This is a genomic window from Amycolatopsis sp. NPDC043889, from assembly GCF_056435645.1.
Genome location: NZ_JBWKEC010000034.1, coordinates 1 through 96,705, shown reverse-complemented (window position 1 = coordinate 96,705; position 96,705 = coordinate 1). Strand labels below are relative to the sequence as shown.

95 protein-coding genes, 1 tRNA gene and 2 pseudogenes are annotated in these 96,705 nt (G+C 66.1%); 33 read left to right on the top strand and 65 right to left on the bottom strand.

Annotated features, from left to right (window positions below; translation table 11 throughout):
* Positions 1 to 423: 423 nt before the first annotated feature.
* Complete coding sequence (gene pstS / locus AC0685_RS37365; protein WP_478229794.1) at positions 424 to 1,533, bottom strand: phosphate ABC transporter substrate-binding protein PstS; 1,110 nt, start codon at positions 1,531 to 1,533, stop codon at positions 424 to 426.
* Positions 1,534 to 1,988: 455 nt separating this feature from the next.
* Between pstS and AC0685_RS37360 the strand changes: the two genes are divergently transcribed.
* On the top strand, positions 1,989 to 2,501 hold the full coding sequence (locus tag AC0685_RS37360; RefSeq protein ID WP_478229793.1) for a hypothetical protein: 513 nt from the start codon (positions 1,989 to 1,991) through the stop codon (positions 2,499 to 2,501).
* 61 nt (positions 2,502 to 2,562) lie between these two features.
* On the opposite strand, the gene AC0685_RS37355 is transcribed toward AC0685_RS37360, so the two are convergent.
* The 3 genes from AC0685_RS37355 to AC0685_RS37345 all read right to left on the bottom strand — a co-directional run bounded on the left by AC0685_RS37355 (position 2,563) and on the right by AC0685_RS37345 (position 5,948).
* Positions 2,563 to 3,912, bottom strand: a complete 1,350-nt coding sequence (locus AC0685_RS37355; protein WP_478229792.1) for a serine hydrolase domain-containing protein — start codon at positions 3,910 to 3,912, stop codon at positions 2,563 to 2,565.
* A gap of 127 nt (positions 3,913 to 4,039) precedes the next feature.
* Positions 4,040 to 5,677 (bottom strand): alpha/beta hydrolase, encoded by a 1,638-nt coding sequence (locus AC0685_RS37350; RefSeq protein WP_478229791.1) that lies wholly within the window; start codon positions 5,675 to 5,677, stop codon positions 4,040 to 4,042.
* A gap of 55 nt (positions 5,678 to 5,732) precedes the next feature.
* The gene (locus tag AC0685_RS37345) at positions 5,733 to 5,948 is read right to left on the bottom strand and encodes a hypothetical protein (RefSeq protein WP_478229790.1); all 216 of its coding nucleotides are present in this window, start codon (positions 5,946 to 5,948) and stop codon (positions 5,733 to 5,735) included.
* Positions 5,949 to 6,146: 198 nt separating this feature from the next.
* Between AC0685_RS37345 and cuyB the strand changes: the two genes are divergently transcribed.
* Positions 6,147 to 6,968, top strand: a complete 822-nt coding sequence (gene cuyB, locus AC0685_RS37340) for a cysteate racemase (RefSeq protein ID WP_478229789.1) — start codon at positions 6,147 to 6,149, stop codon at positions 6,966 to 6,968.
* Complete coding sequence (locus tag AC0685_RS37335) at positions 6,926 to 7,627, top strand: GntR family transcriptional regulator (RefSeq protein ID WP_478229788.1); 702 nt, start codon at positions 6,926 to 6,928, stop codon at positions 7,625 to 7,627. Before cuyB ends, AC0685_RS37335 begins: the two co-directional genes overlap by 43 nt.
* Before the next feature lie 44 nt (positions 7,628 to 7,671).
* Here AC0685_RS37335 and AC0685_RS37330 read toward each other — a convergent pair whose 3' ends face one another.
* The gene (locus tag AC0685_RS37330; protein WP_478229787.1) at positions 7,672 to 9,252 is read right to left on the bottom strand and encodes an amidase; all 1,581 of its coding nucleotides are present in this window, start codon (positions 9,250 to 9,252) and stop codon (positions 7,672 to 7,674) included.
* 628 nt (positions 9,253 to 9,880) lie between these two features.
* Between AC0685_RS37330 and AC0685_RS37325 the strand changes: the two are divergent.
* Positions 9,881 to 11,254, top strand: a pseudogene (locus AC0685_RS37325) (serine hydrolase domain-containing protein); the annotation flags it as partial.
* 500 nt (positions 11,255 to 11,754) lie between these two features.
* Here the strand turns inward: AC0685_RS37325 and AC0685_RS37320 are convergent.
* Complete coding sequence (locus AC0685_RS37320; protein WP_478229786.1) at positions 11,755 to 12,297, bottom strand: GNAT family N-acetyltransferase; 543 nt, start codon at positions 12,295 to 12,297, stop codon at positions 11,755 to 11,757.
* A gap of 162 nt (positions 12,298 to 12,459) precedes the next feature.
* On the opposite strand from AC0685_RS37320, the gene AC0685_RS37315 reads away from it, so the two are divergent.
* Positions 12,460 to 13,221 (top strand): transposase family protein, encoded by a 762-nt coding sequence (locus tag AC0685_RS37315; RefSeq protein ID WP_478229785.1) that lies wholly within the window; start codon positions 12,460 to 12,462, stop codon positions 13,219 to 13,221.
* Positions 13,222 to 13,460: 239 nt separating this feature from the next.
* Here AC0685_RS37315 and AC0685_RS37310 read toward each other — a convergent pair whose 3' ends face one another.
* The 6 genes from AC0685_RS37310 to AC0685_RS37285 form a co-directional block, all read right to left on the bottom strand.
* A complete protein-coding gene (locus AC0685_RS37310) occupies positions 13,461 to 14,069 on the bottom strand; it encodes a hypothetical protein (protein ID WP_478229784.1) in 609 nt (202 codons plus the stop codon).
* Positions 14,070 to 14,708: 639 nt separating this feature from the next.
* Complete coding sequence (locus AC0685_RS37305; RefSeq protein ID WP_478229783.1) at positions 14,709 to 15,335, bottom strand: hypothetical protein; 627 nt, start codon at positions 15,333 to 15,335, stop codon at positions 14,709 to 14,711.
* Positions 15,335 to 15,556, bottom strand: coding sequence for a hypothetical protein (locus tag AC0685_RS37300; RefSeq protein WP_478229782.1), 222 nt, complete (start codon positions 15,554 to 15,556; stop codon positions 15,335 to 15,337). Before AC0685_RS37300 ends, AC0685_RS37305 begins: the two co-directional genes overlap by 1 nt.
* A 164-nt stretch (positions 15,557 to 15,720) precedes the next feature.
* A complete protein-coding gene (locus tag AC0685_RS37295; protein WP_478229781.1) occupies positions 15,721 to 16,587 on the bottom strand; it encodes a hypothetical protein in 867 nt (288 codons plus the stop codon).
* Between the two features lie 378 nt (positions 16,588 to 16,965).
* Positions 16,966 to 17,244: a hypothetical protein gene (locus AC0685_RS37290; protein WP_478229780.1), complete on the bottom strand. Its 279-nt coding sequence runs from the start codon at positions 17,242 to 17,244 to the stop codon at positions 16,966 to 16,968.
* 47 nt (positions 17,245 to 17,291) lie between these two features.
* Positions 17,292 to 18,668: an AfsR/SARP family transcriptional regulator gene (locus AC0685_RS37285; protein ID WP_478229779.1), complete on the bottom strand. Its 1,377-nt coding sequence runs from the start codon at positions 18,666 to 18,668 to the stop codon at positions 17,292 to 17,294.
* An 18-nt stretch (positions 18,669 to 18,686) separates the two neighbouring features.
* Here AC0685_RS37285 and AC0685_RS37280 point away from each other — a divergent pair, with 18 nt between their 5' ends.
* Together AC0685_RS37280 and AC0685_RS37275 are read left to right on the top strand one after the other, a co-directional pair.
* Entirely contained in the window at positions 18,687 to 18,977 is a 291-nt protein-coding gene (locus tag AC0685_RS37280) for a hypothetical protein (protein ID WP_478229778.1), read from the top strand.
* A 240-nt stretch (positions 18,978 to 19,217) separates the two neighbouring features.
* Positions 19,218 to 19,928, top strand: a complete 711-nt coding sequence (locus tag AC0685_RS37275; protein WP_478229777.1) for a hypothetical protein — start codon at positions 19,218 to 19,220, stop codon at positions 19,926 to 19,928.
* Positions 19,929 to 20,010: 82 nt separating this feature from the next.
* On the opposite strand, the gene AC0685_RS37270 is transcribed toward AC0685_RS37275, so the two are convergent.
* The 13 genes from AC0685_RS37270 to AC0685_RS37210 form a co-directional block, all read right to left on the bottom strand.
* The gene (locus AC0685_RS37270) at positions 20,011 to 20,415 is read right to left on the bottom strand and encodes a pilus assembly protein TadG-related protein (RefSeq protein ID WP_478229776.1); all 405 of its coding nucleotides are present in this window, start codon (positions 20,413 to 20,415) and stop codon (positions 20,011 to 20,013) included.
* Complete coding sequence (locus tag AC0685_RS37265) at positions 20,412 to 20,825, bottom strand: hypothetical protein (RefSeq protein WP_478229775.1); 414 nt, start codon at positions 20,823 to 20,825, stop codon at positions 20,412 to 20,414. The genes AC0685_RS37270 and AC0685_RS37265 overlap by 4 nt, the downstream gene beginning before the upstream one ends.
* On the bottom strand, positions 20,822 to 21,217 hold the full coding sequence (locus AC0685_RS37260) for a hypothetical protein (RefSeq protein WP_478229774.1): 396 nt from the start codon (positions 21,215 to 21,217) through the stop codon (positions 20,822 to 20,824). The genes AC0685_RS37265 and AC0685_RS37260 overlap by 4 nt, the downstream gene beginning before the upstream one ends.
* Positions 21,214 to 21,432: a hypothetical protein gene (locus AC0685_RS37255; RefSeq protein WP_478229773.1), complete on the bottom strand. Its 219-nt coding sequence runs from the start codon at positions 21,430 to 21,432 to the stop codon at positions 21,214 to 21,216. The genes AC0685_RS37260 and AC0685_RS37255 overlap by 4 nt, the downstream gene beginning before the upstream one ends.
* 16 nt (positions 21,433 to 21,448) lie before the next feature.
* Positions 21,449 to 22,315 carry a type II secretion system protein gene (locus AC0685_RS37250; RefSeq protein ID WP_478229772.1) on the bottom strand — a complete coding sequence of 289 codons (867 nt, stop codon included), beginning with the start codon at positions 22,313 to 22,315 and terminating at the stop codon, positions 21,449 to 21,451.
* Positions 22,312 to 23,178 carry a type II secretion system F family protein gene (locus tag AC0685_RS37245; protein WP_478229771.1) on the bottom strand — a complete coding sequence of 289 codons (867 nt, stop codon included), beginning with the start codon at positions 23,176 to 23,178 and terminating at the stop codon, positions 22,312 to 22,314. The genes AC0685_RS37250 and AC0685_RS37245 overlap by 4 nt, the downstream gene beginning before the upstream one ends.
* Positions 23,171 to 24,511 (bottom strand): CpaF family protein, encoded by a 1,341-nt coding sequence (locus AC0685_RS37240; RefSeq protein ID WP_478229770.1) that lies wholly within the window; start codon positions 24,509 to 24,511, stop codon positions 23,171 to 23,173. The genes AC0685_RS37245 and AC0685_RS37240 overlap by 8 nt, the downstream gene beginning before the upstream one ends.
* On the bottom strand, positions 24,501 to 25,397 hold the full coding sequence (locus tag AC0685_RS37235) for a CpaE/TadZ family protein (protein ID WP_478229769.1): 897 nt from the start codon (positions 25,395 to 25,397) through the stop codon (positions 24,501 to 24,503). The genes AC0685_RS37240 and AC0685_RS37235 overlap by 11 nt, the downstream gene beginning before the upstream one ends.
* Before the next feature lie 7 nt (positions 25,398 to 25,404).
* Positions 25,405 to 26,046, bottom strand: coding sequence for an SAF domain-containing protein (locus AC0685_RS37230; RefSeq protein WP_478229768.1), 642 nt, complete (start codon positions 26,044 to 26,046; stop codon positions 25,405 to 25,407).
* Complete coding sequence (locus AC0685_RS37225) at positions 26,039 to 26,704, bottom strand: hypothetical protein (RefSeq protein WP_478229767.1); 666 nt, start codon at positions 26,702 to 26,704, stop codon at positions 26,039 to 26,041. The genes AC0685_RS37230 and AC0685_RS37225 overlap by 8 nt, the downstream gene beginning before the upstream one ends.
* 224 nt (positions 26,705 to 26,928) lie before the next feature.
* On the bottom strand, positions 26,929 to 27,501 hold the full coding sequence (locus AC0685_RS37220) for a hypothetical protein (protein WP_478229766.1): 573 nt from the start codon (positions 27,499 to 27,501) through the stop codon (positions 26,929 to 26,931).
* A 1-nt stretch (position 27,502) separates the two neighbouring features.
* Positions 27,503 to 28,162 (bottom strand): hypothetical protein, encoded by a 660-nt coding sequence (locus tag AC0685_RS37215; protein WP_478229765.1) that lies wholly within the window; start codon positions 28,160 to 28,162, stop codon positions 27,503 to 27,505.
* The gene (locus AC0685_RS37210; protein ID WP_478229764.1) at positions 28,159 to 28,326 is read right to left on the bottom strand and encodes a hypothetical protein; all 168 of its coding nucleotides are present in this window, start codon (positions 28,324 to 28,326) and stop codon (positions 28,159 to 28,161) included. Before AC0685_RS37210 ends, AC0685_RS37215 begins: the two co-directional genes overlap by 4 nt.
* Before the next feature lie 290 nt (positions 28,327 to 28,616).
* Between AC0685_RS37210 and AC0685_RS37205 the strand changes: the two genes are divergently transcribed.
* Positions 28,617 to 29,000, top strand: coding sequence for a winged helix-turn-helix transcriptional regulator (locus AC0685_RS37205; RefSeq protein WP_478229763.1), 384 nt, complete (start codon positions 28,617 to 28,619; stop codon positions 28,998 to 29,000).
* Here AC0685_RS37205 and AC0685_RS37200 read toward each other — a convergent pair.
* The 3 genes from AC0685_RS37200 to AC0685_RS37190 all read right to left on the bottom strand — a co-directional run bounded on the left by AC0685_RS37200 (position 28,997) and on the right by AC0685_RS37190 (position 34,042).
* On the bottom strand, positions 28,997 to 31,669 hold the full coding sequence (locus AC0685_RS37200) for an MFS transporter (RefSeq protein ID WP_478229762.1): 2,673 nt from the start codon (positions 31,667 to 31,669) through the stop codon (positions 28,997 to 28,999). The two genes, AC0685_RS37205 and AC0685_RS37200, sit on opposite strands and share 4 nt — an antisense overlap.
* Before the next feature lie 208 nt (positions 31,670 to 31,877).
* Positions 31,878 to 32,696, bottom strand: coding sequence for a class I SAM-dependent methyltransferase (locus AC0685_RS37195; RefSeq protein ID WP_478229761.1), 819 nt, complete (start codon positions 32,694 to 32,696; stop codon positions 31,878 to 31,880).
* Positions 32,693 to 34,042 carry a helix-turn-helix domain-containing protein gene (locus AC0685_RS37190; protein WP_478229760.1) on the bottom strand — a complete coding sequence of 450 codons (1,350 nt, stop codon included), beginning with the start codon at positions 34,040 to 34,042 and terminating at the stop codon, positions 32,693 to 32,695. The genes AC0685_RS37195 and AC0685_RS37190 overlap by 4 nt, the downstream gene beginning before the upstream one ends.
* 412 nt (positions 34,043 to 34,454) lie before the next feature.
* Between AC0685_RS37190 and AC0685_RS37185 the strand changes: the two genes are divergently transcribed.
* Together AC0685_RS37185 and AC0685_RS37180 are read left to right on the top strand one after the other, a co-directional pair.
* Positions 34,455 to 34,751 carry a hypothetical protein gene (locus AC0685_RS37185; protein ID WP_478229759.1) on the top strand — a complete coding sequence of 99 codons (297 nt, stop codon included), beginning with the start codon at positions 34,455 to 34,457 and terminating at the stop codon, positions 34,749 to 34,751.
* A gap of 375 nt (positions 34,752 to 35,126) precedes the next feature.
* Positions 35,127 to 35,999: a helix-turn-helix domain-containing protein gene (locus tag AC0685_RS37180; RefSeq protein WP_478229758.1), complete on the top strand. Its 873-nt coding sequence runs from the start codon at positions 35,127 to 35,129 to the stop codon at positions 35,997 to 35,999.
* Between the two features lie 231 nt (positions 36,000 to 36,230).
* On the opposite strand, the gene AC0685_RS37175 is transcribed toward AC0685_RS37180, so the two are convergent.
* Positions 36,231 to 37,742 (bottom strand): toll/interleukin-1 receptor domain-containing protein, encoded by a 1,512-nt coding sequence (locus AC0685_RS37175; protein WP_478229757.1) that lies wholly within the window; start codon positions 37,740 to 37,742, stop codon positions 36,231 to 36,233.
* Between the two features lie 584 nt (positions 37,743 to 38,326).
* Here AC0685_RS37175 and AC0685_RS37170 point away from each other — a divergent pair.
* From AC0685_RS37170 to AC0685_RS37135, 8 genes are all read left to right on the top strand, one after another.
* Positions 38,327 to 38,707, top strand: coding sequence for a TIR domain-containing protein (locus tag AC0685_RS37170; protein ID WP_478229756.1), 381 nt, complete (start codon positions 38,327 to 38,329; stop codon positions 38,705 to 38,707).
* Positions 38,708 to 38,711: 4 nt separating this feature from the next.
* A complete protein-coding gene (locus AC0685_RS37165; RefSeq protein ID WP_478229755.1) occupies positions 38,712 to 39,662 on the top strand; it encodes a caspase family protein in 951 nt (316 codons plus the stop codon).
* The gene (locus AC0685_RS37160) at positions 39,662 to 40,135 is read left to right on the top strand and encodes a hypothetical protein (RefSeq protein WP_478229754.1); all 474 of its coding nucleotides are present in this window, start codon (positions 39,662 to 39,664) and stop codon (positions 40,133 to 40,135) included. Before AC0685_RS37165 ends, AC0685_RS37160 begins: the two co-directional genes overlap by 1 nt.
* Positions 40,132 to 40,782 (top strand): DUF6338 family protein, encoded by a 651-nt coding sequence (locus AC0685_RS37155; RefSeq protein WP_478229753.1) that lies wholly within the window; start codon positions 40,132 to 40,134, stop codon positions 40,780 to 40,782. The genes AC0685_RS37160 and AC0685_RS37155 overlap by 4 nt, the downstream gene beginning before the upstream one ends.
* A gap of 1 nt (position 40,783) precedes the next feature.
* Positions 40,784 to 40,978 (top strand): hypothetical protein, encoded by a 195-nt coding sequence (locus AC0685_RS37150; protein WP_478229752.1) that lies wholly within the window; start codon positions 40,784 to 40,786, stop codon positions 40,976 to 40,978.
* Positions 40,979 to 42,000: 1,022 nt separating this feature from the next.
* Complete coding sequence (locus tag AC0685_RS37145; protein WP_478229751.1) at positions 42,001 to 43,974, top strand: ankyrin repeat domain-containing protein; 1,974 nt, start codon at positions 42,001 to 42,003, stop codon at positions 43,972 to 43,974.
* 749 nt (positions 43,975 to 44,723) lie between these two features.
* Positions 44,724 to 45,587 carry a hypothetical protein gene (locus tag AC0685_RS37140; protein ID WP_478229750.1) on the top strand — a complete coding sequence of 288 codons (864 nt, stop codon included), beginning with the start codon at positions 44,724 to 44,726 and terminating at the stop codon, positions 45,585 to 45,587.
* Between the two features lie 16 nt (positions 45,588 to 45,603).
* Entirely contained in the window at positions 45,604 to 46,011 is a 408-nt protein-coding gene (locus AC0685_RS37135) for a hypothetical protein (protein WP_478229749.1), read from the top strand.
* A gap of 10 nt (positions 46,012 to 46,021) precedes the next feature.
* Here the strand turns inward: AC0685_RS37135 and AC0685_RS37130 are convergent, their stop codons facing one another.
* The 25 genes from AC0685_RS37130 to AC0685_RS37010 form a co-directional block, all read right to left on the bottom strand.
* A complete protein-coding gene (locus tag AC0685_RS37130) occupies positions 46,022 to 46,264 on the bottom strand; it encodes a hypothetical protein (protein ID WP_400563116.1) in 243 nt (80 codons plus the stop codon).
* Between the two features lie 63 nt (positions 46,265 to 46,327).
* Positions 46,328 to 46,954, bottom strand: a complete 627-nt coding sequence (locus AC0685_RS37125; protein WP_478229748.1) for a prepilin peptidase — start codon at positions 46,952 to 46,954, stop codon at positions 46,328 to 46,330.
* A gap of 457 nt (positions 46,955 to 47,411) precedes the next feature.
* Positions 47,412 to 47,855, bottom strand: coding sequence for a hypothetical protein (locus tag AC0685_RS37120; protein ID WP_478229747.1), 444 nt, complete (start codon positions 47,853 to 47,855; stop codon positions 47,412 to 47,414).
* Between the two features lie 14 nt (positions 47,856 to 47,869).
* Entirely contained in the window at positions 47,870 to 49,822 is a 1,953-nt protein-coding gene (locus AC0685_RS37115) for a hypothetical protein (protein WP_478229746.1), read from the bottom strand.
* Positions 49,822 to 52,239, bottom strand: coding sequence for a hypothetical protein (locus AC0685_RS37110; protein WP_478229745.1), 2,418 nt, complete (start codon positions 52,237 to 52,239; stop codon positions 49,822 to 49,824). Before AC0685_RS37110 ends, AC0685_RS37115 begins: the two co-directional genes overlap by 1 nt.
* 10 nt (positions 52,240 to 52,249) lie before the next feature.
* Positions 52,250 to 52,573: a hypothetical protein gene (locus AC0685_RS37105; protein ID WP_478229744.1), complete on the bottom strand. Its 324-nt coding sequence runs from the start codon at positions 52,571 to 52,573 to the stop codon at positions 52,250 to 52,252.
* Positions 52,573 to 53,439 carry a DUF4417 domain-containing protein gene (locus AC0685_RS37100; RefSeq protein ID WP_478229743.1) on the bottom strand — a complete coding sequence of 289 codons (867 nt, stop codon included), beginning with the start codon at positions 53,437 to 53,439 and terminating at the stop codon, positions 52,573 to 52,575. The genes AC0685_RS37105 and AC0685_RS37100 overlap by 1 nt, the downstream gene beginning before the upstream one ends.
* Positions 53,440 to 53,684: 245 nt before the next feature.
* The gene (locus AC0685_RS37095; protein ID WP_478229742.1) at positions 53,685 to 54,788 is read right to left on the bottom strand and encodes a ParB/RepB/Spo0J family partition protein; all 1,104 of its coding nucleotides are present in this window, start codon (positions 54,786 to 54,788) and stop codon (positions 53,685 to 53,687) included.
* Positions 54,788 to 55,672, bottom strand: a complete 885-nt coding sequence (locus AC0685_RS37090; protein ID WP_478229741.1) for a replication-relaxation family protein — start codon at positions 55,670 to 55,672, stop codon at positions 54,788 to 54,790. Before AC0685_RS37090 ends, AC0685_RS37095 begins: the two co-directional genes overlap by 1 nt.
* A gap of 3 nt (positions 55,673 to 55,675) precedes the next feature.
* Positions 55,676 to 57,802 carry a type IV secretory system conjugative DNA transfer family protein gene (locus AC0685_RS37085; protein ID WP_478229740.1) on the bottom strand — a complete coding sequence of 709 codons (2,127 nt, stop codon included), beginning with the start codon at positions 57,800 to 57,802 and terminating at the stop codon, positions 55,676 to 55,678.
* 71 nt (positions 57,803 to 57,873) lie between these two features.
* Positions 57,874 to 58,371, bottom strand: coding sequence for a hypothetical protein (locus AC0685_RS37080; protein ID WP_478229739.1), 498 nt, complete (start codon positions 58,369 to 58,371; stop codon positions 57,874 to 57,876).
* A 702-nt stretch (positions 58,372 to 59,073) separates the two neighbouring features.
* On the bottom strand, positions 59,074 to 59,922 hold the full coding sequence (locus AC0685_RS37075) for an oxidoreductase (RefSeq protein ID WP_478229738.1): 849 nt from the start codon (positions 59,920 to 59,922) through the stop codon (positions 59,074 to 59,076).
* Between the two features lie 2 nt (positions 59,923 to 59,924).
* The gene (locus tag AC0685_RS37070; RefSeq protein ID WP_478229737.1) at positions 59,925 to 60,518 is read right to left on the bottom strand and encodes a TetR/AcrR family transcriptional regulator; all 594 of its coding nucleotides are present in this window, start codon (positions 60,516 to 60,518) and stop codon (positions 59,925 to 59,927) included.
* 438 nt (positions 60,519 to 60,956) lie between these two features.
* Positions 60,957 to 62,114 (bottom strand): pentapeptide repeat-containing protein, encoded by a 1,158-nt coding sequence (locus AC0685_RS37065; protein ID WP_478229736.1) that lies wholly within the window; start codon positions 62,112 to 62,114, stop codon positions 60,957 to 60,959.
* A gap of 460 nt (positions 62,115 to 62,574) precedes the next feature.
* Positions 62,575 to 63,726 carry a hypothetical protein gene (locus tag AC0685_RS37060; protein WP_478229735.1) on the bottom strand — a complete coding sequence of 384 codons (1,152 nt, stop codon included), beginning with the start codon at positions 63,724 to 63,726 and terminating at the stop codon, positions 62,575 to 62,577.
* Complete coding sequence (locus AC0685_RS37055) at positions 63,719 to 64,261, bottom strand: DUF4365 domain-containing protein (RefSeq protein WP_478229734.1); 543 nt, start codon at positions 64,259 to 64,261, stop codon at positions 63,719 to 63,721. Before AC0685_RS37055 ends, AC0685_RS37060 begins: the two co-directional genes overlap by 8 nt.
* Positions 64,262 to 64,365: 104 nt before the next feature.
* A complete protein-coding gene (locus AC0685_RS37050; RefSeq protein WP_478229733.1) occupies positions 64,366 to 65,514 on the bottom strand; it encodes a C40 family peptidase in 1,149 nt (382 codons plus the stop codon).
* Complete coding sequence (locus AC0685_RS37045; RefSeq protein WP_478229732.1) at positions 65,511 to 67,535, bottom strand: hypothetical protein; 2,025 nt, start codon at positions 67,533 to 67,535, stop codon at positions 65,511 to 65,513. The genes AC0685_RS37050 and AC0685_RS37045 overlap by 4 nt, the downstream gene beginning before the upstream one ends.
* 61 nt (positions 67,536 to 67,596) lie before the next feature.
* Complete coding sequence (locus tag AC0685_RS37040) at positions 67,597 to 70,161, bottom strand: ATP-binding protein (protein WP_478229731.1); 2,565 nt, start codon at positions 70,159 to 70,161, stop codon at positions 67,597 to 67,599.
* Positions 70,161 to 70,550 carry a hypothetical protein gene (locus tag AC0685_RS37035; protein ID WP_478229730.1) on the bottom strand — a complete coding sequence of 130 codons (390 nt, stop codon included), beginning with the start codon at positions 70,548 to 70,550 and terminating at the stop codon, positions 70,161 to 70,163. Before AC0685_RS37035 ends, AC0685_RS37040 begins: the two co-directional genes overlap by 1 nt.
* 80 nt (positions 70,551 to 70,630) lie before the next feature.
* Entirely contained in the window at positions 70,631 to 70,876 is a 246-nt protein-coding gene (locus tag AC0685_RS37030) for a hypothetical protein (RefSeq protein WP_478229729.1), read from the bottom strand.
* Between the two features lie 8 nt (positions 70,877 to 70,884).
* Positions 70,885 to 71,799 (bottom strand): conjugal transfer protein, encoded by a 915-nt coding sequence (locus AC0685_RS37025; RefSeq protein WP_478229728.1) that lies wholly within the window; start codon positions 71,797 to 71,799, stop codon positions 70,885 to 70,887.
* Positions 71,800 to 71,825: 26 nt separating this feature from the next.
* The gene (locus AC0685_RS37020; RefSeq protein ID WP_478229727.1) at positions 71,826 to 72,074 is read right to left on the bottom strand and encodes a hypothetical protein; all 249 of its coding nucleotides are present in this window, start codon (positions 72,072 to 72,074) and stop codon (positions 71,826 to 71,828) included.
* 83 nt (positions 72,075 to 72,157) lie between these two features.
* Complete coding sequence (locus AC0685_RS37015) at positions 72,158 to 73,015, bottom strand: sigma-70 RNA polymerase sigma factor region 4 domain-containing protein (RefSeq protein ID WP_478229726.1); 858 nt, start codon at positions 73,013 to 73,015, stop codon at positions 72,158 to 72,160.
* Between the two features lie 1,558 nt (positions 73,016 to 74,573).
* Positions 74,574 to 75,053, bottom strand: a complete 480-nt coding sequence (locus AC0685_RS37010) for a hypothetical protein (protein WP_478229725.1) — start codon at positions 75,051 to 75,053, stop codon at positions 74,574 to 74,576.
* Between the two features lie 168 nt (positions 75,054 to 75,221).
* Between AC0685_RS37010 and AC0685_RS37005 the strand changes: the two are divergent.
* Positions 75,222 to 75,770, top strand: a pseudogene (locus tag AC0685_RS37005) (recombinase family protein); the annotation flags it as partial.
* A 629-nt stretch (positions 75,771 to 76,399) separates the two neighbouring features.
* Here the strand turns inward: AC0685_RS37005 and AC0685_RS37000 are convergent.
* Positions 76,400 to 76,473, bottom strand: a tRNA-Leu gene (locus tag AC0685_RS37000).
* Between the two features lie 172 nt (positions 76,474 to 76,645).
* Between AC0685_RS37000 and AC0685_RS36995 the strand changes: the two genes are divergently transcribed.
* Positions 76,646 to 77,257 carry an ANTAR domain-containing response regulator gene (locus tag AC0685_RS36995; RefSeq protein ID WP_005157321.1) on the top strand — a complete coding sequence of 204 codons (612 nt, stop codon included), beginning with the start codon at positions 76,646 to 76,648 and terminating at the stop codon, positions 77,255 to 77,257.
* 50 nt (positions 77,258 to 77,307) lie between these two features.
* Here the strand turns inward: AC0685_RS36995 and AC0685_RS36990 are convergent, their stop codons facing one another.
* Positions 77,308 to 78,525: an alkaline phosphatase gene (locus tag AC0685_RS36990; protein ID WP_478229724.1), complete on the bottom strand. Its 1,218-nt coding sequence runs from the start codon at positions 78,523 to 78,525 to the stop codon at positions 77,308 to 77,310.
* Positions 78,526 to 79,328: 803 nt separating this feature from the next.
* Between AC0685_RS36990 and AC0685_RS36985 the strand changes: the two genes are divergently transcribed.
* The 7 genes from AC0685_RS36985 to AC0685_RS36955 all read left to right on the top strand — a co-directional run bounded on the left by AC0685_RS36985 (position 79,329) and on the right by AC0685_RS36955 (position 82,868).
* On the top strand, positions 79,329 to 79,793 hold the full coding sequence (locus AC0685_RS36985) for an Asp23/Gls24 family envelope stress response protein (protein WP_478229723.1): 465 nt from the start codon (positions 79,329 to 79,331) through the stop codon (positions 79,791 to 79,793).
* Between the two features lie 41 nt (positions 79,794 to 79,834).
* On the top strand, positions 79,835 to 80,011 hold the full coding sequence (locus AC0685_RS36980; RefSeq protein WP_185927356.1) for a hypothetical protein: 177 nt from the start codon (positions 79,835 to 79,837) through the stop codon (positions 80,009 to 80,011).
* 5 nt (positions 80,012 to 80,016) lie between these two features.
* The gene (locus AC0685_RS36975) at positions 80,017 to 80,400 is read left to right on the top strand and encodes an Asp23/Gls24 family envelope stress response protein (RefSeq protein WP_478229722.1); all 384 of its coding nucleotides are present in this window, start codon (positions 80,017 to 80,019) and stop codon (positions 80,398 to 80,400) included.
* On the top strand, positions 80,397 to 80,924 hold the full coding sequence (locus tag AC0685_RS36970) for a DUF6286 domain-containing protein (RefSeq protein WP_478229721.1): 528 nt from the start codon (positions 80,397 to 80,399) through the stop codon (positions 80,922 to 80,924). Before AC0685_RS36975 ends, AC0685_RS36970 begins: the two co-directional genes overlap by 4 nt.
* Entirely contained in the window at positions 80,921 to 81,487 is a 567-nt protein-coding gene (locus tag AC0685_RS36965; RefSeq protein WP_478229720.1) for an Asp23/Gls24 family envelope stress response protein, read from the top strand. Before AC0685_RS36970 ends, AC0685_RS36965 begins: the two co-directional genes overlap by 4 nt.
* Before the next feature lie 68 nt (positions 81,488 to 81,555).
* Entirely contained in the window at positions 81,556 to 81,921 is a 366-nt protein-coding gene (locus AC0685_RS36960) for an ATP-binding protein (RefSeq protein ID WP_478229719.1), read from the top strand.
* An 11-nt stretch (positions 81,922 to 81,932) separates the two neighbouring features.
* Positions 81,933 to 82,868: an SDR family NAD(P)-dependent oxidoreductase gene (locus tag AC0685_RS36955; protein WP_340687776.1), complete on the top strand. Its 936-nt coding sequence runs from the start codon at positions 81,933 to 81,935 to the stop codon at positions 82,866 to 82,868.
* Here AC0685_RS36955 and AC0685_RS36950 read toward each other — a convergent pair.
* From AC0685_RS36950 to AC0685_RS36940, 3 genes are all read right to left on the bottom strand, one after another.
* Positions 82,865 to 83,581, bottom strand: a complete 717-nt coding sequence (locus AC0685_RS36950) for an anti-sigma factor (protein ID WP_478229718.1) — start codon at positions 83,579 to 83,581, stop codon at positions 82,865 to 82,867. The two genes, AC0685_RS36955 and AC0685_RS36950, sit on opposite strands and share 4 nt — an antisense overlap.
* The gene (sigK, locus tag AC0685_RS36945; RefSeq protein ID WP_340687774.1) at positions 83,578 to 84,174 is read right to left on the bottom strand and encodes an ECF RNA polymerase sigma factor SigK; all 597 of its coding nucleotides are present in this window, start codon (positions 84,172 to 84,174) and stop codon (positions 83,578 to 83,580) included. Before sigK ends, AC0685_RS36950 begins: the two co-directional genes overlap by 4 nt.
* Before the next feature lie 92 nt (positions 84,175 to 84,266).
* Entirely contained in the window at positions 84,267 to 84,734 is a 468-nt protein-coding gene (locus AC0685_RS36940) for a MarR family winged helix-turn-helix transcriptional regulator (protein ID WP_478229717.1), read from the bottom strand.
* A gap of 88 nt (positions 84,735 to 84,822) precedes the next feature.
* Here AC0685_RS36940 and AC0685_RS36935 point away from each other — a divergent pair, with 88 nt between their 5' ends.
* Positions 84,823 to 85,929, top strand: a complete 1,107-nt coding sequence (locus tag AC0685_RS36935) for a cytochrome P450 (protein ID WP_478229716.1) — start codon at positions 84,823 to 84,825, stop codon at positions 85,927 to 85,929.
* Between the two features lie 48 nt (positions 85,930 to 85,977).
* Here AC0685_RS36935 and AC0685_RS36930 read toward each other — a convergent pair whose 3' ends face one another.
* The 3 genes from AC0685_RS36930 to AC0685_RS36920 form a co-directional block, all read right to left on the bottom strand.
* The gene (locus AC0685_RS36930) at positions 85,978 to 86,184 is read right to left on the bottom strand and encodes a CsbD family protein (protein ID WP_478229715.1); all 207 of its coding nucleotides are present in this window, start codon (positions 86,182 to 86,184) and stop codon (positions 85,978 to 85,980) included.
* 98 nt (positions 86,185 to 86,282) lie between these two features.
* The gene (locus tag AC0685_RS36925) at positions 86,283 to 87,167 is read right to left on the bottom strand and encodes an alpha/beta fold hydrolase (RefSeq protein ID WP_478229714.1); all 885 of its coding nucleotides are present in this window, start codon (positions 87,165 to 87,167) and stop codon (positions 86,283 to 86,285) included.
* Positions 87,167 to 87,667: an ATP-binding protein gene (locus tag AC0685_RS36920; protein ID WP_478229713.1), complete on the bottom strand. Its 501-nt coding sequence runs from the start codon at positions 87,665 to 87,667 to the stop codon at positions 87,167 to 87,169. The genes AC0685_RS36925 and AC0685_RS36920 overlap by 1 nt, the downstream gene beginning before the upstream one ends.
* Positions 87,668 to 87,814: 147 nt before the next feature.
* Between AC0685_RS36920 and AC0685_RS36915 the strand changes: the two genes are divergently transcribed.
* Positions 87,815 to 88,426: a LysE family translocator gene (locus AC0685_RS36915; RefSeq protein WP_478229712.1), complete on the top strand. Its 612-nt coding sequence runs from the start codon at positions 87,815 to 87,817 to the stop codon at positions 88,424 to 88,426.
* A gap of 11 nt (positions 88,427 to 88,437) precedes the next feature.
* Positions 88,438 to 89,085: a B3/B4 domain-containing protein gene (locus AC0685_RS36910; RefSeq protein ID WP_478229711.1), complete on the top strand. Its 648-nt coding sequence runs from the start codon at positions 88,438 to 88,440 to the stop codon at positions 89,083 to 89,085.
* On the opposite strand, the gene ku is transcribed toward AC0685_RS36910, so the two are convergent.
* Positions 89,072 to 90,001 (bottom strand): non-homologous end joining protein Ku, encoded by a 930-nt coding sequence (ku, locus tag AC0685_RS36905; protein WP_478229710.1) that lies wholly within the window; start codon positions 89,999 to 90,001, stop codon positions 89,072 to 89,074. The genes AC0685_RS36910 and ku overlap by 14 nt on opposite strands.
* Positions 90,002 to 90,059: 58 nt before the next feature.
* On the bottom strand, positions 90,060 to 90,338 hold the full coding sequence (locus AC0685_RS36900; protein WP_340687766.1) for a YggT family protein: 279 nt from the start codon (positions 90,336 to 90,338) through the stop codon (positions 90,060 to 90,062).
* 432 nt (positions 90,339 to 90,770) lie between these two features.
* On the opposite strand from AC0685_RS36900, the gene AC0685_RS36895 reads away from it, so the two are divergent.
* The 3 genes from AC0685_RS36895 to AC0685_RS36885 all read left to right on the top strand — a co-directional run bounded on the left by AC0685_RS36895 (position 90,771) and on the right by AC0685_RS36885 (position 95,008).
* Entirely contained in the window at positions 90,771 to 93,677 is a 2,907-nt protein-coding gene (locus tag AC0685_RS36895) for an AfsR/SARP family transcriptional regulator (protein ID WP_478229709.1), read from the top strand.
* A gap of 81 nt (positions 93,678 to 93,758) precedes the next feature.
* Positions 93,759 to 93,881, top strand: a complete 123-nt coding sequence (locus tag AC0685_RS36890) for a hypothetical protein (protein WP_340687764.1) — start codon at positions 93,759 to 93,761, stop codon at positions 93,879 to 93,881.
* 53 nt (positions 93,882 to 93,934) lie between these two features.
* Entirely contained in the window at positions 93,935 to 95,008 is a 1,074-nt protein-coding gene (locus AC0685_RS36885; protein WP_478229708.1) for a SagB/ThcOx family dehydrogenase, read from the top strand.
* A gap of 291 nt (positions 95,009 to 95,299) precedes the next feature.
* Here the strand turns inward: AC0685_RS36885 and AC0685_RS36880 are convergent, their stop codons facing one another.
* Positions 95,300 to 96,526, bottom strand: a complete 1,227-nt coding sequence (locus AC0685_RS36880) for an HNH endonuclease signature motif containing protein (protein WP_478229795.1) — start codon at positions 96,524 to 96,526, stop codon at positions 95,300 to 95,302.
* Positions 96,527 to 96,705: the final 179 nt, after the last annotated feature.

The following is a 96,705-nucleotide window of genomic DNA, read 5'->3' as shown; positions in this document are numbered from 1 at the left end:
GGACTGATATCCCCGATCGACTACGAAAACACCGCCACCAACCCCGAACAGCAAGCAGCATAGTGGAGTCCTCCACGCTACGGGGGGAAGCTCACCCGCTACGACAAACTCGCCGTCCGCTACGAAGCCACCGTCCACATCGCCGCGATCAACGAATGGCTCTGACCAACTTCGATACACGCCCTAGGCGGCAGCACTGTTGCCCCAGCCACCTACCGGCAGAATTACGTTCGTAGCCCGACACACGCGAGAATTGTCGCTGATCAACACATATCGGGGCGCGGCGAAGGCTCTCCCTGCCTCTGAATACGTGGCCCGAGGCCGCTAGGTGGAGTTCACCCGGGTCCAACAAGACGACCGCTGAACACCGGGCGAAGACGTCCCGCTCCCCACCTTGGCCGACCGGGGTGGTTGGCAACAGGGTCAGGCGATGGCCTTGACGGCGGTCAGGACCTTGTCCTGCAGGCTCTGCGGGATCGGCACGTAGCCCTTGTCCGAAAGCGGCTTCTGGCCGTCGGTGGCGGCGACGGTCAGGAACGCCTTGACGGCCTTGGCGACCTCGGCGTCCGCGTACTTCGAGCAGACGATCTCGTAGGTGGCGAGGATGACCGGGTAGGCACCCGCGACATTGCTGCCGTAGATCGCGTCGAGGTCCAGCGCGAGGTCGTTGGTGCCCTCCTTCTTGAACTTCGCCGCGTCGAGGGACTTGGCGACATTCTCCGCGGACAGCTCGACACCACCGGAGCCGCTGTCGATCAGGGCAGCGTTCAGGCCGTCCTTGGCAAACGCGGACTCGACGTAGGTGATGGCACCGTCCGTGGACTTCACCGCGTTGGCGACACCGTTGGACTTCTCCGCGCCGTTACCGACGCCACCGTTGAACTTCTTGCCGTCGCCCTGGGTCCAGGCGCCCTTCGACGCGACCTTCAGGTACTTCTGGAAGTTCTCCGTGGTGCCCGACTCCTCAGGGCGGGAGATGACCTGGATAGGCTTGTCCGGCAGGTTGACGCTCTCGTTGCCCTTGACCGCCTTGATGGCCGCGTCGTTCCACTTGGTGATGCCGCCGTTGAAAATCCTCGCGACCACCTCGGGGGTCAGGGTCAGCTTGTCCACCCCGGAAAGCTTGTACGCGACGGCGACCGGGCCGACGACCAGCGGCAGGTTCCACGCGTCGGCGGCGCAGCGGGCCTTGGCCTTCTCGGCCTCCTCGCCGTCCTTGAGGGGCGAGTCCGAACCGGCGAAGTCGACCTGGTTCGCGTTGAACTGCTTGATACCGGTCCCCGAACCAGAGGGACTGTAATTCACCTTCTGCCCCGTGCACTTGGCGGCGTAAGCCCGCACGAAGACGTCGATCGCGGGCTTCTGCGCGGACGACCCTTCGGCCGACAACGGGCTCTTCCCACCACACTCGGCGCCGGACGCCGCAGCCGTGCCCTCGGTCTTCTTCGCCGCCGGGTCGGATCCACAAGCGCCGAGCATGAGACTGACGCTGACCACGATGCCTACCAAGCTTACGGACCGCACAATTTTCATCGCATTTCCTCCACTGGGAAAGTTTCACCGAATCGGCGAAACAAGAATGTTTCAGCCGGACCCGAAGTCTATGCACCCACAGTGGACAGACGACTGTCGCAAACTGAACAAGAGGTGAACAAGGTGACATTACGACCATGGCACACTACCGCACCGCCGAATTGCGGGCACGGCGACCGATGACACGGATCCGGTTTCATTCCTGCTCGATAGCCGACCGGAACCAATCGCGTCACACCGATATGAACCACTGGGCCAGCAGCCCTATTCCTGTTACACCACAAGGGTTTCTCCAACTTCCGACAACTCCGACCCCCCGCCGTCCACATCCAGCACACTGCGCGGAAAGTTGCAATGGTCAGAAAAACTTGGAGGAAAACCCCACTGCGACCAGTCTCCGGACACGTCATCTTTGACGTGAGGATCACACGAAAGAGCGGAAGGAGCGCGGTTCGGTGTTCGGATTGCCGAGCAACAGCCAACGCAAGGTCACCCGATATTTGCGAGAGCTGGAAATCTTCGCCGATCGATACCGGAAAGCGGAGGCCGCGGGGTCGGCGGAAGAGGTGACACACGCCGGTTGGCGCGCCGGTGCACGGCTCTGGGCAGGTTCACCCGCTGGACGGCTGCTCGCCTTCAACGACGAGGGCGCCGAGGCGGTGTGCAGGTTCCGACCGGGCGACCGCGCACTCTTCGGCATCAAGACCCGTGGACACCAGATGGATACCGCGGAACGAGGTTTCGCCATCTGGGGGTATCGGCCGGGCGTGTTCGGAGCGGTCGACGCCGGTGTGACCCGACTTGAGATCACCGACGTGAACGGCATCGTTTACCCAGCTGGCATCGTCGCCCACACCTTCGTCGTGGACGTCGACCTCGGGCAATGGGAGCCACCGGAACTAACGGTCCGGGTATACGACAAGGACCGCATGCCGCGCTACGAGGGACCGCTGCTGACGGGCGGGTAGGCCTGCTGCCGTCGGGGGCGGTCGCCGTTGCCCGCACCCGACGCGCCTTCCCTGACTGCGATCACGCGACCGGCCGGATATCGCGCACCGCGGTGCGTCCGCCGATCTCCACGAGCGTGACCTGACCGTGCTCGTTCCGGAGGAACCGTCCGCTGCGGTGGCGGGTGTCCGCCGCCCGGGCGAAGACGTCGTCGTCGACGAACGCGATCTCGAAGGGCGTGGGTGCGGCCACTCCCGCGTCCTCGGGGAGCACCATCTGCGCTTGCAGCACGTCACCGGACAGGGTGACGTCGATGGCGAGATCGCCGGTTTCGAACCGCCCGGTGTAGTCGGCCAGGCGACTCACCGGAACAGCGATGGCTTGCCGCGGCGCAGGAGGAGCCAAGTTCGCGATGTGCTCGGTCGCCCAGTGCAGGACCGCGGTGCCCAAGGCCCCGCCGCCTCCGCTGTTCGTCAGTACCGTGACGGCGAATTCCCGTTCCGGGATCATCACGAATTCCGACACCTGCAGGAAGCTGACGTTGCCGCCGTGGCGGACCAGGTCGGTGTCGCCGTGCCGGGTGCGCAGCCACGACAGCCCGACTTCTTCGAACCCCAGGGCGGCCGGTCGCTGTGGCTGGATCAGCGCGGTCCGTCCCGCGTCGCTGACGGGCCGCGATCCACTCGTGTCACCCGAGAGGAAGAACCGCGCCCAGCGGAGCTGATCGCGGGCCGAAGACCACAGTCCACCCGCCGGGTTCCCGGCCCGGCTGATACCCAGCGACCGGGACACCTCGGGACTCCCGTCCGTGACCGCGTGCCCGACAGCGTGCGGGCGGACGAGCACCTCCCACGGAAGGAAGAACGACTCGGTCATGTCGAGCGGCTCGAGGATCCGTGTTCGCACCAGGTCCTCGTAGGGGGTTCGCGTGAGGACCTCGGCAAGGTGCCCCGCGAGCAGGAATCCGGTGTTGCTGTAAGAGAACGTGCTCCCGGGCCGGAAGGTCTGCGGGAGCTCGCCGAACTGCCGGACCGCGGTGACGAGGGCGTCGTCTCCCCAGCCGGTCTCGATGTCCCGGTCGCCGAGGAATCCACCGGTGTGGGTCAGCAGGTGACGGGCGGTGATCAGCTCCCGCGCGGCCGGGTCGGCGAATTCGAGCTCGGGCAGGTAGGCCACGACCGGCGTGTCCAGGTCCAGCGTTCCCTCCTCCACCAACGTCATCAGCAGAGCGGCGGTGAAGGTCTTCGTCGTCGACCCGATCATGAAGAGGGTGTTCTCGTCGACCGCTTGCCCGCCCTCCACCGAGGTCGACCCCGTGGTCAGGACGGTGTCCTGGCCGCTGTGATGGATGCCGACCGCGGCGCCGGGCACGCCGGCTTTGCCCACCGTCTCGTCGAGCAGGGCCTGCAGTTCGGGGAACGAGTCCGCCATCGGTCGCCTTCCTGTGGTGGGTGGTGAGATCGACGGTATGCGGCCGATGTCAGTGCTTGTCCGTTGTGGACGACCAAAAAAGCCGGCCGGTTTCGTGTCTCCGGACAGTGGCCGGACCCCCGTGGCGTCAGCGCATGACGCGGTCAAGGCCCGGTGCGTCGTCGCCCGTCCGAATCGCGCCAGATGCGTCAACCGGTTCGGTGGGGTCCGGGAGCGGCGTTCCGGCGCAGGCGACGTCCCGTGGAGGGACTTTCCCGTCGAGCAGGAAGTTCTCGACCGTGTCGTTGACGCAGCTGTTGTCGCGCCCGTACACGGTGTGGTCGCCGTCGCCGTAGACGGTGATCATCCGCGAGTGGGCGAAGGTCCGGTGCGCGTGCTGTGCGCCTTCGAGTGGGGTGGCCGGGTCGTGTTCGGACTGGACCATCAGTACCGGCGGTACACCGTGCCCGGTGGGGGTCTTGAGCCGTATGGCCGGGCGGTTCCAGAAGGTGCAGGGCGCGCCGAGTTGGTAGTGGCCTGCGAAGGGATAGGCCCTGCCGAGACGTTCGCCCTCTCTGGCCAGCCGAGCGCGGCTGCGGTTCCAGGGAGTGTCGTTGCACAGGATGGCGAACTGGGTACCGGCGACCGCGTCGTCGGTGGCGAGTCCCGCTTTGCCCGGTGCGAGAGTCCGGGACTGCTCCTCGGTGGCGCGACGGCCGGGTGTGTCCACCACCGCGCGCAGGGTCGCGATGTCCGCCGCGGCCGACGGGAACGCGGTCTTGAGGTACATGCCGTTGATCAAGCGCAGGTCGAACTGAGTGGCGGTGTACGTGGTGCCGTCCGCCAGGCGAGCCGGGTGTGCGGCCAGCTCCGCGCGGGTGCGCTCGTAGTTCCGCCGGACCTGCTCGCCGGTCGATCCGAGGTGGTAGAGCTTGTCGTACTTGGCCACCCAGGGCAGGAAGTCGGCGCTGAAGCGCCGCTCCATCGCAGCGGCGATACCTGTGATCGAGGTCTGCCAGCCGGCAGTGAAGTCGGCGTTGGAGTCGAGGACGAAACGGTCGACCCGGTGGGGAAAGTAGGTCGCGTAGTGCGCGCCCAGCCAGGTGCCGCCGGAGTACCCGATCCAGCTGATCTTCTCGCGGCCGAGAAGATGGCGCAGCAGATCCAGGTCTTTGACCGTCTGCTCGGTGGTGATGTACCGGCCGAGTTCTCCCGAGTGCCGCCGGCAGAGTTCGGCTTGGTGGGCCGCGGTGTCGTAGAGCCGGGTCACGTTGTCCCGGCGCCGGTCTTTCGGATCCACCTGGCCGAGCCAGTCGTAGCCGCCACAGGAGACGCGGGTGCTGTCGCCCGTCCCCCGCACGTCGATACCGACGACTTCGAGGTTGTCCACGACCTTCGTGCGTCCCAAGCGCAGGAAGGACAACGACATCATGCGCCCGGCCACTCCCGGGCCACCCGGGTTGGTCAACACGGTGCCCTTGGGGGTGCCGTGTGCCGGACGCAGCCTGCTGACCGCGACGGTGATGCTGTTGCCGTCGCCGGGATGGTTCCAGTCTCGCGGCGCGGCATAGGTTCCGCATTCCGCTCGTTCGGCACCTGCGGGCACGCCGGGCGGCAGTGCACCCGGAAAGCACGGCTTCCAGTCGATGCGCTGGTTCGCGAAGTGATCAGGTGTCCGGGGCGCCAGCCCGGTGGCCCCGGCCGATTCGGCCTGGGCATTGACGGTGCCCGCGAGCAACGTCCCGAGCACGGTGGCTACGGCCACGGCGGTTTGCACTGTTCGCATGTTCCCTCATCGTTCGGTGGTCACGATCCGGCGGCACGCCGGATCGCAGAGACGCTCAACCCGCCCTTCGGCGGCGGATGTGATAGACGGCCAGCAGCACTACGCACGCGACGGCGACGCCGCCCACGGCCATCCGCTGGCCGAAGGTCAACCCGACGAACTCTCCGAGAGCGTTCACCACGGCGCTACAGGTCAACGCCACCCACAGCAGCACGCCCACTCCAGCGCTCGTCCCCGGGCGCGCCTTCCCGCGATCTTTCTCATTGCTCACGGGATCGAACCTAAAAGGCGACCTCCACGCGCGTAATCCCGTTCTCTGCCCGAACCGGGGTATAGCCAGCGCTACCTCCGTCCCTCGGGCGCCCATGGCTGTGATGCCTCTTTCGAGCGGAAACGACGACGTCTGGCTCCGTCATGCAACATGCAATATATTGCAACTGTCAATCACGAGCGGAGGTGATCCCGCAAGATGCCGGGCGACGATCCGGGGCGGCCCGAGGACGATCCCGATCACCCGAGGTCCGCTGGCCCCCTCGTAGGTGTGCTCGGCGGCATGGGCCCGGCGGCCACGGCCGACTTCTACGCAAGGCTGGTCCGGAGTACTCCAGCGACGACGGATCAAGACCATCTGCGCGTGATGCTGTGGTGCGATCCCACGGTGCCCGACCGCAGCCAGGCCTTGCTCGAAGGTGGCACCGATCCGACGCCGTGGTTGCTCCGCGGCGCCCGCGTGCTCGCCGCGGCCGGGTCGGACGTCATCGCCGTGCCCTGCAACACCGCGCACGCCTTCCTGCCCGCCGTGGCCGAGGAGGCGGGTGTTCCGCTCGTGCACATGATCGAGCACACCGGCCGATACCTCGGGCAACGCTATCCGTCGGTGCGGCGGGTCGGCCTCCTGGCCACGACGGGCACGCTTCACACGAAGCTCTACGACGGCTGGCTGGCCGGCGCCGGGATCTCGGTGCTGGAACCGGACCCGGTATCGCAAGCCGATGAGGTGATGGCCGCGATCCGGTCGATCAAAGCCGGCGAGACCAGCTCGCGGCTGCTGCGCACGGCGGCGCGACGCCTCGTCGGTCGCGGCGCGCAGGCGGTCATCGCAGGCTGCAGCGAAGTGCCGCTCGGCCTGGACGCGCGGGACCTTCTGGTTCCGTTGATCGACCCGGTCCAGGTTCTCGTGCGAACGCTCGTCGCCTTGCACCTGTCAGCGAGGGCGAGTGAGCCGGGGCGCGATATACTGGACGCAGAATGTCACGATGGGATGAAGTACCGCTGGAGCGACAGCGGCTGAGCGACGCGGCCTACGACCGTCTCAAGGACGCGATCATCAGCGGTGAGCTCGCGCCCGGCGAGCGGATCAAGGACGGCGACCTCGCCCAGCGCCTTGGGCTCAGCCGCACGCCGGTCCGCGAAGCCTTGACCCGACTGGCAGACACCGGCCTCGTCGAGGCCAAACCCGGTGTCTACACCCGGATCACCACACTGGATCGCCAGGATGTCGCGGCTACCCTGGCCGTGCTCCGTTCCCTGGACGAACTCGCTGTCCGGACCGGGGTCCCGCGCTTGGCCGCGAACGACATCGGACGCATGCGGCGAGCCAACGACCGGTTCGCCCGCGCTGTCGGCCGGCAGGACGTCGCCTCCGCTTTCACGGCGGACGACGCCTTCCACGGTGTGCTGGTCGACGCGGCCGGAAACGCCGTCCTGCGCCGGGTCATCGATCAGCTGCACCCACAGATCCACCGAATCCTCCACCGGAAGTTCTCCACGCTGCTCGGCGGTCACGACACCCTCACCCACCACGAGGAGCTGCTTCGCCTGTGCGCCGCCGGAGACGCCGACGGCGCCGCGGCCCTCTCCAGTGAGCATTGGAGGCACCTGGGTGGGCTCATCGACCAGCTCTTCGATACCGACGACCTCGCCGTGCCGGAGTCCCGCGCGAAGGCCTGACCGCGTCCGGCACCGCCGTGCCGGACGCGGTCAGGCCTGTGAGGTCAGCGTGCGGTGGGCAGGTAGTGCGGTGCCTTCCGGGCGTGGGTGGCCTGTTCGTAGGCGTAGGCGTACCCGAGCAGGGACGCGTCGGTCGCGCGGGTGCCGAGGAACGAGATGCCGATCGGCAGCCCCGTCCGGGCGAAGCCTCCCGGAACGGTGATGTGGGGGTACCCGGCTGCCGAGGTGCTGCGAGTGCTGCTGACGAAGGGGCTACCGCCGCCGCTGAAGATCGGCCCAGCGGGCAGGTCGGTGGCCGTCACGATCGCGTCGAGGCGGTACTTCTTCACCACGGCGTCGATGGAGTCGCGGGCCTGTCCTGTCGCCGCGGCCCGGTGGGCGCGGTACGCCGGGTCGTTCAGATTTCCGTCGGTCTTGTCGGCCATCTCGAGCATGTCCTGCTCGAAGCCCGGCAATTCGATCGCGGCGTGCTTCTTGTTGTAGGCGATGAGATCGGTCAGGTTCTTGGGGTGCCCGCCCGGGGTCGTCGCGAGATAGCCGTTGAGGTCGTGCTTGAACTCGGTCAGCACGGCGGGCAGCAAGTGCGGCTGGACCATTCCGACGACGTCGGGGACATCCGCTCCTTCGACGACTGTCGCTCCCAAGGCGCGGAGCCGCTGAACAGTGGACTCGAAGACCCGGTCGACGTCAGCGTCGATGCCTTCGTGTCCCTTGCGCCACACACCGATCCGTTTACCGCGTAACGAATCGCGGTCGAGCATGGTGCGGTAATCGGCCGGCAGGGCGCCCGCGACCGGTGCCGTGGCGGGATCCGCCGCATCGGCTCCCGCCATCACCGCGAGGGTCAGCGCAGCGTCGGTCACCGTGCGGGCGATGGGGCCGGGGGTGTCGTGCTGGTTCGTGATCGGAACGACACCACCGCGGCTGACCACCCCCAGCGTGGTCTTCACACCGACCGTCGACGTCGCGGCGGACGGGCACACGATCGACGAGTCGGTCTCCGTACCGATCGTCACGGTCGCCAGCCCTGCCGCCGCCGCGACCGCGGAGCCGCTGGACGAACCGCACGGGGTCCGGTCGAGGACGTAGGGGTTGCGAGTCTGCCCGCCGACCGCGCTCCAGCCCGGGATCTGCCTGGAGCCGTAGAAGTTGGCCCACTCGGACATGTTCGCCTTGCCGAGGATCACCGCGCCCGCCTCACGAAGACGCGTGACCAGGAACGCGTCCTTGGCGGGCTTCGCCGTAAGCAGCGCCGTCGAACCCGCGGTGGTGGTCTGCCTGTCCGCGGTGTCGACGTTCTCCTTCAGCAGAATCGGGATACCTTCCAGCGGCCCCCGCGCCTGGTGCGCTCGGCGACGGCTGTCGCTCTCGCGTGCGAGAGCGAGCGCGTCCGGGTTCGTCTGCACCACCGCGTTCAACCGCGGGTTCAAGGCCTGGATGCGATCGAGGTAGCCACGGGTGAGCCGCTCGGAACTCACCAACCTCCCGTCCATGGCCCGCTGGAGATCCGGGATGGTCAGCCGGTCCAGCACGGTGCTCATCTCCGAGGCCTGGAGCGAGGTCGCGCGGTCGTCGGCGTGTGCCGCCGCGGGCAGCAGCAGACAGGCGCCTGTCAATGCGGCCACGATCCCACGCCGTCGTGTTCGAGCTGACGAACGCATTGTTTCCTCCTTGTTCGAGCACCGTTCACGGCGCCCCGAAATGGTGAACTTTCTGACGCGGGGATCGATTTCCTGCCGCGTGTACCGGCTCCAGGTCCGGATAGCTGAACTTTAAGTCACCCATCGACGTGAGGCGATGGCACCTGCTGCCCACTCGGGGTGGGGTTAACCCCACCCTGTCCACAATGGAACCCGTTGACCAGGCGCCACGCGCGCCGGGTCATCCGGCCGGGTGATCACACCCTCGTGGAACAGGAACCACTGCTCTTCGGCTTCACAGAGGGAGTCTTGCTTCCTGCTGCCTCGACGATCCCCAGCTCGCAACCGCAAGCAGAAGCAGTACGTAGCGCGAACATGTCGGAGTCGTGACGGCGCCAGTATCGACCATCGCTCGCATGGGAGCGATGTTTCGTATCCGGACACAAGATCAACCGATCCACTTCGTCGAATTCGACGAACCGAGCACGATGCCTCGACGACTAATCTGCGAGTGAAAACCGGCCAACCCATCCTCGCTGGAACGGTCAGCACCCCGAATACACGATTCCATCACCCGGGTACGGAAACGGAGTTCGCCACCTTGAATACCGTCATCGACAAGTCGCACTGGCAGCGACGGCTCACCGACCTGGCCATCCGGCATCGGGTGCCGGGTGCCACGCTGGGCATCCTGCGGCTGAGCGAAGGCGCCGACGAAGTCGTGCTGGCCCGGCACGGGGTGCTCAATTCCGCCACGGGGGTCGAGGTCACCGACGACTCGGTCTTCCAGATCGGGTCGATCACCAAGGTCTGGACCGCGACCGTGGTGATGCGGCTGGTCGACGAAGGCCTGCTGGACTTGGACTCCCCTGTCGCCGAGGTGCTGCCGGAACTGAAGCTGACCGACCCCGTCGTCACCAAAAAGGTGACGACGCGGCACCTTCTCACCCACACCAGTGGCATCGACGGCGATATCTTCACCGATACCGGCCGGGGCGACGACTGCCTGGAACGCTACGTTGCCGGCCTCGCCACCGCCGCCCAGAATCACCCCCTCGGCGCGACGTTCTCCTACTGCAACTCAGGATTCGGACTGGCCGGCCGGGTGATCGAGAAGGTGACCGGCACGACCTGGGACACCGCCCTGCGCGACAAGCTCTTCACCCCGCTCGGACTCACCCACACCGGAACCCTTCCAGAGGAAGCCGTGCGATTCCGTGCCGCTATGGGGCACCTGCCCGACGAGACAGGAAGCCCGCGGCCCGCACCGGTCTGGGGGCCACCCCGCTCGGCTGGACCTGCCGGACTGATCAACTCGACCGCCGCGGACGTGCTGGCCTTCGCCCGGCTTCACCTCACCGGCGGCCTCGCCGCCGACGGCACCCGGCTCCTGTCCGAGGGAGCGACAGCCGAGATGGCCCGCGAACAAACCACCCTCCCCGACGTCCACGTACTCGGTGATTCCTGGGGACTGGGCTGGATCCGGTTCGCCTGGGACGGGCAACGGCTACTCGGGCACGACGGCGGCACCATCGGACAGAACTCCTACCTCCGCATCCTGCCCGACCAAGGCCTCGCGGTCGTATTGCTCACCAACGGCGGCAACGTGGGCGACCTCTACGCGGACCTCTACCAGGAAATCTTCGCTGAACTCGCCAATGTCGCCCTTCCCTCGCCGCTGGCACCCGCCGACGTCCCACCGAACGTCGATACCCGGCATCACCTCGGAACCTACGAACGCTCCGCCACGCGGATCGAGATCTTCGAAGACGCCGAGAACCTGCGCATGCGTCACATCATCACCGGACCGATGGCGGACCTGACACCACAACCGGTTCACGAATACGCCCTGGTCCCCATCACCGACTCACTCTTCGTGTACCGAGCATCCCCAGCCCACCGATGGACACCCATCACGTTCTACGCACTTCCCAGCGGAGAGCGATACGTGCACCACGGAGCACGCGCGACACCGAAAACCTCCTGACACCAAGGTTTAGCGGACGGAAGCCGATCCCGCCTCAGCCTAGGTCGAAATGGAGCAGCCCGCGCTCACGGTCAACGCCGAGGCCCCGCCGGGCGAATCTCGGCAACTACGAAAGTCGTAATGAAGACGGTCGCGTGATCGCAGGCAGGCTCGACCTGTGAGCACAAGCCATGATTCTCGCGCGTAGCGGGTCCATCAGCAGACGCTAGTGCCGGATCAAGCAACGAAGAAAGGCTGCTACGCCACCAACCGGCTCCGCAGACCACTTCTCCTAGTGTCGGCACACCGGAGCAAACGGAGACGAAACGGAGCCCAATCGCGATTAACGCCGAGGCGAAATTGCCGCCGAAGGACCAACATCCCTGCAGGTCGGCAACGATGTTGACGTGGTGGGCCGGGTCGGGCTCGAACCGACGGCCAAGGGATTATGAGTCCGCAGCTCTGGCATGCCAGCCAATGAGCCTTTTCCAACCTCACTCTGAACAGGTTGGGAGGAGTGCTCATGGCGTTCCGGGACAATGCTCTGAGCGGAGCAGACCGTAGACGAGCACATCGACATACTCGCCGTGTTGGAAGGACCTGCCGTGCATGACCCCTTCCCGGCGGAACCCCAGGCGTTCGAGGGCTTTCTGCTCGCCGAGGTTACCGCCATTGGTGAGGGCTTCGATTCTGTTCGCGGTCGTGCGGCCGAACAGGTAGTCCACGAGCAGCCTCTGTGCCACCGTGCCCACCCCCTGTCCACGATGCTCGGGTAGCACCCCCACGCCGATCTCGTAGGTGACACCCGAAGGGAAGCCGCGGGGCTTCCAGGTGGCGATGCCGATAACCGTGTCGTCGGCCCGCGCGATCGCAACCGCCGCGGACTCGGCGGAGATATACCCGTCGATCTCCCATCGCTTGCGGCGTGCCCTCGGATCACCGAATCCGGGCCACTCGAACTCGCCGAGCGCATCGGGATCCGTGCAGAGGCGGTCGAGAAAGGCGAGGTCGGCCTCGGTGAACGCCCTCAAGTGGACTGTGTCTGGGCGGTTCGCTGGAGTCATGAAGGCCAGTATCGCGCCCGGAACATCATCCGTCAGGCAGTGAGCACTTCCCAACCTTGTTGCGACAGGCTGGAGTTTGTCGGTCCCCAGGTGCTGAATGTGGCGAAGCTCCTGATAGAGGAGTTCACGACCAAGATCACTCGCTCGACCAGGAGCTTCGCCATGCTTGGCTACCCATCCGCGATCGACCTGTCCAGTTCGCACCTGCGGTTCCTCGCCGGGCACCTGCAACGGCGTCGCCGCGAACGAGGCACTCGGTGGCGCAGGCTACCGGTGCACCGCCAGGCACTGCTCGTGCTCGCGCACCTGCGCTGCGGGGATACCTACGCACGCCTCGCCGCCAGTTTCGGGATCGGCGTGGCCACTGCCTACCGCTACATCCGCGAAGCAGCCGACCTGCTTGCCGCGCTCGCGCCCAAGTCGGCCGACGCGATCCGGCGGATCGCCTTTGTGATCCTGGACGGCACGCTCCTGCCGATCGACCGGATCGCCGCCGACCGCCCCTTCTGCTCCGGAAAGCACCGCAAACACGGGATGAACGTGCAGGTCCTGGCCGATCCGCTCGGCCGTCTGTTGTGGGCCTCGCCCGCCCTGCCCGGCGCTGTGCACGACATCAAGGCCGCCCGTGCCCACGGGATAATCGAGGCACTGACCGCCGCCGACATCCGCTGCTGGGCTGACAAGGGCTACCGCGGCGCCGGCGGCACCGTGCGTGTGCCCTACTGGGGGCGGTGGGCGAATCTCTCCGCAGGCCAGCAGGCGGCCAACCGCTCACACACCCGGATCCGGGCCGTAGGGGAGCAGGCCAACGCAGCCCTGAAGGGTTGGCGTCTCCTGCGCAAGCTCCGGTGCAGTACCACCCGGATCACCAGCCTGGTCAAGGCCGTGACGGTCCTTCACAATGTCACCAGGACGGGAAGTTGAAAAGGGCTCAATGTCCTTGGATGCTAGATTCTGCCAGTTTGTGCAGGTCAACGCGAGTTTGCGTGGGAGGCGAGTGCCGCTGTATGTCGGCCTGTATCGGGCTCTACGTCGGCAACGGAGCCCAATCGGAGTCGACGTGTCCGTCCATTCGGCAACACCTTTTGCCGCCAGCAGGACCGCGCTTCCCTCCCGCTCACCAACGCCGGGGCCGGTGACGGGACCGGGAAGACGCGCGGGCGCTACTTGTACAAGGTCTGGACCTTCGTGAAGGTGATGTCGCCTGTGGTGGTGTTGTCAGCGTTGAACCGGAAGACGACGTTGTCCGCGCCCCCAGCGCGCATCGTGAAGACCGACGTCATCGTCACCGATCCGCCCGCCACGAGTTGCTCCGGTAGGTCGGTGGAGCCGCCCTTCTGAATGGCCGAGTTCGTCGCCTTGGCGTGGTTGCGGCCGTACAACAACTCCGTACGGACGTTGCTCTTCGCCGTTGGGAAGACGAACGTCGCGTTGCCGGTATTCGTGATCTCGGTAGCTATTGTCACCAGGACGTTCTCGGTGGGGCCGGAGTCGTAGACGTTCGAATCCGCGGTCTCGGACTTCGCGGAGATGATCCTGACCTTCAAGCCGTTGGACAAGGTGGCGGCTTCGGCTGCCGGGGTCTCTGACACGGAGGCGTTGTCGACGCAAAAATCCGTATGAGCACTGGCGAAATTCGGGTCAGCGCACTTCGCGGGGTCGAGGCCGGCAGCGTCCTGTCGGGCGCCCGGCGCGGCAGAGCCGTCGCACGCGGCCAGCACGAGGGCGCCGGCCACTACGAAGAGGCCGACCGAGAGTCTTTTGTTGGGCACAGCGGCCCACTGTACGTCACATGGGACGCTTCGAGAATCGTGCCCGATCCAGGAGGAATGCAAGGAATGGCGCCGGGTTGGTCAACCGTCGCCTCTACTGTTGACGACGGCCGGCTCCTCCTCGGAGTCAGATTCCACAGACAGGTGCGATGGTCCCTGCCATTCCGAGCGGACCGCACGTGTCAGGGTCCGTGAGCGCTCAGCACCAATGCCCAAGGCTTTGCGAAGTCCTTCGGCCGAGATCGGCCGCTGGTGCCGCTCCCGATGACGAGCATCCACCTGCTTCGCACGCTCAGCTAAGCCACCGTCAAGCCCCGTTCGACGGTGCATGCGCAGTAGGGTTCTGCCCAACCGCTCGAAGATCCGCGAGTGCCTGCAGCAAGCCGGCCCTACCTCGGACCAGCCGATCAGCAACAACGGTCCCACCGCGTCGAACAGGCCTTGCCGAGCTCTGAACCTCAGGAGCCGCTCCATGCGCCGACAGGTGACGGATGGCCACGAGCAGTGCAACTCGGGTGCTCGCGTCGGCATGGCTGGCCCAGAAGCCCCGGAACACCGACGTTGGTGTTCCGGGCAGTCTCACGTGCGCTCTGGAGCAAGTGCCGCTGCCGACGGGTTTGCTGACGGGGCGCAGGGACGTCAGCAGCCGCCGACGGTGCCATAGTTCCGGGTCAGGGCCGCGGCGTACTCGTCCGGGACAGTCCGATGGGCGAACGTCGGCGGAAGATACGACTGCAAGGCTCCCGAGACTTCCAAGAAAGGCCCGAACCGATCGAGCCATTCATTCCGCGTGGCATCGTCAGGAAACCCCCAGAAGACTGCTATTTCAGGATCTCTTTCACCCCAACATCCCCACTTTCCAGAACCTCCGGTCACCGCAATGACATTCGCGGAAATCGCGATCGAACCCAAGATGTCGCCGTCGGGCTCGTAACCGACGGTGGCCCAGTAGTCATCCTCGCTCGCCTCGACCGGCAACGATATCGCCGGGTACCTCCCGTACTCCGCCACGTAGAACTCGTCACAATCCGGCTGAAGCACCAGAAGGTCGACCAGTTCGTCACCGTGCCACCGGGCCATGGTACTGAGCGCCGGCCAGAAATCCGGCGCCAGAACTGCATCGAATTCACAGAAGAGCGCCTTGTCGGCACCATCCCTGAAAACTTGCCCGGGCAATCTGGCATCAAGATCGAAAAGCGCCGAGCTGCGTTTTCTGATGTCTATGTATTCTTTTTGTTCGAACACTGCCTCGTTCATCTCCACCATCAGTCTTCGCCCAGCCTGATCTTGATGTCGGCCTTCTTGGATCCGGACTGATAATAGTCGGCCGTCCACCCTTCGTGGCTGTTGGCCTTCCCGCGAAGGAAGTACCGCGCCCCGTCCTTCTCGTACATGACGTTCGGGCCCTTCGCGGTACAAGTGAACCCGTTGGCCTCAAGGTTCTTTCCGAACTCCACTGGCCCGACGTCTGTCGCCTTGTTCAACATGCGGGCTCCGGGCTTGGCGACGTCCGCGTATTTCGATGAACAACTGGCTACCTAGTCCTCGTCATCGTCCTCGCTTGTGTCCGGGCCTTCCAGCTCAAGAGCCTCGGCCGCCGGGCGGGCCATCGGATGGGCGCAGCGTCACTGATCAGATCGGCAGGCGCGCGTCAGTTCCTCGACCGGTATTTGCGAAGCTTGGTGATGGTTACGTCAAGCGAACCAGCAAGGGCAGTCAGACGACCGTACTTCTCTATGTACCTCTCGACGGTATCCCTGTCAGAGTGCACGATTGCGGCCTGAACAGTCCCGGTGTCTCCACCGACCACACCTACTGAGACTCTCCGCTCGCCGAAGATAAGGTAGTCAAACTCCTCTCGAAGCTTTGCCTCCGAATGTAAGACGATCTTGATGTGCAGTTTTTTGGCCAGGTCCTTCAAATGTGCGAGCATCACGTCGTCGCCAAATGCATCAATATCCCTGAAGAGGTAGATGCGGGTCACATCAACCCCTCGCTGTGTCGCGTCGATATGCGCCTGCACGGATGCCAGATAACGCAGATCGGCAATCTGGGCATGAGCCTTCTCTGCTGAGACCGTCGAGATCGGGCATGTGGACCTGAGCACTTCACCCTTGCGAAGCTCATCGATGGATCTAATATCATCCTCGAAGACATCGTTGATTGACTTGAGATAGTAGGTGCCAGCCGCAAGCTCATCAAGTTCTTTTCGCAACTCGGCGTTCCGATTGAGAACTGCACTATCTTTCCTACCCCACTGCTGGATCCGCGTTAACCTCTGTGCGTCTTGTTCGATATTAGCCATACTTTGCGATATCTCGCTCAGCTTCAGCCTGACGCTCAGAACGACGGAAACGGAGATTCCGATTAGTGAAACCACGAGTGCGTCTTTCACGGCAGCGGACTGTGGCCAGAAGTAGCTGACCATGGCAATCGCCAATGTAATGACGAGCCCAATGATCAGACCGGCAAGCGCCGGCGACTTCGGCGCGGAGTTTTGCCTGCGATGCTTCCTCATCGAGCACGACCTTCCCCTGCGTGCTTGCCGACCACTGCGGCCGGATAGGTGCAAGACAGGTTAGCGCCAGCGTTGCCCAGCCGCGATTCAGGGCCGGGCGTAGCAGAGGCATTCGACGGGAGACCGTGCCGGAACGTCGACGCGATAGCGGGTCGACTCACTTGACGGGCCCTGCCTGCCGAGTGACTCTCGCGAGCACAGCCGAGCGGGGCGCCAAGGAATTCACCTGTCCGCAGTGCACGGAGTGGCGCCGCGGCACCGCGCCATATGGCCGTCCGATCGAAGAGTATGGCCGAACAACCAAGCGAACCCTCGCGGCTTCTCGAAGCTGTAGGGGACTTCCCACCTTGAAAGCCGGAAAGTCCCCTACACAAACCACTAGCACCAGCCGACGTTCCACCGGTCGATCTGGTATGACATGCCGCCGCCCCAGAGCGTTGCCCAGATCTGGAAACCGCCGAAGTCGTGTATGTCGTACAGGCCCTGTCCTTTGTTGGAGTACCGGAGGATTACACCGTGGTACCACAGTGGCGTGTTGTCCTGGGTAATGCACTGGTAGAGCTCCTCGCGGGGGGACGCCGAAGCTTCGACACCACTGAATCCCACGGCGCCCGCGCAGGCGAGGCCGGTGAGAAGAATTCTTGTCGCGATAGACATGGGTTCTCCTAACGGTCTGTTGCCTTCGAATGGAGGCGTGACCATGCCTATCGCGACGTATTCGGGTGAGTGCAAGGTAAATCGCTGGTGAGTCTGCCTTCACCAGGGCCGAGCAGGGCTTGGACGAGCGCGGAGGTTTCCTCGTCGAGGTCGACATCGAGAGCGGCTGCGAGGTCAGTCAGTTTGTCGGCGGTGGCTTTCACCGCGGCGAGGTTTCCAGCCCGGTGTTCTACGCGGAGAAGGTCTCGATGGAGGAGTTCGCTGACGGGTTCGGCGAGGAGACCGCGCAAGATCGCACGGCGTGCCGCTGGCAGATCGCCTGTCTGCTGGCAGGTTTCGGCGAGGGTGTGGGCGACGTCAACAATGGCGTCGATCATTTCTTGCTGGTGCCAAGAGTTCCAAGCGTATCGGCCATGCCCGATGTTGCTGAAGGGCATGCCGGCGACGAGCTCCAGTGCTGCTTCGAGCTGAGCCCGCCGATCGATAGAGTCACGGCTGGCGCCAAGGGCGGCGAGTCGCCGGAATCGATGCCAATCGCTGTTCATCGACTTCGACAGGCGATAGCCGCCTCCGTTGGCTTCAATGTTCGGAAGGTAGAGGTCGCCGTTCTCGTCGTGGCCGAGCCAAGTCCGCAGGCGGGAGATATAGCCTTGCCGGGTCGCCGGAGACCAGGGACGGGTGTCCGTTCCGAGCTGTCGGGAGATTTCGTCGGCGGTCGCGCCGGGATGGAGGAGCAGGAAGGCGGCGAGTTCGGTGAGCCGGTTGATCTTCTTGCCTTCGACCTTCGTCGGGTCGACGTTGTGCAATCCGACCGGTCCGAGAAGTCTCAGCTCGGGTCCCGTTGCCGACGGTGGGTGGGCCGGGACATCCGGGTAGTCGTTTGCGGGCACTTGCTCGGCGTTGGCCTCGGCAGTGAGCGTCGCGACGAGTTCTTCCGCCTGGTCGACGGTCAAGCGCTGGAGCTCGACTTCGATGCCAAGATCGTCAATCAACGTGGACGTCGCAGAAACATCGAGCCTCCAGCCATTCGGGGCCGACTTGCCCGCGGCGACCACGGCGACAAGGTACTCATGCTGCTTCACGTCGAAAGGTTCAGCGGACAGGACGACATCCGTTGGCGTCGTGTCTACCTCGGAGAACTCGTCCACCGAAGTGAAGTGACGAAAGCGACCAGGGTTGTACGCAGCGGTTGAACAACCGAAGCCGACCAACGTCACGGCGAGGGACTCGGACCACGCTGACGTCGCTAGTTCCCAGGCCATGGCCAACAGGACCGGCTCGACTTCTTCCGCGGTCCCGTCGAGTGTGATCGTGCCGATCTCCGCAAGGTTGACCATGACAAGGTCACGGCGAGGGTCGTGGCCGAGTGTGACGAGGGCCGGATAGGGTGCCGTAACTCCGGTCAGCTCATCTGCATCCGGCAAGTCAGCGAGGGATTCGCTGTGTCCCTGGGGATACAGGACCAGGCCGCGCGTGCCTACCACCGCCGACCGGACGGCTGGCAGCGAGGTGCCTTCCGCTCGGACACGACGGGCGAGATTGCGCAGCGAGAGGTCAAGTGCCTCAGCGGTGGCGGGTTCTTCGGCTTTCCTGAGCGCGGTCTCCAGATCCGTGGCCGGTGGACGGCGGATTCGCTGTCTCGCACGACGACGTCGTTGAGCGAGCATCCTGCGCCGCGCGACGGTCGCCAGAATCCCGGCGGCAAGAAGCCCTCCGAGCCCAACAGCGACTAGGGGTACGACATTTTCGTCGCTGCTGGGCGCGACCTCGATGGGCGCCGGAGCAGGGGTTGGTGCTGGTGCTCGCTCCGTCAGAGGCGAATTCGGTTCCGGGGGCAGGGCAACAGGCGGGGCCGGCACTGGTTCGGGTCCACAGCCAGGTGAAGCGGCCTGCGCAGATGCCGAGCTTCCAGATGCTGCTCCTCCACCATGTACAGGCGGGGCCGGTTCAGGAAGTTGAAGGACGTCGCCGGGATGGATCAGATCTGGATCATCCAAGTTTCGACCTCCGGGCAGCGGCCGACCTCGGTTGAGTTCGAAGATCTCGACGTATCGGGAAGCCGAGCCGAGGTGCTTCTGCGCGATTCGGGTCAGCGTGTCACCTACGCCGACGACGACTTCGACGCACTGTGGTTCGGCAGGCAGCGCGAGGCGCCAACCAGGCTTGATCAGGTCGATACTGCGGAGAGCCTCTCCGTCAGCCTGACGACGACCCTGATTCAGATCAAAGATCTCCTGGTAGCGACTCTCGTCCCCGAGCTGTTCGGCCGCGATGCTCATCAACGAGTCACCAGGAACGACTACGTACCCACCTACCACCAGAGGATCAGCCTCATCCGCGGTCTGGTGACTTCTCTGTCCGAAGACCTGCGGGGTAACGATGGAAGCCGGGGCGGCAGACGGCGAGGCCTTCGCAGCCGTCGTGCCGACCAGCAGGCCGAAGAGGACGCCGGCCACGAGTCGTTGAGCCCAGCGGACTCCGGGCAGACGCGGCGCGGCCACTCCACGCGCGAGTGCGACGCATTCGAGCACGACGGCGACGACGAGCTGCAACCAGGCGATCACCCCGGCTACCGCCACCACGAGAAGGAACACCTGACCGGTGTCTCGCTCGGTGATCCAAGCGACGACTTCAGGGAGGGCCGGCATGTGGTCTGGCAGGAACACCGACCTGAACGTCCATAGGAGAAGCGGCGGCCCGACGATGAGCAGAACGAGACCCGAAACACCGAGGAGGATTCGCACGAACCTTCTCATAGCGGCTCTCCTATCCGTGGGAAACCAGATCGGCGATGCCGTGCCCGCGCACGGAGAACTCCGCAACTCCGACGATGCCGAGGAAGATCGTGGTTTTGGTGATCGTGGTGTCGACGACGATCCGGTTGCCCCGCACGGCAACGGTTCCGGCAGTGCCCGTCGCCGCGAGGTAGCGCTCTGCTTCAGCGACGGCTTGCTGCGGGTTGACGTCTGCAACCTGGCCAGCGGCGAGAGCCTGCACGCGGAGCGCCTGCCCGGCCGCGCGCGCGGCCTCTTCGGCGATCGACGTCGCCTCCGAATGGGCTTGGGCTTTGCGACTGCCGTCGACCGCCCACCCGATAGCGATGATCAGGGCAATACTCAACCCGACTAGCCACACGGAGACGGAGCCGCGTTCCCCACGCAAGCGGATCATCGACGGGCTCCATAGCGATCGATCGGTGATCGGAACTCGGAAGCGGTGAGTCGCGTACCCGGGATCATGAGATCGCCGAAGGTGATCTCACAGCTGACGGTGGCGATAACGTAGCCGGTCTCGCCCAGCGGTTTGGCGAAGTCTCGAGCATCGACAGCAATATGGAGGTTGTCGCAGTTCAAGCCCTGCTGAGCGATGACCGCTCGCGCCCGCGCCTCGGCTACCGACGCCGCGGCATGGCCGTCGCGGACGATGGAAGCCGCACGTGCGGCAGAGCGGGCTGCCTCGTCCACCGCGGATTCCGCGGTGATGACCCGCATTCCGACCAGCGCGAGACCGAAAAGGACGATCAACGCCGACACGCCGATCACGACTTCGACGTTCACATCGCCGCGATCCCCGCGCTTCATGGCGTCAGCTGCTCGATCGGCCCGGACGCACGTTGGCTCACCGAGAACCGCGCGAACGGTACGAGTGAGGCGGCCTCGGCGGTGACGACGACCGTGACGTTCCGGCCGTCGCTGGTGGCTTCGGCGTTCACATTGGACAGCCAAGTGCCGGTCACCCGGCTGACGTAGTTTTGTGCGTGCTGCTCAGCGGCTGCCACGTCGACAGGCGGCAGCCGTACGGCGTTGACGCCATCTCGCGCCGCTTCCAAGGCCACATTCCGCCCCAGGAAGAGCACAACGACCTGCAAGACGAACCACGTGACCAGCAGAAGTGCTCCTAGGCCGAGGACCGCTGACACGTTCTCGTCGCCGCGCTCGCCGGTCAGCTGAGTAACGCGGCGCCGGAGGTTCATTGCCCTCCGATCAGCGGCAGCTTGCCGTTCACGAAGGCCGTGACCGCCCCGGCGATCGCGGTTGCCAGCACGAGACCGAGTACGGCGTAGATGGCTTTGGTGATGTTCTCGTCGCCGCGTTCACCCTCGCGCACGAACTGCGCTCCGCGCTTCTGCAAGACGCATCCGATCGCGAGGAAGGCGAACTGCAGGCGGACCACCACTGCTTTGAGCATGGACTTCTCCTCTGTTTCAGGTGCCGAGCATCGTGAAGATGCCGGGGAAGGCGAGAAAGACGATGAACGCCAGGCCCATCACGGCGATCGGCATGTCCATCCGATCTGAACGAATCGACGAGCCGGTCTTCTGATCCGCCAGGCCTTGCTGGGCGATCGATGCCGCTTTCGAGCGCAGGGTGTCGGCGATGCTCGCTCCGCCCTCGCCGGCGCTGGTGATGATGTGGCCGAGATCCCTGAGTTCACGAACGCCCAGCTCATCGGCGAGGCGTTCAAGACCTTCCCACGGCATCCGGCCGCGCAGGGACGCTTCGTTCATCGCTAGCCGGATCCGGTGAAACGCCCAGCAGTCACCTAACGAGGCCGGGTAGCGCATCGCTTCGACCGGGCCGCGGTCGCCGAGACGCCCGAGGGCGACGAGGTGCGCGTAGGCGACCAGGGAACCTCGGAACGCGGCGCGTGCCTTCTGCGCCTTGGCGCGCAGCAGGAGCCGCGGAAGCGCCCAGCCGAATGCTGCCGCGCACAGCGACATCGCTCCCGTCAGGAAGACCGGTGCTCCAGCACCGAGGACGGCAAGTGCGGCGCTCGTCAGCGGAACCACCAGTGCTCCGGCGGACGCACAGGCGATGCGGTTCAGCATGAAGGATTCGCGTGTCTGGCCGACAAGGTCGAGATCTGTGGTCGGCACCCTCGCTCCGCAGCGGTCGGCGAGTCGGATCACCGCTCGCAGGGCCGGTTTCAGCGACGAGGTGTCTGAGACGACAGGTGGACCGTTCAGGACATCGCTGAGACGGAGACGTCCAGGCACGTATGCCGCGACGATCAGTGTCGTACCACCGGCGATCCCTAGCGCCAGCAGGATGAGTTGGCCGAGCGTGCTCATGTCCGCCGCCGAGTCCGTGCCGACAGGAACCGGGCGGCAGGCGGCTCGAGGCCTAACTGCCGTAGCCATACCGCGGAAGCCCCGACCAGACCGAGCACCACAGCCAGGACAACCTGCCCGACCGGTGTGGCATAGGCCGAGGTGTACATCGAGCTACCGAAGAGAGCAATCCCCACGAACATCGCCGCCCAGATGCCGAGCAGGACTCGCGCGGTAGACCTCCTCCGGGCCCGTTCGGACTCCGCGGTCCGACGAGCGACGATGTCCTCGGCAACCTGACGAGCGAGCGCACGCAGCAGACCGGCGACACCTGAGCCTTGGCGGTGTGCGACGCAGAGGCCGGCCACCGCGGCATCCCCGATCTGGTCGTCGATGTCGTCGGCGAACTCGAGCAGAGCTTCCTGCACATCCCACGTCCGCAGGCGGTGCGCCAGCGTGGTCAGCTCGCGGGCGAGGCAAGCAGGCGCTTCGCGGGTCGAACTCTGTACGGCGCTGACGAGCCCCGTGTTGCCCGCCGTCATGACGTCGCTGAGACGTCGCAACCAAGTCTCCAGCGCTTCCAGTCGCTCAATGCGCTGCTTGGCGATCGCTCCCGCCGAGAAAAGCCATGGCAGGAAGACGATGAAGCCCGCGATGGCCACCCCGGCGATCGGCCAGCCGGAGACAAGCCAGACCACAGCACCGGCAGACAACGCGAGCGGTCCTCGCCATCGCAGGCCACGATCGGTACGACGGCGCCAACGCCGCATCGTCGGCTGGAAGGCGACCCTCTGCCGCCGTCCGAAGCCGAACGCTCCGGCGACGACGAGAGCCAGGCCGCCGACGAGACCGACACCGAGCAGAACAAAGACGAGTTCAGGCATGGACCCACTCCCCGTCACTGCCACAGGTCAGCCAGTTCCGGTCGAACCCGGCGCGCTCGTAGTCCTCGATGTCAGTCGGCAGATTCCCACTAGGCACAGAACGACGGCCTGCAACACGTTGGAAGACGTAAGTCCGCGCAGGCCGCCCATACTCACCGGCCTCGATGGAGACGATCTCGGCAACGTAGCGATCGAGACTGCTTCCGTCGGCGACGAGTTCGACGTGCACGATGAGATCGATCGCGTGTGCCACGGTTTCGTGCGCCAGCTCGGGGGTCCACGCCGAGTTCCCCTCAAGACATAGGCGGACCATCCGATTGATGGCGTCCCCCGCGTTGCGGGCGTGCAGTGTGGAGAGCGAGCCCGATCCGCCCGTCGAAAGCGCGTCGAGCATCGGGATGATCTCGCGGCCGCGGACCTCGCCCACGATCGTGCGCGTGGTGTGCATGCGCAGCGACTGCCAGACCAAGTGCGACAGGTCGGCGACGGTGCTGCCGGACCGCTCCGAATTACCGACCCGTTCCTCGAAAGCGACCACGGCAGGAAAGCGATCACGATGCCGATGCAGGCCGAGTTCGAACTCGGTCTCCAGTGTCGCGAACCGTTCGTCCGGAGGGATCTCCCAGCAGAGGGCCCGCAGGAGCGTCGTCTTCCCCGCCCGTTGCCTGCCGCAAACGACGATGTTCTTCTCCGCTCGCACCGCCGCGCGCAGGAGGGCGAGCTGCGCCGTCGAGATCATCCCCCGCTTGCGGAGGTCCGCCAGCCCGGTCTTGGACAGCCGGTGCCGTCGGATAGAGACGTGCGGGCGGTCACTGACTTCGATGGTGGCGGCCAGGCGTTCCCCGCCCGGTAGTTCCATGTTCAGCAGCGGTGACGTGCTGTTGATGGAGCGCTCGGTCCGGCCGTGGCGGGCGGCCAGGCGCTGCAGCCAGCGGAGCAAGGCTTCATCGGTCGGTGCGATCCGGGGTGCGCGCATGACCGTGCCGTCCGCGTAGGACAGCCAGACGGGCTCATTGCCGATGATGTCGATGTTCTCGACGCCGTCGTCCGCCAGCAACGGTTCCAGCCGTCCCAGGCCGAACATCTCCGCCATCACGGCCTGCTTGACGAACCACTCCTTGCCGGGATCAAGGAACGGCCTGCCTCGACCGGCCCACTCCTTGATCGCAGCCGAGAGGACTTCGTCGATCAGTTTTCCTGCGAGCGCACGCTCGAAACTTCCCGATTCCTGCTCGCTATGGCGCGCCATCTCTTCTTCGACCTGTTTCGCGAGGTCCTGTTGGACACGGTCGACGAGTTCGTCCGCTCCCGCGAAGTCCTGCTCAACCAACATGGCGGTCCCCCTCGCCAGCAGATGCGGCAGGCCGCGGAATGGAGGGCGGTGGCGGCCTCCGCACGAGTTCACGTCGTGGCCTCTCTTGCCTGGCGGGTGCCTGCACAGGGGTCGCCCGCCCTCGAAGCCTTCGCGACCGTGTGAAGGCTCGCTTGCCGATTTCGAACCCGAGCTTCCGGGACGTTTCAAGCAACGACGAGGTCTCGAAGCGTTTGCCTGGCCTGAACGTGTCCGTGAACTGCGTGGCGGAGGACGGATCCCAGGGCATCTCACCGACAACCGGCAGACCGAGTTTCGCGAACTGCCTCTCGATCTCCTTGAGTGGAAACCCAGTGGGAGTAGCCGCAACAACGACCACCAAGCCGTCGTCCGCTGTGCTGAGCAGGCCGATCTCCTCGCGAATCAAGTCCACAGAGGACGACAATGCTCGGAGCGAATGTCGGTCGTTGCGTACGACCAGCACCGTCAGGTCGGCGTTCCCCAGGACGGCATGCGGCATACCGCGAGAACGGAGCCGACCACAGTCCGCTAGGACGTCGACCGACTCCCAGGTCCGGAACGCCAGCGCCAGTCGCTGCCATTGCAGGCTTTCCGCAATCCGAGTCGTTTGCGGCCCAGGAAGGAGAAAGTGTCGTCCGGTGCCGTCCGGCAGCGTGATCGTCTGCTGCCACAACGCCTGCTGCAACGGCATCGTCCGCGCGGCCAGCATCGCCTCGAACATCCCTCGGTGGCCGAGGGAACCGCCCGGGTCGAACACCGCCAGCGCCTGGCCGCCGGACGGATCGCACTCCGCGGCGACAGCGTGCCGCGGCCATGCCCACGTCAAGGCCAGCGTCGCGGCCGACGTTCCCGGACTTCCGCGTAGGGAAGTGAATGTGATCAGCATGGTTCGCTCAACTCCCCGGCAGCAGAACGATCGCGACCGTGCCCACGGATCCCTTGGTCGCGAGCTTCGGGCCCTGGTGCTCGGCCACGACGACGTCGACAACGCGGAGTCCGGTCTGATCTCGCTCCCCCACGCGGATGACCGTCCCTTGCACGGGTTCCCAGGTTTCGGCCGCTGTGCCGCCCTGGCCCGACGGAACGAGGAGAACAGGCTTCAACGGCTCCAGCGGAGTCGCCGGGAGCTGAGCCGGCTTGACGGCGATACCCAGCAGTTGCTCCCCAGGCCTTGGTGGGAGCTCTCCTCTGACCGCCTGCGCGGTCAGCACGCTCCCCGGCCAGAGATTCGTCGTGGCCTTCCGCCCGATGAACTGCGCCCTGTCCTTCCACAGCACGGGTGTGAGGCCAGGATCAGGTCGGACCTGAACCTCGCGCACGGAGCTGTCGAGCACGACCTGCCCAAATCGGACAGGAGCGGCGACACCGACCGCGGCGATCGTCGTGTCGACGTTCCGGTAGATGAACACGGTCCCGGTCGCGCACAGCGCAGCCAGTACGAGACCCACGAGGATCAGCAGCTTCGAGGGGCGCCGCCGAAGTGGCCGGACCTCCGGCGCGAGCGGTGGCTTCTCGAGTTGAGCCGGGTCATTCATGGCCACCCTCCCCAGAGTTCAGCGTGCGGATTTCACGGACGGGCAGTCGAGCATTCGAAGTAAGATCCATCGACTCGGAATCGGACATCCCGCCGCCGGACCAGCTGATCTCCCAGTGGCCCGTCGCAGCGATGGAGAAGGCGCCGGACGGGGCCTTTGTCAGATAGACGTGCCCGCAGTCAGGCGACGCGAGGCCAGCTCTATCTTCGGTGAACGGTGTGCCCGGTCCAGCACAAGCTTTCGTCCCACCGTCGCCCATCGACCAGGAGATGCGAGCGAGCTTGGCAGTAGCCGTCACGCTGACGGTCCCGGCGGTGGCTGTTCGAGTGACCGGGCCGGTGGTGGCCTCACTTCGTACGCTCCACATCCACACCGGAAAGCCGATCGTGGCTCCGTGCGGCGAATCGGCGGGCGGCGCCAGCCTGATGTCGGGCGCGGAGAGTCCCATCTGGTCGATCGCCTGCCGAGCGAGTTCGGCAGGCGACACCTGCGGTACGACGGGGGCCTCGGCCCCGTTGGGCACGTAAGCCACGCGAGCGTCGCCCGGATAGCCACCGCCGGGGCCGCCGACGCCACAGATCATCACGACGAGCCGCCCCTTCGACGCGTCCTTTCCCGCCCACATCGGGTCGCCGCTCGCCGGCTGGGGAATCGCCATCGGAACGCATTGCGGAGCAGGTCCAGCACGCTTTGCCGGGTTTGCTGGTCCTGTCCACGGCTGGCCTCCCTCGCGGCCCGGCCGACCGGGATCGGTCGCACCGACCCAGCAGGTCCCGCGCACCCCTGAGGATTGGCAACCGCCTGGGCCTGGCGCCGGGCCAGCCCACGCCGTCGCTGGGGTGAGCATCGCGGCCACCAGCAGAGCCGAGCCGACCGTCTTCGTCAGCATGGCTTCTCCAAGGCGGCTTCGACGACCTGGACCAGCCACCGGTCGTTCAGGCTGGCGTATCGGACGACCTCGGCACGGAACTCGTACCGCCGCGGCTGGTCCGGGTTGTCGAGAACCCGCCCTTGTTCGCCTGGCTTGTCGCTGACCAGGTGAAGTCCAGTCCTATCCAGGCAGTCGGTGATCTTGATCCTCGGGTCGCGCTCATCGAGCGACACAGCGGTCACCGCAGGGGAACGCCGGTAGTCACCTTCCATATGCGATGGCACGGAGGCCAGGTTTTGGATTTCCGCGAGGTGACGCGTCAGCTCCGGGTCGACGAGGTACTCGCCCAGCGCTGAGCGCCAGTCCTTCGACCGCGGTGCCTTCTCCGCTGCGGTGCTGACGCGCCAGTAGCCTTCGTAGGCCTCGAGCCCTTTCTGCTTCGCCACGTCCTCAGCTGTCTGGGCTTGACTTGACGTCGGGGACACCGGAGGTGCGGCCGGCGCGGCCGAGGGCGTATTTCCGCGCTCGCTGCACGCGGCCGTGGTAGCCACGACAAGCAAGACGATCACGAGCTTGGACTTCATTTCATGCTCCCCTGAGACTGATGATCACGGACCCGCTTGCCGCGGCCAGAGCCGGACCGATGTGTTCGGAGTCGACGATCACGTCGACCACGACCGCCCCTTCAGAGTCAGGTGATCCGACCCAGGCGACTCGGGCGGCGAACGCGTTTCCCTCCGACGGGTGGGAGTCACAGGGCAGTGCTTGCGGCAGGGGCGACACACAGACCTGCGCATGCGACCAAAGAGGCTGGCTCGGTCGGTGGCCGGCTTCGACCCGCAGGCCGACTACTTGAAACCCGGCTCCCGGCACGCCCTCCGGTATGAGGCTGTCCGAGGCGAGGAGCGTCCCCTTCTGAAGGCCGACGGCAGGCGCGCGACCGATGACAGCGGCTCGGTCGGCCGCTCGGATGAAGCGCACGTCGTGGTCAGGGACCAGCTCGACAGTGGCCAGATCTGATTCGGTGAACGGCTGAGTCGCGCCGACATACCTGGCGAGCACAAGCGCGGGCACCGCCCTATCCCTGAGGACCGCGACGAGATGGACGATGACCAGAGCGAACACCAGAGCGACAACCACCGTGGCGAGGTTGAGCCAACGCGACGAACTCCTCGACGGCGGCCTCGGATCAGACACGCGTCGTCGAGCTTTCCTCAAGCGCTCGGTGAAATCGGTGACGGTCATCCTCCGACCTCGGCATCCAGATCGGCGGGATCCACCTGCTCGATGACGCGCCGCCAGATCCGGCACTCGTCGCACCAGACGTACCGGCTTAACAGTTCTTCGTCGTCGTCGCCCGCGGGGAGCTTCGCTCGATCACCGCAGTCGAGAACGTATTCGGCTGACATCCGGCCTCCCTCCGTGAACCTGTATGAAGGCGAAGGCCGGCTGGAGCTGCCCGAGGTGCTTGCGAGTTCCTCGAGCTAGGGGAGGGTGTCCAGCCGGCCTTCGTTTCTTTCTCCTGCGTCGCCAGGCAGTCCGTTCCTGGCAAATCAGGAATACCGCTTTCCGTCCCGGTGAGGGCAAGGTCAACACCGGGTGAGCCTTGGCTCATCAGGGCTTTTGTCACTCGTCTGGGTGTAGGAATGAGTAGAATTGCTCGCGCGCAAGCCGTCGCGAATCGTGTTAGCTGGTCGGTATGGAGGGGTGGGAAATTCCGTACCGGCACAGCGTCCAGACCGCATTGGATCTCTTGAGGGGCAGGTGGACCGTCGCCGTATTGGCGGGGCTTGCTCGCGGCGAGACGCCTTTCAAGGAATTGCAGGCCTCGATCAACGACGTCGAGAAGCGCACCGACCGAGACCGCATGCTCTCGAACCGAGTGCTGAGCGACACCCTGCAGCGTGCTCGCGAGGACGGGCTCATCGAGCGGCACGCCGAATCGGGCAATTTCGCGACGGTCTCGTATGTACTCACCCCGACAGGACGCTCGTTGCTCCGCGCCGTCAGGCCGTTGGCCGAGTGGGCTCAGGTTTACCAAGCGGACCGCCAAGCTGACGAGGTCGACCGCCGAGGCGCTTAATACGTCTTGGCGGCGTCCGTCCGGCGAGGGTCCGGAATCACCGAACGAACCCTGTCCCGGCCCGCATCCTTGGCCGCGAACAGGACGTTGTCCGCCGCCACGAGCACATCGTTGAGGGCTTCGCCCGCTTCCGGGTAGGAAGCTACGCCAATTGAGACACTAAGGCGCAAATCTCCCAATTCGTCATCGAACCTCATCTCCCGAACCGCCTCGCAGACACGGTCCGCGATGCCCGCCGAGGCAGCCGTATCAGCGCTCGGCAGCAGAACGACGAACTCTTCTCCTCCGAATCGGGCGGCGATGTCGTAGGACCGAACGTTCCCGACGATCGCCTGCGCGATCTCGCGCAGAACCTTGTCTCCGACGATGTGTCCGTAGGCGTCGTTGACCGACTTGAACTTGTCGACATCGATCATCAGCACGCCGATCGGCGCATGATGACGCCGAGCCTTGGCCACCTCGTTCTCCGCGAGGGTCTTCCAGGTCTCGGCGTTGAGCAGGCCGGTCTTCCTGTCCGTCGTCGCCGCGGCTTCGAGCTGCCGAACGAGAACGCTGCGTGTCAGCACGTACAGCGGCAGCATGACGAAGACCAGCGCGAGCGGATGCCAGACCATCAACAACGTAACCAGGACGCCGACGCACAACGTCGCGAACTCGAGGCTGTTCTCGCTCCAGCTGCCGACCAGTGTCCCGACCGAACGCTTGCCGGGCGACAACGCGATCACCCCGGCGACCAAAGCCGAGTTCACCAGCCAATAGCAGACGACCACCACGGCCAGACCCAGCAGTGCGCCGTCGTCGATACGTTCGACGGCCTGGACGCTGGGAAGCCAGCGGGCCACCGCGATGGCCGAACAGCAGGAGACGACCACCGAGCTCGCACTGAACACCACCCGGTAAAGGCACATGCCGGACACTCGGCGCCAGCTGCGCCACCACATGTGCCCGTAGAGGATGACGGCGGTCGCTGCCGCCAAGGCCGGCGTGACCAGCAAGGCCGCCGCGAGGGTCCATACCGAACTCATGTTGACGTGCGGAGTATCGGAGAACCGGCGCCGCATCTGCTCGACGGCTCGGGTCACTTCCGCCGCGAGGAGACCGAGCACTACGAGGACGCCGAACCGGGAGAGATCGGCTCTGCTCACCAGCGTGAACCCGTCCAGCAGAAGCGTGAGGGCGATCGCGGCGATCTCGACTGCCAGAACGAAGGCGATCACCCGTCCCTGCAGCGACCAGAGCTTCCACCGTGTGACATTCCAAATACGTTCCGTATCGCCTGAGGCCTCACTGGCCACATCGGAGTCTCTGACCTGCATACTTGAGTCGCTTGCGTCCCCAGGCGGTCCTCCGGCGGACGCCGTCGTCGGGGTGTTCTCAGCGGGTGGGCCGTCCAGGCAGTCCGTTCGCTGGGAGGAGGGTTCATCGATGACCAACAAGGACTGGTGATCTCGCGCGTCCTCATTCGCTGAACCACGCTCGCTCCCGGCTCGCCGCCGGGAGCGGGTCAGGACCCACAGCACGCTGATCCCGGCCGCCACTCCGATCGCGACGGCACCCGCCGCGGCAACGGCTCTGAACGGCCCGAATTGCTGGGCGGCCAGCCCGCCGCCCAGGATCGCGATGCCCTGCGAACACTGCAGGCACGTCGACATCCGACCCATCACTCCCCCGCGCCGGGCATCCGGCACCAGGTCGACGACGACGGTCTGCACCTGGATGAGGAAGGCGGTCGAGACGGCGCCGGACGCGGCCCAAAGGACGATCGAAGCGACCACCCCCGGTTCGAAGACGCAGGCGGCGAGAGGCAGGCCGGCCACCACCGCGAAGAGCAGCGCGGTGAGCGGCGTAGCGGGCAAGCGAAACCGCGTCGTGAGCCAGGCGCCGATGGCGCTCCCCAGCGGGTCGGCGGCGAGGAGCAAACCGATGCCGAAGGCGGAGATCCCCAGCGCGTGTCCGTACGGCACCGCCAAGCCCTCGGGTACGACGTAGACGCCCACCAGCAGGACCAGGGCGTAAAGCAGAACCCACGTTCGGGCAGGCGCTTGCGCTGGCTCCTCTTGTTCGGTGTCGGTTCGGCTGACCGACCTCGCCGACACGCCCTTGAGGATGATCACGGCGCTCAGCACGAAGGTGCCCGCGTTCACCAGCATTCCAAGGTGCGGCTCGACCAGCGTCAGCACGAGCCCGCCGGATCCGAAAGCGACCACCTGCGCGACCTGACCGGTGAACTGCCGCAGTGCGAGCCCGGCTGGGAAGTCCTCCCGTCCGAGAACCTGCGGCAGCAACGCGGACTGCGCCGCTTTGAACGGGCACGCCGCCGCGCTGAGCACCGCGACGCACACCCACAGCACAGGCAGCGGAAGCCCCGGCAACGCCATCGCCGCCGCGAGGACCGCGCGAACTACGTCGGTGACGACCAGGATCGCTCGCCGCGGATACCGGTCGGCGAGACCGGACAACAGGAAGCCACCGAGCACAGCTGGAATGAAGGTCAAGGCGTACGTCAACGCGGTCAACGCCGCGGACGAGGTCTCCTTGAACACCAGCAACGACAACGCGACCCGGGCGATCTGGTCGCCGCCGATCGACAGCAGCTCGGCGACCCAAAGCGCCCGGAATTCCGGGTTCCGCAATGGCACGGCAAAGCCGGCACGGCGGCGCTCCGCCATATCCGTTCCCCCTACACGCAACTCCCAGGCGACAACTCAGCATGCGGTCGCGCAGTCACGCTCCCGCCGGACTGACCATGCCGGGTCGTTCGTCCCTCTCCCGAAACTCACGGTATGCCCGGAGTGTCGCCACGCGACCACGATCAGCGACTTTTCGCCCGTTTGTAGTACGCGGCTACCCAAGGTGATCAACTTGTGAGTTGCCTGGTCAGAGGCGCTTTCGCGCGATGATGACGCCGCCGCGGCACGAGATCGTGAACTCGCCGTGCCGGTCGATGTGCCGGACGAGCAGCTCATGTGCACGATCGATCGTCGCGTCGAAGGGAACCCCGCCTTCGTCGGCCCAAGCCCGATACGAACGGAGGTGCGCGAGCACAGGTTCGGGCTCGCGGACGGTGATCACGCCAGGAAGATCGACGGCGGTGACCTGTTCGAAGTACGGCTCGAGGAGGCGCGGAGCGTCTTCGAGCGCGAACCGTTCGCTGAGTGCCACCCGCCTCGGCCCGTTGTCGATGCCGAGGACGTCGCCGGCGGCGGCTGACCAGAGGTCATCCAGCTCGACCTTGTCGCTGCGCGCGTTCGTCGACACGAACACGAGGCCGGCGGGAACGAGCGCACGGCGGATCTCTTCGAGCGCCGCAGGCAGGTCGGCGACGTGGTACAGCATGTGCAGCGCCAGGACGACATCGAACCGTCCTGACGCGAACGGCAGGGCTGACGCGTCCGCCGCCACAGTCGGCGGCGGCAAGGGCGCCAGGATTCCCGGCGAGATGTCAGCTCCGATCACGAGCGTTTGGGACCGCTCGCGGCGGATGCGGTCGAGGAACTTCCCGTTCCCGCAACCCAGGTCGAGCACGCTCGTAGCTGAAGGCGGCAGATGGTCGAGGACGATGCCGGGCAGGTCGTAGCGCGGCTGCTGCCAGCTGTACAGCGACTGCCGGGCGGCCAGGTCGGCCTCGTCCTTGTACGCACTTCCAGCAAGCTTGGCACGGCTCGTCGTGTCCACGCCCTCAGGTCGCGACGTCACTTCGCGACCACCGCCGATCCCGGCGGAAGCGCGGGTGGCGGCGCGCAGAACTCCCGGATCTCGTTGCGCAGCCCCTTGGCGCGGGCCGTTGTCAGGTACTTCGTGGAGCTCAATCGATCCCCGATGTCACGGGCCCTCTTGACGATGCTGGCCGTTCGGCGCACCTGAGGCGCGGCGAGAACGGGAACCAGGTAGGACTGCGTGGCATCCAGATCGCCCAGAACCATATGTGCACCAGCCAAATCGAGGCGGGCAGCGAAGATGTCTCCCGCGGAACGATCGGCGGGGGCCGCCACCTGGTAGGCGTCGAGCGCGAACTGCGACTTTCCGATGGCCTGCTTCGCCAGGGCCGGACTGCTCTTCAAGGTCAGCAGCGTGGTTCCGGCGTACACCGACTGCTTCGCCGCGGGAAAGGTGAAGACGCCGGAGTACTCGTCCATGGTCGCGTCGGCGCGAGCGTTTTCCGCGACATCGAGCGCGGTCAGCGTTCCTTGTTCGTCACCGCGTGCCGCGCAGGCCCGCGCTTCGAGACTCGCCAAGCGAGCTCCAGTCGTTCCACGGGGCCGGAACAAGGCACCCTCCCGTGCCCGTTCGACAGCGTCCTCGAGCCGGTCGTCCCAGTAGGCGATCAGGCTTTGGAGCGCCTTGATCCAGCCGAGCATGTCCTGATGTCCGGCCAGTTTGGCGTACAGCCACGCGGTCTGGGCGTGGATGTCGGCGGCGCGGTAGTCGCCGAGGTCCAGCGACACGTGTGCCTGCAAGCCGCCGAGCCTGCTCGCGTGCAGATAGAGGTCACGAAGTTGGTTCGGGATCCGGTTGCTGTCGAGCAGCCTGAAGACCTCTTGGCGTAGTTCACGAATTTCGCCGAAGACATCGACCAGAGGCCGGGAGATGTAAGCAGCGGCGATCCTGCGAATCTCGGAGTCGAACTGCTCGACAGCCTCGTTCGTCGTTCCCGAAGACGCGATCATGCGCGCTGTCCGCGCGGCATCGCGCGCGTCCTCGGCGACTGCCTGCCGGCTGAGCTCTGCATCTTCAACCCCTTCTGGTGAACTGGTCGGTACCGCAGCTCGCCCCAAGCGGCGACGAACCTGTTGCTCCTCCTTGGCTTCACGCCAAAGCGCGCACAGCCACCCTGCGGCGCCAAGAGCCTGATCGAGTGCCTCGACGAGGTTCTGCGACGGAAGATTCCCACCGGCCCGCTCGGCCATGGAAACGTAGTTCCGGGTGTACCCCACCCGCTCGCCCAAGCCGGACTGACTCAAGTCGGCCGCACCCCGAAGCCGCTTGATTTCTCCAGCGAGACGGGCGTGCGCCGTGTTGGCTGTGACACTCTCGTCGGCCATGTGGTCTCCGGCTCTGCCAGGGGGTAAATGAGGGTAAATACCAAACGTAGCGACGTTACCCCGTTACGTAACTATAGCGGTCGCGCCAAAGTAGTGACAGCCCAGGAAAGCCACTCGCGTCCGGAGGTCAGCAATGACGACAACCGTCTGCAAGAGCTCGAAGCGCCACGACTCGAAACGCCAGATACCGTTCTGGCTGACCAAAACGCGAGCCAACCCATCGCAGGATCCTGAACCCGTCCAGTTGTATAGCTTGCTGACGCTGTATCTCGCCGTGCACGCGCCCTTCCCAGACACCGACCCGCTTCACGGCCGATGCTCGTGCTGCGGACAGTTCTGGCCGTGCGTTTCCGTCCGGTTGGCCTACCGGCTCCGCGAAGGCTTCTGAGCGAATGCCGTCCAGGAGGCCGCCATGTCGATGTTCTGGTCTGTCAGCGCTGCCGCAGTCACCGTCTGCCTGATCTGGCTCATCGTCAGCCAGATCAGAAGGCGCCGCCGAATCCACCTATTCCAAGGGCAGCCGTACTGGGCGGCTTTGGCCATCGTCGCCAGGGTCAGACGGCAGCGAAAGGATGAGGAAATCGAATGGCCTTCGGCCGAGCCTGAGGTGCTGGACGACGAGCCGACCGAAGTCATCGTTCTCCCGCCACAGCCACGGCCGTACCTGGAAGCCCTACTTCCGCTGTCACAGGAAACCAGGAGGCCGTAGGGCGGCTTGCCGAGTAGCCCGAACAAGACTTACCCATTCCCGTGACAAAGCCGAGGCGGGTGACCCGGTCATGGAAGAACCACCATCGATCCGGTCGTGGAACTGTGTGATCGTCGACAGCGACAGCCCGTTGGGCAAGGTCGCCTCCTCGGTATGCGACCTGACCGCACACCTGCCCGATCCTGACGTGACGTTCCTCTGCTCTGTCTGCTTTGGCAAGCAGTGGCCGTGCGAACGGTTTGACGTCGCGGCAAGGGAAGTGCTCGCCGCCCGGCTCTCGCTGGCAGCACTCGTCCCTTCCGAACTCCACCACCGACTCTGGCCACAAAGTCCTCAGTGGCCGGGAGCAAGCCCGACCTGAGAAAGTGATCCATCGTGTTCAAATCGGCACCGAAACCACCGCCACAACCCAGGCGCGTCGAGGAGTCCACAGCCAAGAGCCGAGAGCTCGGCGCCGCGTTGCGGCGCGTGCGAGAAGCTTCCAACCTGGCTCAAGTCGATATCTGTCGCCCACTCGCCTGGGGAGCTCCGAAAGTCTCTCGAATAGAGAGCGGACAACGCGAGGGATCTGTTCTAGAAGTCGTCGCCTACTTGGCGAAAGCCAAGACGGCACCGGCCGAGTTCGATCGCCTGAAGAAGTTGGCCGAGTCACCAGCCACTGGCTACGATCTCCAGCGCCACCCGGAGAACATGCCCGATCTGCTCCCGACCTTCGACTTCCTGCACGCGAGCGCCAAGACCATGACGTTCTATGAACCGTGCCGAATCCCTTCACTGCTACAGACCGAGCAGTACGCGGAAGTGATCCTGCGGCACAACCGGAACCCCAAGGACTTCCTCGTCAAGGAAGCCGTGCATGCACGGCTCTCGCGTCAGGATGTACTCAAAGGCATGAAGCAAGGCTTCGACACCACCTTCTACATCGACGAGTCCGCTCTCTACGATCCGGCCATGCACGACGTCTTGAAGGAACAGCTCCTTCAGTTGATCATCACCTCTAGCGTCCCGCACTGCCACGTGCACATCATTCCGTCCGACAGCTTCGACGAAGATCTTCAAACGGCGTTCGGCTTCTTCGAGGACTACGACGGCAACTCCGTCCTCTCCGTTCACACCGCCACCGCAATGTTGGTACTGGAAGACACCGACGAAATGGCGCCGTATCTGCGAAAAATGAACGAACTCCGTGAAACTGCTCTGAGTCAGCGCGAATCCACTGAGAAGGTTAACTCGGCAGTTCGCCTGTGAGATACAGCATTCGCGTAGCCGTATCGCCGCTCGATCTCACTCTGCCGAGGCACAGTCTCGTTCTAACGGCCAAGGTTGTCCAGACAACTGGTCGGCCCGTCAAGGACGAGCAGGTCCCACTCGGCTCGAGAACGCGGCGACCAACGCCGCGACGACCACGCCCTCCACGAACGCGACCAGCCAAATCGCCACGGAACGATTCGTGGTATCCGTCACGACAGACCTACGATCTTACCAACGAGAACTTGCTATCTCCCGAAAATGCGCAGCGTAGTCGTTCGCTGCAGTCTTAGCTCGCTCGAGATCGCCGCCAAACAGACCGGCCTTTAGTGGCGACCATGATGATCCATCGGACTCGATTTCAGCGGAGACTGCATCGACAAGTCCTGAACCGAACCTTCCACGCCACGTGGAACGCCCGAACCATCGGGATCGCCCAGCCCATGTTCGCTGCAGGTTAGCGGCAGCGCGAACATTATCGATGTCCTGAGAGATGATTCCGAGCATTACTTCGGTCTGGTCGAAGGTTTCGTCGTACGCCGCGTCGTCCGCAAATTGGTCAGCGAAATGAGCGCGAAGAACCGCGTGCAGCCACTCTGCGACAGGCGTGTAGTATGTGCTCTTCTGTTTCTGCGTGAAAACACTGAGAGCCGTTCGCGGATCCTCGCCGACCTGAGCTACCCGAGCAATGACGTTTGGCAGCAAGTGACTGTGATCATCGAAGGGAGTCCAGGGATCCTCCGCGCGAACGAGGGGGTCGCGACCTTCTCCGTATCGCTGCGGCACGGAGACGTCGACAAGCAGTGTCTTCAGGTTGTCCCATCGCCCCTGCCCGATAGCCGCGAGGGCGACAGTGAACGTGGCGATCAGCGCGGGTACGTGCCTTAGATTCAGCAAGGCCGTGAGTCCGCCTTGCGGTTTCGCGGCCTCGCCGGCTACGGCACGCAACCCAGACACCCATGGATTCAAGGTTTCTTCGTCGCCCCAGCGGGCGGCAACCTGGAGCGAGGCGACGAAAGGCTGTGCCAGCTGACAGTACGATGCGGCGATCTCGGCGCATCGCACCAACTTGTCCTCGTTGGTACCGCTCACGAGCTGAGTCGGGAACTGTTCTTCATCCCGCATGGCTGCCAGGAGGCGTCGCGTCTCTTGCGAGATGAGATCGTCCAACTCGATACGTTTCCGTGGATCGGGAATCATTTCCTTGGTCAAGCGGCGCATTGTAGCCGGGCGGTTGGCAGCGTCCGCCTCGGCGAGTGACGCCTGCACCGTCGCCGAGTCTGGACCGGTGGCGCCCATGATCTTGCCGATGGCGCTCGTCAAGGCGATCATGTTGACCAGGTACTGATCGCCGAAGAGATCGATGTAGTTGAGATCCCTCAAAGTACGGTCGGCACCGAGATTCCACTCCGGGATGTCGCCGTCGTCGAAGCGGACCGGGATCAACCACGTCGTTCCGGGCGGGTATAAGCGGAACTCTTCAGCCGCGAGTGTGAGTTCCTCGTTCATGTACGACTTCGGCTTGGCCCGAGACTGCTCGGAGAAGCAGGCTAGGAAGACCAACGAGCCAGCCCGTATGGCCTCGCGTACCTTCGCTCGCCACTGTTCTCCGGGAGCCAGCGAGGTCCGATCACGCCAGTACGGAATCTGCGCCGCCTCGAGTGCCTGGCACAGCTTGTCGACCTGCTCCGAGTCCTCGCGTACATAGGAAACGAAGACATGCTTGGCCTCGCCGGTCGTCATGTGGTCGAGCATACTTCGGGACTCCGACAGACGTGCGCGGACTGCGGCTTGGTCAGTCCCACCAGCACAACGCCACCGAGGCACAGGTAGGTCACCGTCCCGAAAGCTCATCTGCCCGTCCGTCTCGTCCGCAACCCGCCCGCGGTGGTCACGAACTCCGATACGTCGCTTTAGCCGCTGAGGTCGATGCTGCCGCGCCGAGGCAACGAACGCTCAAACGGCCAGGCGCCAGTCGCAAGCGCAACGTGAGCATCGGTCCGCATTCGGCCGCCGCAGCGGCGCAGACCGCCACCATGGAGCGTCAGGCATACGTTTGGCCATCGGAGAATCCATATCTCGCTGAGTTCGAGACCACCAACCTGGCGCTCGCCGGTCTGGTTGCTCGCACGGCACATCGAGGTCTCTTTTCTGCACCTTTCTGTTACACATGTGATCTTCCGTACGACTACCGACTGTTGGCTGGCGCAGCAGCCTCGGCCGGGACTGCTCGTGGAGCAATTTGTCGGTCTCCCCGGGTACGGTGCGTGGCCATCGATGGGACGGCGTGTGGGCATAACGACGATGCAGGTGAGTGAGGGATCGGGATGGCGGATCGTAAGACGGTGTTCATCGCCTTCGCCAAGGAGGACGAGGCGAAGCGGAACCTGTTCACTGGGCAACGTGTGTCGACGAGGACACCGTTCGAGTTCACCGACATGTCGGTGAAGGAGCCCTACGAGACCGAGTGGAAGACGCGGGTCCTTACGCGCATCCGCCGTTCAGACGGGGTGATCGCCTTGATCTCCCGTAGTACGCCTCGGGCGACCGGGCAGTTATGGGAAATCACCTGCGCGGCGAAGGAAGGCAAGCCGTTGATCGGCATCTGGCTGGACAACGGCTACCGGGTCAAGCCGCGCGAGTTGGGTGCCACCCGGTGTGTGGACTGGACATGGGCCGGAGTCGCCGCGTTCATCGACGGGCTCTGAGCCTATGCGGCGCGCAATTCTGGTCGGGATCGACCACTACGACAACATGCGGAATCTGGGTGGTTGTGTCAACGACGCGACCGCGCTGGAACCGCTGCTCGCACGCAACGAGGACCAGTCCGCGAACCTGGCCTGCCGGTTGCTGACCGGGAAGGTGTCCCGGCGTGTCCTGATGACCGGTGTGCGTGAACTGCTGGCAGACGGCGCTGACTTCGCCCTGCTGTACTTCGCCGGCCATGGCACCCCCGTGGCCGGCGACGTCGCCCTCGTCACCAGCGACGGTGAGGAGGAGACGCCGGGGGTCCGATTCTCCGAGGTGCTGGATATCGCCGCGAAGTCGCAGGTTAAGGAGATCGTGGTGATCCTGGATTGCTGCTTCGCCGGGGGCGCGGGCACGGTCACCGCTCTCACGCAGGCCGCGGTGCTCCGCAGCGGCATGTCCATCCTGACCGCTAGCCGCGGAGACCAGACCTCCGCCGAGTCCGGCGGACGTGGGCTGTTCTCCACCCACCTCGAGGGCGCGCTCGACGGTGGCGCGGCCGATGTACTGGGCCATGTCACCGTCGCCGGTCTTTACGCCTACTTGTCGGAATGCTTCGGCCCGTGGGACCAGCGACCGACATTCAAGGCCAACATCGACCGGCTACACGACCTGCGGCGATGCGACCCGTCACTCCCGCTGACCACGCTGCACAAGCTCACCAACTGGTTCCCCGAGCCCGACTACCACTACCGGCTCGATCCCAGCTACGAGCCCGACAAGACACGGTCCGGCCTGGACCCGCACCCGGAGAACGAGGACATCTTCGACCAGTTGCAGAAGTGCCGGGCGAACAAACTGGTCGAGCCCGTGGATCATCAGCACATGTACTACGCGGCGATGGAGAGCGGCAGTTGCAGGCTGACCGCGCTGGGGCAACACTACTGGCAGATGGCGAAGCAGGGCATGCTGTGATGACGATCGGGATCAGCGGACACCAGAATCTGCCGTCCCAGGCGCGAATCCGTGCAGAGAGGGACATCCGCGCACTGCTGGCTCGCCAGGCCGGACCGGTGACCGGGCTATCCAGTCTCGCTGCCGGCGCAGATCACCTGTTCGCCGAGCTGCTGGTGGAGGCCGGGCACCGGCTGCACGCGGTGATTCCCTGCCGCAGCTATCAGGACACGTTCACCGGTGACGCGCTGACGACATACGAGCTGCTGCTTACGGCTGCCGAAGCGGTCACCGAGCTAGACTTCGACAAGCCCAGTGAGGAGGCCTTCGACGCCGCAGGGAAGTACGTGGTCGAGCACTGCGACCTGCTGGTGGCGGTATGGGATGGACTTCCTGCGCACGGCCTCGGCGGCACCGGCGACGCGGTCGCCCACGCCCGCAACCTCGGCCGCGACGTGCTGATCATCTGGCCCGAAGGGGTACGGCGAACGTGATCTCCACCTTCCAGGGACTGCTAGTCGCCGTACTAGCACTGCTGCCCGGCGCTTCCTACACGTTCGCGCTGGAACGGGTCGCGGGCAGCTACGGCGTGAGCTTCTCCGACCGGCTCGTCCGCTTCCTAGCCGCCTCAGCTGTGATACACGCGGTGTTCGCAAGCGGCGAATACCTGGTCTATCGCTACCTGATCGCCGAGCACCGCCTGCAGAACGGCACAGCCAACCTCTGGCTGATGCAGGGCCTTGCGATCGGGTACGTCCTGCTGCCCACCCTGGTGGGCAGCTTCATCGGTTGGGGCCACAAGCACCACAAGAAGTGGGCAGTGCTGCTCATCGGTGCCGCCCCTGAACCCCGCGCGTGGGACTACCTGTGGCGCCGCACTCCGCGGGCGATCGTCCGGCTGAAGCTGAAGTCGGGCCCCTGGCTGGCCGGGTACTACGGCTACATCAGCGGCGACCGCCGCTCCTACGCCTCCGGGTACCCAGAGGAAGGCGATCTTTACCTTGCCATGGGCCTGACAATCGACGCCACCACCGGCGAGCTGGCCCGGACTGAAAGCAACCGCCCTATCCCGATCACCGGCGACCGGGGGATTTTGGTGCGCTGGCCCGAAATCGAGTACATCGATATCCAGGAGTTCTGACATGACCGAACGATTCGACCACAATGAGCCCCTCCACACCACCAGCGATCCCGTCGACAACGGCTTCGAGAAACGCGGCGGATACCCCGCACCCAAAACCCCATTCGAACTGCCTGAGGTGCCCTCCGGCCCTGCACAGGGAGCTGGCTCGGATGCTGAATCTCAGGCCGGCACCACGTCCCAAAGCGGCGACTAGCGCCGGAACACCATGTATCGGCACGGCCGTCCTCTCACCGCCGGTCACTCCACGCCATCCGGCGGCGAGGCGCGCTCGTGAGTCGTTGTCCCGTGGCGATCAAGCTCGGTACCACAGTGACCGTGGTGATCTCGGGTGCGTACTTGCCGCTGCGGCGGCGTCGGTTGTGATAGTCGCACAAGGCGCCCAAGACCGTCAGCTCACAACCCAGCATCACCTGGAGTCGTCCGACATTCGTGTGTTGCCGCAGGATCAGCGAATTCCCATGATCTCGGCCCTTCTGACCAGTACCCTGTCCCTCATGCCGGTGCGTCGTAGGATGCACCCCTGCAGAAATCCGGAACATTGCACCCACGACGGCTCTGATCGCACCTAGTGACGAAGTTATGCGCGGCATGACTCAGGAGGAGACCGGGGTGCACCGTTCAGACCGTGAAACGTCAGGATTGGCCAACATTGTACGGAGAGCCGACATACTCAGTGAGGATTGCACGAACTGTGCCTCACGGGTGGTCTCACCTCGGCCGGAGCCCGCAGCGGGCTGGGTGTGCGCGGACTGCGGTCAGCCTCTGACACTCTCGGCCGAAAGGGCCGACGCTGAGACTGCGGTTCTGGCGCTGCTTGGCAAGGTGGATCTCGACGGCGGCGACCCCGCCGAGGCGCTCTTCCGACGAGGCGTAACCGTGCGATTCCTCCATTCATTCACCTCGCGATTCGCTTGCTGGGATTGGCCGACCTGGCGGGTTGTCCACGACCTGGTGCGGCCAGCGACCGCCTCGACCCGAAACCGGTACTTTGATGTCGTTGAGGGGAGCCATCCTGAGGAGTGCGGGCCGCCGGAAGTGTTCGTCTCTCACACGTGGGCCGCCCGGTGGGGCACAGTGGTGGGTGCGGCTTCCTACGGTTCACGGGACGGGAACCGGCGAGTTTGGCTGGACGTCTTCGCAGTCCGCCAATGGCCACACCGGGCTGCCGACTTGAACTTCCGCGAAGTCATCGAGAGATGCCGGGCTGTGCTCCTAGTGATCGATCACGAGGTCGTCGAGGAGTCTAATCTCAACGACCTCGAAGAGCTGACCACCCGGCGCGATGTCACCATTCACTCGGTCATGGCTGAATCCGTCCGGCATAAGCTGCCGCTGGCCCGTTCCTGGTGCCTGGCCGAGATCGTGGCCGCCCATACCCACGGGCGCCCGGTGGTCGCCCTGGTCGGGCAGTCGATCACGGACCGTTCCGATGCCACCAGTCGGTATCTCAAATCGCCGCGCCGCATCACCGGGGGGACATGGCGTCCGGAGCGGCAGTTCGCCATTACGAATTTCGGGCTTGTGGAGCTACTTTCCGAACTCGTTAATGTGGAGCAGGCCGAGACAACCCTGGAAGAGGACAAGCGCCGGATCGATACCAACATCGAGGCCTCCATCGGCTACGACAGGTTCAACGCCTCCGTCCGTGCGATGCTGATCGGCGCAAGTCTCGATGCACCGGAGGCCGAAGTCGTGCTTCCACTTCTGTGCGACGATGACGACCAACAGTTGCGCCAGCGCGCGTCACAAGAGGCAGGCATCGACCATGCGCGCCTGCTGGGCACTCTCATCGGCCTCGGCGCTGCCTCGGCGGTGTCGACCTTGGCCGATGAATACGGGTATGACCTTGAGGACCAGCGCATGCTAGCACTTTGGGTGGCGAGTGGCCGAGGACAGCTCCCCGTCGCCCGGATCCTCGTGGACGACTACCGCGTATCGGTGGAAGGGCGAGCGGGCAACCAAATGACGCCGCTCGCCGCGGCGGCCGCCGGGGGCAACCTCGACGTCGTCGAGTTCCTCCTGGAGAAAGGGGCACTGATCGACACGCGAGCACGTCTCAAGCGCACACCGCTGATCAATGCCGCGATGTGGGGGCACGCACGGATCGTGTCCGTCCTCGGCCGGGCCGGCGCCGACCCCGACCTTGTCGACGACGAGGGCTATTCGGCTCTGGCTCATGCCGTGTTCGGAAGGCACATATCGGCAGTGCGCGCACTTATGTCGGACTGCGGAGCGAACGTGAATCTAGCGGCGGGCCCTGCAGGCTTTTCAGCGTTGCACTGGGCGGTACGGCACGGCCTCACCGACATCGCCGACGTCCTTATCACCGGCGGCGCGGATGTCGATGTCCGCGCCGAGGACGGAACCACGCCGTTGATCACTGCGGTATTGAACGGTTACACGGCTGCGGCCGTGCTGTTGGTACGCGCTGGCGCGCAGGTCGAGGCTACCAACGACTCCGGATTCGGGGTACTGGCCGCGGCGGTCGACTATGGGGACCCGTCGCAGTGTCACGTCCTGGCCGAGGCGATCCCCACAATCAAGTACGGCGTCTTGAAGAACCAGCGGTTTCGGGGAAAGTACAGTGCCGTCGACATGGCCATCCTCGCCTCGGACCCGGCGATGGTGACGGCACTTGTCGAAGCATTCGCCTGGGACCTTTCAGCGCGGCCGAGCGGAGGACTGCCTCCAGTCTTCCTCGCTGTCATGACCGCGGCGGCCGAGACCGCGGAAAGCCTGGCCACGCTGTCAGAGGTCATCGCCTGTGGTGCCGACCCGACCGCACGTGATGGCGCTGGCGCCTCTGTTCTCTTCGTCTGCCGGTCCTCCCGTGTGCTGGCCGTTCTCACCGACGAACCGGTCGCCCGGGCCAACTTGGCCGCTATCGTGAACGACCGGATAGCCGACGGAAGATCCGCGCTCCATGTCGCAGCCTCGATGAACCTCGCCGAAATCGTTCGTGCGCTCGTCGACGATCTCGGTGCGGAGCCCGATTTGCCCGGACCGTCTGGGGTTACTCCGCTAATCTTGGCTGTCCGGCATAGCGCCACAGCCGTAGTGACGACGCTGGTCGAACTTGGCGCCGATTCATCGATCCCAGCGCCGGATGGGTTGACACTCCTGCAGGTGGCTGAAAAATACGCCGGTGAGGAAATGGGTCTCCTGATCGACCGGCTGCCGAAGCACTGACTCCACGCTAGATGAACGGTGCTTGCTATGAAACTCGACGAAATGTTGGGTCTGGGTAAGCGTCCGGAGCGTCGGCTAGGTCGTCTTCCGTGGTCGCCCTCCACCTGCGCCTTGCCCTGGTCGGGCTCGTTCCCATGTCCGGATCTCAGCTTCACGTGAAGGCGACCAACCAGGTGTCCGACCGATGACAACGTCCGGCTCCGGGAACGGGTGATCCGCGACGTAGCGGCGCCGCCATAGGGCGACGGTCCTATGCGAGACATCAAACCACTCCCCGATTTCGACCATCCCGAGGTACCGAAGGGTCAGCCCTTCGCCGGCCGGACGGCCATCTTCCACCCGATGGTTTTCGCCGCTCACCAGGCTGAAGTTAACAGGAACCTGCACGTCCGGCCCGGACCAGCGGCAACGCGGCATGTCTCGCCACAGGCAAACCTTGTTGACTAAGTGCGCGAAGTTGCTTACCTTGAACCTTGTTCACCTAGTACTCAAGGTTTCTTCGGGAGGCGCAATGCGGCACATCGACGCCGAGTCTTTGGCTGTTCGGAAGCGGTTCGAGGGGCGTCGCCATGGCCGAACACGTTGAAGCAGCCTGGTGCCCGCCCGAACCACGTGAGCTTCCCGCCTTGCGCGAGCATCTAGCCGAGTACCTCACGACCTTCGCCGCTCACCTGTTCACCTCGGCGCTGATACGGCAGGGGCGAGGGACGCTTCGCCCCATCGGTGATCCGGACATCGGCGCCGAGCTGATGCTGGCGGACGAGTACCGGCGGCTCCATCAAGCACAGCTGTTCTACGTCACCAGCGACATCACGCCCCTCGTTCACCATGCCGCCCGGAATCTTCGGGACCGCTGGGACATCGAACCTCAAGATTTGCCCGCGCTGACCGGCTTCATGCTTTTCGCCGAACCGCTGGCGACCTACGCAAGGGCAGACGGCAAGGAAGTCGCCATCGTCGCCGTCTCCTGGGGAGAAACCACCCTCATCAGCCATCCCGACGGTGGAATCTGGTTGACCTTCTGGAGTGCCACCGACTTCGCGGCGGTCATCGCGAAGTTCCGCGCGGTGGGCTTTCCGTCGGCTGAAGCGACCCGGCTCGCGCACGCGCAGAATGCGGAGCTGACGTGGGACAACGAGATCTACATGCCGTGGGGAGCTACCCAAGCCGTCGTCCCCGACGAGCCCGGCGGACGAGCCCTAGACCCCACCAAGGTCGCCGCCGCCAAGACGACGATCGACTGGCTGCGCGTAGTCCACGCCGGTTGGATCTTCTGCCAGCCGAACGGCTTCACGGAGGTAACCGACGAGCATCTCCCGAAGACGTTGCGCAAGCGGTCTGCGCGAGCCGGTCACTCCACGAACCCTGTACGAGTGCTCTCAGTCAGCCAGAAGACGCCAACTCGACCGGCGCGTGCCTCGGAGCCGAGTGGACGCACCATCGGTGTCCGCTTCCCAGTCCCTCCATTCCTTCGAAGGCAGGCGTACGGACCCAATCACTCGCTCCGACGCTGGAAGGTCGTGTCCGGCCACTGGCGCGGCCCGGCTGACGCACCGGTCCGAATCGGCAAGAAAGTCAACCTGATCGACGCTCCCCCACCTGGACGCGACTGAAGTAAGGCAGGAAATCATGATCGCAGTCAAACGACCGAATCCGACCGACAACGTCATGTCGGCGGCCCATCACTGTCTCGCAGCCGAGAACTTCTTCGCTCGTGCCAAAGAGCTTTACGACGAAATCGCAGACGTTCCTCAGCGGCGGAACCGCTTCCATCGTCGACTGACGGATAGGCTGGAGCAGTCGTACAAGAACTATCTGGAGTGGGCACGTTTCCATCTCCAGATGGCAGAGGTCATCACGCAGGGCAGCAACCTCGTGATGACGTACAACCGCGCCTCGTCCACTTTGGACCCACGGCTTCTCGGTACGGACGTGGCCCATGAGGTTATTTGCTGGGATGGGTTCATCGGCGGACAGCCGCGCGACGGCCGGGAACGATGGCTACCGAAGCCGGGCACGGCTGACGCCGAATACTGAACCGGTCAGCTCACAGCAGGTCTTCGTAACCGAGATCCGCGGCGACGTCCTCGACGAAGTCCTCACCTGGGACGCCGGGATGTTCGTTCTCCACGTCCCAGGCCGCGTCGCCGACGGCGTCGCCACCTTCTTCCAGTGCGTCGACGACCATCTCGACCAACCCACGGGCCTGGTCATCATCGAGGTCGAATCGCTGGGCCGCGTTCGATGCGGCTTGTTCGAGGTCCTGGTCGTACCACGGAGGTTCGTACATCGGCGGGCTCCTTTGCCTGGTGTCTGAGCCCTCAGAACATGGCGTTCTCGACGTGCGTTCGATTCACGCGGCCAACGTCGCGCTCAGAACGGTGGCGGCCAGCATCGGCGGCGCGAGCGGCATACGACCGTCACGAAGACTCCAACGCTTCACGAGCAGACTGAGCCCGGCGAGCAGGGCGGCCAGCAGATAGGAACCGACGATCCCGGTCAGGAGCCACTTCCACCCCAGCCAGCCAAGCAGCATCCCCAAGCTCGGCGCCAGCTTGACGTCGCCGGGTCCTGGATCGCCGGTGAGGAGGAACGACACCAGCAGCACGCCGCCCCACACCACGGCTCCGACGAGCGCCATGGTCAACGACGGCGCTGAATCGGTTATCAGCGCCGCGGTGACCAACGTGATGGCCACTCCCACGGCCAGGGGCGCAGTGAGCCGGTCCGGTACCCGGTGTTCGACGACGTCGACAGCGGCGGCCGGCACGCCGATCATCGCAAGGAGGGCGCCTGTGGCGATCAGGCCGGACGGCCAAACTGCGGCAGCCGCTCCGACCACGGCTGCTGCGGCCACGATCGCGATGTAGTGGGGGCGCTTCGGCGCCGTCTTGAGAGTGGCGCGGAACAGCAGTGCCGATACCGCGGCCAAGCCGCCGCCGAGGACGAACCCGACGACGATACGCAGGTCGACGTTCATCTAGCGGTCGGCACTCTCGTCCATCCAGTCATCGTCACACGGACTCGGAGGCTGGCCCGCCGAATCGGCCTTCACGTCGCTCGACCGTGTGAACGCCTTGCCCGTAGGCCGAACCGGATCTCGGCGCCGTACCAAGAGCCGACTTCGTTCGAACGTGCGCGACGGTAGTGCCACCCCGGATGATTCGAGACCGCGAGCCCACGACGGCACTCGCAGGTGGTCACGCACCACCACCCGGGCCGCACACGCAAACCCGCCTGGCCCACGGGCGGGAAGTGATCGGCGAGCGCCGCAGTCGCCTTCGTGATGATCTCGCCGAGCGAGGAGCCTCGAACAAGCAGCTGACCGTGCGCCTCGAGGTGTTCGGCGACCCATTCGACGTCGCACAGCTGAGGTTCTGAAGTCGCACTCATACCCGAGACAAGCCCCGGTGATGAGCCGCTTGATGCGGTGAAGCTCAGTCGTGGTCGAGCGCTTCGAGGCCCTCGCGTTCGCCAGCGGGGATCGTGGTCATCCAGGTGTCGAAGTCCTGAAGGACCAGGAGCCGGCCGGACCGCGCCGGCTGCACGGTCGCCGTCGCACCACCGACAAGGTCGAGCCGGAGCCGCGAGCCATCGAGCCATGCCGCAGTTATGTGGAGTGCCCGACGTCGGACAATCGCCGGGTCGAAGACGGGGAGCCGCGTTTCCGGGTCTTGGAATGCCGCGCTCAGCGGCCGGATCCAGAAGAGGGTGGGCTCGTCCGTATCCCGACGTACGTGCCTGGCCAGCGCGACCCGTTGGTCGCCGCCAATGACGAGTTCGGCGCCAGGCAGCAGGTCGTCGGCCCGCTTTTGTGTGCGGCCGGCGACCAGGTCATCGAGGATGCGCTCGGCCTCGATGAGGTCGATCTCGCGATTCACCGGTCATCTCTCCTTCATGCCTTCAGAACATCGTCGATCGGCTTGCCGGCGATGTGCGTGATGCCTTTGGCCGTGAACATGGCGTGGATCTCGTCGCGCTGCGTCTTGCTGTCGCAGAGGATTCTCGACGGTCCTTCAGCACCCAGCAGGTCGATTCCGTCACCGAACATGACCTCGTTGGCGGGGCTGGAGAAGCCGGCGATCTTGAAGGGGTCTCGCGTGGACGACGCGTACTTGCCGGTCTTCGAGGGATTGACGGCCCCGTAGGTGTCCGCGTTCGCGCCGTAGTAGTCCGCGCGGTGCATCAGCCGCTCGGGTTGGTCCCACACCAGCTTCGGGCCATCGTGTGACGGTGGCTTGCCGAGCACGCGCAGGAAGACGGAACTCGCCCCGCCGGTGAGCTTGTCCTGGTCTTCGCTCATGCCGACACCGCGGCTCACCCCCATCAACGTCCGGCGCTCGGTGGACGCGAGCACACCGTTCGCCAGCATCGCCTTCAGCCCCGATGCCGACGTGGCGTGGACCAGAGCCTTGCCCTTGAACGCAGTGGTCAGCTTCGGCATCGAGTTGCCGACATCGAATCGGTTCCACGTGAGCCAGCCGCCGGACCGCCGGGGAGCCGGGTCGTAGCCCGCGGTGGCGGCGAGCGCGTCGCCGGTCTGGTGCCCGGTCACCTTCGCTACGGCTTCGCGCAGAACCTTCACCTTCGTCGGTAGTGCCTGTGTGTGCGCGTCCAGCTGGATGTCTTTGGCGAACCGCGCGAGCTGAGCGTCGTCCAGGCCGACGGCGAGGTGAGCACGCTCATGGAAAAGCTCTTGGCGCGTCATCTCCTCGAGCTGATCGCCAGTCGCGATGGCTGCCTGCACCTCGGTCTTGCCTGCCAGATTCTGTGCCTTGACGTTCGCGACGAGGTAGCCGTATTCGCCTTCGGCTTGGGTCATGGGGCGGTTGGCCAGGTTGAGCTGCCCGAGCCGTTTGACCACGTCCGGGCCGTGGCCTTCACCGGCGGGCGCGACGATCTCGAGCCTGCCGCGCAAGGAGAACTCCGTCGTCTTCGGCGAGTTGACGCTGTAAGGCCGGTAGACGGCCTGGAATCCATCGCCGAGGTTGATCATGTACTCCTTGCCGACGACCTTCTCCCACCGCGCCATCCCGTTCCAGCTGGCCTGGCCGGTCTCGGAGTCCAGGGTCGGCTTGATCCGGGTCGCGTCACGCAGGAGACCGGCGACTCGGTGATCGCCATGGTCGCTCGCGAGTACGGGCATCGTCACGGTAACGGTCGCGATGCCTTCGTACAGATATGGGCTGACGTGCCCGACGTTCTTCGCCGCCGTGGCCGCCGCCTCGACGTCGGCCAGCTTCGACGCGTAGTGCGCCAGCATCGCGGAGTCCGCCGGTCCGGGGCTGTCACCGACATCCTTGGCTGCAGCGGCCATCGCCGCCTTCGCGTCACTGATCTTCTGGTCGGTTGTCGACGGCAGATTCCCAACGGACAGATCTCCCGCTTTGATGTGGTGGTTCACGCTCTTCGCGGCCGCGATGATCTTGTCGGCGAGCTCGTGTTGCTCGTCGACCGGCAGCCGTCCATGGACGACCTGCTCGACCTGGACGGGCGCTGTCTCCTTGGTGACGTTGATGGCGTCGAGCAGTTTCTCTTCCGCCTCCTCGCTGACCAGCGCGTGCAGCACGGTGCGTGGACCTTCGGCGCTGGCGTAGCTCACCAGGGTGGCACTCGAGGCGTGCAGGTCTGTCCCGCCCACCAGAATCGGCTCGCCGAAGGGCTTGCCGACGTCCGGCGTATCGGGGATAGGTGTGAGCGGCTGATCGCCTGTTTCCGTGGAGCTGCCCACTTCGACCGGCGCATGCGCATCAGCGGAGACCACCTCATCAGAAGGCTCCGGCTCGGCCGCCGGGGTCGAAGGCGTGATCGAGTAGCTCGCGTGAGCCGTCTTGGAGTTGGTGCCCATCAGGTCTTCCCCGCGTGCTGAAGGGCCGCGGCGTTCTCCAGCTTCAGCTCACCGAGGAAGAACGCCGCGAAATCCTTACGCAGGTTGTTCTTGCGCTCGACCGCGTAGTCGAGGAAGGCTTCAGCGACCTGTTTCGTGGTCACCGAGGTTTCGGCGATGCCATGGTGTTTGGCCGCCCTCGAACGCATCGCCGGAGCCCACTTCATCTGCTTCTGCGCGGCGCCGGCGTAGGCCGCAGACCGCAGCAATCCGCGCCACTCCGCGTCTGGAACCGATTCGAGGTGCTTGATCACCGAGTGGGCGGCCGCGGGGTTGACCCGGACTCCTTTGGCGAGCTTGCCCGCCTTGAAGGCGTCGTACGCCTGGTGGTAGACGGCCGTCGTGTTGTTCGGCCGGAACGACATCGACAGCTTGTCCTGGCCGTAGAACTTGAACGACTGCCCGTGGTCGATCGGGACGAGGCCGCCCTCCCCTGTCCGGAGGACGTTGCCGGTGTGCGGATCGTGGTTCCCCAGAGCCCAACTTGCGACGTGCAGGCGGACGATGTCGTCGACGTCGGTCTGCGACCAGGTGGAGGGGTTGCCGGACATCTCGGTCGCGCCGACGAGCATCGGCTGCACGGAGGCCGGCTTTCCGTTGATCTTGGTGGCGAATACGGGGACCACAGGCAGACCTGCACGGTGAAGTGCTCGCGAAGTAGCGGCCTCGGCTGCGACGACCGCGCCGCCTCGTGGAGTCGCTTCTCCTTTCGCGAGCCACGTTTTGCCGTCTGGCCCGGTGTGCAGCGTCTTCGGATGCGTGCCGCCGAGATGTGCGGGTTTGCCGGCACCGAAGTCCCAAGCCTCGACAGCAGACGGATCGACCGACTTCGGCAAGGCCGCGAGAGCGGCTTTGGTCTGCTTCAGCGCTGAGAGCACCTCGGCGTGCTGGCGGCCGAACGCACTCCTCGGTGCCGCCAAGATCGGTGCCTTCGCGACCTTGGGTGGCAATGACTTCGTGCTGTTCTTGAGAGCCACCTTCTCTTGCAAGCTGTGCTTCAGCGACGCGACCGCCGCGGTGGATCCATAGGCTTGGTGGACCAGTATCGACTTGCAGAGAGACTTCGTCGCAGCTGCGGCTTGATCGGTTGAGAGGAGGCCGGTGGAGACGACGAAGGCTCGCAGGTCCTTCAGTTCCTGTTGGTCTGCCCACGGCGCGATCTCGGTGTGCGCGACTTGGAGGGTCACGTTGTGCGCGAGTGTCGGCTCGACCGGTTTCCAACCGCCCATGTCCATGTAGGTGACGCCCGCCTGGTGCGAGTGGTCGAGGAACTTGCTCATCGCCGCGATGCCGCCTGGTTCGGCGAGGCTGGGCAGGCCACCGGGACCAAGTGCTTTTTGCAGCTCGGCGATGTTGGCTTCGAACGTCACTTTCGTTGCTGCGCGCTCGACGGCGAGGTGCTCGAGGTCGAGCCGTTCCTGCTTCTCGGTCGACGCACGCAGCAGCTTCAGAACCTGGTGGGCATTGAGTACCTTGGCCTGGAAAGGCGCGATCTGGTCGTGGTCCTTCGCAGCTTGTATCGCGGCGGAGAGTTCATGTGGACCGATGTCGGTGAACGCCTGGTCGACTTGATGCTTCGCCGCGGAACGTATCGTCTCCAGGTCATCCAGCGCGGGGTTGTGGGCGGTCGCCAGCTTGTTTTCCGCAGCGATGAGAGTCGCGACGAGGTCGGGATCAGCCCACGAGCCGTTGACCTTGGCTGTCTCGACAGCACCCGCGGCCGAGTTGATCGTTTCCTGCGCCGCCTGGACCTCGGCAGCGGTCGGCGTCCAGGATGTAAACCCCGGAGGCACGCTGTGGCTTGGCGTTGCGACCAGGCTCGCGTCGAGTTGCTGCCACTGCTCCAGCGTCTTGCCACCGACTGTTTCGCCGGAGCACAAAGCCACGAATCTGTTGATAGCGACGCTCTGGATCGTCTGCTTCGTGATCGCGTCGTCCGGATAGGACGGATCGAGCCAGTGCACCAACGGGTTTCCCGTGGTCTCGGACAGTCCCACCAGTGCTGGGTGCTTGAATCCGTGCGCTATCGCGAGCTCCTTGAGCTCGTCCTGGGTCATGCCGTTCAGGAACAGCTCGCACTGAGTGTGCAGGGCGTCCTCGAACTCAGTTGGGTCACCGCTGAGTTTCGCGATTTCCGCTTGCGCCTCGTGGACCGCCTCCACGAACATCGCGTACCGTTCTCCGATTTCATCGGGCAGGTCGAGCGTCGTTGGCTCGAAGGGGTTCTCGGGATCAACTCCGTTGAGGGCGAAGCCTTCGACGACCGACAAGGCGATTTCAACATCAGTCCACTTCGGACCGTCCTCGAGTGGCAGCCCCTCGGAAGCTGAAGGGCCGACAACGTAGGCCGCGTGCTTGGTTTTGGAATTCGTTCCCATGGAGACTCGATCAGCCGGCGCTACCGAGCAGGCCGTCGAGCTGGAACTGGACAGCGGCAGCGAGATCAGGCGCCGAGGGGATGAGGTCGATGCGTGCGGCGGGGGCGGTCAGCGAGTTCTCCCAGATCTCCATGTGAGCGGGGAGATCGTCCTCCGAGGTCGAAGCGATGCGTTCGCGCCAGGTGAGGCAGCGTTGATACTCCCGCGGGACCCATTCGATGTGCCGGTCGATCCGACCGTCGTCTCCCTGATCGATACCGAGCACCGCGACGACGGTCGTGGCAGCCCCGTATTCGGGCGACCAGCCGAGCAGAATCCAGAGTGTCCGCTGCATCAGTTGCCTCCTTCGGGCAAGAGCGAAGCCAGGTACCGCACCGAACTGGCGAAGGCGTCCGGGATGCGGGCTTTCAGGTCCTTGCGCCCTTCCGGAGTCATCACGGCACCGTGGAGCGCGTACTGCGCCGGGTTCTGGCTGACGAGAATCAGCCTGGTGCCGAACAGTTCGACGGCGGCGGCGATGCGGTCTTGGCGGGACAGGCCGGTGATGATGACCGGGAGGCCGTCCGGGATGTTCTCCGCAAGCCAGGTGAGACCTGGCAACGCCCAGGTTTCCCAGTTCTTGTTCTCCCGCACGGTCTGGATGTTGATCGCGATGGCGGGCGGAGCGGTGTCAGCGATCCACGCGGCGTACCGCTGGAGGTCCTCGAGCCGGAACCAGTAGAGGTTCGGGACGGCCGGCATACCGGCCCGGACGAATTCCTCCGCGAGCAGCAGCGACCTGCGCATGTTGATCAAGTGTTCGGCGCGCGGCCAGTTGCCGTAGATCGAGTAGTTGGGGGCCAGGACGAGATCGAACTCGAGCGTCGCCAGCCGCTCGAGCAGCCGATCGCGGTGCCGTGCTGTCCAGAACGCCTCGACCAGCGGGTCCTCCCCGTACCCCGAGAGAACGGTCAGCGTCGTGGCCGGGAGGCCTAGCACCTCGGCGGCCGTCATTGCTTGATCCCACCGCGGATAGATGGCGTGCGTCTGCGGAGAGAACACGCGACGAAGCCCGACGGCGTAGGCGGGCCAGCCCAGCGCGGCATCGAGGTCGCCGGCGCCGGATCCGTCGACCTGCGGGATGAAGGAGGGCAAGCCTTCGGGCAAGCGGCCGCGGAGGACGACGTCGTCGAATTCGAGGGTCTCCCCGACATCGGCCATCCACGCCTTGATGTCGGTTCGGGAACCGCATCGAACCGGGCAGCTCGAGCACGCGGTTCCCGTCTGCGCGGTCTCTGCGCGTGCGCAGCCGCAGTAGCTGCAGTCCGAATTGCACCCGGAACAGAGCGGCGCGATCACCGCACCGGGCTCGGCATCGGTGCCCGAGTACCAGGGGCAGCGCCTGCAGTCGCACCGCGCGGCCGGCGCGGCGTCGGTGGGCAGGCCGAGGAAGACGGACAAGAGACTCACTCCGTTCCGGTGAGTTGATCGGTTAGAAGGCGGAGCGACGCCAGATCGTGCGCGGAGAGCCGAGCGCCGCGAGCCAGCGCGGCGGTCAGGACGCGAAGGCTGGCGAGGGTTTTGTCGACAAGTCGTTGTTCCACCAACGGAACGGAGTCAGCGGTCACCGGTGAGTCGGCACGGAGCTTGTCTGCACGGGAGCTGTCTGCCTGTTCATGCAGCTGCTCTGCTTCGGCAAGAGCTTCTTCAGGAGTGACCGTCGGGTCGGCCGCAGCGCTCAAGGCCGAACTCAACAGCCGGGTCCGGTTGGTCTTCTTCACCGCGGCCCAGATGTCCTGTGCGGCCTGCGCTCGCCCGCGGTTGAGCTCGATGAACCGGATGCGGGTGTTGAGGCTGATCTTGGCCTCGTCCATCTCGTCGGCGATCTCGCGGGGCATCTCGGCGAACGCGCGCACCAGCTCCCGCGCCTTCCGCGGGGTCAGCTGCAGGCCGAGGCGGGACAGGACCTGAGACCACGGCGCCGCGCACTTCTTGTCGGCGCCACGGATCCGCTCCATGGCAGAGAACCGGGCGATCGGGTCATCGATGGCGTAGACGTCGGCGGGAACCTTGTAACCGTGGGCGATCAGCTTGCCCAGCAGCACCGCGCAGCGATCGAGGACGAGCGCGGCCGCCAGCTCGCCGGGGCGCAGGTTCTCGCGAGCGAGGTTCTCGACCAGCTGCCAGACCCGGCGTTCCTCATCTGACAGCGGTCCGGGGCAGATGACCGCCGGGAGCGCGGTGAAATGCGGGTTGTCCGGCTTGTGGACCGCGCCCCACCGGCAGGCCCTCAGTCGCCGCTCCCCCGCCGTCAGCCTCATAGCGGGCGCCTTGTCGTCGCCGGCGTCCATCTCCTCGACGAGAACCGGTTGAAGGACGCCGACGGTCGCGATGGAGGAGATCAGGTCAGCGAGTTCTTCCGGCGCGGTGCTGTCGCCGGGCGCGCGTCCCTGCGAGTCCGTGAACGGAGTTCCTTCGCCTCGCAGCGGAAGCAAGGTGAACCGGCGCTGACGCAACCGGGACGAGAAGCCGAGCTGCTCGACGAGGTCGACCGGTGCTCGCGCTTCCATCACGATCCACCGGCCTTGGGCCAAGCGAAAACGGGTACCAGCGCGCCGCTCTCGGCGAGCAGTGGCAGCGCGATCTCCGCTGTCGGCCCGGGGTTTCGGAGCCTCTGCAAGGTCGTGCCCAGTGCGCACACGCGATCGCCAGCGAGCGCCAGGCCGTGCATCGCTTGTGCGTAGGCCCTCAGGTCCGCGAGCCGACGCTCGAGGACGTGCTCGGCAGCGCCGGACAGGACGATGAGAAGGCGCGGGAAGCGCGCGTACCGGGTTCGCCATGCGGGACGCCCAGCCGAGTTCGGCTTGCCGGGGATGTAGTCGTGGTACTGGACGTAGGAGCGGATCTTCTGCGAGAGCCGGGCGACGGGCATGGTCGCGCGGTCCAGCTCGATGAAGAACGTGCGCTGCGACCGCCGACCGTCTCCATCGAGGACGTAGTCGAGGACCGCGTCCGCGATGACAACGCCCTGGCGCCGCCCACGGCCGTCTCGAAACCGGTGCGCGACCTCCGGCGTCCACGACAGCGGCCCGCACTCGTCCCCACGCCGGCGGGCCGCCGTCGTGAAGGCGAGCCCGGTTTCGACGACGTCGAGCGCGTGATCCTGCAGCAGCTCCACCGCAGCCGCCCGCGGGATCCGGTACGGGCGCGCATCCACTCGCCCGGACTCCTCGACCAGTTCCGCGCCGCTCTCGGTGACGTACCAGGTCCGGGGAGCGTGGTGTCGGTGCAAGCCGTCGGCAAGACCGTTTGCTTGCAGGGCAAGGAGTTTGTGCTGCACGGTGCGAATCGGCGTGGCCGGTGCGATCAACTGTCGCATCTGCTCCGTGGAGACCATGCGATGCCAGTAGAGAGCTACGAGCGCCTCGCGCTTGAACGGGTCGAGTCGCTGCATAGGTCACTCCACCGTCGACTCGGGTGCCGACAACTCGATGCCTGCACCGCTCCCGCGGGAGGGAGGCCGCCCGCGCCGCGAACGAGGTGCCAGCTGGTTGCCGCGCAAGGCGTCGAGGATGCGGTCGTCGAGATCCTCGAGTTCGTCGAGCACCTCGCCGATCGGCCTGCGGGTCAGGTTCCGATCGAGGCACCGGTCGACGTCGTCGTCCCACTCGGGGTGGAAGTGGTCGGCGAATTCGTCGTCCACGTGGAGTCCCCGGATCTTGAACGGCGTGGTGCGCTGGCCGCCGAGCGTCACGGTGACGACGTGGTGGAACTGCTCGAGCTCGGTAATCGTCGCGGGCTGGACGAGGCCTCCATACTCGCGGGCCACGGTCCGGGCGCCGTCGATCGCCGCGGCGCTGGTCATCAGGAGCGACTGGTTCTGCAGCAACGCCCTCCGGGTCTCCGGCGCGAGACGGTCGGGCATCTGGTTCATCGCATGCAGCGCGACGCGGTACTTCCGCAGCTGTTCCAGGATCGCGGCGAGGTATCCGCGCGACGCTCCGTCGACCGCGGCGAGCTCGTCGACGAAGGCGTCGCACCTGCGGCGCTGATCGACCGGTGTGTCCGCGCGCGAGCGTCCGGCGCGGAACAGGTCGTAGATCATGAACGAGGTGATCAGCTTGTTGGTCTCGCCGGTGCCGGTGGTGCAGACGAAGACGATCTTTCCGGTGTCCATGGCCCGGCGGACGTTGTACGTCGTGACCGACGAGCCGAGGAAGGCGGACAACGTCGGGCTGGTGCGCAGGCGGTTGATGATGTTCGTGACCACCGTGGTCGCATCCGGTGCGAGCTTCGTGAACGAGTCCGTCCAGTAGCGTCGGATGCTCGGCTTCAGAACGCGCAAGACCTCGTCACGCCAGGCGTCGTCGTCGAGGAGCGTCGGGATCTGGAAGATCGTCGGCGCGCACTCGGCGGGCAGCCGCATCGCGAGATAGCAGAGCGCCTCGCACGCCTTGGTCAGAATCGACTTCGCCCGCGGCGCAGAGTCTCCCCATCCCAGCGCCGTGGCGAACGAGGTGACCACGGCGTCGACGCGGTCCTCGATGTCCTCTTCGGAAAAGCCCTGCATGCTGAGCGGGTTCCAGCCGGGCAGCCGCTTGTCCCTTCCTCGGACGTCGAGGTTGACCTCCCACAACCGATTTCGTAGCTCAGGATCTGAGAGGTACGGTTTCGCGCGTTTCCAACCGTCAGCGTGCGGATCCAGGAACCAGACCCCGCCACCGAGCCGGGCGATCTCGATCGCCTGCGCGAGCGCTTCCTCGGTCTTGCCGAAGCCGGCCTTCCCGAACCGCGCCGAGAACAGCAGCTCGCGGATCGGCACCCCGACGAGCCGGTCCTCGCCGTTGAGGTCGGTGACATAGCCGAGCCGAACCAGCCCCGCGCCGGGCTTGTATCGCGGGATCTCCCTGGGAGCGGGCATGACCCAGCCCCGGCTGCGCGCGATCACCGGCGACAGGCAACGCCCGGATGGCGGCTTCAGCAGCGCCGCGATCTCGCTGGCCGTCACGTAGGAACGGCTGCGCGGCTTCGCCAAGCCGGTGTCGAACCGCCGGTCGAAGAACCTGCGGATGAGGATCGTGTCCGCGCCGAAATGCCAGCCCAGCACACGCGGCCCTCGAGCTCGCCAGTAGTTGTCGCCGCGGTAGACGTCGAAGGCGCCGATCACGCTGCGCAGATGTGCCTCGGCTCGGCCGGGGATCTCCGAACGGCAACGGATCAGCAGCTGGACCGCGAAGACCGGCTCGTCCGTGGCGAACTTGTTCGGTACTGGCGCGACCGCTCGTGCCGCGGGCCGGCGGGCTCCGCGCGCCGTCGGCACGAACTCGCCGGCGATCTCGCCGGCGGCCTGAACGAGCGCTCCCGCTACTGTCCCTTCCTGCTTTGCGGTCCGGTGAGCAAAGTGGCGGATCCTCGCGGGTGTCAGCGGGATCAGGTCGAGGCAGACGTCGACCGTCTCGCCGAGGTCGGGCCGGACATCGCCGAGCGCGTTCGCCAGAGCCTGCAGCGGGTCGTCCGGCCGGAGCGGCAGCGCCTTAAGCGCGAGGTGAGCCGGGCGCGCGAGAACCAACTCGGCGCGCGCCACATGTACCTGCGCACCCTCAGCGGAAGGAGACGTCTCCTCGCTTCGGCGTGCCCAGAGGTCTCGCAAGAAGTTCATCGTGCTCCCCCGCTCGCACGGAGGTCATCTCGCCCTCGTCCGTGGTCCCGGGAGGTATCTCCTCGGTCGTCCGCGTCGCGGCGGATTTCGACTTCCGGATAGGTCAGCTTGTTGATCACACCAGTGATCGACTCCCGGCCCTCCACGCTCATCGTCAGCTTCCCGAACACCTCGTCGGTGCTGAACCGCACCCGGACACCGACCGCCGACTTCGGCACCCAGCCGTGCACCGGGCGCACCCGGCCGAGCTGGTGCGCAAACGCCAGAACACCCTGGAGCGACGGGTCGAACGTGGCGGTCGGGAGGAGGTCGTAACTGACTCTGGAGCGGAGGTGGTGGGAACGGAAGTGTCGGTGGAGGACGAAGACCGCGATCAGGATCGCGACCACCGCCGTGGTCACCCACCACAACGCGGGCTCGGCGAGCACGTGGTGGAGATCGAGCGCCTTCGGCGCGCTGGTTCCCTGGATGGCCTGACGGCCATGGGGGAACAAGTCGGCATTCCCGGCTGGCCTTGCCCAATGGCGTTGACCAGTGGAAATCCGCAAACCTCGGAGACGCGCGAACGCTGAGTCGATCGCAAGACCAACCGCAATCTCATTGCGAAGCATCATCATGACCAGGACATGCGCCGACACAGTCCCGTTCAATGCAGAAGTACGTCCACGACCACGTACGTCCCAGCGGCGTCAGTGGCCAGTCGGAATTCCCCGTGGACGGCCAGTTCGATTTCCCCGGCTGGCGGCCAGTTGCACGGTCGGTGATCGCAGCAGGTTCGTCGGCCGGCGCGGCCGTGCTAGTCATGCCGCGAAGCTGATCGCGCCTCGACCGCCAGCACGGCGCGGCGCGGTAGCACGGGGATCCGTCAGTTGCCAAGGTCGTGGGACCGCCGTGTTGCCAGCGACAGGATCACCTTGCAGCTCGGCGTCGTTGTAAGAACACGTTCTCGATGGCGGCGCCCGCGCGTCAGCCTCCCTGCCGCTAACGCTCTCTTCTGCCGATGACAGGTTGTTCGCCGACGGGTGGTCAGGTGGAGCAGCGGTAGCGGTCATAGGCCTCATCGGTTGGTGACGCCGCCGCGTCGGCTGGCAGTCGGGTCTGTCCCGGATTGAACTTCCGCGGTGACGTTGCCGTCGTTGGCGGAGGTCCACCCGAGCGCTGCGCGGCACCTGGTGGGCTCGCCGGGCGCGTCGTGGTCAGTTCGAAGCGATCTGGTGACCATCGGGGAAGTCGGTGGAGCGGGATAGCTCCGCCCACTCGTGCAGGTCCTTGTCGACCGCCGCGCGGCCGGCCGTGACCAGTCGCAGCGCATCTGAGCCCAGTACCAGATGCACGGGTGGCTTCTCGGCCTCCAGGACCTTCAGGACGGCCTCTGCCGCTTTGGCCGGGTTACCCAGTTGGTTGCCGCTGGCCGCCTGCCGGGTCGCACGAATGGGTTCGAACAATGTGTCGTAGTCCTGAATGGATCGTTGCGTGCGGACCATCGATCGGCCCGCCCAGTCGGTGCGGAACGAGCCGGGTTCGATGATCGTCACGTGCACGCCGAAGTCCGCGACCTCCTTGGCGACGGTCTCCAGTATGCCTTCCACGGCGTACTTGCTGCCGCAGTAGTAGGCCAGCCCGGGTACGGTCATCAGCCCGCCCATGGAGCTGACCGCGAACACGTGCCCCGCACGACGCTTGCGCATGAACGGCAGTACCGCCTGGACCGTGGCGGCCACACCGAACACGTTGACGGCGAACTGCGCCCGGAGCTCGGAGAGTGGTGATTCCTCGAACACTCCCTCGTGTCCATAGCCGGCGTTCGCGATGAGCACGTCGATCGGTCCGACCTGCGCCTCGATCTCACCCACGAGGGAGAACACGGCGGCGTCGTCGGTGACGTCCAGCTGACGCGCGTGCGCACGTCCCGGCGCGAGCGCTTCGAATGCCGCGACGTCCTGCGCCCGGCGGGTCGTGCCGACGACGGTGTGCCCGGCGTCGAGCGCCCCTTGGGCGAACGCCCGGCCGAGACCGCTGCTGACACCGGTGATCAGGAAAAGCATGGCTACCCTCCAGGTAGGACGCGGCACCAGATCTCGACCATCGTTTCGGTCGTGCGATCCAGGCCGCCGGGTTGTGTTGACGCGTGGTAGAAGTTGCGTTCGGTCATCCAGCACAGGGCCTGGGCGAGCGCCGCCGCGCCGGTCGGGCCGTCCTCGTCGGGCAGGCCGGCCGCTACGAGGACACGAGTCATGGCCTCGGTGTTGTTGGCGATGGTGTCGCGCCACAGGCGGGCGATCTCGGGCACTTCGGGGCCGAACTCGACCGCCGCCCGCATCACGAGTCCGTGCTCACGCCAGGTGCCGGCCGTGTTCTCCACAGCCCTTCGCACGGTGTCGTGCGTGGGCAGGCCGGGGTCGGCGGACTGATCGTCCATGTGCAACCGGGCGACGGTGCGTGCGACCAGTGCGGCGAGAACCTCCTGTTTCGACCCGAAGTAGAAGTACAGCGAGCCGCGGGAGATGCCCGCCCCCTTGGCGATCGACTCGACGGTCATCGGCTCGATGTGCTCCCGTTCGAGCAGCACCTCGGCGGCGTCCAGGATCGCCTGTTCCCGCAGATCGCCCTTGCTCGGCGTTTCACGACGTTTCGGTGCCACGACACCACTATGACACAGTGCAGAGAAAAATCGGCACTGTGTCGAAAATATTCTGCGTGACGTAGACCGCGCTGCTTGCGTCCGGCTCGAAGCCTCAGCTCGGGAAGTGACTACGGCCGGCAACAGATCTCGGCGGGATGACGATGGCTCGGGAGCACTCGGGGGAGTCTCACACCGAGGACACGCCCGTGGCTGGGTTCTGCGGCCGACCATCGATCAGGTCACTGCTCACGCAGGCAGGCACGGGCAGCTCGCCCCCGAGGCTCGCCGCATATCGAACATCCGCTCATGCCGCAGGTCGGGCGTTGAGAGAGCGTGCGCGCGCCGAGGGGAGCGTCTTCAACTGGGCTTCGGTGAACGCGGGGTGGTAACGGGGGACGCTGAGTGGCGACTGGTTCCCTGGAGCTGGCCTCGCGTGCTCATCGACGATGCGGTGTCTCATTCACCGTCGTGCACACCGGATGGCTTCGGCTCAGGCGTTGCCGCGCGAACGATGCTCGATCCCTGGAGTTGCCAGCCAGAAGGTAACTTCGCCGGTTTACTGAACGATGACGCATCCGCTGTGGCGCCGGTGAGATCGATCTCGGGTGGCTCCCAGCCGCGCCTCTGCATCTCTTCGGCTGTGTAGCGGTCCATGTCGAATACGCAGTCGTCGAACTCGATGCCTGACTTGAACGTCGTCTGTGACAGGTCCGCCTTGCCGGCGAATTCCGACTGAGTGAAGTACGCGCCGCCCGCGAAGGTAGCGTCCTGCAGGCAAAGTTTATAGAACACGCAGCGGGTGAAGCTGGCCCGGTCGAGGAAGGTCGCACCTTCCATCCTCGCGACGATGCCGAATGACGTGTCGAAGAACCACACCTCGTCGTGGAACGTCGCGTCCATGAACTTCGGCGTGGAGATGAACTGGGCATCGTGAAAGAGCGCCTTGCCGATCGCACACCCCGTGAGGTCGAACTCGATCAGGGTCGCTCCCCGGAGATCCAGGTCGTACGGTTGATCGCGGAGCAGGTTGGCGAGAAGGTGCTGGACGGTGATCCGGACCTGCCACTCCTCGTGCTGCCGCACATCGGAAGCAGCAGGAAGCCGGTATCGCCCGTTCTTGAGTTGCTCCGGGACGAGATAGGGCATCCGCAGGTAGGAACAGAGCACGTTGATCACAACCGCGCGGCGACCGACGTCATCCCGCGCCAGCCGTTCGAGTGCGTAGAGCCCGCCGAGTCGGACCGGTGCCTTGTCAGACCCGATCTGTTCCACCGCTTGGACGTAAAGGTCAGTCAGCCGCCGCTCACGCGAGTCGAGTTTTGCGGCGTCCGCAGCTCTAGCACTCTCGTGCAGCTGAATCTCTGTGGACCGCTGCCTGCGGGCAGCCATCCACAGAGCGAACACCCCACCGGTTCCCACGCCGACAGTCAGCGCGGTACGGATCGCCTCCAGCTGGGCTTTCGCCTGCTCAGTGCTCGCTTGCCTGCCCAAGACGACCAGCAACAACCAAATCGTCCCGCCCGTCAGCAGAATTGCGGTGGCAGCAGCAGCCGCTACCCACCACCACTTGAGAACAGGAAGCCGGTGCCGCGCTCGTTCCACCCCATCGGTCACGTCTCATTATCGCCCATCGGGCACGCCGTAACAGATCCTGCCCCTGGCAATTCCGTGCCTATGGATCAACGAGCGCGGCCACTCCTCGCCAAACGTCCGCTCATGCCGCCGGGCGGTCGTTCAGGAACGCGGCGGCCCAACGAACCGCGTAATAACCCGTTCCACTTCTGCGCTGGGTGTCGGTGGTCCCACGACTGGCAACATGGCGGTCCCTCGGCCTTGGCAACCGACAGATCGAAGCAACTCCAGCCGACGGCCGGGCAGCTCTCCACGGGGCTACGGCCACGTCTGTCGAGAGCCACGCTGTGTAACCGGGCGCGCGGCCAGATAGCTCCCCGCTAACTGGCCGCCAGCGGGGAGTTCAAACTTGCCACAACCCAGCGGTTCCAGCATCGTTGTGAACAATCGGCGCACGTGCTGCGTTACTCGCGGTAGCTACCGCCCAAAGCTGGGGGCGTCCTCATGACCCGGGCAGCATCAGCTCGTCAAGCGGCTGAAACCGGACCGGATCATCCACGATGCCCGGCTTTCCGGGCGATCGACGGATGAAGCCTTCGACGAGAACGGCGCGGCCTGCGTTGTGCCATTCCCACGCCTCACGGTAGACCTCAAGGTGGAGCCGCACCCTGACTTCCGATGATCGACCTCGGCGTATTGTCGAAACGGCGATTTCCCCGAATGGATCATCCCGATCTTCATGTCTGAATTGGACGATGGTGCCGGAGAAAACCTGCCGAGAAGGAACGTTTTGCTGACGCAGACGTTCCGCAACGAGCTGAACAAGGTCGACTGCCTCAGCACTGATCGATACCTGGCGCGGCATGGTATCGGGAGCAGGTACCGCGGGCGCCCAATCCACGGTGGTTTCGAACTCACCAATCGCACTTTCGTCGAGAACGTTGCCCAACGCGACACAGAATTCGCGACTCACGCCTCGATACACCAGTTCGTGAAGGTTGTCGGTACTCGGCATCTTGCCAGGCCCTGAGACGAGGTCATGCACGGCCTGCATCGACTGCGCGAACGTCCGCACCACGCGACGCTCAAACGGCTCGGGCGCAGCATTGTGACGGACAGGCTCCGAGAGATCGTCGTACAGCGTCGGCTGGTTTGACGCTGGTTGCTCAGGATCCGAAACGGGCACTAGCACCGGTATGATGAACGAGCCTCGCTCGGTGTGCCCCATGAACGCCTCACGGATCACCGCATCACCGATACGTGAGTAACTGCCCGCGATCTGAGCACGTTCCCAACGAGCTGTCGTTGCTGCCGCGCGCAGCATCTTCCGTGCAGAGCTGATCAGCTTTGTCGCCGCCTCAAGGGGAATCTTGTCAACGATGCGGTCGTCGTTAACTGCCCGCAGATGCGTCACATCGAAACGCGCGTGCCGCACTGCGTTGGCAGTGACCTTGAATTCTCGACGTTCAACGAGTGCAAGTCTGGTCAGCACTGAGCCGATCAACACATCATCCGGGTCGTATGGCACTCCGATTCGGCTTTCGCCCTTCGTCCAAAGCGTTCCACCCGAGCCTGGCGGGCTGGACGACCACCCGTGGGCTTTGAGATAGCTCACCAAATCGACCAGCTTCGGCAGGGTGACGGTGTCAGACAACCACACCGCCTCCTCCCGACCCGTCGAAGCTGGCCTCGACGTCCCCAGCCCACAGTCGCAGTGTGTCGGCCGTCAATCTCTGCGCCTTCGGAACGACGATGTTCTGCCCGTCGGGAAGCGTGTCGACGCGAACCCAAAAGGCGGCAGCACGATGCAGTGTCGCCTCGTCGTTATGATGCAACCATGAGACCTGGTCGTCCGGGTCGACGATCACCAGGACGAAGTACACGGGAACCCCGGAGCGCCTCCAACGCTGGCGCCATGCCTCCTCAATCGGCCAAGTCGCGGTCGACCCACCCTTGAGCCGAAACTGGCCAGTGCATTTAACCTGAACCCGAGCTGATGCGATTTCGAAATCAACACTGCCGTCGACTGCGAGCACGTCCTCGTCGGGGCTTGTTTCCTGGAATCCGACTCCAGCCTGGCTGCACACAGCGCGAACATAGGCGACGCCGAACCTCGACTTGGCCCGGTTGGGGTCCAAGGTCGCCACACCAAGCCGCGAACGGCTCCCGCCATCAACCATGATCGCCATCGTCTTGCATCGTCAGCCCGTTTTATAGCCATCGTTTGCGTGAACTACCGCAGATCGTTGGTACATTCGGACTATCGAGTTCGACGGGCGGAGGGCAACTTCGGCTAGCGCAAGACACGTACGCCGCCGGCGTAGGCACCGACTTCAACTGCGTCGAGTCGAACTTCTGAGCCGCTTTCGGGCGCATTGATCATCTTGCCACCACCGATGAAGATGCCGACATGGTGGATGAGGCCGGGGCTATAGAAGACAAGATCACCCGGCTGCAGCCCGCCGAGACCGGCTTCTCTCGGTATGCGAGTCCCTGCCACGAATTGCGCTCGACTGTTGTGCGGCAAGGCGATACCGACCTTGGCGTAGGCGAAGAGAACAAGGCCGCTGCAGTCAAAGCCGATCTTGTTGTAGTCCCCATGCCGGTCGGCGACGCCGCCGTCCCGGATACCGCGGCTGGGTCCAGCGGCCGTACCGCCGCCCCAGGCGTACGGCACGCCGAGCTGCGACATGGCGGCGTCGATGACGATCTTCGCTGCTCCAGAGGCATTGACGGGCGGTTGGAGGTCAACCGCGTCGTAGCGCTCAATGTTGGCGAGCACCTGGGCCACGTAGGCCGCACTGGCGTTGTACCTAAGGAGCGCAGCCCGCAGCTGCCCTTGGTCCTTAAGGTCGCGAGGGCCGGTCCCGCACAGGTAAGCAGCGGCGCCGAGAGCGGCGTCGAAGGCGTTGTGCGGGTCGCGGGCGCCGTCGTCGTTGCCGTCTTGTTCGACGCCGGCCCAGGTGGTCGTGAGAAACTGGAACGGGCCAGCGGCGCGTGCGAAGGTCCCGTCGGGATTTCGGATAGGAGTGCGGTTGCCGCCGACCCCGCTGCCGTCGAGAGGGGGGCCCAGGATCGGTGGGCTGATGTCCCCATTGGGCGCGATCGTCCGGCCGGACGCATGGCGGGATTCGACTTCGGCGATGCCCGCAAGGATCGACCAGCGCATCCCGGCACAGGCGGGCCTGAGGCCGCCGATGCGCTGCGCCGCCTGCTGATAGGCGGTAAGCATGACGTCCGGAATGCCGGGCACGTGTCCTGGCGTCGAGCTTGAGCCGTCTGCTCCCCCTGCGATGACGACGATGATCAGCACGGCGACGAGCATGCACGCGATTACGGGCCCGAGCAGCAGAAAGAGAGCGAGACAGCCCCATCGTTTCGGATGTTCGCGGACCTCGTTGCGGACGTGCTCGGCGAGTTGGAGGGCGAGCAGCGGGTTCATGACCGGTGCTCGTTCAACCTGGTACGCAAGCGTTGCGACCACGTCGGCGTGATCGGCAGCATCCCGGGCGGCAGCGGTATCGGCTCCGGGCTCTGGCTGCGGGCCGTTCTCGGCCCCGTGCTGTCGGGAGCGGGAGCCGCGAGGTCGGTGCCGGTGAACTCGGGAGTGGCCGAAGTCCTGGCGGGCTGAGGTGCAACCGGCGACTCGCCAGACGGACGGCGGCTACCGAGAACCGACGCCGCGGTGGTTGCGACATTCACCAGCGGGCTTGCGGCGGCGCCGAGGTTTCCGGCGTAGGTAGAGGCGTAGGCCTTCACGGCGCCCGCCTTGCGCCCAAGTGCTGCCTTGGCCGCGGTACCCCGTGCGGTGAGGGCGGTGCGCGCGCGGTTCGCAGCCGCGGGCCAGGACACCGGGGCGCCCAGGGTGAAGGAGACGGCCTTGCTGCCGGCCCTCCCGCCTAACTTGCCTGCAGTCACCAGCCGGTTCTTCAGGTCGTTCGCCGGGGCTATGGCCTCAGTGAAGGCGCCAGCGCCGGTCTTGATCGTCCGGCTGATCCGATGTGGTCCAGGCTCGACGACGGGCAAGGGCATGGATTTCGGCCCGCTCCGTGGCCTGCCGAGTCGCTGGACACCGGAGTTGACGCTGGACCGGATCCGCTGAATGTTCGCCATGAGCCTTTTGCGGAACAGGAAGCCGGAGAAGACGACGATGTCAATGACGGCGAACTTGACCAGTTGCGGGCCGAGGTCGGCGAGCATGAGCGAGCGCAAGAGAACGGTCATGACGGCGATGAAGAACATGCCCATCAGGAGCTTAGCGATGGTTCCGGCGATCGAGCTGATGCGGTAGGCCAGCTGGTGCTGCAGTTGCGGGATCAGGGCTGCGATCAGGGCCAGGCTGAGCAGGAGGCCTTCGAAGAGCAGGAAGTACGGGGCAAGGATCTGGATCGCGTTGAGGCAGATGGTGAGGATCGCGAACAGGATCATCGCGACGGCGTACAGCCAGGCACCGAGCATGCGGTCGCCGTCGGCGACCTCGTTGTACTTGCCGTACTCGCTAGGGCATCCGGCCAGCTCGCGGGCCGGTGTGCTGTCTTTGCCGGACCAGGGACCCTGGTCGAGGATCTGTTTGATCGAGTACTGGCAGGCACCCGTGCCCTGTTTGCCGGAGACCGGCGTCCCGTAGTTGAGGGTCTCCCAGGGCGCGATGAGCAAGTTGTCGATGAGGGCTTGCCCGATCGGCGCCGCGGGGTTTCCAGTGCCGCCGGGTTGCTTGCCCATGATCACTGCGCTGACGTCGGCGCCGAGATCGCGGCTGAGACTGAGCACTCCCCCGTCGCCGACGAGGAAGTCGACGGGGTGCGTGATGATCGCGATGGCCAGGACGTTGATCGCGATGGTGGACACGGTCTCGCGCCAGGCTCGGGTGGTGAGACCGCGCATGAACAGCAGGCCGAGGTAACAGGTCGCGACGAGCAAGGCCAGCTCTCGAAGTTTCAAGCCCCCGATGACGGTGGTCTGCCAGATCTTTTCGAGGTCCTGGGCAGGTGCTTTGATCCAGTCGACGACGCCGGCGGTCATGGACCATTCGGTGAACCAGACGGAGAAGCCGAGCGCGTACTTGCCGACGGCGAAGCCCATGTTCGCCAGCCAGAGCCAGATCGTCGGCATGGGATTGCTGACCAGCCAGGGCAAGTTGGCGAAGAGGTCGTAGTTGCGCAGGTCGCGGCCGTAGCCGTCGTCGATGGTGAACATGCCCTTGAGGTGGGCGGCGTGACCGGGGTCGTCCTGCAAGGGCAGGGTCGGCGCATCCGGATCGGGATGGTCCAAGGTCGGCGGAGTCGGCTGGGGGGCGCGAGGATCGGGGACGACGAGGCACAGCGGGTACGGCTGGCACGGCCGCGGTTCGCTCGGTGGCAGCGGCACGACTTGCGCAGTGGCGGGCGCGGCGTTGCCGAGCAGTAGGACAAGCACGATGGTGGCGAACGCGAGAGATTTCGCGGCACGCGCGTTGAACGTCATGAACGTCTCCCGAGGTCGCGCCGGTGGTGTCCGAGACATGGCGTGTACCAGCGGGTTTGATTCAGGGGCGTCGGACGGTGGGCGTGGTGAGAACGGCTTGAGGCAGGGTCCGGTAGGGCTGGGTCAGGATCTTGACCTTGCCGACCCGGCCGACGTGGTCGCGGACCAGGAACTCCCCGGCACGTGCTCGGCGTTCTTCTTCGCCGCCCGCGGGGTTGAGCGGTGAGAGGTCTTTGGTGACGATCTCCTGGTAGCGGGTGTCGGCGGGGTCGACGCCGAGCCACGCGAGCCCGTGTCGAGCGAGTCCGCTGTCGCGGTGGCGTCCGAGCATCCGGACGGCGATCAGGCCGCGGAGGACTTCGTCACCGAGGTCGTTTTCGGAGTGCGAGCCGAAGGCGGCGTCGGCGCCGTGCTTGCGCCCATCTCGGACGAACTCCAAGGCGATCTGCTGGCCCTCGGGTGTGCCGGTGACGTTGTATGCCTCGTCGCAGATGAATTGGCCCCACCGCTGGGTTCCGAAGCAGATCTCCTTGGCGATCGCGGCGATCAGCAGATGGAAAGCACGGCCAAAGAGCTTCCTCGGCGGGATACGGGCGGCCATGCGCTCGTTGCTCATCTCCAGGGTGTTCGGGAGCGGGACTTCGTTGGTGCAGAAGACCACCATGTCGGCGGCAAGCACGTTGACGGGCTCAAGGCCGGGATCGAAGATCGGCCGGGTGATCGGATCGCGGCGAAGGCGTAGTAGTCGGTCGGCGAGGCCTCGAGGCGCTGGGTCCGCGGCGCCGTGGTCGGTGAGGACGTCGATGAGGGCGTTGCTCGAGGCGGTCGGTGAGCCGCTGACCTGGTCGAGGGCGCGGCCGAGCGCGTCGCGTTCGGCCGAGTTGGATTCCAGGTCCAGCCAGGAGGCGAAGAAGGTCTCAGCGATGCCGGTGCTGGACTTCGTCTTGCCGCGGAAGACCCGAAGGGGGTCACAGGAGTGCCGGAGCTCGGTGTTCGCGGCACGTTCGCTGTCGAGCGTGGGATCGATGATGTCGACCACCTGGCAGTTGCCCGGGAGCGCTTTCGCGACCGGTTCCCATTCGCGGCTCCGGGTGCGGTCGATGGCGATCACGCGACCGTCGAGCATCAGCCGGACGACGGCGGCGATGTTCTTCAGTACGACCGATTTCCCGGAGCCGAGTTCGCCGATCACCGCGACGCCTCCGGACGAGTCGTGGGTGGGCCCGTAGGTCGGGTCGAGCAGGAACGGGGTGATCGCGCCGCCGTCCAGGACCATGCCGAATAACGCGCCGCTGGGGTCGCCGAACTCAGCGGACGACATCGGGAGCAGCATCGCGCAGTCGCTGGCGAGGAGGTTCTGGCTGCACTCCCGTACGACGAGCGGCGTCCGGTAGCCAGGAAGCAACGCCTGATAGAGCTGCTTCTGTCCACCGATCGGCCTCTCCCACTTGTACTCCCCGCCCAAGAACATCTGCCGCAACGTCTTCGCCCGTGCATCGCACTCGTCGGCGGTGTCACCCCACACGCACGCGACGACACCGACCTCGAGCTCGATCTCGGTGGTGCTCGCGCCAAGGCGTGCGTTCTTGTGCTGGATCTCCTCCTGGGCAGAGTGAACGTCGGCAGGGACGCCCGCGGTGTCTCCGCCGTGTTCGTCGTCCTGGCTCATCAGGTCGCGGGTGCGGCGCCGGTTGACCGCACGAGCCTCGTCGTTCGTCTTCGCTGCGATGCGCAGGGCGTAGTCGACTCCGAAGCCGATGTTCGCCAGTCGCGACAAGATCTCGTGCCCGGGGAAGCTGAAGGCACGGGGCATCTCCGCGAGAACGAGAAAGGCCTGGTAGCTCTCGATGAGCCCGTCGTCGTCCGGCGTGACGCACTTGAGGAACCGCTTGTTCAAGACTTGCAGCGGGTTTCCCAAGCGCTTGCCTTCGTCGCTGCGAGCGCCTTCGTCGAACACGGTCCCGCGCAACGTCACCAGCTGAGCGCGGCTTCGGCCACGTGACAGGGTCGCGCCGGTGTTGCGCACGGTCGACGCGCGTTCGAGCTGCGGCTCGCGAACGCCCCGGACCGGAGCGCGGCTCAACCACCACAGCAGCTCGGCTTCGGTCGCGGGACGGAGCGGGATCGCGCCGCCGAGTTCGTGCTCGATGACGCGCGCCAGTTCCTGTGCATCGACGATGGCTTGAGGTGACGCGGGACGCGGCGGGAGGCCGAGGCCTGCGCTCAGTGCCGCTCCTGTGGCTCGCAGCAGGGCGAGGCCTCCGTCGCGCCAGCCGCTGCCGGCGAGGGGTTTGGCGATCCAGTAGCTGCGACCGAGCACGTCGAGGTCGTCGAGCTGGTCCCAGGCGTTGTGCACCGTTTCCGCCCAGTGCGGGTTCTCGTCGAGGTCGATACCGCCGAGACAGCGCCGGATGATCGCGTGAGGCTGGACCTGTTCACACAGCGACGCCAGCATCACCTCGCCGCGCAGGGACTTCATGAACGTGACGGTGCGGTTGTAGAGCTCGTAAAGCTGCTTTCCCGTCGAACGAGCGCTTTCCCTCGGATGTGCCCGCCACACCGCCCAGACGGAACCATCCGCGCAGAACACTAGGTTGCCGCTGATGTCCTGGATCTGGTTCTCCATCACCGGGCTCCGGCGAGCAGCCGCTGCAGTGACGACTTCGGCACAGCGCTGTCCACAGGCTGATGTGCCTTATCCACATCTACGCCGTGCAGGTGGAACCGCGGCGTGCACGACACCGGCCGCTCCGGCCGATAGGACCGGCCTGCCAGCATCCCCGACGACGGCGCAAGCAGATGCGCCAAGAGACCGACCAGCCAGCTAGCGGGCGTCCGCGACTCGATCCGCGCGCGGCGGGCGGCGATCGCAGACAGCGGCACGCCCCAGCGCGCTGGACCGAGCCAGTCCAGGAGCGGCAACTTCCAGACCGCGAGCAGAAGAACGAGAAAGACCACGCCCTGGGTGAGCGTGTACGGGCCGCCAGGCAGGTATCCGCCGTCCCGGCCAGGCATCCGCCCGAACATCCGCGGAAACCGGCGCGACCTCGTGTACGACCGTCCAATCAGGACATCACTGCGCGCGCGTTGCGCGATCATTTGGTGAACCAGGCGCCGAACATTCCCGACACAGCGTCGAGGTTGAGCAGAATGCCGAGGAAGATCGCGGCGATCACGCCGTACTTGATCGAACGGGTGAAGTTGCCCCGCGTCCCGATCAACAGGCCGATGCCACCCACGACGGCCACGAGCAGGATCAGGCGGCGAACGGCCTGATCTCCCCAGGCAAGGTTGGTGTCGATCCAGGTCTTGACGTCAGCTGCGAACACGATGGTCGACATCTGGTCTCCTATTCGCCGGGCAGTTTCGAGGGAGTCGCCGATGTCCCGGCGAGCAGCGGTACCGGGTCGATCCGGCTGACCTCCCAGCGCCCGGCCCGCGCGGTGAGGGTCAAGGCGTAATCCACGGTGGTGACCTGACCTAGGGCGTCGTAGCCCCAAGCCCGCGCCGCCGCGTGAATCTCGGTCCCGTCCAGTGGCCGGGCCGCTTGCCCGGGCTCGAACGACTCGTGGGTTCGTAGCTCCAGCAACTGAACCTGGGCATACAGCGGCGGGGCTATGGAGCCGATATTCGTGCCGGGCGAGATGTAGCGGTCCAGTCCGTCGCGCCCGGCCAGATAGGCAACGAGAAAGCCGTGCACAGACTGCCCGATTGGGCCGTTCAGCTCCGTGGTCTCCGGGTAGCCGAGTTCGACTGCGGCCAGCGTGCCCGGACACGCGACTGGCGAAGGCAGCGCCGCAGCGACATAGCCTTCCGGTCCGCCGATGAGGCTGGCTTGTACACAAGCCTGCCTCGCACGATGTTTCCCGTCCGGCTGTTGGACCAGCAGATTAACCGCGACCGTCACTGTCCACGCCTCTGGCCGAGGCGACACCACCGACACCGTGCTGGTGTCCACGGGGATCTGTGTCCCGACAGCCCGGGTCGACTTCATGCCCGCCGGGAAGAAGGCCTCAAGCCCTGCAGTGTCCTCGCGGCTGGCCGCCAGCCACGACCTGACGTACATCTCCGCCCACCCCTGCGGCACGCCTGCATCGACAGGACTCTGCGCCCGCGGGCCTTCGGATACCGTGTTCGGCCGCAACACCGTCAGCCCCACGATCACGGCCAACGGGCTAGCGATGATCACGCACCACGCCAGCACCCGACCAACTCGCCGGGCGGCGGCACGTACGGCAGGCTCAAGGTTGGCATCGGGAATCATCCGTGCAATGGGGTTCGTGCGAGGCTTCACGGCCGAGTCTCAATCCCCATCACCCGATGCAGGCGCTTGCGCAACGCCTGATCACCGGAACCGGCGAGGACGTTCAGCGCATCACAGGCCGGGAAACCGACATCCTCGAGGAAGCGTCGAAGCTCTTCGTACAACTGCCTGTCGACCAACGTCGACGCGAGACGTCGACCTAGGTCCCGCGCACGAACACGGGCATGAGCGACGAGCAGTTCGCCCGAGGCGAGATCGGTATGGGGTCTGGTCACGGAGACTCCCTGAGGTCATGCGGAACGCGGCACTCAAGACACGTCTCGTCTCGCCGACCTTTGATTCAACCGTTGCAGAGGACCTACGCCCCGCTTACGCGCAGCTTCTGCCACTCATGCCCCGCCTCCGCCAGCACGTCCAAGGCCCTGTTCCGCCGACGCGTGGCCGTCGGCTGGCTCACTCCGAACATCGCCCCGAGCTGCCGATCTGTCGCCACGCCATCCCGTCCCATCTGCTCGCCGAAGTACCGAGCGGTCAGGATGGCCGCTTCCTGATCGTCCAGCCACCGCTGTTCCACAGCCCACGACAGGAGCTCCAGTAGCTGCTCTGATGCGTCTGCCTCCGCCGATTCCTCGACGAGCGGGCGGCGCACTGCGTCGTCATCGATGTTCACGATCTCGGCAGCGGCTTGGGTGATGTCGACCCCAAGGGCGCGAAGTGCTGCTCGCTGGGTGTCGCGGACCAGGTTGGCCGCGACGTGCTGGTGCCGGCGAAGCGGGTAGCAGCGGATCTGTTCCCACAGGTGGCCGATAACCGCGGCCTGGACATCGGTGTTCGCTTCGTTCGTCGAAATGCCGCCTCCGGTCACACCACGGCGAGCTCCAAAGGCGCCGACCGCAGCCCGGCTCGCTCGGATGACCCGCCCGACGAGACCGGGGACAGCGGGCAGCATGGCGTTCAACACCAGTTCTCCAGCTACGACGCCTTCGCTGTCCGAGCGTGCCGCGCGCTGCAGCAGCGCGTGCAGGACTTCGTCGTGCCGTACGTAGTTTCGGTCAGCCAGAACGTCCGTAAGCCGGTCATGAGTAACCACGCCGGTCAGCGCGTGGTCCTGCTCTGCCCAAGAGTGCAAAGCGGCATCGAACCTGGCGAGCGAACTCGGGCGAGCGAGTTGGCGCTGGAGCGCGGTGAGCGGGCTCCGGGCGGCTGAGATGGACATCGTGGTGGCCCTTCGAGCGGCGGCAAGATCACCACGACGTTCGAAACCACCCCTCGCTCAATTCCTTGCTCTATCCATTGCTCCGCGAGAGGAGCAAGGAAGATTTACCCCAAACAGGTGAAGACGCTCTACAAAGACGAGCTATATAGGCCGTTATACGGGGCGATGCGCCGAGACAGCCGACAGTCGAGCACTTCGCCTGCGGGCCAGTCTCGTGACGCCGGCGAGACCAGTCTCGGTCGTGGGTCCTCCGGCTTCACGAACGAGACATGAAGTCGGACAACACAACACCTGCGAAGCCCCGGGGGCGACGGTCGACTGACCTCCCGAGCACCGGTCCCGGTGCCAGCATCTCGCTGGGACATGACTCCCGGTCTCGTCGTCCCGCGGCAGCGACAAGGTGCCAAGCCTGCGGGTGGCGTGGGGTCTAGGCGTTGTCGACTGATTCAGGATCGCCGGGACCAGTACGCCGCCAACGCTGCCCATCGACGTCGGAGTAGCCAATGGTGACCTCAAAGGTGGTCGCCCGAGGGCCGGACCGACCCCGCTGGCGCGGGGACGACCGAGGAGATGGCGGCCTCCTACGACCTGTCGGTGGGACCAGCCCCGCTTGCGCGGGGACGACGGCACTGCGTTCTTCGGCTACATCGGACACATCGGACCAACCCCGCTTACGCGGGGACGACACTAGTTGACCTGGATCTTTGAAGATCATAGTGGCGAATCTTGTTCAGCTCGGTCGCGGTGTCGCTTCGTTGCCGCGAGGTTCGGTCCAGCATCCGGGGTGCTGACTCGACGAGTCCTCGTTCTGCCGTGTCGGCGTACGGAACCTGAGCAGTGTTTCGGGCGGATGGTCCGAGGGCAAGCCGAACAGGACGATCTGACGTCATCGTCCGCCATTGCGAACGACGTCGACCTGCAGCGTCCCCGTCCTCCCGTTCATCAACATCGCGAGACCGATCAGAGCGAAGAGCAGACGACAATGCGCGAGACGGGATGACGAGACCAGTATCTGAATCAACGGGACCTGCTCGAGCACATGACTCGACCACAAGATAAGCAGCAAGCACTAGCCGTTCTCGTACGCGAGAAGTGCAGGCACAGTGCCGAGACTGGGAGCGAGACAACGAGACGAGCCGGTCTCGACGCCGAGACCGAATGTCGGAGCAGGGATCCAGGCAGGAGGTTCTTGTGGCCTCAACAGGCAAACACGAGTCCTTTTCACCGCCCGAGAAGAGCCGCGAGAACGCATCGTTTCACCAAGTCGATGTGAATTATGATCAGACGTCTTGGTGCTACAGTCAGGCGCAGAAACGAACCGTGTCCCGCACCTACTCTGGTTACATCACTTACGTCCACGGGGCAGAATCTGCGCGTCTTCGCGGCCGTCTCGCGGCTGTCATCAATGACCTCTTGCAGTGGGCCGAGCTGGAGCGGGCGAGCAAGAATCTAAGGACGACCGACCAGTATGGCGATGCCTGACGACCCTGCGATCAACCCGCCTGCACCAGCCCTGATGCGCCGCAGCATGTCTCCCCCAGCTCCTGTTTCCGGGCCGTCAGGCTTGTCGGACTTCGACGTCTCGCCGCTCGGCATGCCCACTGCCTTGCTGCGAGATGAGGTCCGGGTCGCGTTCCTCGGAAGGACGTCGACCGAAGACCAGCAGGACCCGCGGCAATCGTTGATCCGTCAATTGCGGAACTGCAAGACAGCGATCCCGGAGTCCTGGGTCATCGTAACGCATTTCTTCGACGTCGAGTCCGGCCGCATGGAGCTGGACGCACGGGGCCGCGGCGCGGATTACGAGCGCTTCGACATCCCGATCCCACGAGACGGCGGTATCGCCGACCTGCTCGAGGAGGCGACACACCCGGGCCGAGGCTTCGACGTCGTCATTTGTGAGAACATCGCCCGAGTCGCTCGCCGGGCTTTCGAAGGCCTGACCGTCGAGCGAGCCCTGGAACGTGTCGAGGTTCCCCTCTTCGCCGCGAACGAGCCGATCGCCCTCGGCGGTAGCCGCGCCCAGCGAATCCTCCAACGCCGGATCAACCAATCACTGGCCGAGTACGAAGTCCTCAACACTCTCGAACAGTCCTGGGGCGGCCTGTGTGCCCACGTACGCGACGGCTACAACATCGGCAAACCCTGCCACGGCTACAAGGCGAAGACCTTCCGGCACCCCAACTCGTCCAAGGCCGCCAAAGGGTTGACCAAATCGCGGCTCGAACCAGACGGTCTCCGCGGCGAGACGGTCACCCAGATCGCGCTGTGGCGGTACTACGAGAAGCTTGGCGGCGACACCATCGCCGATCGCCTCAACGCCGACCTGACCAAGTACCCGCCACCGGTGCCTCCCGGCAAGAACCGGGCCCGCGGCGCCTGGAGCAGAACGAGCGTGTACGAGATTCTGAGAAACCCCAAGTACACGGGCTACCAGGTTTTCAATCGCCGTGCTTCTCGCTCTCGCGGCGGCAAGGTCAACGACCCGGTCAAGTGGGTGTGGTCGCCGGAGCCGGTTCACGAGCCGCTCATTCCTAAATGGATGTACGACGAGATCAACGCACACCGCGACGCGAAGCGCGGATCTCGTGACGGCGACACAGCCAACAAGCATCCGCTCACCGCTCGCACGAATCTCTTCCGGAGCAGGATCATCTGCGGATGCGGTCGTCGGATGTACGGATGCGTCCGCAACAAGGCCTCGTACTACCTCTGCCAGATCAGGAACAACAATCGAGGCCGGCCGGACAAGTACGCCGATCACCAGAAAGCCTTGTATGTACGGGAAGACGCCATCCTGGACGCGGTGACCAAGTTCTTCGCCGACCGCGTGTTCGGGCAGGACCGCCGGGCGATTCTCGCCGCCGACCTCTCGGGAGTCGATGACCGTGCCGCTCAGGATCGCCAGAACGAACGAGAACGGCTCCGACGACAGCTCGACGACATCGCTCAGCGTCAGAAGTCCCTCCTGGCGCAAGCCCAGCAAGGCGACCCGAACGACCCCTTCACCAAGGCTCTCCGCGGAAGCTACAACGAGCTGGAAGGGAGCAAGAGCGAAGCATTGGCGTCGATCGCAGAACTCGACGAGGCCGACAAAGCGGAGCAACGCTCGCTCGACGCAACGGACATCGACCTGTTGGACGCGCTACCACATCTGGCACTCAACTTGGCCCAGGCACCACGAACGCTACTCGGTACACTGTTCGACATCACCCAGCTCAGGGTGGAACTGAATCACAGCGGCGACGGGGCCACCATCACCATCCGGTTGCCCGCCGACCAGCTGCCTGAAGTCGCCATCTCGGCGGAAAGGATCACCGACGCCATGCCTACACAGAACGTGCCCGCTCAGCGCGCGGCCGACACTTGTGTAGATGCTGTTCGTGCCCCCGGTGAGATTCGAACTCACACTGGACGGGTTTTGAATCCGTTGCCTCTGCCAGTTGGGCTACGGGGGCGGTGCCCCGTGAACTTTACGGGATCACGGGACCGCGCCTGACGCCGGGCCTGGAGTGTGACGACCGTCTGACGTGGTGAACGCCATCTAGCCGTCTGGATCGTTCCCGGTAGGCTTCAGGTTCGCGGACAGACCGCGAGCCGAACTGCCCGACGACCTTCAGGAGGACCCCGGTGACCGAGCAGGCTGCCGAGGCCAATGGTGCCGTCGCCGCACCCCAGCGGCGGGTGCTCGTGGCCGAAGATGAGGCCCTCATCCGTCTGGATCTCGTCGAGATGCTCCGTGAAGAGGGTTATGAGGTGGTCGGTGAGGCCGGGGATGGTGAGCAGGCCATCAACCTGGCCACCGAGTTGAAGCCCGACCTGGTGATTCTCGACGTCAAGATGCCCAAGCTCGACGGTATCGAGGCCGCCTCCAAGATCACCGGCGACCGGATCGCGCCGGTCGTCATCCTGACCGCGTTCAGTCAGCGCGACCTCGTCGAGCGGGCCAGGGACGCGGGCACGATGGCGTACCTGGTCAAGCCGTTCGCCAAACGTGACCTGGTGCCGGCCATCGAGCTGGCCGTGAGCCGGTTCGCCGAGCTCCAGGCGCTCGAGTCCGAGGTCGCCGGCCTCACGGACCGGCTCGAGACGCGCAAGGTCATCGACCGCGCCAAGGGGCTGCTGATGAGCCGTCAGGGGCTCACCGAGCCGGACGCGTTCCGCTGGATACAGCGCACCGCGATGGACCGCCGGACCACGATGAAGGCGGTCGCCGAGGCGGTCGTCGAAAGCATCGGCTGACCCGACGCCCGTGAAGGCCACCTCCGTCGCCGGAGGTGGCCTTTTCCGGTTCAGAGGCCGCTTGCCGCCCGCATCACCCAGTGGACGTCGGTGTTCTCGACCGTGCCACCCAAACGGGTGGCGCCAGGGCCTTCGGCGGTGACCGGGGTGTCGGAGCCGGTGTGGTCGTGGGTCGTCCAGTCCACGGTGAACCGGAGCTTCGAATCCGGGACGTCGAACGGCCCGTCCTGGTCGGGATCGGTGTCGGAGGCGTCGTAGTTCTCGATGGCCAGCCCGCCGGTCTCGTGGTCGCCGCCGATGATCACCAGCGTGTCGGGATGCGTCCGGACGAACCGCATGACCTCGGCGACGGTGTCGTCGAGCGCGCGGCCGGCGTCGATCACGCCGTGCGCGTTGTTCTCGTGCGACATCCCGTCGGTTCCCTCCTCCTCCAGGAACAGGAAGAAGCCGCGCGGGTTCTTGGAGAGGGTGTCCAGCGCCTTGCGCGCCATCTGCTGGAGCGGCACCCGCGGCGCGTACTTCCCGACGCCGTCCGGGCCGTAGTCGACCATGTCCTCGTTCGCGAACAGGCCGAGGATCCGGTTCGCCCGCGTATTCCGCAGTTCGTCGCCGTCACGCACGTAGGTGTAGCCCGTCCGCTGCGCGCGCTCGACAAGGTTGCCGTACGGACTGCGACTCTCCTCCCCCGGCTTGTCCGGCCAGAGCCCGGGGTTGCCCTTCGGATACCACCAGTCCTCGCCTCCGCCGAGCAGAACGTCCGGGCGGCTGTTCTCGATGTACTGCTTCGCGATGTCGCTCTGCGAGTCCCGGCTGGGCACGTGCGCCGCGAAGGCCGCGGGCGACGCGCCGGTCACCTGCGCGGTCGTCACCAGGCCGGTCGACTTCCCCGCCCGCTTCGCCCGTTCGAGGATTGTCTCCAGCGGGCGCCCGTGGGCGTCCACGCCGACAGCGCCGTTGCGCGTCTTGTGCCCGGTCGCGAGGGCGGTGGCCGCGGCGGCCGAGTCGGTGACGATCTCGGCGGGGTCGTCCGAGGACGTCCGCACGAGGCCGGTGACCGCGAGCCCGTCCATCGCCAGCCTGCCGTTCTTGCCCTTGAGCGCCAGCCGGAGCAGGTCACGCTGGCCGAGGCCGAGGCCGTCGCCCTGAAGGTAGATGATGTTGCGCGCCGAGCGCGCCCCGGACCCAGCCACTGTCGTGTCCGCGACGGCGGCCGAGCCACCGCACAGGACCGCCAGAACCGTCGCCGCCGCCAGCCCACGTCCGCGCACATCGCCTCCCGTTAGTTAGGAACCTTTCCTAACAGAGAAGCCGCGTGAAGGCCAGAGGCCCGCTCAGCCGCGCAGGATGCCCGCGTCGTGGGCGGGGATCGCGGCCTGGACACGGTTCGCGCAGCCCAGCTTGACGAGGATCCGGCTGACGTGGATCTTCACTCGCCCCGGCCAGGGCATGGCTTGCCGGTCCTGGTGGCGCACTGTTTCGCATAGGTGAGCAGGGGTCTTCCACCCCCTTCGCCTGCTCGACGGTGTCGGCACGCCGATCGAGATAGGTGTTGTCGACGCCGTCGAGCACCATGACGCGGATCTTCTTCTCCGTGTCGCAGCGCAGCCGCGGTTCGCTGCCGCCGATCCCCCGTGGATCGAAGCCGACCAGGTCGAACCGTTCCCGGACCACGGCCGGCCACGCACCCGCGATGTCCTTGACCATGGCGACGCCGGACTGCCCGGGGCCGCCGGCGACGAGCGTGCCGAGCGGCCCCGGCCGGGTCGCGCCGCAGGAACGACGTCAGCGCCGCCCCGCGCTCCGGTTCGTCCACTTTGGTCACCGGGCAGGACTTCCCTGCGATGTCGTACATCCGGTGCAACCCCGCCGCCGCTCCGCGCACGACCTTCGACAGGCTGAAATGACGGCACCGTCGTCGGCCGCGGGGACCAGGCCGAAAGACATACCCACGATCGGTGAGATCCAGACCACACGATCGGGTCGTGACGATCTTCGCGCGGCTGGGTCTATGGAGTGTGGAAGCGAAGAACTTCCACCGCAGGCAACGGAATCCGAACCCGAGGAGATCGCGATGACGAACACCGCCACCACCGCCAAGCCGAACTCGAACTCCGCCGCCCCGGCCGAGAACAGCGCGCTCGTCTCCCCGCAGGGCGTGACCACGATCGCCGACACCGTCGTGCAGAAGGTCGCGGGCCTCGCGACCCGCGAGATCACCGGTGTCCACGCGCTGGGCGGCGGCGCCGTGCGGGCGTTCAACGCGCTGCGCGAGCGCATCCCCGGCGCCACCGCGTCCGCCGGTCAGGGCGTCTCCGTCGAGGTCGGCGAGCGCCAGGCCGCGGTCGACCTGCAGATCGTCGTCGAATACGGCGTCGCGATCGCGGATCTTGCCAAATCGGTGCGGCGCAACGTGATCGGCGCCGTCGAGCAGATGACCGGGCTCGAGGTCGTCGAGGTCAACATCAACGTGTCCGATGTGCACATCCCCGGCGATGACGACAGCGACGAAAGCACCGAATCCACCCGCGTCCAGTGACCATCGGCGCCGGTTCGCGCCCGACCACAAGGAGAACGTTCATGAACGCCACCCATCTCGGCCTGTTGACCGGTCTCGTGCTCGGCGTGGCCGGCGCGTTCGGCGGCTTCGGCGCCTTCCTCGTCGTGCTCGTGCTCGCCGTCCTCGGCCTGCTGGTCGGCCGGTTCCTCGACGGCAAGCTCGACCTTTCGGCCCTGTCGGGCCGCGACAGGGGCTGATCGCCATGACGACCATGACCGCCGCGCCCGGAACGGACGGGCGCGGCGCCCTGACCGTGGCCGACGGCGCCGTCGAGCGGATCGCCGCACAGGCGATCACCGAACTCGACGGTGTCGGCGGCGCGGCCTCCCGGGTGCTCGGGATCGCGGTCGGCGGGGAAGACCCCGATCAGGGCGCCAAGGTGAGCGCGCACGTCACCGGCTCGACGGCCACTTTGGACGTCCGGCTCTCGGTGAAGTATCCGCTTTCCGTGCGCGCCACCACCGAAAGCGCGCGAGAGCATCTGATCCGCCGCGTCGGCGAGCTCTCGGGCCTGGCCGTCACGCGGGTCGACATCACCGTCACGGCCCTGCATTCCACGGAGACCGAAACGAGGAGGGTCCGATGAAACGGCGCCCCCGCCGCAGTGTCCCGGCCGTGCTGGTCGCCCTCGTGGTGCTCGCCGGATGCGTAGTGGCCGCCACCGTCGCGGTCCAGACGATCATCGGCGAGAAACCGTGGATCAGCTACGACACCGTCGCGTCCGCCCTGCACGGCACCCAGTGGAGTGACCCGCTTCCGGCGATCGCGGGCGGCGTGGTCGCGCTGCTCGGCCTGGTGCTCCTCGTGGCCGCGATCGTGCCGGGACGGCCCACCGTGCTGCCGCTCGAAGGCGGCACGGATTCCGGGGCCTCCCGGCGCAGTTACCGGTCGACGCTGCGCACCGCGGCGTCCACTGTGGATGGTGTCTCGGCGGCGAAACTGAAGGTCAAGCGGAACAAGATCGTCTCGGTGGTCACCACCGGGCGGACGAACACCGCCGGACTCACCGACGCCGTCCGCGCCGCCATCGAGCACCGCCTCTCCCAGATCGGCCCCGCCGCCGTCCCTGCCGTGCGGGTCCGCGTCAAGGCCACGAGGAGCGCGTCATGACCGATCTCAACCGTCCCGCCCGCCTGAACCGCACCCTGCTGGTGCTGATCGGGATCGTGCTGCTCGCCGTCGGCGGGTTCGCCGTCGGCACCCATTTCGGCAGGATCCCGCTGCTCGATCCCGGCGCCACGCTCGTCCCCGGCACCGCCATGCCGCCCGGATGGGTCTGGTACGCCGTCTCCGGGGGCGCGGTGGTCGTCGGGCTGCTGGCGCTGCGCTGGCTCATCGCGCAGCCTGTCCGCAAACCGAAGTCCCATACCTGGCGTTTCGACCAGGACACCGGTCAGACCGCGCTGGCCGCGAGCACCGCGGTGGAACCGTTCGCCGCGGAGGTCGCGACCTATCCCGGCGTCCACGCCGCGCACGCCACGCTCGGCGGATCCCAGGACGCGCCGGTGCTTGCCGTGGTGCTGAGCGCCGAACAGGACGGCGATGTGGCCGCCATCCGCGAGCGGATCACCGAGGAGGGCCTGCCGCGCTTGCGTCAGGCGCTGGATCTCGCCGAGCTTCCGATGACCATCGAGTTCCGCTTCACCGCGAAGGCCGGTTCCCGCATTCAGTGACACCCGTCCGCGGCCCCGTCCGCGCCGAACACCTCGCGAGAGGTGTTCGGCGACGGGAGCTGGGTGCGGTGAACGGTGATCAGGCGGAGCTGGAAGCGGAACCCGAGCGACTGTGCCGCCGGGTGGCCGACGCCGCGGAAGTCACGGTCGACCTGCGGAATCGTCCCGATCTGCGCCGTGTCCGTTCCGTGGTCGCCGACCGCATCGGCTTCGGGCGCGGCGCGGACGAGCCGGGTGAACTACGCGTCGTCCGGCAGCTTCGCGGCTTCCTGGTCGAGGTTTCCGACGACGGCCCGGATCTGGAAGGGTTGCGGTCCTTCCCCGCTTCGGCGCATTACGGGCTCCGTCTGATCGGCCGGCTCGCCGTCGACTGGGGTTTCCGAACGGAGCGGACCGGGAAATCGGTGTGGGCACTGGTCCCCCACGATCGCTGAGGAGCGCCCCTATGTCCACCGTGACCCGAGCCGCCGACACCGTGCTCGACCGGACCCTGCTCGGGTACAGCAGCATCGGGCACTTCCTGCGGCGGCACTGGTGGCCCGAGGATCCCGCGCCGGACGCGCTCGCGGGCAAGGTCGCCGTGGTGACCGGCGCGAAAGCGGGGTTGGGGAAGGCGACGGCCATCGGGTTGGCGAAGCTGGGGGCGACCGTCCGGATCGCGATCCGCGGCGACGGCGACGCCGCCCGCGCCGAGATCGAGCGCGCCGTGCCCGGCTCGCGGATCGTCGTCGACCAGTGCGATGTCAGCCTGATGTCGTCCGTACGCGACTACGCCAAGGACCTCGACGGCGAGGTCGACATCCTGGTGCACAACGCCGGGGTCATGCCCGCGGAACGCACGGAGACGGCCGAGGGCAACGAACTCATGCTCGCCACGCACGTACTCGGCCCTCATCTGCTGACCGCGTCGCTCCGCCCGAAGTTCGGCGAGGGCGCGCGGGTGATCTGGGTCAGCTCCGGTGGCATGTACGGTCAGCCGTTGCGCGCCGACGACCTGCAATACCGCCGGGACGAGTACAAGCCCGCCGCCGGATACGCGCGCACCAAGCGGATGCAGGTGGTGCTCGCCGAGCTCTGGGCGGACCGGCTGGACGGCTCCGGGGTCACCGTGCACAGCGCGCATCCCGGCTGGGCCGACACTCCCGGAGTCGCGACCTCCCTGCCGACGTTCCGGAAGCTGACGCGGCGGATCCTGCGCGACCCCGGGCAGGGCGCGGACACGTTCGTCTGGCTCGCCGCCGCCGAGGAACCGGGCCGGTACAACGGCATGTTCTGGCACGACCGCGTCCAGCGGCCGACGCACTATCTCGGCAAAACCCGGGAAACCGCCGCGCAGCGCCAGGAACTCTGGCAGGCCTGCGAGCGGTTGACCGGACGCTAGACCAGGTCCACCATGGCCACCGCCGGAACGGTCGGGGCGGGCGAACCTCCGGCGGGTTCGGCGGTGATGCCGACGCGGTCGATCCCGCCCGGCAGGTCCGCGAGGACCGGGTGGGTCCGATGTGGACCGTCCGGCGCCAGCAGCCCGGCGGAATGCACGCCGCTCGCCCCGATGAGCCAGACCTGATACGCCTTTCCGGGCGCCAAGGGCGGGAGGTCGCCGGCCACTACGACGATCTTGCCCTTGCTCCGCGAGGTCACGACCGTGGTGGTCCCGCGTTCGGCGCCCTCCTTGACCGTCGAGGCGTCGGGCGCGGTGAGCACGGCGTTCACGGAGGCCAGCTGTTGCTGTGCGGGGTCGGCTCCCGGATCGGTGGACGTGGTGACCAAGCTGAACACCAGCGCTCCGACGGCGGCCGCCGCGGCACCCCAGAGGGCGATCCTCGTCTTCGCCGGCCCACCTCGGCGCGCGGCAGCGACCAGCGGAGGCCACTGACGGGTGCGGGCGACCTCCGTGAGCGTCGCTTCCCGCAGCCTCGGCGGTGGTGGCGTGGCGAGGGCTGCCCCCAGACGCGCGGCGGCCTCGCGGAGTTCCCGGACCTCCTGGCCGCACGCGGGGCAGCCCCGCAAGTGCCGTTTGAAGGCCGCGGCCTCTTCCTCCGGGACGGCGTCCACGGCGTAGGCCCCGGTCAGCGTGTGCAGCTCGGCCGTCATTGCCCGACCCCCAAGCAGTCACGCAACCGGATCAGTCCGTCGCGGATGCGGGTCTTCACCGTGCCGGGCGCGGTCTTGAGCACTTCCGCGACTTCCGGGTACGTGTAGCCGTTGTAGTAGGCCAGCACCACCGATTCCCGTTGCAGATCGGTCAACGCGGACAGGCACTGGCGCACCCGTTGCTGCTCCAGGTTGCTGATCGTCGACTCGGCGACCTCGTCGAACGGGCGGCGGAAGTCGAGCCGTCCCGCGCGATCGTCCCGGTCGAGCGCGGCCTGATGCGAACGCACCCGGTCCACCGCCCGCCGGTGCGCGATCGTGAGAACCCAGGCCAGCGTGCTCCCCTTGCCCGGTTTGAACCGGGCGGCCGTCCGCCACACCTCCACCAGGACCTCTTGGGTGACCTCCTCGGCGAACGTGCCGTTGCGGACGACCCTGTTCACCACTCCCCACACCGGTCCGGCCACGACGTCGTACAGGTCGGCGAACGCCTGTTCGTCACCTGCCGCGACCCGTTCCATCAAACTCGCCTCGGCAGGCACCGCTCCGGTGCCGCCGCTTCCGCGCGGACTCGTCCGCACACCCTCGACCATCAAGCCGCCTCCACCTCACCCGACGCCCGGCTACGCGGTTCCGTGGCGTCCGGGAGGGATTCGGTGCCGAGAGCGGATCGGACTGGTCCGGGCTACCCCTGTTCTTCGAGCAAGCTGTCCATTGTGGACTTGAGCTGCCGCAGGAAGGCCTCGAACCGTTCGATCTCCTCCACCGGGTACTCCGCCACCAGCGCCGCGAGCCCGGCGCTGAACGGGCCGAAGAACTCACGCGCGGGCCCCTGGATGTCCGGGCCGCTGCGCAGGGTCACCCTCCGCCGGTCGCTGTTCTCCCTGGTCCGCACCACGTAGCCGAGGTTTTCCAGCCGGTTCAGCAGATTCGTGGTCGCGCCGGAGGTCAGCGCGATGCGTTCGCCGAGCCGGGCCGGGGACAACGGCGATCCGGTGTCTTCGGCGTAGAGGATCTCCACCAGCGCGGCGGCGTCGGTGGCGTGCAGGCCGAGCCAATCCGCGAAACGCCGGGTGAACTCGGTGTAGTTCGCCCCGAAGCTCCGGAGGCCGTCCAGCAGCGACGCGCTCCGCGCCGCGACGTCGTCCTCCATCACCCCTCCTCGGATCCGTGCGCTTTGACAACCTACCGGCTCCGAATATACCTTCACTATGAAGATACTTTCTCATGAAGGAGTTTTTGTGCTCCCCGATCCATTCGCCGCGACGACCCGCGGCATCACCGAACCCGACCCTGTCCGTCCAGCGCTGCGGGCCGCCGGTCCCCTCGTCGAAGTGGCCGCCCCCGAGGGCGGAAGCGCGTGGATCGTGACCGAGGAGAAGCCGGCCCGCGAGGTGTTGGCGGATCCGCGCTTCGCGAAGGATCCCGCGCTCGCCCCCGAGGGATGGACCGGCCTCGAACAAACCGCCGCCGAACAGCCGTCCCTCACCACGCTGGACGGCCCCGACCACACGCGACTGCGGCGAGCGCACGCTCCTCTGCTGAGCGCCAAACGGATCCAGGCGCAATCCGACCGGATCCACCGGATCGCGCATGCACTGCTGACGGACCTCGGCGGCGGAACGGTCGACCTCATGGACGGGTTCTCCACCCGTTTCCCGCTCACCGTGCTGCTCGACCTGCTCGGTATCCCACTCCACCTGCTCGACGTCGCCGTCGACGCGTGCCGCCGCATGTCCGACCCCGAGCCGGGCGCCCAGGGCAAGGCCATCGCCGCGATCGCGGACCTCGCCGCCGCGGGGCTGACCCCGAACCGAAAGGGACTCGCGACGGAACTACGCGACAACCTTCCGCCCGAGACGTCCGAAGAGGACCTGCGGTATCACCTGTTCGCGTTGATCTTCGCCGGGCAGCTGACCACCGACGCCTCGATCGGCTTCCTCGTCTCGCGGCTCCTGGACGGGGACACCACCCCCGAAAGCCACCTGGTCCGGGAAACCCTCCGGATGCACCCGCCCGCACCGTTCACGCTTTGGCGGTTCACGACCTCGGAGGTCGTTCTCGCCGGGACCCGGCTCCCCGCCGGGGCCCCGGTGCTCGTCGACATCCAGGGCATCAACACCGACCCGGCCAGGAAACCGGGCCCGGACCTGACCTTCGGCGCGGGCCCGCATTTCTGCGTCGGCGCCCAGCTCGCACAGCTCGAACTGCGGGCGGTCGCGACGGTTCTCCGCACTGACTTCCCCGAAGCCCGGCTCGCGGTGCCCTATGGCGAACTGCGGCAAACGTTCCTCGGCGGCATCCAGGGAACACGGCTCACGAGCCTGCCGGTGGTCCTGCACGACTGAAAACGGGCCGGGGCGCGGAAATCCGCCGCCCCGGCCCGGAAGGAAACGCTATTTCTTGAAGGTGTCGCGAATCTTGTCCGCCGCGTCGCCGACGGCGTCCTTCACGTTCTCGACCGCGCCCTTGAGACCGGCCTTCGCCTGGTCCGCCTGGCCTTCCGCGCGCAGTTCCTCGTTGCCGGTGGCGTCGCCGGCGGCCTCCTTGGCCTTACCACCGAGCTCCTCGGCCTTGTTGCTGATCTTGTCGCCCAACGACATCGGGTCCTCCTCCGTCCGTGGCGCCCGGATCGTGCGCCTTACGTCCGAAGGACAAACGAAGATCGGGATTCGTCACGCGCACGGACGGGTGATCGTCCTCACCCGAGCAGCGACGCCACAGCGGCCGCGAACGCCTCAGGGGCTTCCTGCGGGACGTTGTGGCCCACCCCCGGCAGAACCCGATGCTCATACGGCCCGGTGAAGTACTCGCGGTCGCCCTCCGCGCTCGGGCCGCCGATACCGTCGTCCCCGCTTTCCAACACGACCGTCGGCACCGTGATGGCCGGCTCCTTCGCGATCAGGTCTTCGAGCGCCTGATACCGCGGATCGCCTTCCGCCAGGCCGAACCGGTGCCGGTAAGAGTGGATGACGACGTCGACGAAGTCCGGGTTGTGGAGGCTGGAGGCGCTGGCCGGGAATGCCGCCTCGGCGCCCGTCCAGGTCGGCGACCAGGTGCGCCACAACAAGGCGCACAGCTCGTCGCGGTTCTCCGCCAGCCCGCGCCGTCCGCGCTCGGAGTGGAAATAAAACTGGTACCAGTACGTGCGTTCCCACTCCGGCGGAGCGGGTTCCCCGGCGTAGGCGAGATTCTGGACGTTGTAGCCGTCCACCGAGACCAGCCCGCGCACGCGCTCGGGCCGGAGCGCGGCCGCGATGCACGCCGCGCGGCCGCCCCAGTCGTATCCCGCGACGACGGCCTTCTCCAGCCCGAGCGCGTCCATGAACTCGAACAGGTCCTGCGCGAGGGCGGCCTGTTGTCCGGAGCGGGGTGTCGCCTCGTCGAGGAAGCGCGTCCCACCGAACCCACGGAGATACGGGACGTACACGGAAGCTCCGCCCGCCGCGACGAGCGCGGCGACCTCGTCGTAGGCCCGAACGTCGTACGGAAAGCCATGGAGCAGGACCACCGGCGGCCCACCCGCTTCACCGGCGTGTTCGTACTCGATCTCGAGCACCGGCGTGGTGACCCGCCTCGTCCCCATCAGCCGGACCAGCCGCTCAGCCGGGTCAAAAGCCGTTCCAGGACTTCGGGATCGGCGCCGACGGGCTCACCGGAGACGGGTTCGTCCACCAGGGTGCGACGGTCGCCCCGCCTCGGCAGCCGGACCTGTCCGGCAGACAGGCCACCAGGCAGCGGCAGCTCACACCAGAGGGTCACGCCGCCGGTCTCGCTCGGCGCCACCCCGGTCCGCTCTCCCGGAGCGGGCGTCGGCACGGGGAGTCCGTCCAGCGCGTGGTCGACCTCGATGACCAGCACGTCCGACCGCAGGCGCAATCTCAGCGTCAGGAAGGGCGGCTCCTTCGGATCGGCCGCGTCGACCAGCGTGCCCACCAATCTGGCGGCGGCGGTCTTCGCCTGATCGAGCAACGGCCGCAAGGACCAATCCGACAAGATGAGACGGACGAAGAGCTCGGAACACAACATGGCATTCGGTTGTGCCACCAGCCGGAGGTCGTCCATCTGGGAAGTGCGCGCGCTCAAACCAAGGCCTTCCTCGTCGACGTGCGAGCGTGCATCATGCCACTCCTTCCGGTGAACCCTCACGCCGCCTCACGCAACGCTTTGGTCCTGTGGAGTCACTCGTCTTTGGTCCTGTCCATCAGACCAAAAAGCGCGCACAGTGATCCAGTGAGCATCGCCTTCCTGGTCACCACGCTGGTCGTGGTCGCCACGCCCGGCACCGGCGTGGTCTACACCCTTTCCGCCGGACTGGCCCGGGGCAGACGCGCGAGCGTCGTCGCCGCGCTGGCGTGCACCCTCGGCATCATCCCGCACATGGTCGCCGCGATCACCGGTCTCGCGGCGCTGCTGCACGCGAGCGCGGTGGCGTTCGAGATCATCAAGTACCTCGGCGTCGCCTACCTGCTCTACATGGCGTGGGCGACCCTGAAGGACCGTGAGGCGATCGTCGTGGACGGCGATCCCGAACCGGCGTCGACCCTGCGGACGATCACCTCCGGCGTGCTGATCAACGTCCTGAACCCGAAGCTGACCTTGTTCTTCTTCGCGTTCCTGCCCCAGTTCGTCCCGGCGGGCGAGCCTGGTTCGATCCCTCGGATGCTGCTGCTGAGCGGGGTGTTCATGCTGGCCACCTTCGTGGTGTTCAGCGTGTACGGCGTCCTCGCCGCCAGCGTGCGGCACCACGTCCTTTCCCGGCCGCGCGTGCTCACCTGGCTCCGGCGGATCTTCGCCGGTTCCTTCGCCGCGCTCGGCGCCAAACTCGCGTTCACCACCCAGTAGACAGGTTCAGCATGCGACTCCAGCACCACCCGGAAATCCGCGCCGCTCATCCCGCCCTCGCCGTCGGCACACTGCGGGCCACCGGCATCACCCCGGAAATGCCGGTCGACGTCGAGAAGTTCCTCGCGCGGGCGACGCGGCGGCTCGCGGACGGGCCCGAATCGGAATTCCCCGAGATCCAGGCCTGGCGGCGGGCGTTCGCCAAGATGGGCCTGAAACCGACGCAGTACCGCTGTGCGTCCGAGTCACTGCTGCGCAGGCTGCGGAAAGAAGGCACGCTTCCCCGGATCCACCCGGTGATCGATCTCTGCAACGCGGTCTCGGTCGCCTACGCCGTCCCGGTCGCGGTGCTCGACGTCGCGAAGATCAGCGGCTCGCTGGAAGTCCGCCACGCGTGGGGCGACGAGAAGTACGTGACCTTCGCCGGCACGGTCGAGCAGCCGAACCCCGGCGAGGTGATCTTCGCCGACGAGGACGGCCAAGCCCACGCGCGCCGATGGACGAACCGGCAGAGCGGGCACTCCGCGGTCTCCGCCACGACGTCCGACGTGCTGATCGTTTCCGAAGGGCTGCACGCGACAGCGGGCGAGGACGTCCGGCTGCTGATCGAGGCCATCGCGCGCGAACTGGCGACGGCGGGGGTCGTCACGAGGCCTTGAGCGCCTTCTCCAGGCCGGCGCGGGTCATCTTCGACCGGCCCTTGATGTTCCGCTCCCGTGCCAGCTTGTCCAGGTCGGCTTTCGACAGCGAAGAGAGGTCCTTCTTCGCTGTCGGCTTTTTCGCCCCGGACTTCTTCTTGGCCTTCCCGCTCTCCACGCTCTTCGAAAGCGCCTCGAACAGGTCGACGACCTTCGTCGGCTCACCGGGTTCGGTCGCGGGCGTGATGGTGTCGCCCTTCTTCTTGGCCTTGATCAGGTCCCGCACGCGGTCGGTGTAGGTGTCGCGGTAGTCCTCGGGCCGCCAGTCGTCGCTCATCGCGTCGATCAGGCTGACGGCCATGTCGAGTTCCTTGCCGCGCGCCTTCGCCTTGCCCGGCAGGTCCGGCAGCTGCTCGGCGGGATCCCGCAGGTCGGCCGCGAAATGGAGGGTGTTGAGCACCATCACGCCGTCACCGGAGCGCACCAGCGCCAGGTACTCGCGGTTGCGCATGACGAACTTGGCGATCCCGGCCTTGCCCGACGAGTCCATCGCCTCGAGCAGCAACGCGTACGGGCGCTCGAACTCGTCCTTCGCGGGCGCGAGCCAGTACGTCTTGTCGAAGAACATCGGGTCGATCGCGTCCAGCTCGACGAAGCTCTCGATTTCGAGCGACTTCGACCGGCCGGGGGCGATCTCGTCGAGCTCCTCGGGTTCGACGACCACGTACTCGCCGTTTTCGAGCTCGTAACCCTTGACGATGTCTTCGTAGCCGACTTCCTTGCCGGTGCGCTCGTTCACCCGCCGGTACCGGATGCGGTCCTCGGTTCCGCGCTGGAACTGGCGGAAGTGCACCGTATGGTCCTCGACCGCGCTGTACAGCCGGACCGGCACCGTCACCAGACCGAGCGAAAGCGAACCGCTCCAGACCGGACGCATGGGCACACTCCTCTCCTCCAGCGGGCTGGTACCCGGAATCCCGGCGGATCACACCTGGTCAGAGGCTGAACGCGAGGGACTGCAGGAGAACGACCCCGAGGAACACGAGGGTGAAGGCGAGGTCGAACGCGACCCCGCCCGCCCGCACCGGGCGCACCACGCGGCGGACCGGCGCCAGCACGGGCTCGGTCAGCCGATGGGCGATCCCGCGAGCCCGGAAGGCCCAGCCGGGCGGACGGGTGGCGAGGTTGACGACCCAGTCGAGCACCATCCGGACGATGAGCACGATCAGGAACAGGGTGAGCAGGAAGCCCAGCAGATCACCTAGAGCACTCATGGCGGCACACTCCTCTTCGGTCCAGTGTGCCGCGCTTTGCTGGGAGCAACCTGTGACAGGAAGAAAGGGCTACCAGGGCGGTTGGCCACCCCCAGTTCGAAGGCCAACCGCCGCGGAGCCCCTACACACGGTTCGGCGCGCTGCCCCGTCGCGCCGACCCGCCAGCTGATGTCTTCAGCTTTCCAAGGCCCTGCATCGGAATTACATCGGCACTCCACCGCCGGGCATCCGCGCAGTTCAGGGGCGGCCGGGCGTAGAATCGAACCGGTTTCAGGGCAGGCCCGCGCGCGCCCGTTAGGCCGAATGCCGTAGTGCGTCGCCCGCGCTGATCTGGCTGGAGGCCGAAGCGGTGGGTTAGGGTGCCGGTCAGCCGGCGAACGGACTGGAGGTAGTGCGTGAGCACGCTCACGGCCTCGGACGACATAGTCGCATATGACCGCTGATCGTTTACCCGATTCGGCGGGATCGCCCACCGGCCGGCCCTCCCAGCTCAGCTTCTCCGTTCTCGGCCCGCTCGAAGCCGAAGTCGACGGTGTCCCCGTCCGGCTGGGCGGACGCCGCGAACAGCGTCTCCTCGCCGCCTTGCTGATCAACGCGGGCAGGCTGGTCCCGGTGTCGTACCTGATCGGCACGATGTGGCCGGAGAATCCGCCGAAGACCGCGGTCCGCCAGGTCAGCAACGCGATCGCGCGGCTGCGGCACGACCTCGGCGTGGCCAGGTCCGCCGTGGTCACCACCGGCTCGGCGTACCGCGTCGTCATCAGCAGCGCCTCGCTCGACTCGGTCCGCTTCGAAGCGGACTACAACCAGGGCGCCGAACTCCTTTCGGCCGGGCTGATCTCCCAGGCGGCCGCCAAGCTGGCGGACGCGCTCTCGCTCTGGCGCGGCCCGGCGTTCGACGGTCTCGAAGGCGACGCCATCGAACAGACCGCGCGACGGCTCGACGAAGAACGCCTGGCCGCCTGTGAGCTCTTGATCGGCGCCAGGCTCCGGCTCGGCGAAACCGAAGCGGCGGCTCGCGAGGCCTTCGACCTCGCCGCCTGGCATCCCACGCGCGAGACCCTGCAGTGCCTCACCATGCTGGCGCTCTACCGGGCGGGCCGCGGCGCCGACGCGCTCCGGACGTTCGACCGGACCAGGGTCGCGCTCGCCGAGGAGCTCGGCGTCGACCCGAGCGCCGAACTGAGCGCGCTCCACCAGCAGATCCTGCGCGCCGACGCCGAGCTGATGACCGACAGCGCCCTCGTCCGGTATGGCGTCGGCGGGCTCCGGGCCGGAATGGACACCGGCGGACGTCGCGAGGACGCGGACGCGCAGAAGGCGCTGTTCCCCCGCCCCGCGCAGCTTCCCGCGGACCTCCCCGCGTTCGGTGGCCGTGCCGCGGAACTGCGGACCGTCCTCGAGATCGGCCAGGCAGGCTCCTCGGCGGGGCCGAAGCTGATCGCGATCGACGGGATGCCCGGTGTCGGCAAGACCGCGCTGGCCGTCCACGCCGCACACCGGCTCGCGCCGCTGTTCCCCGACGGGCAGCTCTTCGTGAACCTCGAAGGGTTCTCGCCCGCGGGCGACCCGGTCGACCCTGGGGCCGCGCTCGAGGCGCTGCTGCGATCGCTCGGCATCCAGGGTTCGGACATTCCCACCGGGACCGAACAGCGCGCGGCGCTCTTCCGGAGCTGCCTCGCCGGCAAACGCGTGCTTCTGGTGCTGGACAACGCCATCGGGGCGACGCAGGTGAACCCGCTGCTGCCCGGTTCGGCGAGCTGCTGCGTGCTGATCACCAGCCGCACCCGGCTCGTGGACCTCGACGGCGCCGAACTGCTCTCGCTGGAACCGTTCAGCCGGGCCGACGCCGTGGAACTGCTCGGCCGGATCGTCGGGCCTTCGCGGTTGAGAAGGGAATCCCCGGACGCGGCCGACCAGGTCGCCAGCCTGTGCGGTGATCTCCCGCTCGCGCTGGCCGTCACGGCGAGCAGACTGCGCGCGCGGGCATCGTGGACGCTCGACTTCGTCGCCAGGCAGCTGCGCGACGAACGGAACCGGTTCGGCGAGCTCACCGCCGGGGAACGCGACGTCGCGGGCGCGTTCCGGGTGTCCTATCTGAACTTGACCGAGACCGAGCGCCGGGTGTTCCGCCGGCTGAGCCATCACCCCGGCGCCGCTTTCGATCTCCACTCGACGGCGGCCTTGGCGGAAGTGAGCCTCGGCGAGGCCCGCCGCCTCGCCGAACGCCTCGTCGACGTGAACCTCCTGCGCCAGCCGTCGATGGACCGGTACGAGATGCACGACCTGCTCCGCAGCTACGGTCGCGAACTCCTGCTCGCCGAAGAGCCCGAGCACCAGCGCGAGGCGATGATGCGGCGGCTGTTCGACTACTACCGCAGCACCGTCGCGGCCGCGATGGAGTTCATCGACCCGGACTCCGAAGACGAGCCGGGGGGCCTCGAGGTCCCGAAGAGCGAGTTCGGACAGTCCTTCGCCGACTACGACCAGGCTGCGCACTGGATGGACGCGCAATGGCAGAACGTGCTGCCGGTGGCCGTCGCGATGAACAACCACCAGCAGTACTCCGACCTCGTGCCCTTCTGTTCGGCGGTGTGGCGCTACTTCGACAACCGCGGCTACTACCGGCAGGCCAGGGAGCTGGAGACCCTCGCCCTGTCCGCGGCGCGGGTCACCGGGAACGTGGTCCTCGAGTACCAGGCCCTGCACATGTACGCGCTGACCCTGTGGCGGCTCAACGAGTTCACCGAAGCGAACCGGCTGTTCAACGAGGTGTTCGAACTGGCCGCGACCACCGGCGACATCCGGATGCAGTGCCGGGCCAGGGGCAACTCGGGGGTCACCCACTGGCTCAAGGGCGAGTCGGACGAGGCCATCGAACACCTCGGCTGGGTCCGCGAGACCGCCCACGCCCATGGCAGTGTCCTCATCGAAGCCCGCGCCAGGCACCGGATCGGGCTGATCCACACCGAGAACAGGCGCTATCCCGAAGCCGCCGAGGAACTCGACCAGGCACTGAGGCTGGCCCAGGAGAACGAATCACCTGATCTCGAGGCGGAATGCTTTCTCGCCCTCGGTATCAATTCGCGCGGACTCGGTGACGGCGCGCTCGCGGTCAGTCAGTTGACGACCGCGGTCGAAGTGCTCGAATCGACCGGGAATCGCAGCATGCTGCCCATCGCCCACAAGGAGATGGCGTTCGCGTTCGACATTCTCGGTGAGCGACTGAATGCGGACCGTCATCGCCGGTTCGCATTGCGCCTCTACACCGATCTCGGCATTTCGGAGTTGCCAGAGGTTCGCGAACTCAAACAGCGCCTGAGCGATTACTCGGCGTAATTCTCCGTTTCGATCCGGTACTCTGTTGGCGTAGGTATATTCGCTTGACCGGAGTAACCGCTCACGGAGAGGATCGGCGACATGCACGATGAAGACGACGACGAGTTCTTGTACGAGCTCGAAGCGGAGTACAAGGCGCAGAGCACCTGGGGCGGGTTCGAGCCGCCGCCGCACGGCGGGCCTCCTTTCCGCTCGCGACACTGAATGACCAGACGTATTCGGAAAGTATTACTGGGGACTGGGGCACAAGACATTCGATGCTGGTCAGGGTTTCCTCATGCGGAACGCTTTATTGGTCCGATGGTGACGTCGTCTGGGACGACCACCTCGGCCATCGCCAGCTGAAACTCGCCGAAGGAACCGAACGCGTCCTGCGCTGGTTCAGTTCTTGGCGAGAACCGGAATCGATCCGCACCGCGGACGAGAATCCCGAGACCGGGGAAAGGCTCGTCCGTATCGCGCGAGCGATGATCCGGTACGACGTGCTGGTGGTCAAAGGTTCTTCCCGGCAACAACGGGAAGAGGAGATCCTTCGGGATTGGGGGCCTTGGGGAACGTCCGCGCGGGCGTTTCACTTCGGTACCCGCTCCTTGCGGGAGACCGAGTTCACGACCAGCGAAATGACGGCGAAAACCTTGCTGGAGAAGGCGAAGGCCAGTCCTCCGCCCTCTCCGGTGAGGCCTTCCGGCGAGCACGACGCGATAGCGCTGCCCGAACCGTCACCGGAACCCTTGAACGCGATCGCATTGGGCGACGCGCTGAACCAACGCAGAAGTGTCCGCGAGTTCGGCGAAGAACCCTTGCGGCTGCGCGATTTGAGCGCACTCCTCACCGCGGCCCGGCCGACGAGGCCGGAAACGCATTCCGACATCCCCGCCACCGGGAACGTCTTCAAGACGAGCCCGTCGGGCGGAGCCCGGCATCCGACAGAGGTGTACGTCTACGCGAGGAACGTCGAGGGCCTGGATCGGGGGGCCTACCACTACGACGGTTTCCGGCACAGCCTCACGCCACTGGACGCCAAGATCGACGACGACGAACTCACCTCGCTCGCCGGCGACCAGCAGTGGACCCGGAAGGCCGGCGCGCTGCTGATCTACACCAGCGTCATCGAGCGGAACCAGTGGAAGTACCCGGTGAGCCGCACCTATCGAGTGCTGCTGATGGACGTCGGCCACCTGAGCCAGACCGTGTACCTGATGGCGACCGCGCTGGGACTGAGCGTCACGTTCACCGCGGCGCTTCGCGACGAACTGGTCGAGGATCTTCTCGGCTGCGATCCGGCCAACGAACTGGTGCTGGGCATGTCGGTGCTGGGCACTCGTTTGTGAGTACCTGAAGGGCTTTGCCACATTTCGGCGACGGCGCTTCGGGGGTACTGCCGGCGACAGTCGCCGCTGCGAACGTCGCCGTGTCGCGGCCGCAGTCGCACTGAGATCCCGGGTCCTGCACACACGCGGCCGAGCCGTGGCCGAATTTCGGCGACGCCGCTGGACCGCACAGCCACCTAGCGAGCGCTGCGACCACAGTCGCTTTGAGATCCCGGGTCCTGCACACACCGCCAAGCCGTGGCCGAATTTCGGCGACCGCACCGGCACCGTGGCCGTTTTTCGGCGACGGCCTCAGAACGGTGGCGGTTCCTCGTCGAGCGGTGTGCGGGGTTCGTGTAGTGGTGGTGGTGTGCTGTCGTAGCTGTGTCCGGTGGGTGTGGTGATGGTGAGGGTGCCGTCGGCGGCGAGCCGATAGACCCAGCCGGGTTCGTCTTTCAGGCGGTGGTCGCGGCGGCAGAGGTCGATCAGTTCGGTGTCACTGGTGTGGCCACCGAATTGCCAGGGCACCGAGTGGTCGAGGTCGCAGGCTTGGACGATGCGGTGGCAGCCGGGTCTTCGGCATTCCCGGTCTCGCACCCGCACGAACTCGCCCAACCCGGCGCTGGGCCGATACCGGTCCCGGCCCAAATCCAAGACCTGCCCGGACAAGGGGTCGGTGATGATCCGCCGCAACACCGTGTCCGGGCCGGACGCGATGTGCCGGGCCAGCGACGCCGGGATGTGCCCGTGCCCGGCCAGCTCGGCCGGGTCCTCGTTCAGTCCCAGGTAAGCGTTGAGGTCCATGTAGAGGAACACTTCGGATCGTTCGGTTTTGCCGCCTTGGCCACCGAGGAGGAGGTCGAGGGCGACGTCGGCGCGCAGCTGGTCCAGGGTGCGGTTCTCGCCGCAGGTCTTGAGCGCGCGTGCCTCGCGGTCGATCCGGGCGTAGGCGGCGGCGACCTTCTCCACGGGGCCGTCCTCGACGCCGATCGAGGCTACCCCGGTCTCGCCGTGCCGGATCGACAACCGACGCCCGGCGCGGTGCCGCTCCGCCCGGCGGGCGGCGCCGTCACGGTCGGCCAGCATCGCCGCGTGATTCGCCGTCTTCCGGATCTGCTCGGAGTTCCGGCCCGGTAGCCGGTCCTCCAGCACCGCGTCCACCGCACGGGCATCCTCGTCCGACAGCCACGCCGTCGCGGTAGCGACCTTCATCGCCCCATAACCGCCCACCTGTCCGCGATCCAGCAGCCCCAGCGTGCGCGGCAGCCGCGTGGTCAACGCCGCCGCCGTCGACACCAATCCGGCCGCGTGACCGTCCACAACAGACAACGCGAACGCGACCTCCTGCACCACACTCGACGCACCGTCACGGTGGCGGTTCAGCTGCGCGAGTGCACGGAATCGGACGGCCTCCAGCCGTGCGATTCCTTCTGATGCCGCGACAGCGGCGTCGACAGCATCCTTGTCCTCCAACGAATCCAGTGCGGCAGTGACCTCCTGCAAAGCATCAGGTGAGGTGATTTCCTTGAGTAGCGCCACAGTGGCGTTGCGGGTATCCACGCACAGAAGCTACATCCGACCACCGACAGTTTCCGGGCCAGCGCAAGTTTTCGTTACACGGCAACGAAGAACTGCGTCGCGCCGCAGTAGGCGCCGCGCTGATCGGACCGGATCGTCTCGACCTCGGTGCCGCCGACGAGCCGCGTCATCCGCAGCGC

What these genes read in the sequence shown, in the direction of transcription:
- AC0685_RS37030 (WP_478229729.1), bottom strand. Translation starts at nt 70,876, where the DNA reads ATGTCGACCATCGTGTTCGCAGCTGACGTCAAGACCTGGATCGACACC.
- AC0685_RS37045 (WP_478229732.1), bottom strand. Translation starts at nt 67,535, where the DNA reads ATGACGTTCAACGCGCGTGCCGCGAAATCTCTCGCGTTCGCCACCATC.
- AC0685_RS37140 (WP_478229750.1), top strand. Translation starts at nt 44,724, where the DNA reads ATGCTGGCGGACGAGTACCGGCGGCTCCATCAAGCACAGCTGTTCTAC.
- AC0685_RS37240 (WP_478229770.1), bottom strand. Translation starts at nt 24,511, where the DNA reads ATGTTGGTTGAGCAGGACTTCGCGGGAGCGGACGAACTCGTCGACCGT.
- AC0685_RS37100 (WP_478229743.1), bottom strand. Translation starts at nt 53,439, where the DNA reads ATGGCCGATGTCGGGGAGACCCTCGAATTCGACGACGTCGTCCTCCGC.
- AC0685_RS37245 (WP_478229771.1), bottom strand. Translation starts at nt 23,178, where the DNA reads ATGCCTGAACTCGTCTTTGTTCTGCTCGGTGTCGGTCTCGTCGGCGGC.
- AC0685_RS37215 (WP_478229765.1), bottom strand. Translation starts at nt 28,162, where the DNA reads ATGACCGTCACCGATTTCACCGAGCGCTTGAGGAAAGCTCGACGACGC.
- AC0685_RS37200 (WP_478229762.1), bottom strand. Translation starts at nt 31,669, where the DNA reads ATGGCGGAGCGCCGCCGTGCCGGCTTTGCCGTGCCATTGCGGAACCCG.
- AC0685_RS37150 (WP_478229752.1), top strand. Translation starts at nt 40,784, where the DNA reads ATGACCGAACGATTCGACCACAATGAGCCCCTCCACACCACCAGCGAT.
- AC0685_RS37115 (WP_478229746.1), bottom strand. Translation starts at nt 49,822, where the DNA reads ATGGGCACCAACTCCAAGACGGCTCACGCGAGCTACTCGATCACGCCT.
- AC0685_RS37250 (WP_478229772.1), bottom strand. Translation starts at nt 22,315, where the DNA reads ATGAGCACGCTCGGCCAACTCATCCTGCTGGCGCTAGGGATCGCCGGT.
- AC0685_RS37255 (WP_478229773.1), bottom strand. Translation starts at nt 21,432, where the DNA reads ATGCTCAAAGCAGTGGTGGTCCGCCTGCAGTTCGCCTTCCTCGCGATC.
- AC0685_RS37265 (WP_478229775.1), bottom strand. Translation starts at nt 20,825, where the DNA reads ATGAAGCGCGGGGATCGCGGCGATGTGAACGTCGAAGTCGTGATCGGC.
- AC0685_RS37350 (WP_478229791.1), bottom strand. Translation starts at nt 5,677, where the DNA reads ATGCGAACAGTGCAAACCGCCGTGGCCGTAGCCACCGTGCTCGGGACG.
- AC0685_RS37110 (WP_478229745.1), bottom strand. Translation starts at nt 52,239, where the DNA reads ATGGGAACGAATTCCAAAACCAAGCACGCGGCCTACGTTGTCGGCCCT.
- AC0685_RS37320 (WP_478229786.1), bottom strand. Translation starts at nt 12,297, where the DNA reads ATGACTCCAGCGAACCGCCCAGACACAGTCCACTTGAGGGCGTTCACC.
- AC0685_RS37015 (WP_478229726.1), bottom strand. Translation starts at nt 73,015, where the DNA reads ATGTCCATCTCAGCCGCCCGGAGCCCGCTCACCGCGCTCCAGCGCCAA.
- AC0685_RS37165 (WP_478229755.1), top strand. Translation starts at nt 38,712, where the DNA reads ATGCGGCGCGCAATTCTGGTCGGGATCGACCACTACGACAACATGCGG.
- cuyB (WP_478229789.1), top strand. Translation starts at nt 6,147, where the DNA reads ATGCCGGGCGACGATCCGGGGCGGCCCGAGGACGATCCCGATCACCCG.
- AC0685_RS37230 (WP_478229768.1), bottom strand. Translation starts at nt 26,046, where the DNA reads ATGAATGACCCGGCTCAACTCGAGAAGCCACCGCTCGCGCCGGAGGTC.
- AC0685_RS37055 (WP_478229734.1), bottom strand. Translation starts at nt 64,261, where the DNA reads ATGGCGATCATGGTTGATGGCGGGAGCCGTTCGCGGCTTGGTGTGGCG.
- AC0685_RS37105 (WP_478229744.1), bottom strand. Translation starts at nt 52,573, where the DNA reads ATGCAGCGGACACTCTGGATTCTGCTCGGCTGGTCGCCCGAATACGGG.
- AC0685_RS36940 (WP_478229717.1), bottom strand. Translation starts at nt 84,734, where the DNA reads ATGGAGGACGACGTCGCGGCGCGGAGCGCGTCGCTGCTGGACGGCCTC.
- AC0685_RS37220 (WP_478229766.1), bottom strand. Translation starts at nt 27,501, where the DNA reads ATGAAGTCCAAGCTCGTGATCGTCTTGCTTGTCGTGGCTACCACGGCC.
- AC0685_RS37210 (WP_478229764.1), bottom strand. Translation starts at nt 28,326, where the DNA reads ATGTCAGCCGAATACGTTCTCGACTGCGGTGATCGAGCGAAGCTCCCC.
- AC0685_RS36910 (WP_478229711.1), top strand. Translation starts at nt 88,438, where the DNA reads ATGCGACTCCAGCACCACCCGGAAATCCGCGCCGCTCATCCCGCCCTC.
- AC0685_RS37305 (WP_478229783.1), bottom strand. Translation starts at nt 15,335, where the DNA reads ATGGTGGAGATGAACGAGGCAGTGTTCGAACAAAAAGAATACATAGAC.
- AC0685_RS36885 (WP_478229708.1), top strand. Translation starts at nt 93,935, where the DNA reads ATGCTGGTCAGGGTTTCCTCATGCGGAACGCTTTATTGGTCCGATGGT.
- AC0685_RS37300 (WP_478229782.1), bottom strand. Translation starts at nt 15,556, where the DNA reads ATGTTGAACAAGGCGACAGACGTCGGGCCAGTGGAGTTCGGAAAGAAC.
- AC0685_RS37295 (WP_478229781.1), bottom strand. Translation starts at nt 16,587, where the DNA reads ATGAGGAAGCATCGCAGGCAAAACTCCGCGCCGAAGTCGCCGGCGCTT.
- AC0685_RS37260 (WP_478229774.1), bottom strand. Translation starts at nt 21,217, where the DNA reads ATGAACCTCCGGCGCCGCGTTACTCAGCTGACCGGCGAGCGCGGCGAC.
- AC0685_RS37075 (WP_478229738.1), bottom strand. Translation starts at nt 59,922, where the DNA reads ATGCTTTTCCTGATCACCGGTGTCAGCAGCGGTCTCGGCCGGGCGTTC.
- ku (WP_478229710.1), bottom strand. Translation starts at nt 90,001, where the DNA reads ATGCGTCCGGTCTGGAGCGGTTCGCTTTCGCTCGGTCTGGTGACGGTG.
- AC0685_RS37185 (WP_478229759.1), top strand. Translation starts at nt 34,455, where the DNA reads ATGTCGATGTTCTGGTCTGTCAGCGCTGCCGCAGTCACCGTCTGCCTG.
- AC0685_RS37025 (WP_478229728.1), bottom strand. Translation starts at nt 71,799, where the DNA reads ATGATTCCCGATGCCAACCTTGAGCCTGCCGTACGTGCCGCCGCCCGG.
- AC0685_RS37190 (WP_478229760.1), bottom strand. Translation starts at nt 34,042, where the DNA reads ATGGCCGACGAGAGTGTCACAGCCAACACGGCGCACGCCCGTCTCGCT.
- AC0685_RS36965 (WP_478229720.1), top strand. Translation starts at nt 80,921, where the DNA reads ATGACCGATCTCAACCGTCCCGCCCGCCTGAACCGCACCCTGCTGGTG.
- AC0685_RS37335 (WP_478229788.1), top strand. Translation starts at nt 6,926, where the DNA reads ATGTCACGATGGGATGAAGTACCGCTGGAGCGACAGCGGCTGAGCGAC.
- AC0685_RS36900 (WP_340687766.1), bottom strand. Translation starts at nt 90,338, where the DNA reads ATGAGTGCTCTAGGTGATCTGCTGGGCTTCCTGCTCACCCTGTTCCTG.
- AC0685_RS37205 (WP_478229763.1), top strand. Translation starts at nt 28,617, where the DNA reads ATGGAGGGGTGGGAAATTCCGTACCGGCACAGCGTCCAGACCGCATTG.
- AC0685_RS37225 (WP_478229767.1), bottom strand. Translation starts at nt 26,704, where the DNA reads ATGGCGATTCCCCAGCCGGCGAGCGGCGACCCGATGTGGGCGGGAAAG.
- AC0685_RS36895 (WP_478229709.1), top strand. Translation starts at nt 90,771, where the DNA reads ATGACCGCTGATCGTTTACCCGATTCGGCGGGATCGCCCACCGGCCGG.
- AC0685_RS37095 (WP_478229742.1), bottom strand. Translation starts at nt 54,788, where the DNA reads ATGGAAGCGCGAGCACCGGTCGACCTCGTCGAGCAGCTCGGCTTCTCG.
- AC0685_RS37270 (WP_478229776.1), bottom strand. Translation starts at nt 20,415, where the DNA reads ATGATCCGCTTGCGTGGGGAACGCGGCTCCGTCTCCGTGTGGCTAGTC.
- sigK (WP_340687774.1), bottom strand. Translation starts at nt 84,174, where the DNA reads ATGGTCGAGGGTGTGCGGACGAGTCCGCGCGGAAGCGGCGGCACCGGA.
- AC0685_RS36980 (WP_185927356.1), top strand. Translation starts at nt 79,835, where the DNA reads ATGAACGCCACCCATCTCGGCCTGTTGACCGGTCTCGTGCTCGGCGTG.
- AC0685_RS37135 (WP_478229749.1), top strand. Translation starts at nt 45,604, where the DNA reads ATGATCGCAGTCAAACGACCGAATCCGACCGACAACGTCATGTCGGCG.
- AC0685_RS36925 (WP_478229714.1), bottom strand. Translation starts at nt 87,167, where the DNA reads ATGGGGACGAGGCGGGTCACCACGCCGGTGCTCGAGATCGAGTACGAA.
- AC0685_RS37315 (WP_478229785.1), top strand. Translation starts at nt 12,460, where the DNA reads ATGCTTGGCTACCCATCCGCGATCGACCTGTCCAGTTCGCACCTGCGG.
- AC0685_RS37040 (WP_478229731.1), bottom strand. Translation starts at nt 70,161, where the DNA reads ATGGAGAACCAGATCCAGGACATCAGCGGCAACCTAGTGTTCTGCGCG.
- AC0685_RS37235 (WP_478229769.1), bottom strand. Translation starts at nt 25,397, where the DNA reads ATGCTGATCACATTCACTTCCCTACGCGGAAGTCCGGGAACGTCGGCC.
- AC0685_RS37290 (WP_478229780.1), bottom strand. Translation starts at nt 17,244, where the DNA reads ATGTCTATCGCGACAAGAATTCTTCTCACCGGCCTCGCCTGCGCGGGC.
- AC0685_RS37090 (WP_478229741.1), bottom strand. Translation starts at nt 55,672, where the DNA reads ATGCAGCGACTCGACCCGTTCAAGCGCGAGGCGCTCGTAGCTCTCTAC.
- AC0685_RS37050 (WP_478229733.1), bottom strand. Translation starts at nt 65,514, where the DNA reads ATGAACCCGCTGCTCGCCCTCCAACTCGCCGAGCACGTCCGCAACGAG.
- AC0685_RS37175 (WP_478229757.1), bottom strand. Translation starts at nt 37,742, where the DNA reads ATGACGACCGGCGAGGCCAAGCATGTCTTCGTTTCCTATGTACGCGAG.
- pstS (WP_478229794.1), bottom strand. Translation starts at nt 1,533, where the DNA reads ATGAAAATTGTGCGGTCCGTAAGCTTGGTAGGCATCGTGGTCAGCGTC.
- AC0685_RS36955 (WP_340687776.1), top strand. Translation starts at nt 81,933, where the DNA reads ATGTCCACCGTGACCCGAGCCGCCGACACCGTGCTCGACCGGACCCTG.
- AC0685_RS37125 (WP_478229748.1), bottom strand. Translation starts at nt 46,954, where the DNA reads ATGAACGTCGACCTGCGTATCGTCGTCGGGTTCGTCCTCGGCGGCGGC.
- AC0685_RS36950 (WP_478229718.1), bottom strand. Translation starts at nt 83,581, where the DNA reads ATGACGGCCGAGCTGCACACGCTGACCGGGGCCTACGCCGTGGACGCC.
- AC0685_RS37170 (WP_478229756.1), top strand. Translation starts at nt 38,327, where the DNA reads ATGGCGGATCGTAAGACGGTGTTCATCGCCTTCGCCAAGGAGGACGAG.
- AC0685_RS37355 (WP_478229792.1), bottom strand. Translation starts at nt 3,912, where the DNA reads ATGGCGGACTCGTTCCCCGAACTGCAGGCCCTGCTCGACGAGACGGTG.
- AC0685_RS37130 (WP_400563116.1), bottom strand. Translation starts at nt 46,264, where the DNA reads ATGTACGAACCTCCGTGGTACGACCAGGACCTCGAACAAGCCGCATCG.
- AC0685_RS36975 (WP_478229722.1), top strand. Translation starts at nt 80,017, where the DNA reads ATGACGACCATGACCGCCGCGCCCGGAACGGACGGGCGCGGCGCCCTG.
- AC0685_RS36985 (WP_478229723.1), top strand. Translation starts at nt 79,329, where the DNA reads ATGACGAACACCGCCACCACCGCCAAGCCGAACTCGAACTCCGCCGCC.
- AC0685_RS36970 (WP_478229721.1), top strand. Translation starts at nt 80,397, where the DNA reads ATGAAACGGCGCCCCCGCCGCAGTGTCCCGGCCGTGCTGGTCGCCCTC.
- AC0685_RS37160 (WP_478229754.1), top strand. Translation starts at nt 39,662, where the DNA reads ATGACGATCGGGATCAGCGGACACCAGAATCTGCCGTCCCAGGCGCGA.
- AC0685_RS37275 (WP_478229777.1), top strand. Translation starts at nt 19,218, where the DNA reads ATGGATCAGATCTGGATCATCCAAGTTTCGACCTCCGGGCAGCGGCCG.
- AC0685_RS36890 (WP_340687764.1), top strand. Translation starts at nt 93,759, where the DNA reads ATGCACGATGAAGACGACGACGAGTTCTTGTACGAGCTCGAAGCGGAG.
- AC0685_RS37035 (WP_478229730.1), bottom strand. Translation starts at nt 70,550, where the DNA reads ATGCCTGGCCGGGACGGCGGATACCTGCCTGGCGGCCCGTACACGCTC.
- AC0685_RS36930 (WP_478229715.1), bottom strand. Translation starts at nt 86,184, where the DNA reads ATGTCGTTGGGCGACAAGATCAGCAACAAGGCCGAGGAGCTCGGTGGT.